This window comes from Bacillus cereus group sp. MG16, assembly GCF_040459875.1.
Taxonomy (GTDB): Bacteria; Bacillota; Bacilli; order Bacillales; family Bacillaceae_G; genus Bacillus_A; species Bacillus_A paranthracis.
In genome coordinates, this window is sequence record NZ_JARVHE010000001.1 from 346,028 (window position 1) to 461,370 (window position 115,343).

Genomic DNA, 115,343 nt, shown 5'->3' on the forward strand with positions numbered 1-115,343 from the left:
AAATATGTCTTAATAAGCGTTGGATTGTGTCTGTTGCTATGTATATTTGCTAGTTTATTAAGATTTAAAACATTAAATCTTAATAATGAATCTTATAAAGTGGTAAAAGATGAGTTTTTATCTAATAGAACTTTTGAAGATGGGCAAGGAGTTACTTTTCATGCACTTAATCCTCTTGATCCTACAAAAGTTTATGATCCTTATGAAGACCGTGAAGTAGTGACGTATGTATTACCTTTAGATATTACAAATACAACGAATCGGGATATTAATTTGCTTAGTAATAAGTCTATTTCTAATACAATGTTTTATTCTAAAATAGGAGAGTTTTATAATGTAATTCCGTATTCAATGGAATTACCTGAAAAATATCAGTTTGAGCCTGTAATACCTGCTGGTAAAACAGTGCGAGGATATATAGGGACAAATTATTTTATAGGAGATGATCCTTATAAAAATTATAAAAACTTTTCAAATGAATCAACTAAAGTGAAATTCATTTCTTTTATGAAGGATCAGAAAGGGAAGTATCATGAATTAGAAATACCGATAAATTAATAAAATTTATGATTGATACAGTTATATTTTAATGGTGTTTGTAGATCTTGCAACATAACAATATTTTTTAAAGTCGGAGTTTTTTTGCAGGTGTAAGTATCCATGGATGCTGCACCTGCGAAATTTCCGGCTTTTTGTAATTGTCGATTTAGATTTTATTAAGGAATTTCTGGTAGTCATGTTCTTTAAAAGGAAACTTGAAAGAATAGGACTTAGATTTAATACGAAATTTGTAACGTGAAATTGAAATAGCGAGACAGAGAAAAGGAACGTAACAAATAAAATAAAAACTTTTTTTGAATATAAGGCCCGACATTTTGCCGATTGTTGTCATAGTTATAAGACAAGTGTTACAATTATCATTAGGTATATACATTTTAGTTTTTTTAATTAGGAGAAAAATTGGCATAACATACATTTGATTTTTATAACGACTGATTGTAATAGAGAAAAAGAAAAACAATCGGAAGTTTTATTTTAATAAAAAAGAGGAGCGTATTTCCTATGATCGGTATTTTAAAAAAGGTATTTGATGTAAATCAACGCCAAATTAAACGTATGCAGAAGACAGTTGAGCAAATTGATGCATTAGAGCCATCTATTAAGCCATTAACTGATGAACAATTAAAAGGGAAGACGCTTGAATTTAAAGAACGTCTAACAAAAGGTGAAACAGTAGATGATCTACTACCTGAAGCTTTTGCGGTTGTTCGTGAAGCTGCGACTCGTGTTCTTGGAATGCGTCCGTATGGTGTACAGTTAATGGGTGGTATTGCCTTACATGAAGGGAATATCTCTGAGATGAAAACGGGTGAAGGTAAAACGTTAACATCTACATTACCTGTATATTTAAATGCTTTGACAGGAAAAGGTGTTCACGTTGTTACAGTCAATGAATACTTAGCGCAACGTGATGCGAGCGAAATGGGACAACTTCATGAGTTCCTAGGATTAACAGTAGGAATTAATTTAAACAGTATGTCACGCGAAGAGAAACAAGAGGCTTATGCTGCTGATATTACGTATAGCACAAATAATGAGCTTGGATTCGATTACTTACGTGACAACATGGTTTTATATAAAGAGCAGTGCGTTCAACGCCCACTGCACTTTGCTATTATCGATGAAGTCGATTCTATCTTAGTCGATGAAGCGCGTACGCCACTTATTATTTCTGGACAAGCTCAAAAATCAACAGAGCTGTACATGTTTGCAAATGCATTCGTTCGTACGTTAGAAAATGAAAAAGATTATTCATTTGATGTGAAGACGAAAAATGTAATGTTAACAGAAGATGGTATTACGAAAGCGGAGAAAGCTTTCCATATTGAAAACTTATTTGATTTAAAACATGTAGCGCTTCTTCACCATATTAATCAGGCACTTCGTGCGCACGTTGTTATGCATCGTGATACAGATTATGTTGTACAAGAAGGCGAAATCGTAATTGTAGACCAATTTACTGGTCGTCTTATGAAAGGTCGTCGTTATAGCGAAGGGTTACACCAAGCTATCGAGGCAAAAGAAGGCGTAGAAATTCAAAATGAAAGTATGACGCTTGCGACAATTACATTCCAGAACTACTTCCGTATGTACGAAAAGTTATCTGGTATGACTGGTACAGCGAAAACAGAGGAAGAGGAATTCCGTAACATTTATAATATGAACGTTATCGTAATTCCAACGAACAAACCGATTATTCGTGATGACCGTGCGGATTTAATATTCAAATCAATGGAAGGTAAATTTAATGCTGTTGTTGAGGATATTGTAAATCGTCATAAACAAGGGCAACCTGTTCTTGTCGGTACAGTTGCGATTGAAACGTCAGAGCTTATTTCAAAAATGTTAACGCGTAAAGGTGTACGTCATAACATCTTAAATGCGAAAAACCATGCGCGTGAAGCGGATATCATTGCAGAAGCAGGTATAAAAGGCGCTGTAACGATTGCGACGAACATGGCAGGTCGTGGTACAGATATTAAGCTTGGAGACGATGTGAAAAACGTTGGTTTAGCCGTTATCGGTACAGAGCGTCACGAAAGTCGTCGTATTGATAACCAGTTACGTGGTCGTGCTGGTCGTCAAGGGGACCCAGGTGTTACGCAGTTCTACTTATCAATGGAAGATGAACTAATGCGTCGCTTCGGTTCTGATAATATGAAAGCGATGATGGATCGCCTTGGTATGGATGATTCTCAGCCAATCGAAAGTAAAATGGTTTCTCGTGCAGTAGAATCTGCGCAAAAACGTGTAGAAGGAAATAACTATGATGCACGTAAGCAGTTACTACAATATGATGATGTACTTCGTCAGCAACGTGAAGTTATTTACAAACAGCGTCAAGAGGTAATGGAGTCTGAGAACTTACGCGGTATTATTGAAGGTATGATGAAATCTACAGTAGAGCGTGCGGTTGCACTTCATACACAAGAGGAAATTGAAGAAGATTGGAACATTAAAGGTCTTGTTGACTACTTAAATACAAACCTTCTGCAAGAAGGAGATGTGAAAGAAGAAGAATTACGTCGCCTTGCTCCAGAGGAAATGAGCGAGCCAATTATCGCGAAATTAATAGAGCGTTACAATGACAAGGAAAAGCTTATGCCAGAAGAGCAAATGCGTGAGTTCGAAAAAGTTGTTGTATTCCGTGTTGTAGATACGAAATGGACAGAGCATATCGATGCGATGGATCACCTTCGTGAAGGTATTCATTTACGTGCTTACGGTCAAATTGATCCACTTCGTGAGTATCAAATGGAAGGGTTCGCAATGTTCGAATCAATGATTGCTTCTATTGAAGAGGAAATTTCTCGTTACATTATGAAAGCTGAAATTGAACAAAACTTAGAGCGTCAAGAAGTTGTTCAAGGTGAAGCTGTTCACCCATCTAGCGATGGCGAAGAGGCGAAGAAAAAACCAGTTGTAAAAGGTGACCAAGTGGGCCGCAACGATTTATGTAAATGTGGTAGCGGTAAAAAATATAAAAACTGCTGTGGCATTGGGAAGTAATATAGGGCGGTAGCCCAGGCTGCTTTGCAAACTTTTACATCAAAAATGTATAATTAAGAAGGATTAAACTCTCTCCGTCATAAGTGGAGAGAGTTTCCCTTGTTTTCATACGAAAGTAACAGCAATTACATAGAGGTGAAGGAAATGGAATTAGTAGAAATTAGACAGGAATTAGAGAAAATGGCTAAGAGATTAGCGGCTTTTAGGGGGTCTCTTTGACCTCCCTACTAAGGAGAAACAAATTGCAGAATTAGAAGAGAAAATGATGGGTGCAGGATTTTGGGATGACCAACAAGGCGCACAAGCTGTAATTAACGAAGCAAATGCACTGAAAGATATGGTTGGAAAGTTCCGTCAGCTAGATGAGACGTTCGAAAACCTAGAAATTACGCATGAGCTTTTAAAAGAAGAGTATGATGAAGATTTACATGAGGAACTTGAATCAGAAGTAAAAGGCTTAATTCAAGAAATGAATGAGTATGAGCTGCAGTTACTACTTAGCGATCCTTATGATAAAAATAACGCCATTTTAGAATTACACCCAGGTGCTGGTGGAACAGAGTCACAAGACTGGGGCTCTATGTTACTACGTATGTACACACGTTGGGCTGAAAAACGTGGGTTTAAAGTAGAAACGGTTGACTACTTACCAGGTGATGAAGCTGGTATTAAGAGTGTTACTTTATTAATTAAAGGTCATAACGCTTACGGTTACTTAAAGGCAGAGAAAGGTGTACATCGTCTTGTACGTATTTCTCCATTCGATTCTTCAGGCCGTCGTCATACATCATTCGTATCTTGTGAAGTTGTACCTGAGTTCAATGATGAAGTTGAAATTGAAGTGCGTACAGAAGACTTGAAAATTGATACGTATCGTGCAAGTGGAGCGGGTGGACAGCACGTTAATACGACAGATTCAGCAGTTCGTATTACGCATACACCGACAAATACGGTTGTAACGTGTCAGTCAGAGCGTTCTCAAATTAAAAACCGTGAGCATGCGATGAAGATGTTAAAAGCGAAATTATATCAAAAGAAATTAGAAGAGCAACAAGCGGAGTTAGATGAAATTCGCGGAGAACAAAAAGAAATCGGATGGGGTAGCCAAATCCGTTCTTACGTATTCCACCCATATTCTCTTGTGAAAGACCACCGTACAAATACAGAGGTTGGTAATGTGCAAGCAGTTATGGATGGAGAAATTGATCCATTTATTGATGCTTACTTACGTTCTCGCATCTAATAAGCTAAGTGAAAAAAAGCCAACAAAATTGTTGGCGCACGTTGAGGATATAGAGGACATAAAGAGTGCTATTTTATTTATATGGATGAAGTACAGAGGAAGAGAAGTTGGAAACGACAACTTCTCTTTTTGATGGGATTATATGTAGCATACAATGTTGTATATTGTTTTGTAAAAAGTAGAAAATAGTAAAACAGATTGGCAATAGAGTAAGGCTTTCTACAGAATTTTTCTAAATTCCCGTTCAAAAAGAATCCTTTATAGAAGTTTATAAGTTGTTCACAGAATTGAAACAACTTATAAAAGCTTTATATCATTAGGGTTCTCACTTTATTTTTGAAGAATATGAAATATACCTTAGTTTTTCTATATAAAGATAATGCTTATAATGAAAATGAGTGTGTTAGGAATGAAAAGAATATCAACAATGGGGAGCGATAGAAATGAAAAAGAAATTATTGGCTATTGCGCTAGGAACATCAGTCGTTTTTGCTTTAGGAGCGTGTGGAAATAAAGAAGAGAGTAAGCCTTCGAACCAGTCTGCAAGTACAGACAGTGCAGAACAAATTTTCCAAAGAAGTTGTGCTGGGTGTCACGCAACAGATTTATCAGGAGCAACTGGACCTGATTTAAGAAAAGTAGGCGGGAAGTACGACGCTGCAGATATCGAAGAAATTATTAAAAAAGGTCGCGGTTCAATGTCGCCAGGACTTATTCAAGGTGAAGATGCGAAAAAAGTAGCTGAGTGGTTAGCTGAACATAAATAAAAAGGGGTAAAATGGACGAGTTGATTCATATAATCAACTCGTTTCCCTTTTTTTGGAATGTAACATAACTGTAACAAAAATGTATCCAAACTGGAAACCGTTTGATGTTACAATGAGGTTTGTAGAATTTTGCTGAAATATATTACATAGAGTAGTATTGCTTAGAAAAAGAGTATAAGTAGACTACCTTCAACAAGAGTGGTTTAAAAGAGAATAAAGGTTTAACTTTTATTTTCAAATGTACAGAAAAGTATTTCGAAAAAAATCATTAAGTATTGGGTGATAAATAATGATAAAAATGACGAATGTTTATAAGGAGTACCCGAATGGTATGAAAGCCATTGCTGGTCTCACAGTTAACATTAAACAAGGCGAGTTTGTATACGTAGTTGGACCGAGTGGAGCCGGAAAATCTACATTTATTAAAATGATGTATCGTGAAGAGAAGCCATCTACAGGATCAATTAATGTAAATGGTCTTACTATCGAGTCATTAGCAGAAAGAGACGTTCCATATTTCCGTCGTCAATTAGGCGTGATTTTCCAAGACTTTAAATTACTACCTAAATTAACGGTATATGAGAATGTTGCGTTTGCCTTAGAAGTAATTGAAGAAGAGCCAGATGCAATTCGTGAGCGTGTAACAGAAGTGTTAGGTCTTGTAGGTCTTGAAGATCGTGCAGACGCACTTCCAAGCGAACTTTCAGGCGGGGAGCAGCAACGTGTTGCGATTGCGAGAGCAATTGTTAATAGACCAAAGGTTGTAATTGCCGATGAGCCAACAGGTAACTTAGATATTGAAACAGCTCTTGATATTATGAAGATTTTCACGCGCATTAATGAGCGTGGTACAACGATCGTTATGGCGACACATAACGCAGATATCGTAAATACAATCCGTCATCGTGTAATCGCGATTGAAGGCGGAAAAATTGTTCGAGATGAGATGGAGGGAGGATACGGATATGAAGGCTAAGACCCTTAGTCGACATTTGCGAGAAGGTGTAAAGAATCTATCACGTAACGGATGGATGACGTTTGCTTCTGTTAGTGCAGTAACAGTTACATTATTACTTGTAGGTGTCTTTTTAACAGCGATTATGAATATGAACCATTTTGCGACGAAAGTAGAGCAAGATGTAGAAATTCGTGTACACATTGATCCAGCAGCAAAAGAAGCTGATCAAAAGAAATTAGAAGATGATATGAGTAAGATTGCAAAAGTAGACTCTATTAAATATTCTTCTAAAGAAGAAGAGTTAAAACGTTTAATTAAAAGCTTAGGCGATAGCGGAAAGACATTTGAGTTATTTGAACAAGATAACCCACTTAAAAACGTATTCGTTGTAAAAGCAAAAGAACCAACAGATACAGCAACAATTGCGAAAAAGATTGAAAAAATGCAGTTTGTAAGTAATGTTCAGTACGGAAAAGGGCAAGTTGAACGATTATTTGATACTGTAAAAACTGGTCGTAACATCGGGATTGTGTTAATTGCTGGTCTATTATTCACAGCGATGTTCTTAATCTCTAATACAATTAAAATTACAATTTATGCTCGTAGTACAGAAATCGAAATTATGAAACTTGTAGGTGCAACAAACTGGTTTATTCGTTGGCCGTTCTTATTAGAGGGATTATTCCTAGGAGTATTAGGATCAATTATTCCAATTGGCTTAATTCTAGTTACGTATAATTCGTTGCAAGGTGTGTTTAACGAAAAACTTGGCGGAACAATTTTCGAACTTCTACCATACAGCCCATTCGTATTCCAATTAGCTGGTTTACTAGTGTTAATCGGGGCTTTAATCGGTATGTGGGGAAGTGTAATGTCAATTCGTCGCTTCTTAAAAGTATAAAAAGTTGCAAACATAATTCGTACAAGCTTATCATATAGTAGAAATAGGTAAAGGCATCACACACTGTGTGATGCCTTTTGCTACACCACCTGTGTGTTTTGGAAAGGGGAATTCCGCATTGAAACGTAGAGTTGCAATTATTGGAATGGTTGTTGCATTTTTAATTGGTGCTGGCGGAATGTTTGCGGGTATGTCTTTATTTGGGGTTAACCCAGCAGAAGTAACGCAAACAATTTCGAATGGAAACGCTAGCACTGCGCAAGGGAATTTGGCAAAAATTAATGAGGCGTATGCACTAATTGATTCACGTTATGTGGAAGACGTGAAAGATGAAAAATTAGTCGAAGGTGCAATACAAGGCATGTTGTCTACGCTGAAGGACCCTTATTCCACGTATATGGATAAAGAAACGGCTAAACAGTTTAGTGAATCGCTTGATCCCGAGTTAGAAGGGATTGGGGCTGAGGTGAACAAAACGGACGGTAAGCTTATTATCGTATCTCCAATTAAAGGCTCACCAGCAGAAAAGATTGGAATTAAACCGAATGACCAAATTTTATCTGTAGATGGAAATAGTGTGAAAGATTTATCACGTGAAGAAGCAGTATTAAAGATTCGTGGTAAAAAAGGAACGACTGTTGCGATTGAAATTAAGCGTGCAGGAGTAGCTGATCCGATTGTATTTAAAATTAAGCGTGAAAAAATTCCAATCTTCACAGTGTTTAGCTCTGTGAAACAAGAGAGTGGAAAAGATATCGGTTATATGCAAATCACTTCTTTTGCTGAAAATACAGCGAAAGAATTTAAGGATCAGTTAAAAGAGTTAGAGAAGAAAAACATAAAAGGCTTAGTTATTGACGTACGTGGTAATCCAGGTGGCTACTTAAATAGTGTAGAAGAGATACTAGGAGAAATTATGACGGATAAAAAGCCGATGCTACAAGTAGAGCAAAGAAATGGTGAGAAGAAGAAATTCTCTACGGAACTAAAAGAGAGAAAGCCATATCCAATTTCAGTATTAATTGATAATGGAAGTGCTTCTGCTTCAGAGATTTTAGCGGGTGCGCTAAAAGAGGGAGAAGGATACGATTTAATTGGTGAAAAAACGTTTGGCAAAGGTACTGTTCAGCAAGCTGTTCCATTTAAAGATGGCAGCAATATCAAATTAACGATGTTCAAATGGTTAACACCGGATGGAAACTGGATTCATAAAAAAGGAATCAAGCCAACTGTAGAAGTGAAACAACCAGATTATTATCATGCGACACCAATTCAAATTGAAAAGACACTTTCATACAATGCAAATGATGTACAAGTAAAACATGCCCAAGAAATGCTTAAGAGTTTAGGATATGTACCAGGACGTGAAGATGGCTACTTTAGTAAAGAGACAGAATCAGCACTGAAAGCATTCCAAAATGCGAATAAGATGGAAGCGACAGGACAGCTCGATAAAAAGACAGCTGAGGCGATTCAAACGAAAATTATTGAAAAAATCCGTTCTGGAGAAAATGATCTACAATTACAGTCAGCATTAAAATTAATGGCGAAGTAAAAAGAAATACAGGCGGTTTGCTGCCTGTATTTTTTTGTGTTAAACAAACGTTTGTCCAGTTATGATAATATAAAAAGAAAGAATGATATAAATGGTGGTGAATGGGTTCGTGGAGGCATGGATTTTTGAAATAATGCGGGCAGTTGGACGTTTTTTCTTACACCCTGCTGTCTATGTATTTTTAATAAGTAGTATCTTCGTTGGATACTTACGTATGTTACGAGAACGAAAAGATTTTTCTTTTAAAGTTTATGATATTTGGTTTGAACTGCGAACATCTTTATTGGCGGGAGTTAAATACGGATTAATCGTATCTATCATTACGATTGGGCTCGGACTTGTTGTTTCTAAGGCGAGCTTATGGGCCATTTTACTTTGGACGTTACTATTTGGATTAACTGCTATGTATCGATATTTATCAGCGGCTTATACGTTTAGTATCGCGATTGTATGTGTTCTATTATCTTCTAAGCTACCAGTTTCTTTCTTACAGCTTGGAGAAGGTGAAGAGAATACAATCGTATCCCTTGCTATTTTGCTAGGCATCATGCTCGTTGTAGAGGGCTTGTTGATTTCTAAAAATGCAGTAGGATATTCGACGCCGAAGATTAGGAAGGGGAAGCGCGGATTAAAGATTGGTTTACACGAATCAAAGCGTTTATGGATCGTTCCTATTTTTATTCTTGTACCAGGTGACGCAGTAACGCAGTTTATTTCATGGTGGCCTGTCGTTTCAATCGGTTCTGATACATATTCTTTATTCCTCGTTCCATTTTTAATTGGATTTATGAGAAGGATTAGAAGTTATGAGCCGACGGAAGCTTTATTATTTACAGGAAGACGTGTGTACGGATTAGCAGGACTTGTGCTTGTTTTAGGAATCGCAAGTTATTGGTGGCACGTACTTGCCATTATTGCAATGGGCGTTGCAATGCTTGGACGTTTTACAATTTCCATGCAAGAGAAAATTGCGGATGAAACAAGACCAGCGTACTTCGCTGCACGTAATGACGGACTCGTTGTACTAGATACAATTCCAAATACAATTGGAGCAGAGCTGAATTTACTGCCTGGAGAAATAATTACGAAAGTAAATGGAGTCATTCCAAGAAGTGCTGAGGAATTTTATGATGCGCTTCAAACGAAGACGACAGGAGCATTTTGTAAATTAGAAGTATTAGATACAAATGGAGAACTTCGCCTTGCTCAAACGGCATTATACGCTGGTGGACATCACGAATTAGGTATTGTGTTTGTTCAGCAGGAGCATGAGTGGGATTCGGAAGCGATGTAATAGAAGAAAAGGTATCATCTTGTGGTGATGCCTTTTTTGTTTTTTGGGGGGGAAGGTAGTTAGTAAATGAAATTTATATCGGCGATTTTCCGAATATATCAGCGCAACTTGAAATATATCGGCGATTTTGCAAATATATCAGCGCAACTCGAAATATATCGGCGATTATTCGAATATATCGACTTTCCGGACAAAAACGACAACTATCGCAAAGCTTATTTTCAGTTTCATAGACGGATAACTTGAATAATTATTTGATAATGGTTATCATTTAGGGAGTCTTTTTAATTTTGGAAAATGGAGGGAAGATATGCTACGTAAATTTTTTTCTTACTATAAACCGTATAAAGGTTTATTTATACTCGACTTTTCTTGTGCGGTCGTCGCAGGATTATTAGAACTCGGCTTTCCGCTTATCGTAAATCAATTTATTGATAAGTTATTGCCAGGGCAAAACTGGACGCTTATTTTATGGGCTTGTTTCGGTTTACTCGCAGTTTATATGTTAAATGCAGGCTTACAATATGTCGTTACATATTGGGGACATATGCTTGGTGTTAACATTGAAACAGATATGAGGCAGAAATTATTTGATCATATTCAAAAGCTATCATTCAGATTTTTTGATAATAATAAAACAGGTCATTTAATTTCACGCCTTACAAACGATTTAATGGAAATTGGGGAAATTGCTCACCACGGGCCAGAAGATATATTTATTGCCGTTATGACTTTAGTTGGGGCATTTTCATTTATGATGATGATCAACTGGAAGTTAGCGCTATTAACGTTCTTCGTTATTCCATTCTTATTATGGTTGGCACTTTACTTCAATAAAAAAATGACAGGTACATTTAGACGTTTATTCTCAGATGTTGCTGATTTCAATGCATGTATTGAGAACAACGTTGGTGGTATCCGCGTTGTACAAGCATTCGGAAATGAAAAGTTTGAGAAAGAGCAATTTGCTGTTAACAACGCTCGTTTCCGTACAACGAAATTAATGGCGTATAAAATTATGGCGCTAAATTCGTCAATTAGTTATATGCTTATGCGTCTCGTAACGCTCTTCGTCTTAATATGCGGTACGTGGTTTGTTCTGCAAGGAGAATTAACGTACGGTGGATTTATCGGATTCGTTCTATTAACGAATATTTTCTTCCGTCCAATTGAAAAAATTAATGCGGTAATCGAAAGTTATCCGAAAGGGATCGCTGGTTTTAAAAGGTATGTAGAGCTTCTTGAAACAGAGCCAGATATTGTGGACTCTAAAGATGCAATGGAAGTAAAACATGTACACGGTGATATTCAATATAACAACATTACGTTCGGATATGAAAATAAAGAACCGATTTTAAATGATATTAGTTTGAAAATACATGCAGGTGAAACAGTTGCGTTCGTTGGGCCATCTGGAGCTGGAAAAACGACGTTATGTAGCTTATTACCACGTTTTTATGAGCAATCATCTGGATCCATTCAAATTGATGGTATTGATACGAAAGACATGACGTTATCTTCACTTCGTAAGCAAATCGGAATTGTGCAGCAAGATGTGTTCTTATTCTCAGGAACAATTCGTGAAAACATTGCTTACGGAAATTTAAAAGCATCAGAGGCTGAAATTTGGCAGGCAGTAAAACGTGCGCAATTAGAAGACTTAATTTACTCACAACCAGACGGTTTAGATACCGTTATCGGTGAGCGTGGCGTGAAACTTTCAGGCGGACAGAAACAACGTCTAGCAATTGCTCGTATGTTCTTAAAAAATCCGCCAATTTTAATATTAGATGAAGCGACTTCCGCATTAGATACAGAGACGGAACTTGCGATTCAAAAATCACTTGCTGAACTATCTGTCGGCCGTACGACGTTAGTTATCGCTCATAGACTGGCAACGATTAAAAATGCAGATCGCATCGTCGTTGTAAATAAAGATGGTATTGCAGAACAAGGTTCACATGATGAATTAATTGAACAAGGCGGAGGATACAGTAGGTTATACGAAGCGCAGTTTAGTTCGTAAATATAATTTCTACTGAATTAGCACACCATAAGTAAGTGGAAATCTTATATGGGAGGCTATACAGTATGATTGTAACAACAACTTCTACAATTCAAGGGAAAGAAATTATTGATTATGTCGATATCGTGAATGGAGAAGCGATTATGGGGGCGAATATCGTTCGTGACCTTTTTGCTTCTGTCCGTGACGTTGTCGGTGGTCGTTCGGGTGCTTATGAAAGCAAATTGAAAGAAGCACGTGACATCGCAATGGAAGAAATGAAAACTCTCGCAAGACAAAAAAATGCGAATGCCATCGTTGGTATCGATGTGGATTACGAAGTCGTTCGCGAAGGGATGCTAATGGTTGCTGTGAGCGGGACTGCTGTCCGTATCTGAAGTAAAAAGCCGTGCTGATGCACGGCTTTTTGTATGCTATGTCGAAGATTCAATATTTCTTGGGAAATGCGGAAGGTCCCGTCGATATATAGGGAAGACATTAGAGTGCTTCTTTACATTTCCGGATTTCAATTAATAATGTTTAGTATTCTTGTTCGAGAGATGTGATGTCATCGTGATGATTTGGTATGGAAATTCGGCCGATGATTTCTGTTAATTTTGTTTGTAATCGTAACAATTCTTGTTCAGTAACGTTTACAGAATCCTCGGTTGTTCTCTTGTTGTATTGCTCGTAATTACCGTGGAATACTCTAGGTTCACTCTCGTCTACTTGTAGAATATGGTCTGCCACAGAGCGAATAAAGGCACGGTCATGGCTAATAAAAAGTATAGTGCCAGGATATTCTTGTAACATGCTTTCTAATTCTTCTTGCGTCGCTAAGTCTAAATAGTTTGTCGGTTCATCGAGCAGAAGCATATTATAGTTTCCTAAAAATACTTTTGCGAGCGCAACCTTCATTCGTTCGCCGCCACTTAGAACGTGCACAGGTTTGTGAACATCTTCACGGCGGAATAGAAGCCGTGCAAGTATTGTGCGAACGAACGAATCTGTATAGTTTGTTTCTTCTAGCACATTTTCTAAAATGGTTTTATCTGTTTTTAAAATGGATAGTGTTTGTTCAAAGTACCCAATCTTACAACTTTTTGAAAGCTGAATGCCACGCTCGTTTGCGAGAAGCATGTTAAACAGGGTCGTTTTTCCACTTCCGTTTGTCCCTAAAATAGCAAGCTTTGCACCAGGAGCAATCGTTCCATTCATATTTTTAAATAGTGTGCGGTCACCTATTTTCTTTGTTGCTTTATTGAACTGTACTGCCACTTTACTATGAATGGGTGTATGGTATTGTAAGTCAAACTGGGCTTGAGAAAGCTCCTTCGGCTTTTCTTTCTTTTCTAGTTTTTCGAGACGTGTTTCTAATGCTTTCGCTGCTTTACTAACTTGTTCTTGGCCATGAGCCCCACTTAATTTATACAGTTTAGATTCAGATGAACTAAACCGTGTTGGGATTTTTGTCATGCTAGAAGCACGTTGCTTTTTTTGTAAAATGGACTTCTCTAAACGCTCTTTTTCGTTTATATACTGCTCGTATTCTGCTTGTTTTTGTGTTCGTTCACGTTCTTTTTGCTTTCGATAGTTGGAATAGTTTCCTTTATATTCTTGAATTATCCCGTCTTCAATTTCAATGATTTTTGTGCATATATTATCTAGAAATTCACGATCATGTGATATTAAAACAAGTGCACCTTTATAAGATAAAAGTGCCTTTTCTAATTGCTCTGTACCGAACATATCTAAGTGGCTTGTTGGTTCATCAGCGAATAGAATGCCTGCATCTTGTTCGAGAGCATGGGCAATCTTTAGACGCATTCGTTCCCCGCCGCTCATTGAATTTGAGATGTTTGAAATATTCCATTTTCCTTTTGCTGTAGAAGAAGCGAATTTTGGTAATTCCTCGCTAATTTGAGGAATGATGCTGATAGAGCTATGGTGAGTTACTATGCCTTTGTCAGCTTCTATTTCTTTACTTAATATTTGTAGTAACGTAGATTTACCAGCCCCGTTGACGCCGACAATTCCTATGCGATCCCGTGCTTGAATTTCCAGTGACGGTAACGTAAATAGTGTGCGATCACCAAAGCTCTTCTCAATATTACGTGCGAATAAAATAGTCATAAAAAAACCTCCCTAGTTTCACTAGAGAGGATAAACGTCGCCCTTGCATGTAAAAATCGTACATAAATAAACGATTTTTTTACATGATCGTTTCGAAAGAAAGTATCGACAAATGGACAGACTAATCCCCTGCTAGTTTTCATCATTTTTGTTCACTATTTGTGATGGATGAAATAAGAGAATTAGAAATTCATTGGTCAAAGTACCTTCCTTTCATAATATTACCTTTATTGTATGCGCATACAAACGAGTTTGTCAAACTTATTTCTGCTTGTGATTTTTGAATTCTTTATTATAAATTTGTGCCTTCGCCAGCGCCTCAGCATCATTTTGAATTTCATCTAACTCATTCGCATCCCCAATAATATAACCTTCAAATGATGAACCAATAAAATCAAAGGTATATTGGAATTGTGCAATAAGCGGTAATGCTTTTAACTTTGGGTTATCTCCGCCAACGATGACAACATACATTTTTTTACCTTTCATTTTCTCTTTGAAATGAAGTGATGTATCGCGTAAGCTTTGTGACCAGCGATCGACGAAGTTTTTCATATGACCGCTCATCCCGTACCAATATAATGGTGTAGCAAAGATAATTGTGTCGTGCTCTAACATGCGTTTCGTTAACTGCTCGTAATCATCATCTACAGGTTGGAATCCTTCTGCATCATGACGCTGGTCTGTAATAGGATAGACTGTGTGATCACGTAAATAAATTTGTTCTGTTTCAATTCCATCAACCATCATATGTGTTAAAGCTTCCGTATTTCCATTTTGTCTTGAACTGCCGTGTATAACAAACATGTAATCATCCCTTTTCTTTTGCTTGTTTTAGGAGTGAAACGTGTTTTTGCAAATTCGTTTGAATGCTGGAAAGTAATGAGATTTGCTTTGTTACTTCATTGAGTTTATCTTCGTAAAGCGTAAGGATACTGCTGCACGGATTGTCGTACAGGTGCGGTTCAATTTCAAGGCAGCGCAGCATCCTTGCCGTCTCTTCTAAATTTAAGCCAATTTGTAGGTACATTTGAATAAGCTCCACTTTTTCGATGGCACTTTCGTCAAAATCACGATAGCCATTTGCGAGGCGCTTCGAAGGGAGCAATCCCTTTTCTTCGTAATGTCTTAGTGACCTTTCGCTAACGCCAGTTTCTTTTGATAACTCCCCAATTCGCAATGCGTTTCACTCCTTTTACATGTATTGTAAACCTTCACACTAATGTGAAGGTCAATGCTGTTTTTTCGCAAAAGAATTTACATGATTTAAAAACACTTGAATAGCTTTAGACGGAATAAAATATTTGCCGCGCACGATGGAGAATGGACGGATGAGTTGTTCATCTGGAACTTCGACGTGGAATAGTTCTTTTGCCAGTAGCTCTTTCCGTACAGTCCAATCAGAAAGTATAGCGATGCCAAGCCCGGCAGCGACAGCTTCCTTTACGCTTTGGATACTACTAAAGGTAAAGAATCGTTTCATTTTTAATTGGTGTTGATGAATAAAGCGATCGCTATAAGCACGTGTTCCAGAACCGCTTTCTCTTAATACCCACACTTGATCTTGGAGTGTCCTTTCATTTATTTCATTTGTGCGGAGTAGTGGATGGTTTGGCGGGACGACGAGTTTCATTTCATCTTGCATAAACGTTTCAACATCAACGTCGGCGTATACGACTTGCCCTTCCACTAAGCCGATATCAATTTGATTAGAGCGAAGGCTTTGCAAAACGTCTTCTGTATTTGAAATAAAGGTATGAACTTCGACGCGTGGATTTTCATTGGCATAATTAGCGAGTATTTTTGGAAGTAAGTATTCGCCAATTGTAAAACTAGCACCGATGCGAAGCGTTCCTGTTACAACGTTATGTAGTTCGTTAATTTCTTGTTTGGCATCTTCGTAAAGAGAGAGCATTTGCTTTGCGTGTATATATAATATGTTTCCGGCCTCGGTCACTTGAACGTGCTTCGGGGATCGCTGAATGAGTGTAGTTCCAAATTCGTTTTCTAAGTTGCGAATGTGCATACTTACGCCAGGCTGTGAAAGGTTCAATAATTCTGCTGCACGAGAGAAGTGTTTCTGTTCAACAACCGTAACAAAAATTTTTAAAATGTCTACGTTCATATCATCTGCTCCTTTCTTTTTCTATCATCTTATCATAAGTATTTCTGATGATAGAGATTTGATATTGGTATTAAACTTATTATAGAAACTCTCTTATAATGTAAGTAGAAAGAACATGCATGTTCCAATATGATTATTGGAGTGGTTCAAAGTGGAACAAACACTTGTTATACAAAAGAAGAAGCGTTTTGGATTTTCGCAAGGGATTGGGATTACATTATTAATCGCAATTGTGGCGAAATATTTAGCGGAGCTTCCATTTTTAAATATTATGGGACAATTAGTAATTGCTATTCTAATTGGGATGGTTTGGCGTGCGGCAATTGGAGTTCCTCATGATGCGATTGCAGGGACGAACTTTGCGAGTAAGAAGTTGCTGCGCTTTGGGATCATCTTACTTGGAATGCGATTAAATCTTGTTGATATTGCGAAGGCGGGACCGAAAGTATTGGTTATCGCTGCGGTTGTAATTACATTTACGATTTTCGTTGTATATGGACTAACGAAAGTATTTAAGGTAGAAAAGAAACTTGGGATTTTAACAGCATGTGGAACAGCAATTTGCGGCGCGGCAGCGGTCGTGGCAATTGCGCCGCAAGTGAAAGCAAAAGATGACGAAACGGCAGTTGGGGCTGCAATCATTGCAATTTTAGGTACGATATTTACGCTTATTTATACGTTATTATATCCAGTACTTGGCCTATCTCCATACGGTTATGGTGTATTCTCAGGGGCGACGCTGCATGAAATCGCTCATGTCATCGCAGCTGCGGCACCAGGAGGAAGTACGGCTGTAGACATCGCAGTTATCGTGAAGTTAACGCGCGTTGCAATGCTTGTACCAGTAGCGATTTTAATTGGATTATGGTTTGGTAAGAGTGAGGGAAGCAAGGAAAAAAGATCATGGCGCGACCTTCCAATTCCGTGGTTCATTTTCGGATTTTTAGCGATGAGTGCGGTGCATTCTATTGGCGTGATTCCAGAAGTTGTTGCGGGATATATTGTAGTCATCGCTTATATGCTTATCGCAATGGCGATGGCGGGGCTTGGTTTAAATGTAGAGTTTAAAACGTTCCGGAAGTTAGGAAGCAAAGCATTCGTGGCAGGGCTAATTGGCTCGGTTTGCTTATCGGTGCTTGGATATGTTCTTGTATATGCGTTAGGATTTATGTAGTAGAGGAGAGAGCTGTTCCCGAAGGTATTTGGGGACAGCTTTTTCTTATGCTTATTTTGCTACGGATGTCGGTATTTGTCGGTAAGTCGATATATTTGGAAAATCGCTGATATATATGGAGTTGCGCTGATATATTTTGGGAATCGCCGATATAAATTGAATTACTCTCGTACTTTGTTAGAGTGGATGTTCAGTGAAATGTTTTTCTAAAATTTGTAAAGATATCTTTACTTATAACTGGAAAATATTTATAATTTAAGTAAAGATATCTTTACTTTTGAAGGTGGAGCCTATGGGTGTAAAAAATAAAATTAAAGAATTAAGAAAGCAACATCATATAACGCAAGTTGAAATGGCAAAGGCGATGCAGGTGACGCGGCAGACAATCGTGGCGATTGAAAACCATCATTACAACCCGAGTCTAGAGTTATCCTTAAAAATTGCCAAATATTTTGGAGTGAAGGTGGAAGAAATATTTACGCTAGAGTAAGGGGAGGAAAAATGAACGATACGAAAAAGCTATTGATTGGTGCGACTTTTGGATTGTTTTTGGGAGACGTTATAGTTCATATTATGAATCCGGCTATACCAATTTTACCGCTCGTATGTAGTAATATTTTAGCGATTGTATTTCTAGTGTTGTATACAAATTACAAAAATCGTAAGTACAGAAAAGAAGAACTTCCCGATATAGATGAGCGAGTAAATGAAAATATAAAAAAGCATGTAAACGTCTCATTTGTATTCGCATTTCTGTTTCTTATTATTTATATTGTTGCGAGTAAAGTAATAGGCAGGACTGTTATACCAGTGCAAGAAATATTTCTGATATGCAGTGCCTTATTTGCGGGTAGTCTCATCATAGGAGTTATGGTAGGAAAACGAGCATAGCGATAGGAGGAATGAAAAATGCAGGATGAGTTTGAGAGATTTCAGTCAGATAAAGCGTTTAAATATTTAGGGTTGTTTTTAGCGATTAGTTTAGCTATATGGAGTTTGTACAATTTAATTGTTTACGGAAGTGCTGGTATGCCGTTTGTGTTATTTGTACTAGGGCAGTTTGTTTATTCCTTTGTGAACTATTGGCCGAAGTGGAGATATAGAAATAGTAAAGAGGTTAATCGTGTATGAGTAAGCAAGAGGTTATACGGTTCATAGGAAGTTTATTTTTAGCGGGGCTTGTGCTAAATGTGAGCTTAATAATTTTAAATATTTCATGGGGAACAATCTTCATATCAAATGTAGCGTTAGTCATTCTATATGGAATTGCGGAATATAGAGAACAGAAGCGTTTGAAAGAAGAGGGAATACCGTCGATTGATGAGCGAGTTGTGAACAAGATGAAGTCATATTTTACGATTAGTATGACAAGCTTCGTTTTCTTGTTCATTATGTATCTTTGTGTAAATAAGTATTTAGACAGGCCAGTAGTACATGTAAATGAGTTATTATATATTGCTATTTTTGGTCTATTAATAAGTATCGCATCGACGAGCGTGTTAGCAACAAGGAATAGATAGAAAAAGGGGAACTGGGATGGGATTACCGGTGTTATGTGTCGCTACGGCTATTTTTGCTTTGTTTTGGGGAATGCAGAACTTCTCTCATAATCCAGTGCCGAGTATTTGTATTATGCTTGGTACTGTAGGTTTATCGTATTATTTATTAGTTTCAGCTCATTATCATAAAACAGCAACGAGCGTTGTTGTCGGAGCACTTATTTTATTTTGTGGTCGTGCTGTACAAAAGGGGTTATTTCCGTAAAGGCTGTTTATACGCTTCGTATAAACAGCCTTTTGTATTTTTTTTACAAAACACTTGAAAGTTACGTAACGTCATCTTTTATAATGAAGGAGAAGAGGTGATGATAGTGATTTCAATTCAACAATTGACGAAAGAAACAGGGATAACAGTACGCACATTACGTTATTATGATCAAATAGATTTATTAAAGCCGAGTGGTAAAACAGAGGGTGGACATCGGTTATATAGTGAAGCGGACGTTATTCGTTTGCAACAAATTTTGTTTTTAAAGGAAATGGGATTTTCGTTAAAAGAAACTGCGAATATGTTAGTAAAAGGTGAGTTGGATTTAAAGAATTCTCTTGAAAAACAACTTCGATTTGTACAGGAAGAACAAAAGAAATTTAATCGAATGGAGCGTGTTTTACAAGCGGTTGTTTATTCGGTAGATGTAGAGGGAGAGCTCGATTGGAAAGTTATGTTTGAACTGATCCAGCTTTCGAAACAGTCTTCTCGTATACGTGAAATATTTCAAAATGAAGTATTTTCAAAGGAAGAACAAAAATTGCTTCATAATTTGCCAAATATGAGTGAAGAAGATCCGAATGTTTTAGAGTGGGTAGATTTATTAAAGCAATTTCGTACTTTTATGAAAGATGGTAAAGAAGCTGCAAATGATGAGGTACAAGGGGCAACGAAGAGATTAATGCAGAAGTGTTTAGAAATGGCCAATGGTGATGAAGCATTTTTAGATAAGTTATGGGAAGTTAGAAAATCGAAGGAAGATTCACAGAAAATGAGCATGTATCCAATTGAAGAAGAACTTTTACTATATATGGATGAAGCTTTTCGTATTTATGATGAAAAGGAGAAGGATAAATGAGTATACTTGCAGAATATCGTTGGTATTTTTTAATTGGGGCAGAGATTGTATTTTGGTTAGCGGCTATCGGTTTCTTTTTACTCCGTTACGGATTTCGTTTGAAAAAGGCGAGTTTTATTATGGGAATTGTGCTACTCGTAAATGAAGTGTTTATTTTAACTTTAGGGGTAGTGGACTATTATCAAACAGGAAAGTTTTCTAACTTTCAAATCATTACTGTAATCATTTTATTGTATGCAGTCTTTTACGGGAAAAAGGATTTGAAGAAGCTTGATATATTTGCGCAAAAGCTAGTTGCGAAATGGAGGGATGAGCCGGCGCCTATTATAGAAGAACAGGTAGAATTAACAGGTATGGCTTATGCGAAGCAGGAAATAAAAAATTGGGTATTGCACCTTAGTTTGTTTGTTGTTGTGCATATTTTCTTTTTCTTTCTGTACGGTCTTGCCCCGGTTGAACAATGGCGTAATTGGTTAGAAACGGGAATTGTTTTAAATAAAGCAGCGAGTCGGGTTAGCCAAGTTTGGGCGATTATACTTTTAGTGGATACAGTTATTTCATTTTCATATGTTCTTTTTCCGAAGAAGGAGAAAGGGAAAGAGAAGCTACTTTCTTAGAGGAAAGTAGCTTTTTTAGTATACCGATAGTTTGTATAGGACAGGATGACAGTAGGAAAAAGAGCTGATTTTAAATGAAGTGGAATCTTAATCAGTGTGGTGCTTACTGTTTGTTCATGCGGAAGAAGATTTGATAAGGAAGGAAGTGTACTCTCCTTCCTTTTTCTATATATATTGTCGAAAACTTTACCGAATATCTGTTCGTTTTTTTAGGTTTTTTATGGGCATTCGTGGTAAAATAATAATACAGATTTTTATGAGGAGGTCGGATTTTCTTGGAACGTCAATTTGAAATTGTCTCAGCGTATTCCCCGCAAGGTGATCAGCCGGTAGCTATAGAGAAGCTTGTAAAGGGAATTAATAGTGGAAAGAAAAAGCAAGTGTTGCTTGGGGCGACAGGAACGGGTAAGACATTTACGATTTCAAATGTCATTAAAGAAGTGCAAAAGCCAACACTTGTCATGGCTCACAATAAAACGTTAGCAGGACAGTTATATAGTGAGTTGAAAGACTTTTTCCCGAATAATGCAGTTGAATATTTTGTTAGTTATTACGATTATTATCAGCCAGAAGCGTATGTGCCACAAACAGATACGTTTATTGAAAAAGACGCACAGATTAATGATGAAATTGATAAATTACGTCACTCAGCAACGTCTGCATTATTTGAACGGGATGATGTAATTATTGTTGCGAGTGTTTCGTGTATATATGGTTTAGGTTCTCCAGAAGAATACCGCGAGTTAGTTGTTTCACTTCGAGTTGGTATGGAGAAGGATCGCAATCAATTGCTTCGTGAACTTGTTGATGTTCAGTATGGGCGTAATGATATTGATTTCAAGCGCGGTACATTCCGTGTGCGCGGAGATGTAGTTGAAATCTTCCCGGCATCACTTGACGAGCATTGTATTCGAATTGAGTTTTTTGGCGATGAGATTGATCGTATTCGCGAAGTAAATGCGTTAACAGGAGAAGTATTAGCAGAACGTGATCATGTAGCAATTTTCCCGGCATCTCACTTCGTTACACGTGAAGAAAAGATGAAGGTCGCTATTGAAAATATAGAAAAAGAATTAGAAGAGCGTTTAAAGGAATTAAATGATAACGGCAAGTTGTTAGAAGCGCAGCGTATAGAGCAGCGTACACGTTATGATTTAGAAATGATGCGTGAGATGGGCTTTTGTTCAGGTATTGAAAACTATTCCCGTCATTTAACACTTCGTCCAGCGGGGGCAACGCCGTATACGTTATTAGACTATTTCCCGGAAGATTTCTTAATTGTTATGGATGAGTCGCACGTATCAGTGCCGCAAGTAAGAGCGATGTATAACGGGGACCAAGCGCGTAAGCAAGTGCTTGTGGATCATGGATTCCGTCTGCCATCAGCTTTAGATAATAGACCGCTCACTTTTGATGAGTTTGAAGAGAAAACGAATCAAGTTATTTACGTTTCAGCAACGCCAGGACCGTACGAATTAGAGCAGTCGCCAGAAGTAATAGAACAAATTATTCGTCCAACAGGGCTTTTAGATCCGCCAATTGATATACGACCAATTGAAGGGCAGATAGACGATTTATTAGGAGAGATTCAAGATCGCATTGCAAAAAATGAACGTGTATTAATTACGACTTTAACGAAGAAGATGTCAGAGGATTTAACAGACTACTTAAAAGATGTAGGAATTAAGGTGAATTACCTGCATTCTGAAGTGAAAACATTAGAACGTATTGAAATTATTCGGGATCTTCGCCTTGGTAAGTTTGATGTTCTTGTCGGTATTAACTTATTACGAGAAGGATTAGATATTCCAGAAGTATCACTTGTAGCGATTTTAGATGCTGATAAGGAAGGATTCTTGCGTTCGGAACGTTCATTAATTCAAACAATTGGCCGTGCAGCACGTAATGAAAACGGCCGCGTTATTATGTACGCAGATCGTATAACGAGATCGATGGGAATTGCAATTGAAGAAACGAAGCGTCGTCGCACTATACAAGAAGCTTACAATAAAGAGCATGGTATTACGCCGAAAACGATTCAAAAAGGTGTGCGTGATGTGATACGTGCAACGACAGCTGCTGAAGAGACAGAAACATATGAAGCAACGCCAGCTAAGAAGATGACGAAAAAAGAGCGTGAAAAGACAATTGCGAAGATGGAAGCAGAAATGAAAGAAGCAGCAAAAGCGTTAGACTTCGAGCGTGCAGCTGAATTAAGAGATTTACTATTAGAATTAAAAGCGGAAGGGTGAAAAGAGTGAGTAAGAGCAAGGATTTTATCGTTGTAAAAGGTGCTAGAGCACATAACTTAAAAAATATTGATGTAACCATTCCGAGAAATCAGCTTGTCGTTGTAACGGGATTGTCTGGTTCGGGGAAATCATCATTAGCATTTGATACGATTTATGCAGAAGGGCAGCGCAGATACGTAGAATCGTTATCTGCGTATGCACGCCAGTTTTTAGGACAAATGGATAAGCCGGATGTGGATACCATTGAAGGATTGTCACCAGCGATTTCAATCGATCAAAAAACGACGAGTCGTAATCCACGTTCAACAGTTGGAACGGTAACGGAGATTTATGATTATTTACGTTTATTATTTGCGCGAATTGGTACGCCCATTTGTCCGAATCATGGCATTGAAATTACATCACAAACAGTAGAGCAGATGGTAGACCGTGTTCTTGAATATCCTGAACGTACGAAATTGCAAGTGTTAGCTCCCATCGTGTCAGGACGTAAAGGTGCACATGTAAAAGTACTTGAAGATATTAAGAAGCAAGGATATGTTCGTGTACGTGTTGATGGTGAAATGCTTGATGTGTCTGAAGATATTGCACTAGATAAAAATAAGAAGCATTCTATTGAAGTTGTAATTGACCGTATTGTTGTAAAAGAAGGAATTGCAAGCCGTCTTGCTGATTCACTTGAAAGTGCATTAAAGCTTGGCGGGGGCCGCGTGTTAATCGATGTAATGGGAGAAGAGGAACTGTTATTTAGTGAACATCATGCTTGTCCGCATTGTGGTTTTTCAATTGGGGAATTAGAGCCGCGTATGTTCTCATTCAATAGTCCGTTCGGTGCATGTCCTTCTTGTGATGGACTTGGCTCAAAGCTAGAGGTAGATTTAGAACTTGTTATTCCGAACTGGAATTTATCATTAAATGAACATGCGATTGCGCCTTGGGAGCCGACAAGTTCACAATATTACCCACAGCTTTTACAATCTGTATGTAATCATTACGGCGTTGATATGGATGTGCCTGTGAAAGATATACCGAAAGATTTATTTGATAAAGTATTGTACGGGAGCGGTGAAGAGAAAGTTTATTTCCGCTATGTAAATGAATTTGGTCAAGTAAAGGAAAATGAGATTTTATTTGAAGGTGTTATTCCAAATATTGAACGTCGTTATCGTGAAACGAGTTCGGATTACATTCGTGAGCAAATGGAAAAGTATATGGCAGAGCAAGCTTGTCCGAAGTGTAAAGGTGGGCGTTTAAAGCCTGAGAGTTTAGCTGTTTTCGTTGGCGGAAAAACGATTGCTGATGTAACGAAATATTCTGTTCAAGAAGTACAGGAATTCTTCTCAAGTGTGGAGCTAACAGAGAAACAACAAAAAATTGCTCATTTAATTTTAAGAGAAATTCAGGAGCGCGTTGGGTTCTTAGTGAACGTCGGTTTAGATTATTTAACGTTAAGTCGTGCCGCAGGAACTTTATCAGGTGGTGAGGCGCAACGTATTCGTTTAGCAACGCAAATTGGTTCTCGTCTTACTGGCGTACTTTACATTCTTGATGAGCCTTCTATCGGTTTGCATCAGCGCGATAACGATCGTCTTATTCGTACATTGCAAGAAATGCGTGATTTAGGTAATACGTTAATTGTTGTTGAGCATGATGAAGATACGATGATGGCAGCTGATTATTTACTTGATATCGGGCCTGGCGCAGGTATTCACGGTGGACAAGTCGTATCAGCAGGTACACCAGCTGAAGTGATGCAAGATGAGAATTCGCTAACAGGGAAGTATTTAAGCGGTAAAGAGTTTATTCCAGTTCCACTTGAAAGACGTAAAGGTGACGGACGAAAAGTGGAAATTGTCGGTGCAAAGGAGAATAACTTAAAGAACGCGAAAATGTCATTCCCGCTTGGTACGTTTGTAGCGGTAACGGGTGTATCTGGTTCTGGTAAAAGTACGATGATTAATGAAGTACTATATAAATCGTTAGCGCAAAAGTTATATAAAGCGAAAGCGAAGCCGGGTACTCATAAAGAAATTAAAGGTCTTGAGCATTTAGATAAAGTAATCGATATTGATCAATCGCCAATCGGGCGTACACCACGTTCTAATCCAGCAACATATACAGGTGTATTCGATGATATTCGTGATGTGTTTGCACAAACGAATGAAGCGAAAGTGCGCGGATATCAAAAAGGGCGTTTCAGCTTTAACGTAAAAGGTGGACGTTGTGAAGCGTGCCGTGGTGATGGAATTATAAAAATCGAAATGCACTTCTTACCAGACGTATACGTTCCGTGTGAAGTTTGTCACGGTAAACGTTACAACCGTGAAACGTTAGAAGTGAAATATAAAGATAAAAATATTTCTGAAGTGTTGGGGATGACGATTGAAGACGGAGTAGAGTTCTTCGCTAATATCCCAAAAATTAAGCGTAAACTTCAAACACTTGTAGACGTTGGGCTTGGTTATATGAAATTAGGACAACCAGCTACGACGTTATCTGGTGGTGAAGCACAGCGTGTGAAATTAGCTTCTGAATTACACCGTCGTTCTACAGGGCGTACACTATACATTTTAGACGAGCCAACGACTGGTTTACATGCGCATGATATCGCACGTCTTCTAGAAGTGTTGCAACGTCTTGTTGAGAGCGGTGAGACGGTACTTGTAATTGAACATAATTTAGATGTAATTAAAACAGCGGATTATATCGTTGACCTTGGACCAGAGGGCGGAGACAAAGGTGGACAAATCGTTGCTTCCGGAACACCAGAGCAAGTAGTGAAAGAAGAGCGCTCGTATACAGGTAAGTATTTAAAAGAGATTTTAAATCGTGATAAAGCAAGAATGAAAGAGAAAATAAAAGAAGTAGAGTTATCACAATAAGGGGATTACTAAAAACCGAGTGGCAATGACACTCGGTTTTTCGTTTATAGGGGGAGAAAATGGAGTTTATAGATGTTTTAAGAAAGAAAAATATGAAGGTAAGAGAGTTTCAAAGTTGGGGTGTATGTTTTCGCAAGCGCTGGGAGGATAACTTTGCAAATCATGTAAGTGATGAAGAAAAAGAAGATATTTTTCTTTATGGAGATAAGTATGGGTGTGGGTATCTTTGGCACATATTTAGTTATGAGAGAAAGAAGTGTGTAGAGGGAGAAGAAGCGGAAAACGCGTTTCATAATGAAGTGAAAAAGGATTGCTATATATTCTATCAACATTGTGAAGATGTACTGCTAATAAAAGATGCGAGTTTATTACATATGGATGATATATTACGGGAGACGGACGATATGTATAAAGGCGATATCTATATTGTAGATAAAGAGTTCACTTGGACTTTTGTAAAAACGCATGAACATAGATGGTGTGGGCCTTATTTCGCAAAGGAGTGTTAGTAGGTATACAAGCATGAAGAGTAGAATAAGTTGATATAAGTGTTTGCATGATACTTGCGTTTATTATCTATTAGCGTATGATGAAAGATATATGTTTAAAAGGATGTGTAAGAAAATGAGATGGATTGTATCACTTCTTGTAAATAGTGTTGTGTTAATCGCTGTATCGGGACTTTTAAAAGGGATTGCACCAGACGCGTTTTACGTAGCAAATATACAAACTGCAATTATTGCGAGTATTATTTTGGCTGTTTTAAATGTGTTCGTAAAACCGTTTTTAATTTTAATTACGCTACCAATTACTGTTGTAACTTTCGGTTTCTTCTTAATTGTTATTAATGCGATTACGTTAAAAATAGCAGATTCATTATTAGGAGACGCATTTAATATATCAGGTTTCGGTGTAGCGATCGTTGCGGCAATTTGTATTTCAATTTTTAATATGATTATTGAAAAGGCAATTGTGGAACCTTTATATGAAAAAAAGAGAAAATGACAAAAAGAAAAACATTTCATGATATGTATGAAATGTTTTTTTCTATTTATTAGAAACCGTATTTCTTGTTTCCAGAAAAAAATGGTACAATATCCGGTAGAATGGAATTTTACATCAAATGAGACTGAACCCGCAGCGGAGTGGAGGTTTATACATATGCCGAAAGTAAGGACAAAAGATTTAATTGAACAATTTCAATTGGAGTTAATCAGTGGTGAAGAAGGAATTCATCGTCCGATTGATACAAGTGATTTATCACGACCTGGTATTGAAATGGCAGGATTTTTTACATATTATCCAGCTGATCGCGTGCAGCTTCTTGGAAAGACGGAGCTGACGTTCTTTGACACGTTAACGTCAGAGCAAAAACAAGAGAGAATGAAAGCGCTTTGTACTGAGGAGACGCCATGTATTATTGTAACTCGTAATCAAGATGTACCAGATGAGTTGCTGCAAGCATCGCGTGAATCGGGCATGCCTTTATTACGCTCTTCTCAAACGACAACGAGATTATCAAGTCGTTTAACAAACTATTTAGAAGGTAAGTTAGCACCAACAACAGCTGTTCATGGTGTGTTAGTAGATATTTACGGCGTTGGTGTTTTAATTACAGGACAAAGTGGTGTCGGTAAAAGTGAGACAGCTCTTGAGCTTGTAAAACGTGGTCATCGCCTTGTTGCGGATGATAGTGTGGAAATTCGCCAAGAAGATGAAGACATGTTAGTTGGAAGCTCGCCAGATTTAATTGAGCATTTATTAGAAATTCGTGGTCTAGGCATTATTAACGTTATGACGTTATTCGGTGCAGGGGCAGTGCGAAATTATAAGCGTATTACACTTGTTATTAATCTTGAAATTTGGGATCAAAAGAAAAATTATGATCGCTTAGGTCTTGATGAAGAGAAGATGAAGATTATTGATACAGAACTTACGAAGATTACACTTCCAGTTCGTCCTGGTCGAAACTTAGCTGTTATTATTGAAGTGGCAGCGATGAACTTCCGTTTAAAACGTATGGGAGTCAATGCAGCACAGCAGTTCTCAGAACGATTAATGAGTGCGATTGAGTTAGGAAATCAGGAGTAAACATTGGAGAGGGAGGTCATACATATGCTGTTAGGTTCTGTACCACAGCTTGACCGCGTAGCTATCCAACTTGGACCGTTTCCTGTTTATTGGTACGGGATTATTATCGGTACAGGTGTGCTATTAGGTCTTTGGCTAGCAACTCGTGAAGGAGAAAGGCTAGGTATTCCAAAAGATACATTTGTTGACCTTGTATTAATTGCAGTACCGATCGCTATTCTATTTGCGAGAATGTACTATGTTATTTTTGAATGGGAATATTACGCGCAAAACCCGAGTCAAATTATTAATATTCGTCAAGGTGGTTTGGCGATTCATGGTGGTTTAATCGGAGCTGTTATTACAGGGATTCTTTTTGCGAAACGTCGCGGGGTTTCATTCTGGAAGTTGGCGGATATTGCTGCACCAAGTATTTTACTAGGACAAGCAATTGGCCGATGGGGAAACTTTATGAACCAAGAGGCGCATGGTGATGAAGTAACGAGACAGTTTTTAGAAGGCCTTCATTTACCGGATTTCATTATTAATCAAATGTACATTGATGGTGTGTACTACCACCCGACGTTTTTATATGAATCGTTATGGAATTTTGCGGGAGTAATTCTATTACTTGCATTAAGAAAAGTGAATTTACGCCGCGGGGAATTATTCTTCACATATTTAATTTGGTATTCAGTAGGACGCTTCTTCGTAGAAGGGTTACGTACAGATAGTTTAATGCTAGGGCCACTTCGTATTGCACAAGTAATGTCAATTGGACTTGTTGTTATTTCTATTATTTTCATTATTGTGAGACGGAAGATGGGGCAAGCTGATAAAAGATATTTAGAAAATTAGAGAAAAGTAGCATCTTATTATAAGATGCTGCTTCTTTCATATTCAGGAAAGAGAAAGGACTAAGGCAATGAAAATAAATACAGTGTTATTTGATTTAGATGGAACGTTAATTAATACAAATGAACTTATTATTTCTTCTTTTTTACATACTTTACATACATATTATCCAAATCAATATAAGCGTGAGGATGTATTGCCATTTATCGGTCCATCTTTACATGATACTTTCAGCAAGATTGATGAAAGTAAGGTTGAAGAGTTAATTACGAGCTATCGTCAATTTAACCATGATCATCATGATGAATTAGTAGAAGAATATGAAACTGTATATGAAACAGTTCAAGAGTTGAAGAAGCAAGGTTATAAAGTTGGTATTGTTACAACGAAAGCACGACAAACTGTTGAGATGGGATTAAAGTTATCGAAGCTTGATGAGTTTTTTGATGTTGTTGTGACAATTGATGATGTCGAGCATGTGAAACCACATCCAGAGCCACTTCAAAAAGCGCTTCAGTTATTAGATGCGAAACCGGAAGAAGCATTGATGGTTGGGGATAATCATCATGATATTGTTGGCGGACAAAATGCGGGTACGAAAACAGCTGCGGTTTCATGGACATTGAAAGGTAGAGCGTATTTAGAGGCTTACAAGCCAGACTTTATGCTAGATAAAATGAGTGATTTATTGCCGATTTTGTCCGACATGAATCGTTCGTAAAGATAAGTAGAGGAGCGAGTGAAGTGCGACGGACAACGCGCTATCCTGTTTCAGGAGAAAATTCATTATGGAACGTGTATAAAACAGTGTCTTTTTGGAAGGTAATGAAGAATTTTATTATTATCCAAATTGCACGTTATACACCTTTTTTATCGGTCAAGAATTGGTTATACCGCACATTTTTGCGGATGAAAGTAGGAAAGAAAACATCGTTTGCGCTTATGGTAATGCCAGACATTATGTTCCCGGAAAAGATAACTGTGGGAGAAAATTCGATTATAGGCTATAATACAACGCTTTTAGCACATGAATATTTAATTCGAGAATATCGACTTGGAGAGATCGTTATAGGAAATGAAGTGATGATTGGAGCAAATACGACTATATTACCAGGTGTGAAAATTGGAGATGGTGCGATTGTTTCAGCTGGCACACTCGTTCATAAAGATGTACCGAGCGGTGCTTTCGTAGGTGGAAATCCAATGCGTGTTATTTATACAAAAGAAGAAATAGATGCTAGAGAAGGTTGATGCTAAAAATGTAACATTTCTCTTCTTTTTTAATGAATAAAAAGGAAATAATTGAGTATAATATACTGTTTTGTTTTTTACGGAATCGTTTATACTTATAGATAGAAGAATGTGTGAACGAAGAAAACAAAAAACTGGAGGATATATGGGGAAAAATCAAAGAATATATAAGGAGAACGGACAAGTTATCTCTTTTAATCAATTAGCGGACTTCTTTTATAAAAAAGGGATGAGGGCTTACAAAGGACAAAAATTGCAAGATGCAATTAAATATTTTCGAAGAGCGGCACAAAGCGAGAAGGAGCCGTTTATTTTATGTCAATTAGCAACAGTATTATCTGAGGCTGGTGAATATCAAGAGTCGAATCAAACCTTCTTTAAGCTTGTTAGATCTAATCCAGAACTTGAACAATGTTATTATTTTATTGCAAATAATTATGCGTATATGGGTCTATTTCAGCAGGCGAAGAAGTATGCGGATCGCTATTTAGAAGTTGCAGAAGAGAAGGAATTTGTTGAAGATACATTAGAATTACTTGAAATTATGGAAGAAGAAGCGATGGGTGCGGAAGAGATTGAGGATGAAGATGATTTAATTGTTATGCAGGAAGAAGCCAATCGTTATATTCGTAACGGACAATTGGAAGAAGCGATTGCTACATTAGAAATTGTTACGAAAGACTATCCGGAATTTTGGTCGGGGCATAATAATTTAGCCATTGCGCATTTTCAATCTGGTAATGTAGATAAGGCGCTGAAATTAACTGAAATGATTTTAGATAAAAATCCTGGTAATATACATGCGCTTTGTAATACGCTTATTTTTCTATATTCAATTGGAGAGCATAAACAAGTAGAGGTGTTAGCTGCTCAGTTAGTTTCGGTATATCCGATTTCGTTTGAACATCGTTTGAAACTTGGGACGACACTTGCAACAATTGGTCATTTCGAGCCTGCATATAAATGGTTCAAATTATTAAAGCGTCAAGGATACGAAGGAGACGTTAGTTTCTATTATTGGTTTGCATATTCTGCGTATATGGTGAAAGATCAGCAAGTAGCTGAAAAAATGTGGCAACATGTTGTAGAATTGCACCCTGATAAAAAGGGAAAAGAACCGTGGAATGCATTGAATTTAGCGGATGAAGGACAAAATGTGTTATTTGAAGAATTACGAAAATCATTCCAGCAAAGTGCGACGCTAGAGGAACAAATGCTAGCTTTATATTTAATGAATGAATTATCAACGCCGGAGAAGGTTGGATTCTTCTTTGATGTAACGCAGGCGAAGAATGGTGTTCCAATCGTATCGCAACTTGCAAAGTATTTCTTTTTACTGAATAGCCATAAGAGTATTCCAGCTGATTTACAGCAATTTGAACAGTGCGCGCGAATCGCGGATGCTTTATACAATTATACGAAAAAAGATGATGAATTAATCGAAGAGTGTTTACAATTTTGGTTTTGTACGTTCATACGTTTATATACATCTGGGGCAGTTTTTACAAATGTATACGGCTGGTCAGCTGCGGTTGAATATATCGTACGCAGTGAACAAGGAAATAAGATGACACAGTCGGAGCTCGGAGATGTGTATAATGTATCTGTAGCGACTGTTCGAAAGTATGTGCAAGCCGTTAAGCGTACGCACACATAGATAAGCAAATCATTGGGAAAAAAATGATGCGAACAGTATAATGAGGGTAACTTAATTGTGTAGGAATGGATAGGAGTGAATAGTGTGTCAGAAGAAAAAATTTATGATGTCATTATTATTGGTGCAGGACCAGCTGGTATGACAGCTGCAGTATATACATCTCGTGCGAATTTAAGCACATTAATGCTTGAGCGTGGTATTCCAGGCGGGCAAATGGCAAATACAGAAGATGTAGAAAACTACCCAGGTTATGAGTCTATTTTAGGACCAGACTTATCAAATAAAATGTTCGAGCATGCGAAGAAATTTGGTGCTGAATATGCATACGGTGATGTGAAAGAAGTCATCGATGGTAAAGAATATAAAACAATTATTGCTGGTAAAAAAGAATATAAAGCACGTGCAATTATCGTTGCCAGTGGTGCAGAGTATAAAAAAATTGGTGTACCAGGTGAAACAGAACTTGGCGGCCGCGGTGTATCATATTGTGCGGTATGTGATGGCGCATTCTTTAAAGGTAAAGAACTTGTAGTTATTGGCGGCGGAGATTCTGCTGTTGAAGAGGGTGTGTTCTTAACACGCTTCGCATCAAAAGTAACGATCGTTCACCGTCGTGACACGCTTCGCGCACAGAAAATTTTACAAGATCGTGCTTTCCAAAACGAAAAAGTAGACTTTATTTGGAACCACACGATAAAAGAAATTAACGAAGCAAATGGTAAAGTAGGAAGTGTAACACTTGTAGATGTAAATAGTGGAGAAGAGAAAGAAGTCAAAACTGACGGCGTATTCGTATACATCGGTATGTTACCACTATCAAAACCATTTGTTGAACTAGGTATTACAAATGAAAATGGTTACCTTGAAACAAACGAGCGTATGGAAACGAAAGTTCCTGGTATTTTCGCAGCAGGTGATGTTCGTGAAAAAATGCTACGTCAAATTGTAACTGCAACAGGTGATGGTAGTATTGCAGCACAAAGTGCACAACATTACGTAGAAGAATTATTAGAAGAACTAAAAACTGTATCAGAAAAATAAGGGATAACATACCTTTTGAGAAGAAAGCTACCGATAGGAGCTTTCTTCTTTTTTTGTGTGAAAATGTCAAAGTTTTGTCAAAAAATATTGGGATTATAAGCTTTCTTATTGATATACTGGACTTTACGGAAAAAATCACTATAAGAAATGAGGAATTTATTCAGTATGGAATGGCGTAATATATATCGTGGATTTTGTATGGGCGTTAGTGATTTAATTCCTGGTGTGAGCGGCGGTACAATCGCTGTTGTGTTAGGGATTTATGAACAATTGCTTGCGGCAATTAGTGGATTCTTTAGTCGTGAATGGAAAAAACATTTAGGGTTTTTAATTCCACTTGCAGCTGGTGTGGCAGCAGCGTTTTTAACGTTAAGTCACGTTATTAAATATTTACTTGCAAATCATTATGAACCGACTCAATTTTTCTTCCTCGGTTTAATTATTAGTATATTACCGATGTTAATGAGAGAAGCTGATGCAAAGTCGTCGTTTAAAGGTAAGCATATTGTTTTATTAATCGTTGCAGCAATTCTTGTTGCGATCACAGCTTTCTTTAAACCAGATAAGACAGCAGATCCAATTACGACGTTAACAATTTTAAATGCAATTGGTTTATTTTTCGCAGGATGGATGGCTAGTATGGCTATGTTACTTCCTGGAATTAGCGGATCGTTTATTTTATTAATTATTGGTGTATATCCGACAGCAATTAATGCTTTAACTACACTCAACTTACCTTTAATTGCAGTTATTGGTGCTGGCGTTATGGTAGGGTTCGTTGTAAGTAGTAAAGGAATTAGTTTCTTATTAGATCGATATAAAAGTATGACATTTGCGGCAATTATTGGACTAGTTATCGGTTCGATTGTAATTGTGTTCCCTGGTATTCCAACTGGAGGATTTTCAATTATAAGTTCAATTATTACCTTTATTTTAGGATTTGCGATTGTTACTTATTTCGGTAAGAAGTAAGGGCTGGAGTCCCCTTGGCGATAAAAGTCGTTAAGGGGATTTTTCATGCTATTCACGGAAAGTCCAGGCATTTACATTGCTTGTTATAAAAAGCTTTTTTAAAATTGTTGAGTAGCAGTGCTTAGCGAAAGGGGGACTGGCTCCTTCGTTGTAGCAAACTGTTTTTGATAGTATAATGAAATGAGTATGCAGTGAGAAATTTGCTGCAAGTAGCTGAGGTGAAGAAACATGCAAAGAGTGACAAACTGTGTGTTAATTAGAGATAATGAAGTACTCTTACTCCAAAAACCTCGCCGGAATTGGTGGGTTGCACCAGGCGGGAAAATGGAGCGTGGTGAGACGGTAAGAGATTCCGTTGTTCGCGAGTATCGTGAAGAAACAGGTATTTATTTAAAGAACCCAGCGTTAAAGGGGGTCTTCACCTTTGTCATTCAAGAAGGTGATAAAGTTGTTTCTGAATGGATGATGTTCTCCTTTTTAGCGACAGATTTTGCAGGAGAAAACAAACTAGAGAGCGAAGAAGGCATCATTGGTTGGCATACATTTGATAAAATTGATGATTTAGCAATGGCACCAGGAGATTATCACATTATTGATTATTTAATTAAAGGAAATGGCATAATCTACGGTACATTTGTATATACCCCAGATTTTGAGTTGCTTTCATATCGATTAGATCCGAGTTAAACCGTCAAGGAGAGGATACGATGACAGAGAATAATGATATAAAAATGGTAATTATTACAGGAATGTCTGGAGCTGGAAAGACAGTAGCTTTACAAAGTTTTGAAGATTTAGGATATTTCTGTGTGGATAATTTACCACCGATGTTATTGCCAAAGTTTATTGAGCTTATGGCGGATTCAAAAGGAAAAATGAATAAAGTAGCACTTGGTATTGATTTACGTGGCCGAGAGTTTTTCGAACATTTATGGGAAGCGCTTGATGATTTATCAGAACGTACATGGATTATTCCTCATATTTTATTCTTAGATGCGAAAGATAGCACACTTGTAACTCGTTATAAAGAAACGAGACGCTCGCATCCACTTGCACCAACTGGTCTGCCGTTAAAGGGAATCGAAGCAGAGCGTAATTTATTAACAGATATGAAGGCACGCGCGAATATTGTGCTTGATACATCTGATTTAAAACCGAAAGAATTACGTGAAAAAATTGTTCACCTATTTTCAACTGAAACTGAGCAAGCATTTCGTGTAAATGTTATGTCATTTGGATTTAAGTACGGTATTCCAATTGATGCAGATTTAGTATTTGATGTTCGTTTTTTACCAAATCCATATTACATTCCACATATGAAGCCATTAACAGGACTAGATGAAGAAGTTTCATCGTATGTGCTGAAATTTAATGAGACGCATAAGTTTTTAGAAAAGTTGACGGATCTGATTACTTTCATGTTGCCTCATTATAAAAGAGAAGGCAAAAGTCAACTTGTAATTGCAATTGGATGTACAGGTGGACAGCATCGTTCTGTTACGCTTACAGAATACCTTGGGAAACATTTGAAACCAGAGTATAGTGTTCATGTATCTCATCGTGATGTGGAGAAGAGAAAGGGCCATTAAGGGATGAAAAAAGAGAGAAAGCCTAAAATTGTCATTATGGGAGGCGGAACTGGACTCTCTGTTTTATTAAGAGGATTAAAGCAATATCCTGTTGATATTACAGCAGTTGTTACAATCGCTGATGATGGTGGCAGTTCAGGTAGATTACGTGATGAGCTAGAAATTCCACCTCCAGGTGACATTCGTAACGTACTTGTTGCGTTATCAGATGTAGAGCCACTGGTGGAAGCTTTATTTCAGCATCGTTTCACAACGGGAGATGGGCTGAAAGGTCATGCGTTAGGAAATTTATTATTGGCAGGTATGACCTCGATTACAGGAGACTTCTTCCATGCTATTACAGAAACGAGTAAAGTTTTAAATGTTAGAGGACGTGTATTACCAGCAGCGAATCAAAGTGCAGTACTACATGCGGAACTAGAAGACGGAGAAATTGTAACAGGTGAATCAAAGATTCCTTATTTCGGAAAGAAAATTAACCGTGTCTTTTTAACTCCAGAAGATGTAGAGCCGTTACATGAAACGTTGACTGAAATTAAACGAGCTGATTTACTTGTTTTCGGTCCAGGAAGTTTGTATACGAGTATATTACCGAATTTAGTTGTTAACAAAATTGGGGACGCTGTTCTTGCTGCAAAAGCAAAGAAGGTATATGTGTGTAATGTTATGACGCAAGCTGGTGAAACGATGGGATATACTGCGTTTGATCATGTGCAGGCGTTACATGATCATTTAGGTGAACCATTTATCGATACTGCAATTGTAAATAACCGTGATATTCCTTGTGAATTACGTCAGTTATATGAGGAAGAAATGTCAGCGCCAGTTGTAGTAGATGAAGAGCGTTTTACTGAAAATAATATTAATGTGATTCAAGATCAATTAGCGAAGTATGATGACCGTGTTGTAAGACACGATACATTAAAACTAGCTTCTATTTTATATTCACTGTTGTAGATGTGCGTTGCCTCGTTTGAGGTAACGCTCCTCATTTCATATAGGACAAGATTTTTGTTCCACAATAATCGTATAAGGAGGTGTTGGCTGTGTCATTTGCATCAGAAACAAAGAAAGAGTTGACGAATCTAGAGATGAAGGAATGCTGTGAGAAAGCAGAATTATCAGCGTTACTTCGTATGAACGGATCACTTTCTTTTTCAAACCGTCGTCTATCAATCGATATTCAAACGGAAAATGCAGCAATTGCAAGAAGGATTTATACGCTTTTGAAAAAAGGATATGACGTGACGGTAGAATTACTTGTTCGTAAAAAAATGCGATTGAAGAAAAATAATGTATATATCGTAAGGCTTGTTGAGAAGTCTCGCGAAATATTAGCTGATCTTCATATCGTTCGAGACGACTTTTCATTTATTCGAAATATATCACAAGAATTAATTGAGAAGAAATGTTGTAAACGATCGTATTTACGCGGTGCATTTTTAGCAGGTGGTTCAGTAAATAACCCAGAAACATCATCTTATCATTTAGAGATCTTTTCGTTATATAAGGAACATAATGATGCTATATGTGAACTGATGAACGGATTTGATTTAAATAGTAAGACGTTGGAAAGAAGAAAAGGGTACATTACGTATTTGAAAGAAGCAGAAAAGATTACAGAGTTTTTAAATATTATAGGTGCTCATAATGCACTTTTAAGATTTGAAGACATTCGAATCGTACGTGATATGCGTAATTCTGTAAATCGCTTAGTGAACTGCGAAACAGCTAATTTAAATAAAACAATTGGTGCAGCGCTAAGGCAGATTGAAAATATCCGTTATATTGATGAGACGGTTGGTCTTGATATATTGCCGGATAAACTACGAGAAATTGCGCAATTACGAAGAGATTATCAAGATGTAACATTGAAAGAGTTAGGTGAGATGGTATCCGGGGGGAAAATTAGTAAATCGGGTATTAATCATCGTTTGCGTAAAATTGATGATATTGCAGAGAAATTACGCGCGGGGGAAACGGTAGCAAAAAAATAAGAGGTTAAAGGGGAAATGGAGCTGTGGTTCAAAAAAGAGTTCAGGTTTCATTAAAAAACGGTTTACAAGCACGTCCGGCTGCGTTGTTTGTACAAGAGGCCAATCGCTTTCATGCAGATATTTTCATCGAAAAAGATGGGAAGACAGTAAATGCAAAGAGCATAATGGGGATTATGAGCTTAGCAATTGGAACTGGTAGCATGATAACAATTACAACAGAAGGTTCAGATGCAGAAGAGGCTTTAGAGGCACTAGCTGCATATGTACAATAAGAAGCTATCGCGCATGTGCGATAGCTTTTTTGTTGTTTGGGGCTTGTTGGTGGGGGTATGTGGGATGTGCGTTCTTGTCGAGAATTGTCGGTAAGTCGATAAGTTGTGTCGAAACGTCGATATATTAAAAAAATCGCCGATATAATTGGAGTTACGGTCGATATATTTGAAAAATCGCCGATATATTTCGGTTGATACTAGGTGGGGTATACGGGCGGAGAACAGCATATAAAAAAAGCGCCCTGTTATAGGGCGCTTCCGCTTTTAATCTATCCAGCTCCAGCGGTTGTTTCGCTTTTACATTCGAGGCAAAAAGCGCCTCGGAATCAGGAGCTCCATCGCCCTGCGATTCTGAACGAGCCGCTTTCGCTTTTAGTTATATCCAGCTCCAGCGGCTAGCTCTTCGTGTCTAAGAACCTTCCGCATAAGAAGGCAAAAAGCGCCTTTTATGCGAAAGAACCTTAGCCAGTCAGAGCTGAACGAGCCGCTTCCGCTTTTAAGTATTAACGATTTGTAAAGATCTTATCGATTAAACCGTATTCTAAAGCTTTTTCTGCTGTCATGAAGTTGTCGCGGTCTGTGTCGCGTTGTAGCACTTCAAGTGGTTGACCTGTGCGGTCAGCAAGAATTTGGTTTAGTTTTTCACGTAAGAATAGGATACGTTTAGCAGCGATTTCGATTTCAGTCGCTTGACCTTGTGCACCACCAAGTGGTTGGTGAATCATTACTTCACTGTTTGGAAGTGCATAACGTTTTCCTTTTTCACCTGCTGCAAGTAAGAATGCACCCATAGATGCAGCCATACCGATACAGATTGTTGATACTTGCGGTTTAATAAACTGCATTGTATCGTAAATTGCCATACCTGCTGTGATAGAACCACCAGGGCTATTGATGTAGATGTGAATATCTTTTTCTGGATCTTGAGATTCCAAGAATAAAAGCTGGGAAACGATTGAGTTAGCTACGTTGTCATCAATTGCGCTACCAAGCATAATGATGCGGTCTTTTAATAGTCGAGAGTAAATATCGTAAGCGCGTTCTCCACGATTTGTTTGTTCAATTACTGTAGGAATTAAATTCATCTGTTATTTCCTCCTTCTAAAGCTTTCTTAGTCTTATAATACAATTATGGTCAATAAAGGTCAAACGAAACCACTTTAAATCAAAAAAATATGTAGTTGTACCATGAAATATTCGCTATGTTTTTGAAATTCCCTGCTTATGTATCTTCAACATCATAACCGAATTACATAAATTTAAACGTTATAAAAACTGTAGAAAAAAAGAAAAGAACGCCTTTTGACTGAAGCGTTCTTTCGATATCTATTCTTTTAAAAGATAGGTTACTTTATTTAAAATCTTTTCGATTTGTTTCGCGTTTTTACTATACATTTCGCTTGCTGATTTCGACTTTGTTTCTAAGGAAAATAGTTCAAGATCAGCATGACATTTTTTTAATGATGCTAATAATAAAGGTTTGTTTTGAGGAGAAGGCATTTGTAGTTTGTCATTATAAATGTCGATAGTCAGTTGTCCGTATGAATCAACTTGACCGAGAAAGACATTTTCGATAACAACACCGAGCTTTTCTAGTTCAGCATGTAGCCAAGCGCGGTTATGTCCACTTGCGGATAGCGGTTCATCTAAGACATTGCCATCCATAATAACAGTTTGTGGTTCTTTTTCGTTTGCTACTTTTAAACCGATGTCTTTTGCTGTGAGTGGTTGGCGATCTTTCTTTAATAATACATTTAGTTCTCCGCTCGGTTCTAGTACAGCAAATTCAACATCAGCTACGCTGAAAGCATCTTTTCCACGGAGAAGTTCCAGTAATTCGTCACTTGTATATTTTTCTTTCTTTAAGTTATCTTCGAGTATCTTTCCATCTTTTATTAATACGGTAGATTTCCCTTCAAAGAAGTCTCGAGCTGTTTTGTTCTTTAAAGAAAGGATTCCTGTTAAAAAAGGTACCACAGCGAAAATGAGTATCGCAAAGACGCCGTGAAAAAATTTTGAATCGAGCCCTGTAGATACTTGGGCAGCGATGTCACCGATTGTCATTCCGGCTATGTATTCAAAAAAGGAGAGCTGAGAGATTTGTCTTTTCCCTAACCATTTCGTAATAGCGAATAAAATAATTAATATGAATACAGAGCGAAGAATGACAAGTGTCCATTCCGGCAGGTGAGACATAGTCATTTCCTCCAGTCTACTTAAAACCCTTTATATTGAGGTTCTTCACGTTCTAATACTGAAACTCTATTTTGTAAATCAGCGATGATGCTGTCCATTTCTAACATACATTCATGAAATACACGTTTTGATTCTGCGTCCTGTGAATGTAGTGAAAGGGAGCTTAAACTTGCTTGAGCGCCTCTTACACTAGCAAGGCAGGTTTTGACGCTAGCGATAACTGTCATACGAACACCTTATCCTTTCGGTTTGAATAGCAATGCTCCGATGAAGCCGAAAATAATAGCTGCGGATACACCGGCGCTTGTTACTTTAAACATGCCGGTAATAACGCCAACGATGCCATGTTTTGCAGCTTCTTCCATTGCGCCGTGAACGAGGGCATTACCAAAGCTTGTAATAGGTACGGTTGCCCCAGCTCCAGCGAAGTCAATTAATGGTTCATACAAATTGAATCCATCTAATATAGCTCCAGCAACAACGAGTGTTGCCATTGTATGAGCGGGTGTTAGCTTGCCGACATCAAACATAAGTTGGCCGATTACACATATGAGTCCGCCAATGACGAAAGCCCAGAAAAAAATCATTGCGTTGCACCTCCGAATTCAATTGAAACGGCGTGAGCGATGCACGGAATCGTTTCTTCTTGTTGGAATGTAAGTGGAGATAGTAAAGCGCCTGTCGCAACGACAAGTATTTTTTTGAACTCTCCTCTTTTCATTCTGTTTAATAAATGACCGTACACGACTGTTGCGGAACACCCTGGTCCACTAGCACCAGCTATGACAGGTTGCCCTTCTCTATAAATGAGCAGCCCGCAATCTTGAAACTGTTCGCTCGTTACTTTCGTTCCGTGTTTATGTAATAGGTCATAAGCAATTTCACGTCCTACATGTCCGAGGTCACCGGTTACGATTAAATCGTAGTAAGAGGCGTCAATTTGGCGTTCGCGTAGGTGGGCCTCAATTGTATCGACGGCGGCTGGAGCCATTGCGCCTCCCATATTAAACGGATCTGTTAATCCCATATCAACCACTTTTCCGATTGTGGCTGATGTTACCCTAGGGCCGTTTCCAGTATCGCTTAAAATAGCGGCTCCTGCACCGGTTACTGTCCACTGCGCGGTAGGTGGCTTTTGTCCACCATATTCAGTAGGGTAGCGGAACTGTTTTTCTACAGCGGTGTTATGGCTTGATGCCCCAGTTAATAAATATTTTGCGCCTTTTGCATTTACGATACTCGCCCCAAGTGCTAAACCTTCCATAGAAGTAGAACAAGCGCCGAATAGTCCGAGATAAGGAGTGCCCAGTGTACGGCAAGCAAAGCTTGTAGGGGTAATTTGATTAATTAAATCTCCTGCGAGTACAAATTGGATATCGTCTTTACGAAGTTCTGCTTTTTCAGTGGCGCGGCTACAAGCTTCTTCGAACAAAATTTTATGTGCTTTTTCATAGGAATCTTGTCCGAGCCATAAATCTTCATGAAGGATATCGAAGTCTTCGGGGATTTTTCCTTTTGCTTCAAACGGCCCGCCGACGACGCCTGTCGAAATAATAACTGGTTTGTTTTCAAATACCCACGTTCGGTGTCCTTGTAACATTTATAGCCCTCCCCATTGAACGAGAATCGTTTTAATAAGTGCGATGACGAAAGCTGAAAATACACCAAATAAAATAACAGAACCAGCTAATTTGAACATGTTACCGCCAACGCCAAGGACAAACCCTTCCGTCCGGTGCTCGATACATGCGGCGACAACAGAGTTACCAAATCCAGTGACAGGTACAGCTGTCCCAGCACCTGCAAATTGACCGAGACGATCATATACGCCGAACCCAGTTAGTAACATCGAGATGAAAATAAGAGTTGCTACTGTTGGATTCCCTGCTGAGCGTTCAGTGAAATCGAAATACGTAATATAAAAAGTAGAAATGAGTTGCCCAATTAGGCAAATGAAACCACCAACGAAAAAGGCTTTTATACAGTTTTTTAAGACAGGACGCTTCGGTTCGCGTTCTTGCTCGAATTTTTTATATTCCTGTTGCACAGGGGTTAAGTTTTTATCTTTACTAGACATTGCAAACCTTCCTTTTCTTTTAAAAAGCGTTAAGTGTTAGATTCCATTTTTTTACCAATGAATTTTAATTGTTTATTAATTTCATCTTTAGATACTTTCTTTTCCTTAATTTTTCTTTCAAGCTTTTCAAGTAACATAAAGATTTTTTTATCTGTACTTACACGAACATCGAAAGTGGGGTGCTCATCACTTAGCTGCTTTTGGAGCTTCTTACGGAGAGGTTTTAATCCAAATCTTTCGTGATGCTCCGGTATAACTGCTATGTAGAGATCTAAATTTGAATTTACTGCCGCGCTTTTTATAATCCCATCCATAGCGAGAGCCCTTTTCTTCGCTCCTTGTGATATAGATTGATTAAAGGATTCCGTACTCGTCTTTGTTAACTTTGGACCTTTTTCTTTCTCCGTTCGTTTTGCTTCTTCTTTCACTTTTTTATCTAAAGGACTATTATCACATCCGGTAAAAGAGCTAAATAGAAGGGCAAATAATGCGGTTATGAGGCCGAGTTTTCGCATAATTATCATTCCATTTCTATTGCAATATGTAATGTGATAGAAAAAGGATGACTGCATATCATCCTTTTTCTATTTCACAGCATGACGAATCCGTTATTGCTGTGAGTATTGTGGTTCTTCTTGTTGGATTTCTTCAACACGTGGGTTTAAAGAATCGATAATCGTTTGAATTTGCTGCGCAGCTGTTTGGAAAAGTTGCTTAGCTTGTTGGTTATCCGTATCAAGAGCGAATCCCTCTAAGCTAGCTTGTGCACTTTTTAATCCAGAAACAGTTTGCTTTAATTTTGTAATTACAGTCATTGAATGAAGCCCCCTTTGGAATATCAATTCAAAGATTATAATTTGTGAGTTGGGTTGAATTTATGATTGGAAAATTTAGGGGTGAGTGCTTTGTTAATATACTCATAACTAAGCGGCATAAAGGATTACGGGGATATTTTTATTGATTTAGATGGATTTTATTGCTATTATTATGAGAAGAAAATGAAGTGTTTTCTATTATCATGCGCCCATAGCTCAGTCGGATAGAGCGGTGGTTTCCGGTACCACGTCTTATATGACAAAGGAAACCAAATGTGCTTTAGGGTGCGGTATAAAGCTGTTTGTCGGAGTTTTTAACGCTTAACTTGAGCGGGAACAAACCGCAAACGTCCTACGTAGGCATTAGCGAATTATTGTCGCATAGTAAAAAGGTGCTACGTGTAACCAAATGAAGATAATGATAGTACATATGCGGAGAGCTTCCGTCTGAAATTCGTTTCAGATAGGGGGCTCTTTTTTTATTATGTCTAAAAGTATACGAGTAGTAAAAAGACGAAGAGAAGTAGTTGATTTTATTGGTACTGCGGAAGCACTAGACACAGAAGCGGCGATAGCGATTGCTGCGCAGGCATTCCGAGCAGAGGGGTTTAGAAAGCGTACTATAGATGACTACAGTAAGCTATTCCGTTACTTCATGCGAGAATTGAATATTGAGAAAGTCGAGATCATCACAGCGGCACATGTACAGATGTATATTAATAAGCTGCTCAATCGAGAGTTAGCACCTGCTACTGTAAATATTCGTATATCAGCATTGAAGTCAGTCTTTAAGCGATTGAATGAGCAGGGCTACATTAAAAGCAATCCTGCTGAAGACTTTGTAAAATTACGTACTGATGAAGCACCGATTTTTACGCTAAATAACGATCAAATAAAGCGCCTTTTTCGTGTGGTAGATAAGACGACCTACGCAGGCTATAGGGATTACTGCGCCATGCTGCTTATGTTGCACTGTGGGTTACGTGTAAATGAAGTGAATCAGCTAGAAGCCAATGATATAGACTTTGATAATCTTACGATCATGTTGTCAGGGGCTAAGAATGAGAATCGTAAAACTAGAGCTGTTCCTATGACAAAGAAGGTTGCAGAAGAGCTACGAATGCTTATAGATGAAAGTCGAGAATACTTTGAAGATGTCTCAAACGTCTTTCTCACGCAGGAAGGTAATGTGATAGATAATGACTTATTGCGTAAACGTATGTACCGCTATGGTACGTTATCAGGGCTTTTAAAGGAATGCCGCCCATCACCTCACAGTTTGCGTCACACATTCGCTACAAGTTTTTTAAGGAACGGTGGCAGTGTTAACGCATTAATGCGAATTATGGGACATGCAGACATCACGACAACTATGCGATATGTCCGATTGAACGACGAGGCAGTAAAAGAGCAATACGAAAAAGTAGCCGCTAAGAACGACTACGGAATATAGAGATAAATAAAAAGTCCCCAGCGCCAACTGGGAGACTCAAAACAAACCGTTTGCTATCCAATAATTAAATACTAGACAGCCGTTAGCTTCATTCTATCGAAAAAAATCGAAGGGTGCAAGTTGTCTTTATTGATGCCTTTTTTAGGCATTTACGGTAAGTCACGACGTGGAAGCCCGTACCAAGTCGCTAAATTAAAAACGTAAAAGGGGAGCTAGACCGCTGCAAACACTAGCGCTACACATTTAACGCATAAACCCTATCTATGTGTGTGTAGGTCTAGGTGGGTGACGCACATAATCGGTCAGGGTGGAAGTGCTTTGCTATTAAGGTAGCAGGGACGCACAACTCATTGATGGCTGGGAAGCACTGGGCGGAGAGTTTGCGTGAGAGAAATCTCAAAAGCTGATAGGGACGACGATCTAAACCTAATCCGACACGAAACGAGGATGTATATAAACTTTGAAGGCGTGCTTTTCCTCTTATGTTCTCGACTAGATTTTTTAGTCTTGAATGTAGGGGAAAAGCACGCCTTCTTCCCTTTCCTCCACTCACTTCGGATGTATCAAACCCCAAGTCCTCCAGTCAAGCGTAATAGCCTAAATAGTAGGGGACGGAAGACAGTTGAAACTCCTAGTAACATCCTAAACAAACTTAATGAAAAACACTCTAGTATAGCGGGTTGAGTGAAGTTTTAGAATGGTATTTAATGGGGAGGGGAAACGACTCTTTGAAAGAAAGGAACATGGATTGCAATGAATTTAAACGAACAAGAACACAAACGACAACTAAGGGAAAAAGCTAATGGACGGGTGGAAGCTTCCCGATTGAGGAAGAAAGGTCATATAGTTAAATCTCCCGAGCAACAAGAAGCGCACCGAAAATATGCAGAAAGGAAAGCTGCGATGGAACTAGAAGGGGACACAGACAAGCGCCATTACTCAGTGCAGTTGTGTGAATCTCACTTTAATACGAAAGTATCTCCAAAGGTGAAGGGGTTGTTATTTGTATTATCTACCTTACTAGAAACTAAGTCAGGCGGGAAAATAGTAGATAGGAAGTATCGTAACCTGAGTATTGAGGAAATAGCCGAAAAGCTAGGGAAGACACCTAATACTTTAAGACCAGTGATTCGGGAAGCCGTCGAAGTGGGGCTACTGAAAGAAGAGTCCGAGGGGCAAGGTCATGCGAATCATTACACACTCTCAAAAGACATATATCAGTCAGGCTCATTAGATCGAAGGGTGAACAACTTTACAAAGGTAATACATGCAAGTGTACAAGAAGTTTCCAAACAAATGAGTTTAGAGACATTGGGATATTTGAGCGATGTAATAAACTTTATACATCCAAAGTTGCATATACTAGTTCTAGACCCTCTAGAGCCTCGTGACGACTATTTGGAGATACTAGAGCCTAAAGACCTAGAAGTCCTATTCGATATGAAAGAAGGCAAAGGGAACCGTCTAGTCAATGACCTGATAAGCTTGGAAGTCCTCCAAAGGCATGAGCTAGGAGACAGGAAGACACGCTCCAGAGTTAAAGTCCTAATGGCTGACGGGGAGTTTTTCACGAAGTCAACAAAGACGCCTGACATGAACAAAATAAAAAAGGCTGTCTTCTCGACAACCCTAACGAATAAAAACAAAGCTAATTTGTCTAAAACTATTGAAAAGTAAATCCTCGTTTCCTCCTACAGATACGAGACTTAAAGCCTGTCAGTTCCTACGCTGATGGGCTTCTTTTATGTCTACAGATATATTATCATGAGTTATAAGACCACTCAAGCGGATTGACAAAAGTTAATGAAATTGCGGAGGGTACGTGCAAAAAGTTTAAAAAATTGCGGAGGTCTAAAATGCCTTTGATCCTTACTTACTCAAGGGATTCAGCTGTTTTTTATGATTTTGACGTAATATGATATATAAGCTTTAAAGTTAAAAGAATAGCCGAAGGCAAGGGATAAGCCGTCTTCCCTACGGTCATCCATCTGTCAGCCGTTCACTCTGTTCCCGTCAGACTAATAGCGTTGTACTAATCTATATGTAAATGTAAGAAGGACAGTTAGACATGTAACATAGTGTAGTGTCAGGCGTTAGCCTTATCTCTAAAGTATACCAGTGTCTGACAGATAAATACTCTTATATTAAGGCTCTTATAAGCTGAAAGTACACAAAAAGAGAGTCCGACTATTCAGCCTGACCCTCACGCTTGTACCTATAGATTGTTCTCTCGGATATATTCATAATGTTTGCTACTTGCTTAACGGAATTAGACTCTAAAAGCTTCATGCACTCAGCGTAACGGCTAGTAGTAAGAGCTTTTGGGCGTCCTTCCTTATAGTTCGGATTGTTTGCCTTAGCGTGTTCCTTGCCTTCTTGAGTTCTCTCATAGATCATAGATCGCTCCATTTCTGCGACAGCCAGAAGCGTAGTTAGGAAGAATCTACCCATTGGAGTATCTTCAAGAAGTCCAACATTTAGTACGTGAACGCTGACACCTTTCGAGAATAGCTCCTCTACAATTTGAATTCCCTCTTTTGTATTCCTTGCCAGACGGTCAAGCTTGGTTACTATAAGTGTATCTCCTTCTTTCAATACATTTAGTACTCTCTGAAGTTCAGGGCGGTCAGAGGTAGCTCCTGTAAATTTCTCTGAGTAAATCTCAGTTGCTCCTTTGTTTGTAAGCTCTTCAATCTGTACTGACAGGTCTTGTCCCTTAGAGGATACACGAGCATATCCGAATACTGTCATTTGTCATCTCTCCTTTTGTCAGTAAGTTTTGTCATGCTAACAAGGTTGATTCTATCACTCTGAAATCATACTGTCAAATCTGTTGAGTTTTGTCATAGTGACAAGTAGCATCTCTGTATATCAGACGGGAAGCCTATCCTATAAGTCTAAAGCTGATACATATATCCACGAGCTGATAACTATAATGTATCGCTTACGTGATAACACATATAGTATAACTTCATACAGTCACCATAGGAGATACCACCGACAACATACTCATGGAGCTCCACGCACTTGACGGAAGCCGATGTAGAGGAGGTTGGAGGGTCTTATTAACAAAGGAGACACTGATGCGCCTCTCAACAAGAGGGCGACGGATGAGCGGATGGAATCTTAGATGAGTCTGTCCAGCGGACTTATTGATCTGTGCGTTCACGACCTTCATTGCCTTTGAAGATGATAGGAGCGATTGCGGGAAAGGTTGGAGAAGTGATGAGGAAGTCGGGAAAGAAAAAAGAATTTGTGGGAGATTCGAGAAAAACTTTTGAAAATATCGCAAAAAGAAATAAAAAATTCGCTGAATCTTATTTGATCGATTTGCTGACGGGAAATTCTTTGGAGAAGCGAAGAAGAAAAAACTTCGGGGAAGGTGCAGGGGGTGCGATCAAATCGACAAGCCTTCCGACCCTCCACTACCAACATATAGAATATTCCTTAACGTGTTTGGCGGATTTCTCCTGAAATTTTCTCCTATATGTGTTTAGGATATTGACGTGAGTGTATACTTAATGATAAAATTCAAAGTTTGTATAAAAAGTTGACTTTTCTTGTCATAAATGCTATAATTTAGGTAGTGATTGAGATTCAGGAGAATCTACCGGTCGCTATAAAGATTCAGAGCTACCTTAGAGGTTATTATGGAAGTAGTAGTAACTTGTAAGGTAGTGCGGAAACGCTACCGACATCCTTTTTGTAATTTATATAAGCTACAAAAAAACACTTCTAAGGTGTACACGTTCGTATACGCCAAACATTTTCCGTTTCAGTCTCCCTTTCGAGATGTGCGAATACTGATGAGGACTTTATCCACGATTGTACTTATCAGGCTTCCTCATAAGTTAATTCTTTACTCCTATTGAGTTGTCTTATGAGGGAGCTACACCGCACCGTAGCTTCCACCTCTTCTATCTAGACTCCATCTTCGGTCATGTCAACTGTACTCTAGATTTTCAATCAGCTTCCACCTCTTCTATCTAGACTCCATCTTCGGTCATGTCAACTGTACTCTAGATTTTCAATCAGCTTCCACCTATATTTCTTAAAGTTATTTAGATTTCCTCATTCAAAGCCATGCAGATTCATTATTCAGTTCAATGTGTCGTTACTCGGGAGGAGCAACGGAAACTCCTCCTAGTAAGATTCACCCTCGGAGCAATAGCTCCTATTTTTATCCTCTAAACGGACTCTTTAAGTCCACTCCACACACGAAAGGAATTGATATTACTTGAAAGTAAACGTAAATCTACCGGAAACAGATGAGCGCATCAGAAAGCATTTACGCTATCTCATACTCGTCCATATCTTCAACGAAACAGTAAAACTTCCAGATCTTTGCCAACAAAACGGAATACTCCCACGCCAACTATACAGAGCTTTTAAAGGAGAATCCTCTTATCGTAGTCAATCTTCAGTGGCACATACTTTAATCAAAGCATTACCCTATGAAGTACGTGAATCAGACATTGAGCAGGCTAATTATCTTCTAGACCTATTATGTGAATATCTTCTAGCAGCAGATTCTGAGGGTGAAGACAAATGAGTATGGACTACAATGAGCTTATTGAAAGGTCGGCTAATGATGATAGAGACATATCTGTAAGTAGATCACCTAAAGAGCGTGAAATGCTTTACGTTACAGACGTAGAGCCTTACTTGTTGCCGTTAACTCAAAAGCAACTAAAGTTTGTCTATGGACTCTGCGGAAATAATATGAACGTCCCAAAGGCATCAGAAGAGGCGGGTATTACTAGAGATTATGGACATAAGCTCCTTACTAATCCGAATGTCCGCAAAGCTTACACCGCTCTAATGAATCAAAGAAACTTCCATAAAGTGATGGGCTATCAGGAAGTATTAGAGTTTGCTACTTCAGTCGTGCGTGGCGAGATTAAAGACACGACTCTCAACATGAAAACTGGTGAGGCGTTCACTCACGAGCCTTTAGTGAAAGATAGATTCAAATACCTGGAGACATTAATGAAGCATAATCATGTGTTAGCTGATAAACAACTACTCAGCGTTCAAGCTACTGGTAAAACAACCATTATGGTTGATATTGAGGGCATGGAAGATTTCGACTTCAATAGTACGGACAACTTAAATGAACCTGTACGCAAAGACATCACAGACGACATTATTGATATGTAATAAGAAACTACTATGCAAATAGAAATTTAATAGAAAAGGATGATTACATAATGAATTTCAACGACCAACATTTACAAGATTTCTTTAACGAGACTTCACTAGGGCGACGTCTACTCGCCGAAGCGCAAAAATCCCAAGCTGAATTTGATGCTAAATTAAATGAAATCCGTGGGAATATCTCTACTGTACATCAAAACATCGAATACGCTACATATGGAAGACCTGATACGCGTAATGCACAAACGGTTTCTTACTTTAGCGGAAATCCCGTGTTGATCCAAACGGACAACCGATCCAGAGTAATCTCCTATACGCCCATCACGAATGAAAACTGGAAAAGTTTAAATCCTGATGTGCAGCAAGCCGTAAAGAGTTCTAACCCAGTAGCTTACCAACGATTGCTACACGGCAAGTTTACTCTCAACGATGACGATGCTTACTTCTTAAACTTAGCACGTGCAGATGCTAAAATGAACGTAGATGTCTTAAATGCTTACGTTAATATGAAGCAACCTAACGAAAGGGACTACTCAAAGCAATTTGATAGCCCTGAAGATATGGAAAATGGATTGCTTTCTTTCCATAAATGGCACGACTTAATGACAAACGATCAGAACATTGCAGACTTACATGCAGAGCTACGCGCTTATGAGAAGAATTTGAATGAGTCAATCAAAGCTAATGAGATTCTTCCTTTTAACTTAGATTCTATTCAAAGTGGGCAAGACGAAGGGCTAAAAGTGACGGCTGAGTGATTGATCTCCCTGAGACCTTAATCGGGTCTCTTTTTTGTGCCTTTATTATAGAGGAAACTCTCGTCACAAAAAAAGAACTCCAAAAAAGTTTACGAAACCTACTTTACAAGTTTACGAAACTTCTGTAGTATATATCTTGTAAGTTGTTAACAACAAGAAATAAGATGATTAAACGACTCTTTTAAGAAAGGAGTTGATAAGTAGTAATGGAAGATAAACAAACTCGATACCGTGAGAGAGTCGCGAGTCACTGGGGATATGAAGGTCATATCATTGGAGGCGATCTAGTGAGACTATTTAGCTCATTAAAGAGACTTAATAACGGTAACAATGAGGAGCTACTTGAGTTAGTCAGAAAGATGGTTGAACTTCAGAGCAATGGTGAGCCAATCGTACCTAGACAGTTGAAGGATAAGTAATACCATATACGATGAGTAGGCAAGTGGATAAAAACCCGCTTGCTGAAAGTTAATTGGTTTACGAAACCTTATTAGGGAAACTGTTATTGCATACTCGAACGGGGGGCAGGATCTGAAGATTACATCTTTCAAAAACACTGAAAAGGACGGGGAAGCTTAATGTCTCGTAAGTTTAAATCAGCAGAAGAGCAAGTTATGGCTGAAAAAATCTCTGGAAATATCAAAGAGTTAATGCGTCAAAAAAGATACCGTCAAACTGACTTATCAGATAAGACAGGAATAAAACGTTCTACTATGAGTGACTACGTTAATGGAAAGACAATAGTTCCCACGCAAGCTATCAAAAAGATCGCAAAAGCGTTGGGATCGACTGAGGCTCAAATTTTTGGGGATGAGATACATATCACGGAAGTAGATAATCTCGTAGTTGAACTTGAGAGAAAACTGGAAAAGGCTAATCAACGCATAGAAGAACTCGAGGAATACATAAAACAGGGAGCAAAGCTTTTATAAAGAGTTAGGTAGCCTAGATATAGGAACTCCGTAAAGCAAAAAAATCGTAAAGGGGATTAAAACTATGCATACATTATCGAGATTGCTAGAAGCGCAAGATCAGGTAAGGGAATTACAAAAAGACGGACTTATGAATGATTACTCATTTGGGGAAATATCCGAATACATAGAGGGATTGATTGAGGACGTTTATGAAGAAGAGAAGGAAGCTCACAAGTTAGGTGTCAGTCTAAGTAACGCCTAAAAGGTCTCATTCTTTAAGGGGGAGTCTTACGGGATGTATGTTACTTTCTGGGATCTATCCTGTATATCCCTATGTAAGGGATGACATGACAAGGAGGAAGGTAATATGAAGAATGAACAGTATGAAAGTACACTACTAAAGCTTAAAGGAGTTGAGCCGATAACTACCGCAGAGTTAATGAAGAAGTTTGGTATCGAAAAGGAAAGCTTCTTTGCAATCCGTGAAGAAGAGGTGAATTTCTTCAAAGATGATGTCATCAAAGGTGAATGGTTGAAACATCCTTTCTATGAAGGTTACTGGGGCAGTAGCATGGGGAGAGTCTTCCGTGAAGCTTATGAGAGAAAAGGAAGAAAGTACAAGACTTCACTATTAGACATAGGTGTTCATAATACTGGTAGAAACGGATACTTGGGCGTACATGTGAACAGGAAAAAGAAATATCTTCACCGCTTTATTATGGAATGTTTCTTACAAGCGGAGATACCTAAAGGTTTCATAGTTGACCATAAGAATAATAATCCTGAAGACAATAGAGCAGATAACCTTCAGTTGCTAACGACTAAGCAAAACAATCGTAAAGGGGTCTTTGAAAATACAGGTCGTACTTGGACAGAAATTTGGGGGATTTTCGAAATGACAAAGAACGGTCATACACTTGAAAACATTGCTTCAATTCGTTATCCTGATGAAGACTTGAATGATGTTATCTCTGAGATTGAAAGTATTCTAGCTTCTAGTGTGCTTCGTAAGATATATAATGATGGATTATCACCAAGTGCAGACCCTTTGGAAGAAGTATTTACACTTTGGGAAGAAATGAAAGTTCGTGGTGAAGTTAAAGTGACGGATAGAAAAGAGTAAGAGATCCACACATTGGTATAACCTTTAGGGAGAAGGCTCTAAAGACTTCATTCTTTGTTATTATTAGGGGATTTAGTCTTTGGAGTCTTTTTTAGATTCTGGTTAAGTTATTCAGCTTCTCTCTCTTTAGCTTCCTTTTCCTTAGCTTCTCTCATCTCAGCTCGAACTATCTTGATAAATGTTTCTGCAAACAATTCAACGTTTAACTCTCCTACAGTTTCTACGATTATATTTCTCTTAACTGTAGTTTTTTGAATCTTTCCGTCTTTTCTTTTTTTACTCATATTGAATCACTCCTTTAGGTTTTATTCTAAGTATTGTAGCATTTGATATGGAGAATGGACTTGAGAAAGATTTGCCTTGACGGTAGTAAGTGCAAGTATTCAACGAGGAAGAAAAAGGAAATGAAATGGCTATGAAGGAAATAATATTATTGCACTTAATGCGGGAAACAAGCTATAATATCACTATGTAAAACAGAGAACTCCATCGTTTAGGGGTTCGTGTCCTACGTTAAACTTTCGGTAAAAACAAATCGAGACAAGACGGAGGCAAACCGTTGATATTATCATACTCTTCATGCGCCCATAGCTCAGTCGGATAGAGCGGTGGTTTCCGGTACCACGTCTGCCGGGGGTTCGAATCCCTCTGGGCGCGTTATAAATAGTAAATTTACAATACCCCTTGTATGTGATTAGAAATAATCGTGTATAGGGGTTTTGTTATGAAAAGAATTAAAAGGCGTGCTGTTGGAAAGAGACGTGATGTTGATCAGATATTATTCTATATAAGCCGTCTATCACTGTTAATAGGGCTTTAGAACTTATTTAGCTGAAGGGTACAGAGAACGGACTATAAGCGATTATAGAATGTTTTGGGCGGAGTTTATTAAGACAATTGACCGCCAGTTAATTACAGATGTTACGAAAGAGGGTATAAGGAAGTATGTGAATCATCTGTTAAAAGAAAGAGAGTTATCACCTGTTAGGGCGATTTTTAACCGTTTGGAAAAAGAAATGGTTATCGAAAATAATCCCGTTATGGGAGTTAGAAAGATAAAGGTAGATGAACAAAAGATATACACATTAACAGACAATCAAATAAAGCAACGATTTGCGATGATCGATAAGACATCCTATGTAGGATATAGAGATTATGTGGCATGGAAGGCGGCTGTTAATTACAGTTGCTTTTTTGTTTATTGAAAGTGAAAGTTAAATCATTGTTTCCTTAAATAGATGTAATATACTTTAATTGTCTTTATTTCATCTTAACTTATATAAGTAAAATACGTAATTTGCTTTATTTGTATTTAATTTTAATGCTTACACTGTATTAGACTTTATTTATAAAGTGCAGTTATGTAGGTGAAATAAAGTGATTTAAAGTAGTTTAAACCTATATAAAGTTAAATAAATAAGCGAAGTATAGAATTATGAAATAACAAAAAAGCCATACAAAATAGTATGACTTTACTTTATTAATTATAAAATTATGCTTGTGGTGCAGGTGTGTCACCCTCCGCTTCATTATTTACAATACCAGTATTTCCATGTGCGTAAGATGGAGACCAACCTTCTCCATGTGTATATTCAGGAGAACCACCAGTATGACCATGACTATAAGCTAAATCAGGTCTTTGAGGTGACCAAGTATCGCCTATATTTACTGCTATTAGTTTTTGTTTTGTTTTTGCTATTTCATTTGTATGCCCTAATCCTAAAGACGCAATTCCTAATACAGATAATCCAACTATTGTTAATCCAATCTTTTTCATTACTTTAACGCCCCTTTTTCTTCATATTTTCTCCTTGCTTCATTACTCATATAAAAATACTTACTAGCTTGTACATGATTTTCTTCTTGATAGAATGCATTTGCTAAAATTTCAGTGTATTCTTGCACGCAGTCCCATAGTTTTTCTTTTTTAAAGTAAGAAATCCCTTCTAAAATTACTTTTTCTAAAAATAATGCGGAAGTTTTATTATTTAGTTCTTTTAGAATCATAAAATGAGGTAGAAGTTCTTTGTTTTCAAGTTCATTACAAATACGTAGACCGTTTTCAATCAATTCTTCGGCAAGAGTATGTTCGCCTAATTTATAATACTCACGTGCTTCTACAAAAATAGCTTTGAAGTGTTTAGGGTTCTTTTTCGTCACTTTGGATACATGTCGAATTGCTAAATTTGAAAGATTTTGATTCGCGTATAACCACGCTAAGTTGTGTCGTACTCTAAGGACTAGAGATTCTTCATTGTGTTTTTGTAGAATATCTAACGCAGAATTTAGATTGATTTCCGCCTGTTCAAATTGTCTTAAATCTATGCAGGATAGCCCATAAACATTGTCACAGGAAGCTATATTAACTTCATATCCCGTATGTTTAGAAAAGATATCTTTTGCCTTCGTTACATATTGAATTGCAATTAAAGGTTGGTATGTTTGATAGTGGAATGAAGCAATGCGGTAATTAAATTCAGCTTCCTCTAATTCATTCAGTGCGTACATTAAAAGCTTTTCCGCTTTTTCAAATTCTTCTCTAGCTTTAGTGTAATTTGAAATCATCGCTTCATGAATGCCTTTAAAGAAGTGGTAATAGTAGGATAAAAAACTACTATTAGGTATATCAAAGGAGTTAATTTCATTAAAGCTATCTTTTGTAATGTTAAGTCCATCGGCTAGTACTTTATATCTAAAGTCTAATAACGAATAGTATAATAATAAATTTTTATCTTCTTTTATGCTGGAAAGCTTATCTTCAATTTCTTGTTTTAAGTTTGTTGCTTGTACATTTTGATGTTGTAGTATAGCTTGATACCAGTCATTAAGTAACTTTGTAACCTTTTCATTCTCCTTCACTGGAACATGCATGAAATCCCTTCCTTTTCTGAATAGTCTTACATTAAATGATAACAAGAATAGAATATAATGGAAATTGAATTTCAATATTTCTCAACATTAGTTTGACAATTTGATTTTAAAAGGAAAAATTCATTAATTCATTGTATTTAGTAAATTCAAATTTTTGGTGCGAAAAAACAAGCCAACATAGTATGATTTTCTTGTGGAATATTAAGGGAAGGAAGGGCTATATGGTTCAAATAAAGGTAACACCTGAACGGTTGGAACAATCGGCAAAGCTAGTTCTTGAAACTAAAAATAGATTAGAACAAATACATAAAGATTTATATAACCAAACGGAATACGTAGCTTCAATGTGGAATGGTGCAACGAGTCAAAGGTTTTATCAGATGTTTAATGAAACAAAACCTCAAATGTTTAATGTGTTTCGGCAATTTGATAAGATTGCAGAAGAACTAATGCACGCTGCTGAAAATTTCGTAATGTTGATGAACTTTATGAGGGTAATTTATCAGATGAAAAGGTAAAAGAAGGGGCAATGTGCGGCAAACCCTCGGAAAAATCTATGCTTAGAAAAATTTGGGACGGTATATACATTGGTTCTGGGCAAGTTATCGGAGGGATTGTAGAAGGGTTTGATTCACTAGACGATACAGTAACAAAAGAAAACATTAAGTATGCTATAGGTCACCCTATAGAGACAATTTCTACTGCTTGGAATACTATTTCGGATTCATTTATGAATGATTTTTGGCATGGCGATGCAGAAAGTCGTACAAGATGGGGAACGGGTATTTTTATGGGGTTTGGATTAGGATTGATTGGTGATAAAGGAATAAGTAAAGTAACTACACTTTCAAAAGGCACCAATCTAACAAATTTCTCAAAAGGTATCTCGTCCGTTTCGAATCAATTACCATTGAAAGAACGATTTGCATTTGCAGGTACTAGTGGCTTTGGTGGCAATCAGATAAAAACTTTGGAAGCTTTACAAGAAGCCCGTGATACATTTATGTTTTCAAAAGCTGGTGGAAGAAGTAGGGTTAAAGATGTACAAGAAGTAATAAAAGATTATGCGGATAAAGTTCTTGATAGAGTTGAAGTGAAAAATAAGTATCCTGATTCGTATACAGCATCTAAAATATTGCGTGAAGAACTTAAGGATGCAGGGATTGAACCACCCCCATATTCTAATGCAGCACATCATCTAACACCTTGGAACGATAGTAGGGCAGAAAAGGCACAAAAATTATTAAGGGAATTTGGGATAGATCCTGATTCGGCGGCTAATGGAGTATTTTTACCTTATAAAGTTAATGAATACGTGACTACTGAAGTCTTACATATAGGAAAGCATAGTTCAGAGTACATACTTGAAGTAGAGAGAGTATTAAGTCTTGTTAAGAAACGGGGCGGTACGCAAGAAGATGCTGTTGAAGCTTTACATGATATCAGAGAACGTTTATTGGATGGTGAATTAAAATTAAATAAACCGAAGAAAAAGTAATCTTATTTATAATAGAAAAATAGCAAAGGAGAGTAAAAATGAAAATTTGGGAATTAAAGAGTTCATTTGATGACTATGAATCCTTTCAATTATTGAATTTAGAAGAAGATTCTAAAAAGTATTTTGAAGGGAAAATTGACTCGGCAGCAAAAGCATCTAATTCATGGGGAGAAATACGTATTAAATGTGTAGAAGAAGGAAAGCAAAGTGATTTCCCTCATTTTTGGGGAGAAGTTGGTACACCAATGGTTAGTGAGAAAGCTAAAAAATTCCTAGAACCTAAGCTGGTTGATAATGTAGAATTTCTTCCCCTAATTCATGATGTGACAGGCGAAGTATATTATATAATTAACGTTTTAAATGCAATAGATGCTGTTGACTATGAAAAAGCTATACTAAAGAAATTACGTTCTGGTTTAGTAATAGATTTTAAAAAATACGCATTCTTATCTAATATGGTTAAGAACCAAACAATATTTAAAGTTTACTTAAATGAAATATTACATATTCCTTCCGTCTTTGTATCGGATGAATTAAGAAATGCAATTTTAGAAAGTGATTTAAAAGGTTTTGAATTTGTAGAGGTATGGGATTCAGAAGCAAACATGTAAAAGATAGTCCTAAAATAACTGATAGTTAACAACATGGACGAAAAAATTTCAGGGATTCTAAGAATGTTAGACAATTATGAGGGAAATGAGAAAGGAATTTTTGAAATGATTCAAGCTGAAGCAATGGTGAAATATAAACAATGTGAAGAAATGATAGATACGATACTGAATAATAAGTCTAGAAGTGAAACAGAAAGACATGAAGCTATAATGAATATGATAGGGTCCGTTTTTACTTGTGGTGCATCTTATGGAACTGTTCAGATTCCAGTAGCAATGATCTCAAAACATCAATTACCTACACATTAATTTGTATTTTAAAACAAAGGTGAAACAATAGAAGAAATGAAATTAATATTGAAAAAAGTACGCAAGCGATTTTATAATCGAAATAGTTTAGCATACATACCGTTGTATGTTCATTTCAAACATTTTTATTTCTACATTACATGCAAGGTAAAACCTTGATTTTACTGATAATTTTACATAACCGTTACCGTGTGGTTTCCGGTACCACGTCTGCCGGGGGTTCGAATCCCTCTGGGCGCGTCAAAAAGTCCTAACTTACGTTTTGTAGGTTAGGACTTTTTTTATTTCCCTCTTGTTATATCTGATAATAAGATTTACTATTAGTACTTGGTTATAATTTAATTCCTTTATTATTTTCTTTCAATATTATTCAAATTTCGGTTTTAAGTTGTAAATCTCATTAATACATATAAATTAATAATATTTTGGAATGGGTGTCTGTGATAGCATTCTCCTTTTACCAAACTTATTGTACAATAGAAACAAGGGGGAGATTAGTTTGAAGGCAAGTCTTTTACAAGAACAAAGCTTACGTTTGGCAATGACACAAGAGTTAAGGCAAGCGATTACAATGCTCCAGTATAATGTACAAGAATTATCGGAGTTTTTGTATGAGCAATCGTTAGAGAATCCCCTTATTGAGTTAGGTGGTTTTGAGAGGGAGAAGAAAAAGAGCTCTAACAACAGTAAAAGTACCAGCAAACAAGTCGAGAATCAGATGGAAATCTACAGTGTGGATTCTACAACGATTCAGCAACATTTATTAAATCAAATACAGTATTATAAAATAGAGGAAGAAGAGCGAAAAGTAGCTTCTTTCATTATTATGAACATGGATGGAAATGGGTATTTACAAGAAACGAATGAAGAGTTAGCAAATCTTCTTTCCGTACCACTTCATGTAGTTGACCGCTCTGTAGAGCTTGTCCAATCACTGGAGCCAGCAGGGGTAGGAGCGCGTAATATTCAGGAATGTCTAACTTTACAATTGAAGCGCTTACAAAGACGGAATGGATTAGCAGAAGAGGTTGTAGAAGATCATTTCGCTTATTTCGTGAAGAAAGATTGGCGAAAGCTCGTTCAAGTGTTGAAGTGTAGTAATGAGGAATTGCAATCGGCGGTGAACTGTATAACGTCATTACAACCAAAACCAGGTCTTGCGTTTTCTTCTGATAAACCACTTTATATTGTGCCTGATATGGCAGTGAAAAAAGATGGCGATCGTCTCGTTTTACAAATGAATGAGAGAAATATGCCGAGAATTGAAATTCATTCTGAATATAGTGCGCTTCTTAATAATAGTGAAAGTGAAGTAGCATCTTACGTTTCAGAAAAGTATCAGCATGTACAGTGGATTATGCGTAGTTTGAAACAGAGAAAACAAACGCTTTTGCAAGTGATGACCATTATTATGGAAAAACAACGTGATTTCTTCTGGAAAGGTCCGGAGTATTTAAAGCCGCTCGCTTTAAAAGAAGTAGCAGAAGAGCTAAGCGTGCATGAATCGACAATTAGTCGTGCAACGCGAAATAAATATGTGCAAACACCACACGGTTTATTTGAGATGAAATCGTTCTTTAGTAATGCCGTTTCGACTACTGAAGATGAAGCAGTTTCTACAAAGCGTGTAAAACAATTTATTCAAACGCTTGTTGAGGCGGAGAATAAGAAAAAGCCACTTTCAGACCAAAAGATTTCAAAATTATTAGAAGAAGAGCATGAAATCGTTATTTCTCGAAGAACAGTGGCGAAGTATAGAGAGCAAATGCACATCCCAGCGTCGTCATTACGAAAAACGATCGGATAGGTGAAGAAGATGAAAGTTGTACTGTATACAAAAAATGATTGTGGCCTTTGCGTGAAGGCGAAACAAGTTTTACAGGAAGTACAATGTGAATATTCTTTTCAAATTGAGGAAATAGATATATATGAAGATAATGACCTTTTAGAAAAATATCACCTAATGATTCCGGTTGTAGAAATAGACGGAAAACAAGTAGAATATGGTAACATTCACAAAGGTGTCATAATAAACTATATAAAGAATGCAGTTAAGAGTTGAATAAGTTTCTATCTCCTGTTACAATAATACACGTAGCAGGGATTATTTTTTTAACCTATGTGGGACACAAAATGTCACTACGGGACGTAAAGTGACCACGAGGGAAAATGAACCGATGTAGTGAGGAGAAAAGATATGCGCTCATGGATTCAGAACACAAAAAAATTATTACCTGATCTGCTACCTGTTATGCAAACGAGAATGCAAATTCTTCAATACATTAGGCTCATGCAGCCAATTGGAAGAAGAAACTTATCAGCAAGTCTCGGTATGACAGAACGAGTATTGCGAAGTGAAGTTCAAGTTTTGAAAGAACAAAACTTAGTTCACGTCGCTTCTTCTGGAATGACTTTGACAGAAGAAGGAACAGCTTTAGTTCTTGCTTTGGAAGACTTTATGAAAGAAATTTCCGGGTTAAAGGTTTTAGAAAAGCAACTTAAGGAAACATTAGACTTGGATGAAGTTTTCGTTGTCCCTGGTGATAGTGATGAATCGCCTTGGGTCAAACTGGAGATGGGCCGTGCTTGTGTGACTTGTATAAAAGACCGTCTGACAGCGAATAATATCGTTGCTGTGGCTGGAGGAACTACGCTAGCTGCTGTTGCGGACATGATGCAGCTTGATTGCAAAGATTTACATATGCTATTTGTCCCAGCACGTGGTGGAATTGGAGAAGGCGTCGAGTTAGAAGCCAATACTATTTGTGCCAAGATGGCGCAAAATACGATGAGTAATTATCGCTTATTGTATGTTCCAGACCATGTTAGCAGCGAAGCATATGCGTCTATTGTGACAGAGCCTTCCGTGAAAGAAGTTCTTGAGTTGATTCGATCTTCCAATATCGTCATTCATGGAATAGGTGATGCGTTAACAATGGCACGTCGCAGAAATACTTCAGAAGCAGATTGGTTAAAGATTCAGGCAAGCGAAGCAGTTGGCGAAGCTTTCGGTTACTACTTTAATGAACAAGGAAATGTTGTTCATAAAGTAAGAACAGTTGGTATGCAACTAGAGGATTTACAAAATGTATCTCACGTTGTTGCAGTCGCTGGAGGTTCTTCAAAGGCAAAGGCAATACAGGCTGTAATTAAACAAGGGCACACTTCAATTCTAATTACAGATGAAGGTGCAGCAAAACAGTTAACAAAGGGTATTACCCTTTAATATAATCCCCCAAGGAGGAAATTCAAATGACTAAAATTGGTATTAATGGATTTGGACGTATCGGACGTAACGTATTCCGCGCAGCACTTAACAACCCAGAGGTAGAAGTAGTAGCAATCAACGACTTAACAGATGCTAAAACTTTAGCTCACCTTTTAAAATATGACACAGTTCACGGAACTTTAAACGCAGAAGTATCTGCTAACGAAAGCAGCATCGTTGTTAACGGTAAAGAAATTAAAGTTATCGCTGAACGTGACCCAGCACAATTACCATGGAGCGACTACGGAGTAGAAATCGTAGTAGAATCTACTGGCCGTTTCACTAAAAAAGCAGACGCTGAAAAACACTTAGGTGGATCAGTTAAAAAAGTTATCATCTCAGCTCCAGCTTCTGACGAAGATATCACTGTAGTTATGGGTGTTAACCACGAACAATACGATGCAGCTAGCCATAACGTAGTATCTAACGCTTCTTGTACTACAAACTGCTTAGCTCCATTCGCTAAAGTATTAAACGAAAAATTCGGCGTAAAACGCGGAATGATGACAACAATTCACTCTTACACTAACGACCAACAAATCTTAGACTTACCACACAAAGATTTACGTCGTGCTCGTGCAGCAGCTGAAAACATGATCCCAACATCTACTGGTGCAGCTAAAGCAGTAGCATTAGTATTACCAGAACTTAAAGGTAAATTAAACGGTGGCGCTGTACGTGTTCCAACTGCTAACGTTTCTCTAGTTGACCTAGTTGTTGAACTTGATAAAGAAGTAACAGTTGAAGAAGTAAATGCAGCATTCAAAGCAGCAGCTGAAGGCGAATTAAAAGGTATCCTTGGATACAGCGAAGAGCCATTAGTATCTATCGACTATAACGGATGTACAGCTTCTTCTACAATCGATGCATTATCTACAATGGTAATGGAAGGTAACATGGTTAAAGTACTTTCTTGGTACGATAACGAAACTGGTTACTCTAACCGCGTAGTAGACCTAGCAGCTTACATGACTTCAAAAGGTCTTTAATTCTTAATTATATAAGTTATCAATGACAAAACGAGGGAGAGGGTTTGTTCCCTCTCTCTCTTCTTTCGTTTTAAAAGCAAATGTGTTAAGCTTTTGAGTGGGTTTTGTCAATCCTAACTAGTAGTCGGAGGGAAATCCAATGAACAAAAAATCAATTCGTGACGTAGATTTAAAAGGTAAGCGTGTATTTTGCCGCGTTGACTTCAACGTACCTATGAAAGAAGGCAAAATTACAGATGAAACTCGTATCCGTGCAGCTCTTCCTACAATTCAATATTTAGTAGAGCAAGGTGCGAAAGTTATTTTAGCAAGCCACTTAGGCCGTCCAAAAGGTCAAGTAGTAGAAGAATTACGTCTTACTCCAGTAGCAGCACGTTTAGGCGAGCTTCTTGGTAAAGATGTTAAAAAAGCAGACGAAGCATTCGGACCAGTTGCACAAGAAATGGTTGCAGCAATGAACGAAGGCGACGTATTAGTTCTTGAAAACGTACGTTTCTATGCGGGCGAAGAAAAGAACGATGCAGAACTTGCGAAAGAATTTGCAGCTCTTGCTGACATCTTCGTAAACGATGCATTCGGTGCAGCTCACCGTGCTCATGCTTCTACAGCAGGTATCGCGGACTACCTACCAGCAGTATCTGGTTTACTAATGGAAAAAGAGTTAGATGTTCTTGGAAAAGCACTTTCTAACCCAGATCGTCCATTCACAGCTATCATCGGTGGGGCGAAAGTAAAAGATAAAATCGGTGTAATTCGTCATCTATTAGACAAAGTAGATAACTTAATCATCGGTGGCGGACTTGCTTACACATTCGTTAAAGCTTTAGGTCATGAAATTGGTCTATCTCTATGTGAAGACGACAAGATTGAACTAGCAAAAGAATTTATGCAACTTGCAAAAGAAAAAGGCGTAAACTTCTACATGCCAGTTGATGTTGTAATCACTGAGGAATTCTCTGAAACTGCAACAACTAAAATCGTTGGTATCGACTCTATCCCTTCTAACTGGGAAGGCGTGGACATCGGTCCTAAAACACGTGAAATTTATGCAGATGTAATTAAAAACTCTAAGCTTGTTGTATGGAATGGACCAATGGGTGTATTCGAAATGACTCCATTCGCAGAAGGTACAAAAGCAGTAGGACAAGCATTAGCAGATGCAGAAGGTACATACTCTGTTATCGGCGGTGGTGACTCTGCAGCAGCTGTTGAAAAATTCGGTATGGCTGATAAAATGAGCCACATTTCTACTGGCGGCGGTGCGTCATTAGAATTCATGGAAGGTAAAGAGCTTCCAGGTGTAGTTTGTCTTAACGACAAATAAGTAGCAGCCAAAGAAAAAGGACGGTGCAAAGCATGCGTAAACCAATTATCGCAGGTAACTGGAAAATGAATAAAACTCTATCTGAAGCAGTTAGCTTCGTAGAGGAAGTTAAAGGTCAAATCCCAGCAGCTTCAGCTGTTGATGCAGTAGTTTGCTCTCCAGCTCTATTCTTAGAGCGCCTTGTAGCAGCGACTGAAGGAACTGATTTACAAGTAGGTGCACAAAACATGCACTTCGAAAAAAATGGTGCATTCACTGGCGAAATTAGCCCAGTAGCACTTAGCGACTTAAAAGTAGGCTACGTAGTACTTGGCCACTCTGAGCGTCGTGAAATGTTTGCTGAAACAGATGAGTCAGTAAACAAAAAGACTATCGCAGCATTTGAACATGGTTTAACACCAATCGTATGTTGTGGTGAGACTTTAGAAGAGCGCGAAAGCGGAAAAACATTTGATCTAGTAGCAGGTCAAGTGACAAAAGCACTTGCAGGTTTAACTGAAGAGCAAGTTAAAGCAACTGTTATCGCTTATGAGCCAATCTGGGCTATCGGTACAGGTAAATCTTCTTCTTCTGCAGATGCAAACGAAGTATGTGCGCACATCCGTAAAGTTGTTGCAGAAGCTGTTTCTCCAGCTGCTGCAGAAGCTGTTCGTATTCAATACGGCGGTAGCGTAAAACCAGAAAACATTAAAGAGTACATGGCACAATCTGACATCGACGGCGCTTTAGTTGGCGGTGCTAGCTTAGAGCCTGCTTCGTTCTTAGGTCTTCTGGAGGCGGTAAAATGAGAAAGCCAACAGCTCTAATTATTCTTGACGGTTTCGGACTTCGTGAAGAAACTTACGGGAATGCTGTAGCACAAGCTAAGAAACCTAATTTTGATGGTTACTGGAACAAATTCCCTCACACAACGCTTACAGCTTGTGGCGAGGCAGTAGGTCTTCCAGAAGGTCAAATGGGTAACTCTGAGGTTGGTCACTTAAATATCGGTGCTGGCCGCATTGTATATCAAAGCTTAACACGCGTAAACGTTGCAATTCGTGAAGGTGAGTTCGATAAGAACGAAACGTTCCAAAGTGCAATTAAAAGCGTAAAAGAAAAAGGTACTGCACTTCATTTATTTGGTTTACTTTCTGACGGTGGTGTGCATAGTCACATGAACCACATGTTTGCTCTTCTTCGCTTAGCAGCTAAAGAAGGCGTTGAGAAAGTATACATTCATGCATTCTTAGATGGTCGCGATGTTGGACCAAAAACAGCACAAAGCTATATTGATGCAACAAATGAAGTAATTAAAGAAACAGGAGTAGGACAATTCGCGACTATCTCTGGTCGTTATTACTCCATGGACCGTGACAAGCGTTGGGATCGCGTAGAAAAATGTTACCGTGCTATGGTGAATGGTGAAGGACCTACTTATAAATCAGCAGAAGAGTGTGTAGAAGACTCTTATGCAAATGGTATCTACGATGAATTCGTATTGCCGTCTGTAATTGTTAACGAAGATAACACGCCAGTTGCAACAATCAATGATGATGATGCAGTTATCTTCTATAACTTCCGTCCAGACCGTGCAATTCAAATTGCTCGTGTATTTACAAACGAAGACTTCCGTGAGTTCGATCGTGGTGAAAAAGTACCTCACATTCCAGAATTCGTATGTATGACACACTTTAGTGAAACAGTAGATGGTTACGTGGCATTCAAGCCAATGAACCTTGATAACACTTTAGGTGAAGTTGTTGCGCAAGCGGGATTAAAGCAACTTCGCATCGCGGAAACTGAAAAGTATCCGCACGTTACATTCTTCTTTAGCGGTGGTCGTGAGGCTGAATTCCCAGGAGAAGAGCGTATCTTAATTAACTCACCGAAGGTTGCAACGTATGACTTGAAACCTGAAATGAGCATTTACGAAGTAACGGACGCTTTAGTAAATGAAATCGAAAATGATAAACATGATGTTATCATTCTTAACTTTGCGAACTGTGATATGGTTGGCCATTCTGGGATGATGGAACCAACAATTAAAGCAGTAGAAGCAACTGACGAATGTTTAGGAAAAGTTGTAGAAGCGATTCTTGCAAAAGATGGTGTGGCACTTATTACTGCTGACCATGGTAATGCTGACGAAGAATTAACTTCTGACGGAGAGCCAATGACAGCTCATACAACTAACCCGGTTCCTTTCATTGTTACTAAGAACGACGTAGAATTACGTGAAGGTGGTATCTTAGGTGATATCGCTCCAACTATGCTTACACTTCTTGGTGTTGAGCAACCGAAAGAAATGACAGGTAAAACAATTATTAAATAATTTGCTTATATAAAAAGGAGAGAATTTATTATGTCAACAATTATTGATGTTTATGCTCGCGAAGTCCTTGACTCTCGTGGTAACCCAACTGTAGAAGTAGAAGTTTACACAGAAAGCGGCGCTTTCGGACGCGCTATCGTACCAAGTGGTGCATCTACTGGTGAACACGAAGCAGTAGAATTACGTGACGGTGACAAATCTCGTTACCTTGGTAAAGGTGTTGTTAACGCAGTAAACAACGTTAACGAAATTATCGCTCCAGAAATCGTTGGTTTCGACGTAACTGACCAAGCTGGTATCGACCGTGCTATGATCGAATTAGATGGCACTCCAAACAAAGGTAAACTAGGTGCTAACGCTATCCTTGGTGTATCTATGGCAGTAGCTCATGCAGCAGCTGACTTCGTAGGTCTTCCATTATACCGTTACCTTGGTGGATTCAATGCAAAACAATTACCAACTCCAATGATGAACATCATCAACGGTGGTTCTCACGCTGATAACAACGTAGACTTCCAAGAGTTCATGATCTTACCAGTTGGTGCTCCAACATTCAAAGAATCAATCCGTATGGGTGCTGAAGTATTCCATGCACTTAAAGCTGTATTACATGACAAAGGTCTTAACACTGCAGTAGGTGACGAAGGTGGATTCGCTCCAAACCTTGGTTCTAACCGTGAAGCATTAGAAGTAATCATCGAAGCTATCGAAAAAGCTGGTTACAAAGCTGGCGAGAACGTATTCTTAGGAATGGACGTTGCTTCTTCTGAATTCTACAACAAAGAAACTGGTAAATATGACCTTGCAGGCGAAGGCCGTACTGGCTTAACTTCTGCAGAAATGGTTGATTTCTACGAAGAGCTTTGCAAAGACTTCCCAATCATCTCTATCGAAGATGGTTTAGACGAAAACGACTGGGATGGTCACAAATTATTAACTGAGCGTCTTGGAAGCAAAGTACAATTAGTTGGTGACGATTTATTCGTAACTAACACTCAAAAACTTGCTGAAGGTATCGAAAAAGGTATCTCTAACTCAATCTTAATTAAAGTTAACCAAATCGGTACTTTAACTGAGACTTTCGAAGCTATCGAAATGGCTAAACGTGCTGGTTACACAGCAGTTGTATCTCACCGTTCTGGTGAAACTGAAGATGCTACAATCGCTGACATCGCAGTTGCAACTAACGCTGGCCAAATCAAAACTGGTTCTATGAGCCGTACTGACCGTATTGCTAAGTACAACCAATTATTACGCATCGAAGACGAACTAGGCGAAATCGCTGTTTACGATGGTATCAAATCTTTCTACAACATCAAACGATAATTGTAGAAAATAACGACAGACCGTGAGAAATCACGGTCTGTTTTTTTTATGCTAAAATTGTTCTCCCGTCATAAGTGACATGAAATGTTTAAAGAAACGGTTATAATCAAAATCAATTGCAATTTGATGACCCGGCCAATCAATAAATGGCTTTTGGTTCACTAAAGAACGAAATTCCCCTATGCTTGCTCCTTGTGCAGAGGATTCTGTCATGACAACGATAGGGGATTTGTGATACGTAAACATAGAGTTATCAAGTAAAGCGAGTATTGGCATTGTGTCATGGAAGGGGCTACCCTTTAAATGTGGTAGAGCATTTTTATAATAGCCGTAGTAATAATGATCGAATAACGGTTTGACGAGTGGGGCTTTTCCTTTTGCTTCAATATATTCAGCCATTTCTGGTGTAATGATGGAATATTGGGTGACGTTTAATGGATAGATGTACATGTTAGGTGAGGATTGAAGGACTATATTAGCGGCAGTAGGATCACCATAAAAGTTTGCTTCAGAAATAGGGGTGACATTACCAGGATGTAAAAAGGCACCGCCCATTACGTAGTAAGATTTAATTTGTTTCATTAACTGTTTGCACATGATAAATAAAATTGCTAGAGAGGTAAGTCTTCCTAAACTTACAATGATTAATTCATCTTTATACTGTTCAATAAGAGGAATCACTTCAAAGAAATTCTCCATTTCTCCGTTAGTCACATTCCCATTTGGAATAATTGGCCCAAGCCCTTGTTTCCCGTGTACTTCTGTAAAAAAAGCAGGCGGGGCACCAGTAAGAGGGCGTTCTGAACCACCGAATATCTTAATATTTCTATTCTTTGTTTCATTCTTAAGAAAATGAGCATTTTGTACGGCCATCTCTTTTGGAACATTGCCGTAATCAGCAACAATACCGATGATTTCTATTTCATCGATAAAGAATGCTAAGAGGAGAGCCATCGTATCATCAATCCCAGGATCACAAAAAATAAGAACTTTTTTGGGCATATGTTCACCACCTATCTTGTTTATCCCACTTTAATGGGCAGTAAGACCCCCACCTCAAAATTCAGCGAAAGCAAAGAATTTAGGTGGGATCGGGCTGCCTATTAAAGTCCGATTGGTGAGGGCTAATAATCAGTGGGGGATAAAGAACCCCCCACTGATTAAAGTTTCACTTTATATATATGTAAGCTTGAAGGTAAAAAGATTATTTTATTGAAATAACAACCTTTAAAATTCAGAAAATAAAAACTTCTTATATTAGGTCAAGGTTTTTGACTTAATTTCCTCTTGGAAATGTAGTCATATCAAGGTTGTAAGCGTATAACATAGGCGTTTTTTGATGTCAAGTTGATAAATTGCAGCTTTTTACAATTTATACTATGATAAAGATATTAACAGAAGATCGTATAAACAAGAGGGATGATGAACATGAAATTTACAAAGATTCTTGTCCAAATTGCTGCTCTTTACGTTTTTTATATGGTTGGAACTTGGGTGCAAGAAATGTTAAATATTCCAATCCCAGGAAGTTTGATTGGAATGTTCCTCTTACTTGTTTTACTTAGCCTAAAAGTTCTTCCAGTGAAATGGTTCGATTTAGGAGCAGAAACACTCGTTGCTATTATGCCGTTTTTATTAATTCCGCCAACGCTTGGCCTAATGAATTACGGTGCTTTTTTTATGAGTAAAGGAATTTCTCTTTTCATTACAGTTGTAGCGAGTACATTTTTAATCATTATTGTCGCAGGACATACAGGACAATATCTTGCGAATAGAAAGGAAAGAGAGTCGCGATGAGTCAAATATTAATCGGGATCGGTTGGGTTCTTTTTACGGTGCTATTATATCAATTATCTAAAAAAATCTATAAATTATTTCCAACACCATTCACCATTCCAATGCTTGTAGCAACAGGATTAATGGCTTTCCTATTTATCGTGATTGATATACCGTATCAACATTATATGGAAAGTGGTGGTGGCTGGATTGCAAAGCTACTTGGACCCGGTGTTGTAGCATTTGCAATTCCTCTTTATAAACAACGCCACGTTCTTCAAAAATATGTTGTACCGATTGCCGGCGGGGTACTAGTAGGTACAACAGTTGCCATTGCAAGTGACTTTGCTATTGCGTCACTTATGGGAACAGATAAAAGCTTAATTTTATCTTCTTTACCAAAATCAGTGACAATGCCAGTTGCGATGAGTGTTTCAGAGCAAGTTGGTGGTGTACCGTCATTAACAGCAGCTTTCGTTGTTATTGCAGGTATTACTGGAACGATTACCGGCCCGCTTTTATTAAAATGGAGCCGCGTTACAAACTCAGTTGGTAAAGGTATCGGATTTGGATGTGCTTCTCATATTATGGGTGTTATGAGAGCGATGAAAAATAATGAACATGAAGGTGTTATTGGATCGGTAACAATGACATTAACAGCCATTTTGACATGTTTGCTCGGGCCGTTATTTGCAATGATGTTCATGTAATAGAAGAAAAGCGGGAGCAACCTTATAGCTCTCGCTTTTCTATAGAATTTATGCTACAGTTACAATAACTGAATCTTTGTAGGAGGTACGCCAAGTGCATACGTTATTATCCGTTTTACTTATTATTGTATCGATTTTAATGATTGTTATGGTACTTATGCAGTCTAGTAATAGCTCAGGCCTTTCAGGTGCAATTTCAGGCGGTGCAGAGCAATTATTTGGTAAGCAAAAAGCACGTGGAATTGAAGCGGTATTAAACCGTATTACAATTGTTTTAGCTGTATTGTTCTTCGCATTAACAATTGGTGTTACGTACTTAAACTTATAGAATTGAAAGAAGAAGCGTTAGTAAGATGTACTAATGGTTCTTCTTTTTTTGTTTTGCCATTTGAAAGATGTTTCTAATTAGATTATAGAAATATAAATATGGTACACTAGATATAGAAAGAATACGACTAGATTACAGAAGAGAAAGAGGAGAAGTACATGATGAAATTAGCATCTCCGAAACCATTTACATTTGAGGGTGGAGACCGCGCTGTTTTATTACTACATGGATTCACAGGAAACTCAGCTGATGTACGTATGTTAGGGCGTTTCTTAGAAAAGAAAGGCTACACTTGTCATGCGCCAATTTATAAAGGGCACGGAGTACCGCCAGAAGAGCTTGTTCATACAGGTCCTGAAGATTGGTGGCAAGACGTAACGGAGGCATATCAGCTTTTAAAAGATAAAGGGTTTGAGAAAATTGCTGTCGTTGGATTGTCACTTGGCGGAGTATTTTCACTAAAATTAGGTTATACAGTACCGGTTTTAGGTGTAGTACCAATGTGTGCACCAATGTATATTAAGAGTGAAGAAACGATGTACCAAGGTATATTGGCATATGCCCGCGAATATAAAAAGCGTGAGCAAAAATCACCAGAGCAAATCGAACAAGAAATGTTGGAATTCCAAAAGACACCGATGAATACATTAAAAGCATTACAACAATTAATTGCTGACGTACGTAACAATGTGGACATGATTTATGCACCAACATTTGTTGTACAAGCGCGTCATGATGAAATGATTAATACAGATAGTGCGAACATTATTTATAACGGTGTAGAATCAACGTTAAAAGACATTAAATGGTATGAAGACTCTACGCATGTCATTACACTTGATAAGCAGCGTGACGAGCTACATGAGGATGTATATAACTTCTTGGAGCAACTAGATTGGTAAGATCTAGTTGCCTCTTTTTTTCATAAGGAATTTTTTATGAAAACTGTAAAAATCATAAGGGGAGTATTGAAGTTTCGCTTTATACATCCCCTATCTTTCGGATACACTAAATAATATAAGGTTTTAAAGGAGGTATTTTTGCTTGGAAGAAATCATACAAGAACATATTGATAAGTTGTTATTATTTATGAGAGAAGAAGCGTATAAACCGCTAACGATACAAGAGTTAGAAGAGGCATTTGGGATTGAAGGTTCTGAGGGCTTTAAAGATTTCGTAAAAGCACTTGTAACGATGGAAGAAAAGGGACTTGTTATTCGTACTCGTAGCAACCGTTACGGTCTTCCTGAAAAGATGAATTTAGTACGTGGTAAGTTAATTGGACATGCACGTGGTTTTGCATTCGTTGTACCAGACGAGAAGAAAACAGGAGACGATGATCTTTTCATCCCGCCTACAGAGTTAAACGGTGCACTTCATGGCGATACAGTATTAGCACGCCTTAGTTCCCAATCAAGTGGTTCGCGTCAAGAAGGTTCTATTGTACGCATTTTAGAACGCGGAACGAAAGAGTTAGTTGGTACATATACAGAATCGAAAAACTTTGGATTTGTTATACCTGACAATAAACGCTGGACAAGTGACATTTTCGTATTGAAAAGCGCATCAATGGGCGCTGTAGAAGGTCATAAAGTAGTTGTAAAAATTACGAGCTATCCAGAGAATCGTTTAAGTGCAGAAGGTGAAGTTATTCAAATTCTAGGTCATAAAAATGATCCAGGAGTAGATATTTTATCTGTCATTCATAAACATCACTTGCCTTTAGCGTTCCCTGAAGAAGTGATGGAACATGCAAACAGCGTACCAGAAACGATTTCAGAAGAAGATTTAAAAGATCGCCGTGACCTACGTGACCAAATGATCGTAACAATTGACGGTGCAGACGCAAAAGATTTAGATGACGCTGTTACAGTAACGAAACTTGAGAACGGTAACTACAAGCTTGGTGTTCACATTGCGGACGTAAGTCATTACGTTCAAGAAGGTTCTCCAATTGATGTAGAAGCAGCGGAAAGAGCGACGAGTGTATATCTTGTTGACCGTGTAATTCCGATGATTCCGCATCGTCTATCTAACGGTATTTGTTCATTAAATCCGAAAGTAGACCGTCTGACGTTATCTTGTGAAATGGAAATCAATAATTTAGGTGACGTTGTTAAACACGAGATTTTCCAAAGTGTAATTAAAACGACAGAGCGTATGACGTATGCTGACGTAAGAAGCATTTTAGAAGATGAGGACGAAGAATTAATTAAACGCTATGAGCCGCTCGTACCGATGTTTAAAGAGATGGGCCAATTGGCACAAATTTTACGTGAAAAACGTATGCGCCGCGGGGCAATCGACTTTGACTTTAAAGAAGCGAAAGTATTAGTAGATGAAGAAGGAAAACCGACAGACGTTGTTATGCGTGATCGTTCTGTATCAGAGAAGTTAATTGAAGAATTTATGCTTGTCGCGAACGAAACGGTAGCAGAGCATTTCCACTGGATGAACGTACCATTTATGTACCGTGTCCATGAAGATCCGAAAGAAGATAAGTTAGAGCGTTTCTTCGAGTTTGTAACGAACTTCGGATATGCAGTAAAAGGACGTGCAAATGAAGTACACCCTCGTGCGCTACAACAAATTCTTGAAATGGTTCAAGGGCAACCAGAAGAAGTAGTCATTTCGACAGTAATGCTTCGTTCTATGAAGCAAGCACGTTACGATGCAGAAAGCTTAGGACATTTTGGTCTATCAACTGAGTTCTACACGCATTTCACATCACCAATTCGTCGTTACCCAGATACGATTGTTCATAGATTAATTCGTGAATATATCATTAACGGTAAAGTCGATAATGAAACGCAAGCAAAATGGCGTGAAAAATTACCTGAGATTGCAGATCATTCTTCTAATATGGAACGCCGTGCTGTTGAAGCAGAACGTGAAACAGACGAAATGAAAAAAGCAGAGTATATGGTCGATAAGATCGGCGAAGAGTATGACGGTATGATTAGCTCTGTAACAAACTTCGGTTTATTCGTAGAGCTTCCAAATACAATTGAAGGTCTTGTACATGTTAGTTACTTAACGGATGATTACTACCGTTATGATGAGCAGCATTTCGCAATGATTGGAGAACGTACAGGTAACGTATTCCGCATCGGTGACGAAATTACCATTCGCGTTATTAACGTAAACAAAGACGAGCGAGCAATCGACTTTGAAATCGTTGGCATGAAAGGTACGCCTCGTCGTAAGTTCAAAGATCGTCCAGTCGTGATCGAACAGCCAAGAACAGGCAGAAAGAAACGCGGCGGACGTAGCGAACGCAGTAATGAGCGCGGCGGAGAACGTGGCACAGGTAGAAAATTTGACCGTGGTGGCAAAGGTAAAGGAAGAGGATCTGCATCCGCGTCCGCTAGCCAACCAGGGAAAAAAGATGGTAACGGTAAGAAGAAAAAAGCATTCTTCGAAAACGTACCAGGATTCAAGAAGAAGAAGAAAAAGCGTAAGTAAGAAAAGGATGGCTTCGCTTTGATAAAAAGCGGGGCTTTTTCTTTTTTCTTAGTGGCTGGAGAACGAGCCACTTTCGCTTTTTATCGGAATCTAGCTACAGTGGCTAGAATGTTCGGCGATTTCGCTTCTTCCCCCGAGAGGCAAAGAGCGCCTCAAGGTCAGAAGCTCCATCCACCTCACATTCTGAACGAGCCACTTCCGCTTTTTGTATAATCCAGCTACAGTGGCTAGAATGTTCGGCGATTTCGCTTCTTCTCTAGAGGCAAAGAACGCCTCAAGGTCAGAAGCTCCATCCACCTCACATTCTGGGCGAGCCACTTTCGCTTTTTATCAACATTTGTTACAATAGTAAAAATAGAGGAGGGACGTTATATGCCAAAAGGTTCAGGTAAGGTTATTGCACAAAATAAAAAAGCATTTCATGATTATTTCATCGAAGAAACATATGAAGCAGGGCTTGTCCTTCAAGGAACGGAAATTAAGTCGATTCGCGCTGGACGCGTGAACTTGAAAGATGCGTTTGCTCGTGTACATAATGGTGAAGTATGGGTTCATAATATGCATATTAGTACGTACGAACAAGGGAATCGTTTCAACCACGATCCGCTTCGCACGAGAAAGTTACTTCTTCATAAAAAAGAAATTGAGAAGTTAGCTGGTGCTTCAAAAGAAACCGGATATGCACTAGTTCCAGTTAGAATCTATTTGAAAAATGGATTTGCGAAAATGGCACTTGGTTTAGCAAAAGGTAAGAAACAATATGATAAGCGTCACGATTTAAAAGAGAAAGAAGCTAAACGTGAAATTGCACGCGCGTTCCGTGATCGCCAAAAGATGTAATACAGATATTTACATTTGTAAAACGGCGCGCGTATGTTATAATAACTTATGTAAGATTGTTGCACATTGAAAAACAGCTCTTAGTAGCTATCACGAAATTTTCTTCGTATGCTCCATTTTTATCATGGGGACGTTACGGATTCGACAGGGATAGTTCGAGCTTAGGTTGCGAGTCGAGGGGATCGGCCTCGTTAAAACGTCAAAGCCTATAATTGGCAAACAAAACAATCTTTCTTTAGCTGCTTAATTGCACTAAAGGTTCCTCCCTCCATCGTCCATGTGGTAGGGTAAGGGACTCAAACTAAGTGGACTACGCCGGAGTTCGCCGTCTGAGGACAAAGGAAGAGAACAACCAGACTAGCAACTTGGAAGCCTGTCGATAGGCCGAAGAGTTCGCGAAACGCTAATATATCGACTACACTCGTAGAAGCTTAAGTGCCGATATTTTTGGACGTGGGTTCGACTCCCACCGTCTCCACCAATACATATTTGGTGGTTTTTTTATTTTGTATGATATGAACCATAATCTTGCCAGGTTGGTGAGGTTGTGGTTCTTTTTGTTTTGTTCTTTTATAAAATACTTAAGTTGATAGGGATGAGGCAGTACCCCTGAAACAGAAAATAAAGAAATGGTTATGGATGATAAGTAGATAGATACTATAGCTGATCGTAAACGCCCGATTGGTGAGTTTCTATTAATAAAATCACTTTATTCAAATCTTAATATGTTTTGTGTTTCTACACATACCTATTGTAAGATTATATAGAGTTCTCCTAATAAGCTGTTTTAATGGATTTTTTAGGGATTTAATATTTATAAGTCTTAAATAATTTTTTATCTAACTAAGTTATATTGAAGTAGAGGTGAACCATCGGTGAGGCAGGTGTTAGTAATTAAGAATGAACGGTCTTTAGCAAAGAAAATCGTAAGCGGTTTAACGGAAGAAGGCCATTTCATTTTACAACTTCACAATGAAAACGAAGGTTTAAATATAATATATGAACAAGATTGGGATATTATCATATTAGATTGGGATTCGCTAAGCATATCTGGACCAGAAATTTGCAGACAAATACGACTGGTTAAAATGACACCGATCATTATTGTGACCGATAATATTTCTAGCGAGGATTGCGTAGCAGGGTTACAAGCAGGAGCGGATGATTATATAAGAAAACCATTTGCGAAAGAAGAATTAGTAGCAAGGGTTCAAGCGATTTTAAGGAGAAGCGACTGTAACCAGCAAAATGAGATAACCTTTTATCAGTTTAAAGATCTCTTTGTTGATGCATCTAGCAATATTGTGAAAAAAGGTGGTAAAAATCTCTCGCTTACGAAGCGTGAGTACGATTTACTTGTATTTTTAATCAAGAATAAAAATACAATATTGAGCCGTGAAATGCTTTTGAACCAAGTTTGGGGACATAACATAGTCGTAAATCCAAATGTAGTAGACTTATATATTGGGTATATAAGAAAAAAATTAAAATGTGAGAAGAAAGACAGATATATTCAAACGATACATGGCAGAGGCTATTCAATGGTTGAATGATAAAAATAAGATAATAAAGTAGTTTCTGTGAAATATGAAAAGACAGAAACTATAAAAAGAAGATTGCTATCAGGAAATGGTCATTTTTTTGCAGTAGAAACCATGTTTTATAAGGTGTGGGGGATGGATCTGATGCGTATTAGTTGAGACCTTTATCAAATTTATTTTTAATTTTATTAACTCACACCATTCACAAGATTTTCACAGAATTAATGACTATACTTATTATCAGGATGTTCAAATGAAAATGATTATCAATAGCAATTTAGATGTATAAAAGTTACTATCTAATTTAATCTATGAATTTTATCATTTTCGAACTAAATTACATAATAAGGAGTATACGTATGAAAAAAACTATGCTTTTAAAATTAGTAAGTATTCTAGCAATTTTTACATTAATGTTAGTAGCTTGCTCAGATTCAAGTAAAGAAACTTCAAAGGCTACAAAAGATAATGGTAGTGATAAGCCAAAAACGGTTGAAATCACTGATGCGCATGGAAAAGTTACTGTTCCTGTAAATCCAAAGAATGTAGTTGCTTTAGATAATAGAACTTTTGAAACTTTAGCTGATTGGGGAATTAAATTAGCGGCTGCTCCAAAGGATATTATGCCTGCTGATTCAGCATATAAAAAGGATGAAAAAGTTCAAAATATTGGGAATCACCGTGAACCAAATCTTGAAATTATTGCAGCGGCAAACCCTGACCTTGTAATTGTTGGTCAAAGATTTGCTGATCATTACGAAGAAATCAAAAAATTAGTGCCAAATGCAGCTGTTATTGATCTTAATTTTGATGTTTCTGAGAAGGCTACTAAGCCTGGAGAAAACTTAGTAAAAGGACTTAAAGATTCTACAACTACTTTAGGTAAAATCTTTGCTAAAGATAAAGAAGCTAAACAATTAGTAGCTGATTTTGATAAATCTATTGAAAAAGCAAAATCTGCTTATAACGGAAAAGATAAAGTTATGAGTGTTATCGTTACTGGTGGTAATATTGGTTTTGCTGCGCCGCACTCTGGTCGTGTTTGGGGACCAATGTATGAAATTTTCGGTTGGACTCCAGCGTTAGAAGTTTCTAATTCTACTGCAGGTCATAAAGGTGATGACGTTTCTGTTGAAGCTATTGCACAAACAAATCCTGATTGGATTTTCGTATTAGATCGTGATGCAGCAACATCTGATGCAGCTAAGTCAACACCTGCTAAGGATGTTATTTCTAAATCACCTGCTCTTCAAAACACAACTGCTGTTTCTAAGAAACAAGTTATTTATGCACCAGAAGATACTTACACAAATGAATCAATTCAAACTTATATAGAGTTATTTGGAAATATGGCAAAAACTTTAGCTAAGTAGTGTAAAGGAGTACGAAACAGTGTCAAAAAATATAATTTCTAGGGTTGAGAATATTTCTCAACCCCAGTTTTATAATCACAATAAATTATGGACAAAACCTTTTATAATAGCGATTATAATTGTTGTAATTTTAGGGATTATATCACTGTTTACTGGAGTTTATGATATACGTGGACAAGAGGACGGAACAGAGATGTTTTTTATCACTCGTGTTCCGAGAACAGCTGCATTAATGCTTACTGGAGCTGCGATGGCGATGGCAGGACTTGTCATGCAACTCATTACACAGAATCGCTTTGTTGAACCTACTACAACGGGGACTATTGAATGGTCAGGCTTAGGCCTGCTTTTTGTGTATTTATTGTTTCCTTCCCCGACGTTAGTTCAAAGAATGACTGGTGCAATCATTTTTTCTTTTATAGGAACTATGATTTTCTTTCTATTTTTAAGAAGAGTTAAGCTTCGTTCGTCTTTAATTGTCCCGATTATTGGATTGATGCTTGGAGCAGTTATTTCTGCAGTGTCTACTTTTATGGGACTTCTTTTTCAAATGACGCAAAGTATTGAAACTTGGTTTGTAGGTTCATTTGCTAACATTCAGGTCGGAAGATATGAATATTTATGGCTGATAGTTATCATTACTTTGCTTATTTTTATGTACGCGAATAGATTGACTTTAGCTGGATTAGGAGAAGATGTCGCAACAAGCCTTGGCGTTAATTACAATAGAATTGTTCTTTTTGGGACCGCTCTTATCTCTGTTGCAGTTGGAATTGTTGCAGCTGTTATTGGGCACTTACCTTTCTTAGGGTTAATTGTGCCAAATATTGTTTCTATGTTTAGAGGTGATGATCTTAGGAGTAATTTACCTTGGGTTTGTGTGATCGGAATGGGGACAATAACTGCTTGTGACATCATTTCTCGAACAATTATAAAGCCGTTTGAACTACCTGTTTCTTTAATACTTGCAACAGTGGGAGCAGTTGTGTTTATTACTATTTTATTGAGACAAAGAAAACCAAGGAGGCTACGATGATCACATTAGAATATAAAAATAAAGAAAATGTCGAAATCGATTCTAGCCTTCATAATGAAAGTAGGTCAGCTAGTGCTTTTCGTTCTAAGAAGGAAGCAAGACGTTATTGGATTTTACTAATCACATTGATTGGTTTAGGGCTTCTTTCTTCATATGGACTTTTAGTGTATAACAATCCAGTTCCGATAGATTCACCTTCTTTTATCCCAGTTGTTAAGAGAAGGATAGTAGCTATTGTTGCAATGATTATTGCAGCTGTTTGCCATAGCTTGTCGACAGTTGCTTTCCAATCCATTACGAATAATAAGATTATTACTCCGTCACTTTTAGGTTTCGAATCACTTTATTCAGCAATTCAAACGAGTACAGTATTCTTTTTTGGTGTTAGTGCATTGATCAATTTTAATGGAATTGGATCATTTTTATTTCAAGTCGTTGTGATGGTCTTCATGAGTTTGATACTTTATGGATGGCTACTTTCCGGTAAATACGGGAACTTACAACTTATGCTTTTAGTTGGAATTATTATTGGTACCGGGCTAAATTCTGTGTCAACTTTCATGAGAAAACTACTTGCGCCTTCAGAATTTGATATTTTACAAGCTAGATTATTTGGTTCTGTTAATCATGCAGATCCTGCTTATTTTCCTATTGTAATTCCTATGATCATAATTGTAGCAGTATTAATTTTTGCTCATTCTAAGAATTTGAACGTTTTGTCATTAGGAAAGGATGTTGCTACTTCCTTTGGAGTTAAATATCAACCTAGTGTAATTTATACGCTTGTATTAGTAGCTATTTTAATGTCTATTTCAACAGCTCTAATTGGGCCACTTACTTTCTACGGCTTTTTAGTAGCGACTTTGAGTTATCAGGCGGCGTCAACTTATGATCATAGATATATTTTCCCAATGGCTTTTGCTATAGGATTTTTAATAATGACGAGCGCATACTTTTTAATGTATCATGTATTCCATGCTCAAGGTGTAGTTTCAGTTATTATTGAATTATTTGGTGGAATTATATTCTTAACTATAGTTTTAAGGAAGAGGGCTTTATGATAAAAATTGATAATGTTAAAAAGTTCTATACGGATAAGGTAAAAATAGGACCTTTGGATATTGAAATACCAAAAGCAGGCTTTACTTCTTTAATCGGACCAAATGGTGCTGGAAAGTCAACGACACTTTTAATGATTGGCAGACTTTTAGATATGGACGAAGGTCAAATCCAGGTAGCGAATATGGATGTTTCTGAATCCAAATCAAAAGACTTAGCAAAAGTTTTGACTATACTGCGACAAGAAAATCATTTTGTAACGAGGCTTACTATTAGACAATTAGTTGGATTTGGGCGCTTTCCTTATTCAAAGGGAAGATTAACGAAAGAGGATGAAGTTATTATTTCTAAATATATCGACTTCCTAGATTTAACTAATTTAGAGAATAGATATTTAGATGAGCTTTCTGGTGGTCAAAGACAAAGGGCATATGTAGCGATGGTATTGTGCCAAGAGACTGAATATGTACTTTTGGACGAGCCACTGAATAACCTTGATGTTGCGCGTTCTGTTCAAATGATGGAGCATTTGAGACGAGCGGCTAATGAATTTGGAAGAACGATTTTGACTGTTATGCATGACATAAATTTTGCAGCTAAATACTCTGACAAAATTTGTGCGATGAAAGATGGACAAATTGCTGCTTTTGGAACAGTAGAAGAGGTTATGGACTCAACACTTTTGACAGATATTTTTGAAACAAAAATAGAGATTATTAATGGTCCTTATGGGCCAATCGCTGTTTATTAATTACAAAATGAGCATGTAAAAAAGCTGTTGTCTATATTTTATAGGCAGCAGCTTTTTTTTTCTTGCAATCAAATTAATCTCGGTATATGATTTAGTTAAGTTAACTAAATTATATTCAGGAGGTTTTGAAATGGAAAAAGAAATAGTTTCAAACGAAAATAAACAAAAAAAGCCATTACTTTTTAAAGTTGGAATAGGGCTTCTAATCATATATATTCTACTTTGGGCGAGTGCTTTAATCATACCATTTACATCGCTTTCGACTCAGATAAAGGCTATTATTGTTCCAGGGTGTATAGTAGTAGGAGAAATTCTTTTCTTGATAGGTGCTGTCTTTGTTGGGAAAGAAGTGGTGGCAAAATATAAAAAGTATTTAAACCCGAAAAATTGGAGAAGAAAAGGTGAGAGAGATAAGTATGAAAAATAAAAATATAGCTGAGGAAATCAATCTAACACTTGAAGAATTATGGATATTACTTGAAGCGAAAGAAAGGTCCTATACAAATTTCAATTTAAATAATCAGCAATATACGTTATTAACATTAATTATTCGGTACCCATCATCCACTCCTAAAGAGTTAGCAGAAAAAATGAATGTAACGAAGAGTGCCATTAGCCAACAGTTAGTCAAACTTGAAAAGGATGGATACATTTTCAGAAGGCAACATGCAGAAGATAAACGTGCATTTTCAGTTGAATTAGGGGAGAAAGGCTTGTTATACAAAAAAGAAATGGATGTATATATGGAGCAAGTTTCTGAAAAGTATTATGCAAGTTTATCATCTGAAGAATTAACAAACCTTTTATCAGCGCTTCAAAAGCTAACGAAGGTAATTGAAGAGCTGTAGTGGTTGTTACATGTAAAAAGAAGCATAAGCTGACAAAAAGGGGCAGCTTATGCTTCTTCATGTTTCGAATATAAAAAGTGGAGTTTTAATCAAACAAATTAAAAGCTAAATTGTGGCTTTATATCACCTGTATAAGGTTCATGTTCAACAAATACAGTGATGTCTTTACCTGCTTGGTCTTTACCAGTTCTTTTATACGTAAATTTCTTATTATTTAGTTCAGTAAGTTCAAGAGCCGCACCATATTTATTATTTCCAATTGAAACATGAGCTCTTATTTTATTTTCGTGCAACACATCGAAGTAGCCATAATCACCGCGGCTTTGGCCTGTTTCGCTATTGAAGAACTCATATTTATTAGATTTGTCATCGAATTTTGCTAGACTTATAAAATTCGAATTAAACTGTGTTACGTCATTACCAGCTTCATCTAATACTTTTGTTCCGTGCCAAAGGGTTCCGCCTAAAATCTTATCTCCATCAACGTTTTTAACGATATCGCCTGTAGTTGTGTTCAGCTGCTTGTCCGGATCAGTGAAAGAAAGCTCTTTTTCTTTATATGGAACATGTTCAACGAAGACTTCTACATCTTTACCGTTAGCGTCTTTCCCCATTCGCTTATACGTAAATATATTTTTATTTAGCTTTGTCATGTCAACAACAGCCTGATACTTCATTGATTCTGAAATTAATATTCTCTTCTTCCCATCATTTGTGATAAAGAAAGTTCCTTTATCGCCACGACTTGCACCTGTTTTAGCGTCAAAGAATTCATATCTTCCTGACTTTGCATCATATTTTGCAAGGCCAATGAAGTTTGCATTTTCTTTTGTTACATCATTTTTATCTTTGTCATACACTCGTGTGCCTTGCCAATTTGTATCGCTAAGAATGTTAGCCATTTTTTGGCCTTTCGTTAACTTATTTTCCTTTTTTGTTTCTTTAGCAGCTTGTTCTTGTTTTGGTTTATTATGATTTTCTTCAGCTTTCGTACCAGCACACCCTGTTAGTGCTAGTGTGAATCCGAGTAATATAGATGATAGTGCTTTCGTTTTTTTGTTCATTTTTATCGTCTCCTTATTTTATCAATGTAAGTAGTACGGTTTGTGATTAAAGTAATAGTTACTACGTTTATTATGTTAATAGCCGAGTATAAACTGCCTCTAAATAAAACATTAAAAAAAGATAAACTAATTCCTAAAATTTTTTCATACTTATAAAAAGGTCTTTTACATGAGGTGAATGTAAATCTCTCATTTTGAAAACGGCGTAATTAAATGGGTGGATTCATATTATGTTTACAGTGCGATTTTAGGTGTGATGCTATACTGTGTATAGGATTTTATGTGTGTATGTTGTGTCGTTTTTTGTCGGTAAGTCGATATTCTATGTCGAATCGTCGATATAATGAAAAAATCGTTGATATATTGTGAGTTATCGTCGATATATTTTGGGGAGGGCTAAAGATGATTGTGAAAGAACGGCAATTAGAAGCGTTATTTAGGCGATTACCAGCTCATCATCCGAAACGAGATATGATTGTAGAAAGTTTAGCGAAGCATAAGGCTGGTTATAAAGGTGAACAAGCTATTAATTATCCGCTAAGTTTTCTCTCGGAGGAAAAATATCGTATTTTGCACGATATAAGGTTGTTTGATCAAAATTACCATTTTCAAATTGATACGATTATCATTTCAGCATATTTTCTTCTTTTCCTCGAAATAAAAAATATAGCAGGTACGTTACTATTTGATTCAAAGTTTAATCAACTTATTAGAATATCAGAGGGAAATTCAGAAGGCTTTCCAGATCCAATTCTACAAGTGAAAAGACAAGAGGAACAGCTTAGGAAATGGTTAAGTCTAAATGGATTTTCTCGTTTTCCAATTGAATCACTTGTTGTGATTAGTAACCCCCGAACTATTATTAAAGCTTCAGATGATAATCTCCTTAATACAATTATCCACAGTGCAAATTTACCTAATAAAATCAAATGGTTTGAGAGTAAATATAAGAAAAAAGCTATAAAAAATGTAGATATTCTTATTCGTCAAATTGTAGCCAACCATGCTCCATTACGGCAAAATATTCTTGAACAATTTAAAATTAAAAAAGAAGAGTTGTTACACGGTGTACAATGTGAGGTATGTTCTGTACTACCAATGTTTAAATTGAAAAAAGGCTGGTATTGTTCGAACTGTAAAGCTATCTCTAAAGTGGCGCATGAATTTGCTTTAAAAGATTACGTACTTCTTATTGGTGACACTTGTACAAATATGCAGTTGAAGAAATTTCTTAACGTTCAATCGAGTGCGACTGTCAAAAGACTCCTCAAAACAATGAACATCCCACACACCGGCACTAATAAAGGACAAAAATATGATTTAACTCACCTTCAATTATAATTTTGCTATAATAAATACGTACTTATACGAAGGGGAGTTTAATGAGAAAATGAAATCATTCAATATTGATCATTTTATCGCGAGTGTTTTACAGTGGATATTAAATATAGCGTTAATTATATTATCCATTGTCTTATCTATTTTTTTAATTAACGAGACGATTACTTTTATTCAATACATATTTTCAGCGAAGAAGTATACGTCATATAAATTAGTTGAAAGTATTATCGTTTATTTCTTATATTTCGAGTTTATAGCTTTAATTATTAAGTATTTTAAATCGAATTATCATTTTCCGTTACGTTATTTTATTTATATCGGAATTACGGCGTTAATTCGTTTAATTATCGTATCTCATGAGGAACCGATGGAGACGTTATTATACGCAGGAGCAATTCTTGTTTTAGTCATTGCTTTATACATATCAAATATGAGAGATTTGAGAAAAGAGTAGTAGTGCAGACATAAGCTTGCACTACTTTTTTATATCTTGACCTTCAAGTTGCTTGAAAGTTTACAATGTAAATAGGGCGTTTGAAATTGAAAAAAATTGAGAAATTAAGTGAAGAGGTTTCTTTTACTTGGAGGTTATAGAAATGAGTCAGGAATTGAAATTGCGTCCATTAGAGCGAGAAGATTTAAAGTTTGTACATGAACTTAATAATAATGCACATATTATGTCGTATTGGTTTGAAGAGCCGTATGAGGCATTTGTGGAGCTACAAGACTTATACGATAAGCATATACATGATCAAAGTGAACGCCGATTTATCGTTGAAAAAGATAATGAAATGGTTGGATTAGTTGAATTAGTGGAAATCGATTATATTCACCGTAGAACAGAATTCCAAATTATTATTGATCCGAATTATCAAGGATATGGTTATGCAGTAGATGCGACGCGTTTAGCAATGGACTACGCTTTTTCCGTATTAAATATGCATAAGATTTATTTAGTGGTGGATAAGGAAAATGAAAAGGCAGTACATGTTTATAAAAAAGTTGGGTTTATGGTAGAAGGTGAGCTTATCGATGAGTTTTTCGTTGATGGTAACTATCATAATGCGATAAGAATGTGTATGTTCCAAAAGGCATACTTTGGCACAAAATAACCGTTTGGAAGAGCTATAGTAGGGAATCCGTTAATTGAAATAAAACACTCCTCATGAAATAGAAACATACGATATGGAAGAAAAATAATAAGTGAGTTGAATAATGATGAATCATTATTTTTATAGTGGTAGACAAGTGGGAGCAGCTATTACGCTTGCTGGGGCACAGGGAACCATTCATGCTATGAATCAAGCGATTCAAATGCAGCAACAAGCATATTTGGCACAAATGATGCAAGGACAGTATATGCCATACTCACAATTTCCGATGCAAAGTGTGCATTATGATGTGTATCCAGCTAGTTTCTTTTCCATTCCATATGGTGGGACTTATTTCTTATGAAAGAAAGCGACTGATAAGAGTCGCTTTCTTTTTTATATTCCGCCTAGCTTCATTCCAAGGAATGCGAAGAGGATACCAACTATGTAAGTAGCGCTTAAGTATAAAAGGAATGTGCTAAAGCTTTTACGATTGAGAAGCTGAACAGATTCTAGTTTAAACGTTGAAAATGTTGTGAATGCACCCATAAATCCAGTACCTAATAATAATTGCCAACCTGTAGTGACTCCGCTGCCAATTATATATCCGAGTAAAAATGCTCCTGTTATATTAATGAGAAATGTAGCAATTGGAAAGGAAGTTTTATTTCTTTTTTTAAACCAATTGCTAATTGCAAATCGCGTAATCGCACCGAAAAATCCCCCTGTTGCGACTAATAAAGCTTCCATCATAAGTGATCACCTTCCGTAAGATGTTTCTTAAGTAAGAAATCACCTAGTGTATAGCCAAGTCCAGACATAATGAGGCCACCAAGTATGCTGCATGATACATATAAGAAGGCTATGCCCCACTCAGAATGATTGATCAATTGAATAGTCTCTACACTAAATGTTGAAAACGTCGTAAAAGAACCGATGAATCCAGTCCCAATGCCTGTGATTACATCTGAAGGTAAGATGTTGAGCTTAGCGATATACGTAGTCAGCCAAGCTAATAAGAAGCATCCGGCTAAGTTAATCAGTAATGTAGCTAGTGGAAATGTATGATGCCAAAATTCATGAATAGTAAGACCTAAATAATAACGAGAAAGAGCTCCTAATATACCGGCAATGCCGACCATAATATAAATCAATTTTCTCACCTCTTTAAATAGCTTGCTCAAAAAAATAGACTCCTACCAGTAGTTATACTGGTAGGAGTCATTAGCTAAGCAGCGTTTATGGCGAACTCCATCGCCTATGATTATTACATATAGTGTACTAAACATTCCGCTTGATTTCCAGTGAAGGATTCGGAGTTTTGATCATTTAAAGGCAAGAACAATTATTTATAAACTAAATATAATGATATAAGATTTTTGTTGTGATAAAATATTTCGTATGTTGTCATTCAGTTTTAGTTAACTGAAAATAAAGATAATTAAGTTGTGTGTTTTAGAAAAGGGGCGTTTATTTGAAGAAGTTATTAAAAATAGTACTTATATGTATTTTAGTAGGGGTGGGAGTTGTAGGTGGTTTTTTAGGGTATATGACACTTACTAAAGAACAGCCTGCTGATGTTGTAAGTTTGAAGGTGGAAAATAATAAAGAGCGCGTATTAGGGACAGGAAATGAATTTAAAGTTACAACATTTAATATTGGATATGCTGGATTAGATAAGGAGCAAGATTTCTTTATGGATGAGGGAAAGGGATCTGGTTCAAGTAGTAAAGAGCAAACGGAAGTTAACCTAAAGAATATGCTTTCGTTTTTACAAAATGAGAATAGTGATTTTGCGCTACTACAAGAAGTTGATATAAAATCACGTCGATCATTTGATGTGAATGAACATGAATTTTTGAAAAAAGGATTACCTGATTATGTTTCGTCATTTGGCAAGAACTACGATACGAAATGGGTTCCAGTGCCAATAAAAAATCCAATGGGATATGCGGAGGCTGGATTAAGTACGTTTTCTAAATACACTGTTCAAGAAGCGAAGAGATTCCAGCTTCCTGGAATGGAGCCTTGGCCAAAGCGTTTATTTGATTTAGATCGGGCGATTGTTGAACATACAATCCCTGTTAATAATGGAAAGCATGTTAGACTTGTAAACTTACATTTGTCTGCGTACGATGAAGGCGGGAAAATTAGAAAACAGCAAGTAGAGTTTTTAAAAGAATATATGAACAAGCATTATAAAAATGGTGATTACGTAATAATGGGCGGAGATTGGAATCAATTAGTTTCTGATGTTCAATTAAGTGATCCGAAGTTTGTGAAGGAGCGTCCTGAGTGGTTAGTAGAGTTACCGAAGGACTTTACTGATGGTGGATTTAAATGGGCTGTAGACCCGTCTGTTATGACAGTGAGAGACGATGTGAAGAAATATGTAGAAGGTGAAAACTTCGTCACGATTATTGATGGCTTTATCGTTTCACCGAATGTTGAGATTGTAAATGTGCAAGGAAAAGATTTAAAGTTTGAGAATAGTGATCATAACCCAGTGAGTGCGGTATTTAAGTTGAAGTAATTAAAGGCAGAAGGTGGGACTGTATATATGGAATGGTTAAAAAAAACTTGTTTTTCTAACCTGGAGAAAGAATCACAGAAAAATCATTTATTGCTGTTTATTACGATTTGTAGTTTCTTCCTTGGAATCATCGCAATTGGGTATTACGGATATATTTTTACAGAGAGAGCAATCGCGTTTTGGGTTTGTGGTATTTCTGTCGTTGTATTTGGAACGCTTTTTACTTTTATAAAAAGTATGGAATCAATGTATAAATACATCATGACATTTATGTTGCTTATGATGTCTTTTATTATGGTACAAGCATTTAATGAAAGCCCGGCTGTATTTCAAATGGTTTATTTTACACTAGCTGTTTCACTTATCTATTTAAGTGAGCGTCTCGTTGTAATTCTAGGCGGAGTGGCAGTTGTAATCACATTTATTCTTTGTAGTTATTGGCCGGAGCAATTTTTTGCTTATACAGCAGCATCTGAAGCTGCAAACTTCGCAAGCTTGTTAGCGATCGTAACAATCGCTATGTGGGGCGTCACGAAAATTGGTTCTAACCTACTGGCTCGTTTAAGTGATGAGAAGCAAGAAGTAATGAGAAAAGCTCAGGAGCTAGAAGAGACGCAAAGGCTTATTGAAGAAACAGTTGTGAAACTAGATAGTAATTTCAATTGTTTAAGAGAAAATATGAATACATCGATGGAGTCGATGAGTGACATTAATTTTGCTTTTGAAGAGGTAGCAGTTGGTACACAATCACAATCAGAGATGATGTCACGTTCAGTAGAAGTATTGAACGATATGGAGGGAAATATTGAACAAATCATTTCTCAAGTAAGAAATGCATCGATTCGTATTGATGAAAGCTTAGAAATTTCAAAGGGTAGTGTACATACTTTAAGAAACTTTGAAGCAAATATGAAAAGTTTAAATGATGTTGTTTCACAATCAGGAGTTATATTTAGAGATTTAATGATGCAATCGAAGCAAATTAATGAAATTGTAGATGTAATAACAAATATTTCAAGTCAGACGAGTTTACTAGCTTTAAATGCAAATATTGAAGCTGCAAGAGCAGGCGAACATGGAAAAGGATTTGCGATTGTAGCGAATGAAGTATTAAAGCTTGCAGAAGAATCGAATCGTTCTGCGGGAAGAATTCAAGGGATTTTGAAGGAGTTTAGTAATCAAGCAAGTAAGGTAGAAGTGCAAGTAGAGAAATCAGAAAGAGTACAAGAAGAATGCAATGAAATGCTAGTAAGTGTTTTAACAAATGTAACGGATTTAGGGAAATTTATTGATGAAATTAATGATGTAATGAGAGAAATCGTTGGTCATCAAGAAAGTTTCCAAGTTAAAACGACGAATATCGTAAAGGATGTTACACATGCTTCCAATGTAATCCAGCAAACTTCTGCGGCGACAGAAGAAGTGTTAGCAAGTGTGGAAGAAGAAAAACATCGAAATGATACATCTGTGAAGACATTACATACTGTTAGCGAGCAAGTGAAATTGTTAGAAGATATTTTAGAAAAGTAATATCACTTAAAAAGGGCGCAACGTTTGTGCCCTTTTTTCATTTAAACGAAGACTTGCTTGGATTTTAATTGCTTTTCTGCTCGTTTTCTGCCAAGCTTAAGAAGATGAAATTCAGCTAATAGCGGAATTAAAATACTTCAAAGAAAGAATTAAATAGGTGACGTATATGATCGAAGTTAAGACTTCTGAACTTAGTGATGGAGAATTTAATAGAGGTGTATTTGCAACTCGTGATATTAAAAAAGGTGAGTTGATACACGCAGCGCCAGTTATCTCTTATCCGAATGAACAGCATGAACACATTGAGAAAACATTACTTGCTGACTACGCATTTGAGTATGGGATTAATCATACGGCAATCCTTTTAGGATACGGCATGTTATTCAATCATTCATATACACCGAATGCGACGTATGATATTGTCTTTGAGAATCATACATTTAACTTCTATGCTTATAAAGATATAAAAGCAGGAGAAGAAATCTTAATCAATTATAATGGTGAAGTGGATAACGATGAACTGTTATGGTTTGATAAAGAAAAAGAAGAGAACGAAAAGTAATTTAAAATAAGTAATGAAAAAGATGCCTTTACCTATGTAAAAGCATCTTTTTTGTTGATGAAAATAAAGTAAAGATTACAAAAAAATACCACTTTATTTTCGTGTGGTATAGTAAGATACTGAAGGGTAGTGTTTTGAAAAAGTAATATATTTTACAAATTGTTGTCTTTCTGATGACATGTCAAGTTTAGTAGCCCATTTGGGTTGCTTTATTATGCAATATATATTTTAATATGAGTGGCACCTCTTATAAATTAAGAGGTTAATAGGTGTCTCGAATTGATTTTGGGTACACTGTATCCACCACTTTAAGTTCGTTCATGTATGTGGGGATATTATGGGCCCGTATAACGGGATAAAAAGAATATAGAAATAGAGGAATCGTAAAATGAATATGCAAGAGGTTTATGAATATTTAAGTACGGTATTGCCTGAAGGTCATGTGAAACAAGATGAAATGTTAAAGAATCATACGCATATTAAAGTTGGTGGAAAAGCAGATGTGTTCGTTGCGCCGACAAATTATGATGAAATTCAAGAAGTTATTAAATATGCGAACAAATATAATATTCCAGTTACGTTTTTAGGAAATGGATCGAATGTTATTATTAAAGATGGTGGAATTCGCGGGATTACAGTAAGTTTAATTCATATTACAGGTGTTACTGTAACAGGAACGACGATTGTAGCACAGTGCGGTGCAGCAATTATTGACGTATCACGTATTGCACTAGAACATAACTTAACGGGGCTTGAGTTTGCTTGTGGTATTCCAGGTTCAGTTGGCGGAGCATTATATATGAATGCAGGTGCATACGGCGGTGAAATTTCGTATGTATTAACAGAAGCTGTCGTAATGACAGGTGATGGAGAGCTACGTACTTTGACGAAAGAAGCATTTGAATTTGGATATCGTAAGAGTGTATTTGCGAACAACCATTACATTATTCTTGAAGCGAGATTTGAACTTGAAGAAGGTGTACATGAAGAAATTAAAGCAAAAATGGATGATTTAACGTTTAAACGTGAGTCAAAACAGCCTCTAGAATATCCTTCATGTGGTAGTGTATTTAAACGCCCACCAAATAACTTTGCTGGTAAATTGATTCAAGACTCAGGGTTACAAGGTAAGCGAATTGGTGGAGTAGAAGTTTCTCTAAAACATGCTGGATTTATGGTGAATGTTGATAACGGAACGGCACAAGATTATATCGATTTAATTCACTTCGTACAAAAAACAGTTGAAGAGAAATTTGGCGTGAAGTTAGAGCGTGAAGTAAGGATTATTGGAGAAGATAAAGAATAACATATACGTATGAAACTGCGAATTATTTTAAAATAACATTTGGGTATTGTTGACAATTTGTTTTCAATTCAATATAATGGCTAATAATTTAACAAATAACATACGTTGAAAGAGCCCAGTAGCAGTTTGTCACTGTTAACGAGAGAGCTAGGGGATGCTGGAACCTAGCACAAACAAACTTGCGAATTACACTCTGGAGTATCTTAGGTAATGCTAAGCGGATTGGCAATCGATATTATTGCTAAGAGTGGTATGAGTAGCTGTGCTATTTATACAAACTGGGTGGTAACACGGTGAATAATCGTCCCTATGTCATAGACATAGGGACTTTTTGTTTTAAAAAAATAAAGGGGATGACAAAAGATGAATATCATTGATGAATTAGAATGGCGCGGTGCTGTTAATCAACAGACTGACGAAGAAGGTTTACGTAAGCTAGTAGAAGAGAAAAAGATTTCGCTATACTGCGGAGTTGACCCGACTGGTGATAGTATGCATATCGGACATTTGATTCCGTTTATGATGATGAAAAGATTCCAGTTAGCCGGCCATCATCCAGTTATTTTAATTGGCGGCGCAACAGGAACAATTGGTGATCCGAGTGGACGCCAATCAGAACGTCAACTTCAAACGTTAGAAGTAGTTCAGCATAATGTGGATGCATTAACAGCGCAAATGAAAAAGCTATTTGATTTTGGCGGAAATAGCGAAGTAAAGATGGTAAATAACTACGACTGGACACATGAAATAAATATTATTGAGTTTTTACGTGATTACGGGAAAAACTTTAGCATTAATAGTATGTTAGCAAAGGATATCGTAGCAAGTCGTTTAGATACAGGAATTTCTTTCACAGAATTTACGTACCAAATCTTACAAGCGATGGACTTCCATCATTTATACACGAAAGAGGATGTTCAACTGCAAATTGGCGGTAGTGACCAATGGGGAAATATTACGAGTGGTTTAGATTTAATTCGTAAGTTAGAAGGGCACGAAGCGAAAGTATTCGGATTGACGATTCCGTTACTATTGAAATCTGATGGTACGAAATTTGGTAAATCAGCAGGTGGTGCCGTTTGGCTTGATTCTGAAAAAACAACACCATTTGAATTTTACCAGTTCTGGGTAAATACAGATGACCGTGATGTCGTTAAATACTTGAAATACTTTACGTTCTTAACGAAAGAGCGCATCGATGAGTTGGCAGTGAAGGTAGAAACAGAGCCTCATAAACGTGAAGCGCAAAAAGTATTAGCGGAAGAAATGACGAAATTCGTTCATGGAGAAGAAGCATTGCTGCAAGCTGTGAAAATTACAGGAGCGTTATTTAGCGGAGATATTAAATCGTTAACAGCCGATGAAATTGAACAAGGCTTTAAAGAAATGCCAACATTCCAGTCTTCAAAAGAGACGAAAAATATCGTAGAATGGCTAGTTGATTTAGGAATTGAGCCATCTAGACGACAAGCACGTGAAGATATTAATAATGGAGCGATTTCTATGAATGGCGAAAAAGTAACGGATGTAGGTACGAATGTTACGGTAGAGAATTCATTTGATGGACGATTTATTATTATTCGTAAAGGGAAGAAGAACTACAGCCTTGTGAAGTTAGGGGAATAGTTTGTGTGAAAGGATGGGAGTAGGAAGAATACTTCCATCTTTTCGTATACACAATTTGGACATAAAATAATCAGTAAATTTAGATAATTAAAAGGGTTATATTATTCTTCTGCCGAATAAATAAGTTAGAGAAAATTACGGATAAAGTGAAACTTTAATCAGTGGGGGGGTGTTCCTCCCTACTGATTATTAGTTGAACCAATCGGGCTTTTACGGGCAGTTAATCTTCCAACTTCATCCCTGCATTCACTGGATTTTAAGGTGGAGGTTTTACTGCCCGTTAATGCGGGATAAAAATAGCCCGAACCATGCAGGGCATGATTCGGGCTTATATTCAGATTAGTAAGCTAAGCTGAATAGACCTTTAATGTGTGATAAGTAACGAACGTTACTTGCTTCTTTCATTAATGATGCTGGTAAGCCTTTAAGTGGAGTATTGCTTGCTCCGATTGTAGCAACAGCATCTTTACGTCCTAGACTAGCAAGTGTTCCAGAGTTTACAGGTGCGAACTCTTCGAATGCTTTGCCTTCTAGTGCTGCGTATAAGTTGTATCCAATTAACTCACCCATTTGCCAAGCGATTTGTGCAGTTGGTGGGTATGGACGTCCGTCTGGAGCGAAGACAACAGCGCTGTCTCCAGCAACGAATACGTTTTTGTGAGAAGTAGATTGTAGGTATGCATCAACTGTTGCACGACCACGGTTTACTTCAAGACCTGATTCACCGATTAGTGGGTTACCTTGAACGCCGCCCGTCCAAACGAATGTGTTAGCAACAAGTTTTTGACCGTCTTTTAAGTCGATTTCATTGCCAGCAACGTTTGTTACAGGAAGACCAGTTAAGAATGTAACGCCGCGTGCTTCTAGGCTAGTAGTTGCACGTTCGATTAAGTGGTCTGGTAATACTGGAAGGATTTTTGGACCTGCTTCAACAAGAAGAAGTTTCACTTCTTTTGGATTTACGCCGTGGCTTTTTGCAAGTTTAGGCATAATGTCAGCAAGCTCACCAACTAGCTCAACGCCAGTTAATCCGCCACCACCGATTACGATTGTAGCATCAGCTTCGTTTTTCGTTTTCGCGTATTCACGAATACGGTCTTCAACGTGTTTGTAGATTTTGTTTGCATCAGCAGCAGATTTTAATACCATGCTGTTTTCTTCTAGTCCTGGAATACCGAAGTAAGCAGTTTTACTTCCTAAAGCAACTACAAGTGCATCGTAAGATAAAGTAGTGCCGCCAGCTAATTTGATTTCTTTGCTATCAACTGAGAATGACTCAACTGTTGCGATTTTAAGATCAATATCTTTACCTTTGAAAAGCTTTGTAAGTGGCATTGCAACTGCTTGCTCAGACACGTTACCAGCTGCAAGGCGGTGTAGTTCAGTGATGATTTGGTGTGTTGGGTATTGGTTAATCACTGTAACTTGTGCTTCTGATTTGCTGTAATATTTACGTACGTTTAAAGCGGCAAGAAGACCGCCATAACCAGCGCCTAAGATGACAATTTGTTTTGACATAGTATGATATCCCCCGTCTTTACTAATTGTTGTTATAAGTTAACTTATTTATTGTTACGTTCTGCACTAATTTGAAGATATGCGTTCACAAAGCGGAACATTTTTTGTGCTTGTGGATCTTTTAGTAATTTTAAAAGACCGAATAGGCCGATAACTTCGTTGCTTTCGTCAGCACGATCTTTCGCTTCGATTGCAGTTGCAGCCATGCTTTTCACTGTATCTTTTACAGGTTCTACAAGCTCTGTGATTGCACCAACAGTGTCGCTTTTTAATACTTCATCAGTAGCAACAGTTTGAGCGAAGTCATAAGACTTAGTTAAAATGTTAACAAGCTCAGTTAATTTTGGAAGCTGTTCTACTAGTGTTGTTAATGATTCTTGTACCTCAGGTTTTAACAACTGATCAAGTACATCAAGTTGTCCTTGGCTAGCAGAAATTTGTACAGTTTCTTGTTCTGGCTTTGTTTGAGTCATAGTTTCTGGCATCTCCAATTCTCCTTTACGATAGCAATACTCTTATTTTTGATAAGTAAGATAGTAAACGGTTACGAAACTTTATACAAAGTTTCACAAAACACAATAAAATGCCTTTAAATTTATGACAGCAAGTAAGCTGCAAACATAAATCTAAAACCATAACGTCTTACTTATTATTTATGAACTGTCCGATATATGGCTTGTCCGCATAATGGAAAAGCTCCGTTACCGGAAAGTGTATATAATATATATCCTATATTATATACTATATACACCTATGTTAACATAAAAATGATTCCTAATTATTTCATATCGAGCGTATAACGTAGTACTGACAAGGTATGAAAGCGTATAAAATATTTTGTTTCAGTTAGAAATGTACATATATAATAAGAAAAAAAGGAAAAAATGAACAAATTCATGTTCGTTTTTTCCTTTTTCCTATTATTCACCTTCCGCAATTAGCATCGATGTCTTACCTTCTTTTTCAAGATGGCATTCGCCCCAAGAACAAAGAGAATCAAGAATGGATTCTAAAGACCAACCGTAATCAGTAAGAGAATATTCTACTTTTGGCGGGACTTGGTTGTATACTTTTCTTTGAATAACGCCGTCGTCTTCTAATTCACGCAATTGTTGTGTTAACATTTTTTGTGTAATACCAGGCATTGAGCGTTTTAATTCACTCGTTCTCTTTGTACCTTTCGTTAAGTGACAAAGGATAACAACTTTCCATTTGCCGCCGATAACTTCTAAAGTTGCCTCTACAGGAATATTGTATTGCTTCATATGAAACCCTCCCATTGTGAGTAAAATAAGTTAAATCATACAAATGTTACTTTTTAGTACCTATAGCACTTTAAAGTACGTACTTTTTATCATGTTAAATATGTTTCATAATAGCACATGTAAGAGGCAAATGAGTAGTACGGTACTGAAAAGTGACTATGTTACTTTTTGGTGCCTATCGTACTTTAAAGTGCGTTCTTCAAAAAAAGAATGAAACCATTCATAATAGCATTTGTAGAGATTAAATATATTTTTTAGAAGATAAAAGGGCCTTTTTATCGCACTATTATGATTGGATTTCTTGTAATAAGGAGGAATTCAATTGAGTTCATATACAGTACCATCTTCGGAAGTTCAGACGAATCGAAGAAGTATGTTTGCTTTATTAGCACTAGCAATTAGTGCGTTCGGGATTGGTACGACCGAGTTTATTAGTGTCGGTTTATTACCATCTATTTCAAAAGATTTAAATGTTTCTGTTACAACAGCTGGTTTAACTGTTTCCCTATATGCATTAGGTGCGGCAGTAGGAGCTCCTGTTTTAACAGCGCTAACGGCTAGTATGTCGAGAAAGACATTATTAATGTGGATTATGGTTATTTTCATTATTGGTAATGGGATCGCGGCAGTAGCAACAAGTTTCACTATATTAATTATCGCAAGGATTGTATCTGCTTTTGCACATGGTGTGTTTATGTCGATAGGATCTACAATTGCGGCCGCAATCGTCCCAGAGAATAAACGTGCTAGCGCCATTGCGATTATGTTTACTGGATTAACAGTTGCAACTATTACAGGTGTGCCAATTGGAACGTTTATCGGTCAACAATTTGGCTGGAGAGCGTCATTTATGGCGATTGTCGTAATTGGAATTATTGCTTTTATCGCGAATAGCATACTCGTCCCATCTAATTTAAAAAATGGTGTACCTGTATCGTTTCGTGATCAATTCAAACTCATTAAAAATGGAAGACTGTTACTTGTTTTCATTATTACTGCACTTGGATACGGCGGTACATTCGTAACATTTACGTATTTATCACCCTTATTACAAGAAGTAACAGGGTTTGAAGCAAGTACGGTTACGATCATTTTATTAGTATATGGAATTGCAATTGCGATAGGGAATATGGTCGGCGGAAAATTATCGAATCATAATCCAATTCGAGCGCTATTTTACATGTTCTTGATTCAAGCGATTATATTATTTGTTTTAACATTTACAGCGCCATTTAAAGTAGCTGGATTAATCACAATTATTTTCATGGGACTATTCGCGTTTATGAATGTTCCGGGGCTACAAGTATATGTAGTTATATTGGCAGAGCGCTTTGTTCCAAGTGCGGTTGATGTTGCTTCAGCAATTAATATTGCCGCATTTAACGGAGGGATCGCTTTAGGTTCTTATATAGGTGGCCTTGTAACGAATTCTTTAGGATTAATCCATACTGCTTGGGTAGGCGGTCTTATGGTAGTAGCTGCTGTGATTTTAACAGCGTGGAGCATGACATTAGAAAAACGAGATCAAGTAAAATAAAAGGAGAGAAAATAAAATGAAAAACTTACAAAGTAAAGCAGTATTAAATAACGGTGTAGAAATGCCTTGGTTCGGTTTAGGTGTATTTAAAGTAGAAGAAGGACCAGAACTTGTAGAAGCTGTAAAATCAGCGATTAAAGCAGGATACCGTAGCATCGATACAGCTGCAATTTACGGAAATGAAAAAGCTGTAGGTGAAGGGATTCGTGCAGGTATCGAAGCAACTGGTATTTCAAGAGAAGATTTATTCATCACTTCAAAAGTGTGGAACGCAGACCAAGGATATGAAACAACAATCGCTGCATACGAAGAGAGTCTAAAAAAATTAGGACTAGATTATTTAGATTTATATCTTGTTCACTGGCCTTCAGAAGGAAAATATAAAGATACGTGGAGAGCGTTAGAAACACTTTATAAAGAAAAGCGCGTACGTGCAATTGGTGTAAGTAACTTCCAAATCCATCACTTACAAGATGTAATGAAAGATGCAGAAATTAAACCAATGATTAACCAAGTAGAATACCACCCTCGTTTAACACAAAAAGAACTACAAGCTTTCTGTAAAGAACAAGGTATTCAAATGGAAGCATGGTCACCATTAATGCAAGGTCAATTATTAGATAACGAAACATTACAAGAGATTGCTGAGAAACACGGCAAAACAACAGCGCAAGTGATTTTACGTTGGGATCTTCAAAATGGAGTAATTACAATTCCAAAATCAACGAAAGAACACCGCATCATTGCAAATGCTGACGTATTTAACTTTGAATTAACGAAAGAAGAGATGGAAAAAATCGATGCGTTAAATCAAAATCACCGCGTGGGTCCAGATCCTGATAACTTCGATTTCTAAGATTAGGGTAAGAAAGAAGAGTGCGTAAAAGCACTCTTTTTTTTTGCATAAAAATAGTTTCTAAATAAATACTACTTAGTATCAAGTTTGTTATAAGGGGCTGTAAACATGAATATAAAGCAATCGTTCAAACTTTTAGTTATGTTTTTAAGTGTTTTATTTGTGTTATTCCCGCTTCAAAAAGCATTCGCAGAAGTCATGGACCATACAAAGTATCAAATGGATTGGAGTTACAGTAAGTCTAAGAAGAAACCAATCCGAACAGAGCTTATTAAAACGGCAGATGGCAAAATTGCTTTTTGCTTAAATGTAGATTTAAAATCTCCAAGCGGTCAAGATTTACCGGAAATGGGGAAAGTGGATATTAACGTATACCGTGTATTATTAAATGGATATCCACAAAAGAGCCCGCAAGAATTAGGTGTTTCTGATTGGAGAGAAGCTCATTATGCAACGCAGCTTGCAGTATGGAATGCGTTAAAACAAATTGATATTAATGATTTAGATTTCCGTAATAAAAATGTAGAAAAGGTAACGAAAGATATCGTTGCAAAAGCAAGCGCTAGTGAAGAGTTACAAGAAATTACGATGAGTGTCGTACCAACAGAAGAACAAGAAGCAGTATTGAAAAATGATTTCTTTGAAACAGGTTTATATACAGTAGAAACAAATGCGAAAAGCGGAACGTATAAAGTGCAAGCAACAGGTGCACCAGCAGGAGCGAAATTTGTAAATGAAAAAGGCGAAACAAAAACAGAATTTAATGTAGGAGAAAAGTTCCGCATTTTAATTCCGAAACAAACACCAGCTGGTGGTTTTAGCTTTAAAGTAATAGGGAAATTAACGAAGCTACAAGGGATTGCACATAAAGGTACACCAACAATTCAAAATGCAGTTGTATTACTTGAGCGTAGTGAAGAAGAAACAAGTCCGGAGTTATCAGTGAGTTGGAAAAAAGGAAATGGTCATGATAATAATAAACCACATACTCCAAATGAACCGCATAAACCGAATCAATATAAAAGGTAAGGATGAAAGCATTGGTGTTAACCAATGCTTTTTATATATGAACTTTAAAGTTATATTAAAATAATTATTAGCTGTATAAAACACTGTTCTAATAGTAGAAAAACTATCTAAAAATAACAAAATATAATAAAATCTAAACGTTACGATTAATAGATTAAATTCACAAAATTGTAACATTATTCTAATTGAAAAGTCTATCAAACAAAATGTAAAGCGTGTAAAATTCAGTTGGAAAAACTACCTATAGATGGTCATATATGAAGAAAATGTAAGATTCTATTGCTGTTTTTATTTTTAGATGTATAGATGACAATACTAAAGTGTATCTTTTACTATTCTCTTTTTATGTACAAAGAGAACTCATCACAAATAGAGAGAAGTGAGGAGGGCATATTACATAAAAATTTTAAAATGTAAGAAAGCGAATACATAGGGAGAAATGCGGTAGTAATTGATACGAGTGCGCGAAGTGTTAGTCTATTCATTACATGTTTTTATAAAAATAATAGGATTACTTACTAATTGAATATATAGGATAGTTTCTCTAAATAAAGGAACAGGGGACACAGATTATGTCGAAGAAAAAGACGAGTAGGGTATTAGTAGCTGGTATATGTATATCTACATTATTATCACCAGTAGCTTTTGAAGCATCGAAAGGATATGCTGCACCTTTGGAAGAGAATAAGAGCGGGCAGTTGGAAGAGGTTAAAGAGAATAAATTTGAGCAGAGAGTATTTCAGTTACCGGGGAAAGGTAGTGTGGAGGAAAATAGGGACCGTTTAAAGATGAGACTAGCTTTTTCACCAAATGAGCCGACTGGGATTTATGCGAAACAAGATGAAGAAATCGTAGTTGAAATAAAAGGAAGCCAATCTATTAAAGCGTTTATAGGAACACGAGCTTATGACAAGGAAGGGCCGAAAGAGTTCGATTTAAATCCTGGTAAAAATATTATTTCTTCACCTAATGGCGGTATTTTATACTTTTATAATATGAATAATACCGGGGAAGTTACAGCGACTGTTACAAGTGGAGGTACTCATTTCCCCTTATTTATACTAGGGAAACATACGAAAAAAGATTGGGATGCAATGCTAGAAAAATATAAAAACCCTTACGCAATAGAATTAAAGGGTGATAGAAGTTTAATAACTACAAGTTATGAAAAAGTAGAAAAAAATATGAAAAAGACTGACCCAACAGAGTTAATGAAAAAACATGATGAAGCAATTCGGATTGAAAATGCATTATCTGGATTATCGGAAGATGGCATTGGAGTTGCGAATCCAGGGAAACATTATATTCAATTTATTGAAGCAAGATATCCAACTAGCCCTTTTATGTATGCGAATAATTACCTTACAGGATACGCAAAAGATTCAATAGAATTTGTGCTAGATATTGAAAAATTCACAAAAGATGGTTGGGGACCATGGCATGAAGTGGGACACATACATCAGCAGGTACCTTGGTTATCCGAGGGAATGGGTGAGACGACTGTTAACATTTACAGCTTAGCTGTTCAGTTGGCCTTTGGAAATAAATCGCGAATGGAAGTAGATGGGCGTTATGAAGATGCATTTGCGTATTTGAACCAACCAGATGATCAAAAGGATTTTGATAAAGCAGATCCAATTATTATGTTCTGGCAGTTGCATTTAATTTATGGAGATCAATTCTATCCGAAGCTACATCAAATGTATAGAGTGCTATCTGATACAGAATATTCTATGTTAGATAATGATGAGGTTATTTCGAGTAGAGAGAAAAAGCAAATGTTCATATATATGGCTTCAAAAGCATCGGGACAAAATTTAATTTCTTACTTTGCGAAATGGGGATTACATGCAGAACCGGATACGGTAGAAAAAGTAAATAAACTACAATTGCCTGAACCGAAAAATGAAATATGGTTATCGCGAGATAGTAATCCGATTCGTGAAAAACAAGTGGAAGCATATAAAGTTCCTTATGGGGAAGCAGTTAATACAGTACCAGATATTTTAATAGGTACAGAATTTGATGAGAAAAAGGCAAGTGAACTTGTAAAGAATTTAGGGGCAAATGTAAAAACGACAGGGAAAATAGTATGGCCTAAACAAGAAAATGGAAAACAAACTGTGAATGTAGAAATTGTGGATGCAGAAGGAAATGTAAATGCAATTCCTGTACCAGTTAACGTTGTGTATGGGGATAGTATGGCATTTAAAACATATTGGAATACTAACGGTGTGTTAACGTTACGTCATGAAGATAAGAAATTTAATATGACATTAGTAAGGAACATATTGGAGCATAGTTATCGAAATCAAAAATATATAGGTGTTACGATCTACGATGCAAACGGAAATGAAAAGAAGAATATTTCCGCAGAAGGTCATGAAGGATTAAAGAATTTCGTAAAAGAGTTAGATGGAATGTCGTTCGAGTATGGAGATATCGTTAAGGTATATCATATCCAGCCAGGGTATTTAGAATGGTATGATGACAATAAACGTGTAGACCAAGGGGAAGCTAAAAAGAAAAAGGAAAAACTATTTAAAATTACCCCGCAAGGATATGAATTAATTGATGGTTTACAAGAAGTAACGGCAGTACCGCAAAAAGTAGTAATTGGAACAGATGTTGAAAAATTAGAAGCGAAAGACTTTGTTCAAGTGAAAGATGGAGAAGTAATTGGATTTGTAGAAAAACCAACTACAACAAAAATCGGTGAACAAAAAGTAAAAGTAGAAACGAAAGACCGTTTTGGAAATAAGAAAGTAACGGAAGTACCTGTAGAAGTAACATATGGAGATAGCATTGTATACCAAGGGCTTAGTAATGTTGTTCGTTCTATTGTAACGTTAAATCATGATGATAAGAAACTACATGTAACGTATACAAATGAACAAATTCATAGTTACTTTAACAATGAATTATATATGGGAATTACGTTATATGATCAAAATAATAATGAGAAAAAGCATGTAACAGCAGAAGGGCAAGAAACGTCGCAGAATTTTGCGGAACAAGTAAATGGTATGGTGTTTGAGTATGGTGATGTAGTAAAAGTGTATCATGCCGAATCAGATCGTTTAAGCTGGTACAAAAATAGTGAGTTCGTTGGAAAAGGAGATAAGAAAAAGTTTAAAGAAATTTCCTTCAAAATTACTCCAAGTGGTTTAGAACAAGTGCAATAATAAAAAAAGCTCGTAAAACATAACGTTTTACGAGCTTTTTTATTATTCAGCTTCAGAAACAATTGTGAAGCGTTCGTTTACGTGTTTTGGATTTTCGATTTCATCAAGTGCTGCTACTGCGAAGTCTTCGTAACTTACGTAGCTATCACCTTTTGAGTTAACAAGCAGGTTGTCTTTGCCAGCTGTATAAGAACCAGTACGTTTTCCTAATGCAAATAGTGCAGAAGGGCTCATGAATGTCCAAGTAATATCGTTTGTTTGTTGCAAGATTTCTAAGTTTTTACCTTGGTTTTGAGCTGTTGCAAGGTATTCCTTCGGGAAACCTGGTGTCTCAAATACACGTGTTGTTTTCTCTTCGTCTACAAATAAGCTTCCAGCACCGCCAACTACAAGTAATTTTGTATTTGGTGCACCTTTCATAGCTTCAATAAGTACGTTTCCTGCATCTACGTGAAGGTGTTCTTCGCCTGCTGGAGCGCCGAATGCATTGACAACTACATCGAATGCCTCTAGGTCGTTAGATGTAAGAGAGAATACATCTTTCTCTAAAACTTTTACATTGTCTTCTGTAATTTTTGCAGCGTTTCTTACGATTGCAGTTACTTCATGTCCGCGATCCAATGCTTCTTTTAAAATACGACTTCCTGCTTTACCAGTTGCTCCGATAATTCCGATTTTCATAATAAATCCCTCCAAAGTGTTTTGTTAAAGTGTATATCTGAAAGTGAATGAATGTGTTGTAATTAGGTTTGTTACAACCTGTTGTAATCATTATAGTTACAGGTTGGTGTTTTTGTCAATAGGGTTGTTTGTGAATTATTTTTGTTTTAGTATGCACAGTTAGAGGGAGGGTAGTCATAACGATATTGTTACTGCGATTCTGTCTAATATTTGGAAATTGCAAATTGTCGAAAAATGTTGATTTTTGAATGTTTTTTAAATATAATTCGTTTTATGGAGAAAAGGAGGGGGTTAATTGTATGAATATTTTAGAGCAATTTATTTCATCAACAAATACAATTCTTTGGTCATATATTCTTATTGCAATGTTAATTGGTTTAGGTCTTTATTTTTCTATTAAATTGAAATTTGTACAAATCACTCATTTAGGGGAAATGGTTCGATTAATGAGTGATGGATTAACTGGAAAGACACGTAAAAAAGGTAGTGTATCTTCTTTCCAAGCATTTTGTATGAGTTCAGCAGCTCGTATTGGAATCGGGAACAGCCGGTGTAGCTTTAGCGATTTCTATGGGAGGACCTGGAGCAGTATTTTGGATGTGGGTTATTGCGATTATTGGGGCGTCTTCAAGTTTTGTAGAAAGTACGCTTGCCCAAATTTATAAAGTAAAAGATGGCAGTGGCTTCCGTGGTGGTCCTGCTTATTATATGGAAAAAGGTTTAAATAAACGTTGGATGGGAATTTGGTTTTCTATCCTTATTACAGTTAGTTACGGTTTAATTTTCAACTCAGTACAAGCAAATACAGTTACATTAGCGTTTAAAAATGCATTTGGTTTAGAACGTTATATTGTTGGTATTGTATTAGCTGTATTAGTTGCAGTTATTATTTTTGGTGGTGTAAAAAGTATCGCACGTATGTCGGAAATGATTGTTCCGCCAATGGCGCTTATTTATATTGCGGTAGCTATTTTCGTTGTCATTAAAAACTTCTATTTAATACCAGATGTGTTTACAGAAATCTTTAAAGGTGCATTCGGCTTAGATTCAGCTGTAGGTGGCGGTATCGGTGCTGCGATGAAATATGGTATTCAGCGCGGATTATTTGCGAACGAAGCAGGTATGGGTAGTGCGCCGAACGCGGCAGCAACGGCTGATGTAACGCATCCAGCAAAACAAGGTTTTATTCAAACAATTGGCGTATTAGTAGATACATTCTTAGTATGTACATCAACAGCATTTATCGTACTATGTTCTGGTGCATATAAAGCAACGAATTTAGAAGGTATTGAACTAACACAAAATGCATTAAGTTCACAAATTGGCCCATGGGCAAGTAGCTTCTTAGCGATTATTATTTTCTTATTTGCGTTTAGTTCACTTTTAGGAAACTACTATTATGGTGAAACGAATATTGAATTCATTAAACAAAGTAAAACTTGGTTAACAATTTACCGTATTGCGGTAGTGGGAATGGTATTATTCGGTTCTGTTGCGACGCTTCAAGTTGTATGGAATATGGCAGACTTATTTATGGGTCTAATGGTAATCACAAACTTAATTGCGATTACACTTCTTGGCCGATTTGCGTATGCGGCATTGGCAGACTATGTAAGGCAAAAGAAACAAGGAAAAGATCCAGTCTTCCGTGCAGATTCTATTCCTGGTTTAACGAATACAGAGTGTTGGGATAAGTCAGCGGTAACGGATAAAGAAAAAGCAGTGTAAATGAAAAGGCGAGCATCGAGTTGAATTCGATGCTCGCCTTTTTTTGTTGTAGTAAATGATGAAAAGGGTGAGGATGAATTATTAATATAATTTTGTTTGTTCATTATTCTCGTTATTTGTAGAGAGCGCACTGCCTTAAAAGTATGACTAGTCGAATGAGATGAGTGATTTAGTATTGGATAAATGCGCGTACTAGTTATAATTTTGCGTAAAAAAACACATGTGTTAAGTAAGTTAACTTACTTATGTTAGAAAACCTAACATAAAATTCTTGATTACTAAGAGTTTTTAGAATATAATTTTCTTATTGTTAGGAAGAGGGGGCAATGCAATTATGGATTTTTTAGCTAAGGTAATTGGGGATATAAATAATGTCCTTTGGTCATATATCATTATTGCGATGTTAATTGGGTTAGGACTTTACTTTTCATTTCGTGTGAAATTTGTCCAAGTTCGTTACTTCGGTGAAATGATTCGATTGCTTGGGGATGGGGCGAGTTCGAAAACGAGGAAAGCACAAAAAGAGAAGAGTGGTGTATCATCATTCCAGGCTTTTTGTATGAGTACAGCTTCTCGTGTAGGTACTGGTAACTTAGCTGGTGTAGCTATTGCAATTTCAGCAGGTGGTCCAGGAGCAGTATTTTGGATGTGGTTAATCGCGGTAATTGGGGGTGCTTCTGCATTTGTCGAGAGCACATTAGCGCAAATTTATAAAGTGAAAGATGGGAATACGTTCCGTGGTGGTCCAGCGTATTATATGGAAAAGGGTTTAAATAAGCGCTGGCTTGGAGCTATTTTCTCTGTATTAATAACAGTAAGTTTCGGATTAATTTTTAACGCTGTACAATCTAATACTGTAGCAGCTGCTTTTGATGGGGCATTCAAAACAGATAGTAGATTAGTAGGTCTTGTAATGGCTGGTTTACTTGCAGTTATTATTTTTGGCGGAGTAAAGCGAATTGCACGCGCGGTTGAAATGATTGTTCCAGTGATGGCGATTATTTATGTAGCAGTAGCATTATTCGTTGTTGTAACAAACATTACGGCAATTCCGTATGTATTTAAAGAAATTTTCTTACATGCTTTCGGAATTAAAGAAGTAGTAGGTGGAGGATTAGGTGCTGCGATTTTATTAGGGGTAAAACGCGGATTATTCTCAAATGAAGCAGGTATGGGTAGTGCGCCGAACGCAGCTGCGACTGCAAACGTAACGCACCCAGTTAAACAAGGTTTCATTCAAACTTTAGGGGTATTTACAGATACATTATTAATTTGTAGTTGTACAGCATTTATCATTCTTTTATCAGATGTGCATAATGCAGCTGATTTAAATGGTATTCAATTAACGCAACAAGCATTAAGTCAACATATCGGACCATGGGCATCTATATTTGTAGCAGTTGCAATCTTCTTGTTTGCATTTAGTTCATTAGTAGGTAACTACTACTATGGTGAAACGAATATTGAATTCTTAAATGGAAGTAAAGTGCTATTAACAGCTTACCGCATTGCTGTACTTGGTATGGTTATGTTAGGGTCTGTCGCAACAATTCAAATCGTTTGGGATTTAGCAGATCTATTCATGGGTATTATGGCTGTTATTAACTTAGTTGCAATCGTATTCCTTTCTAAGTATGCTTTTGCAGCGTTATCAGATTACGTAAAGCAAAAGAAACAAGGAAAAGATCCAGTCTTCTATGCGAATTCAATTCCAGGTCTGAAAAATACAGAGTGCTGGGAAGAGCAAGTAGCAGATAAAGAAAAAGCGGTATAATGAGGTGAGCATCAAGTGAAACTTGATGCTCATTTTTTTGTTTTATCCAGATATTTGTCGGTAGTAAAAGACGAACATTAATGAGTGTTTTATAATAAAATGTAATTTTTTAAAGAAAAGTGCGGATATGAGTTGTGATTTATGTTAGAATGGAAAATGCCTTTGAAACAAGAGGTTTTATGATTTTTCCTATCTGATTGAAGATTTTGGAGGGGAAATGGAAAGTTCGGGTTATTTCTTGTTTTAGTGGTCAGACGTTCAACGTTAATGAAGAGTTAAATGGAGGATTTTATTAATGAAGTTTGTTATGTTTCTTGTAGGATTACTCGTTGTATTTGTACTCGGTTTTCTTATAAGCTCCGATCGAAAGAAGATTAAGTATAAACCAATTGCAATTATGCTTATTATTCAGCTAGCATTATCTTATTTCTTATTAAATACACAAGTTGGTTATATTTTAGTAAAAGGAATTTCAGATGGATTTGGCGCACTTCTTGGATATGCAGAAGCTGGAATCGTTTTCGTATTTGGTGGCCTTGTTAATAAAGGAGAGGTTTCATTCTTCTTAACAGCGTTATTACCAATCGTATTCTTTGCCGTTTTAATTGGAATTCTGCAACACTTTAAAATTTTACCGATATTTATTCGTGCTATTGGTACTTTGTTAAGTAAAGTAAATGGTCTAGGAAAATTAGAATCATATAACGCAGTAGCAGCTGCCATTGTTGGGCAAGCGGAAGTATTTATTACAGTAAAAGATCAATTAAGTAAAATCCCAAAACACCGTTTATATACATTATGTGCATCTTCTATGTCGACAGTATCGATGTCAATCGTCGGTTCTTATATGAAAATGATCGAACCAAAATATGTAGTAACAGCACTTGTATTAAATTTATTTAGTGGTTTCATTATTATTCATATTATTAACCCGTACGATATTACAGAAGAAGAAGATACACTGAAATTAGAAAATAAGAAAAAACAGTCATTCTTTGAAATGCTAAGTGAATATATTATGCTTGGTTTCACAATCGCGATTACGGTAGCAGCGATGTTACTTGGTTTCGTAGCATTAATTACAGCAATCAATAGCTTGTTTGATTCCATGTTCGGTATTACATTCCAAGCTATTTTAGGATACATTTTCTCACCATTAGCATTCGTAATGGGTATTCCGCAAGCAGAGATGGTAAAAGCGGGACAAATTATGGCAACGAAATTAGTATCAAACGAATTTGTTGCGATGCTTGATCTTGGAAAAGTAGCTGGTGATTTATCAGCTCGTACAGTTGGTATTCTTTCTGTATTTCTTGTATCATTTGCGAACTTCTCATCAATCGGAATTATCGCAGGTGCAACGAAAGGTATCGATGAAAATCAATCAAATGTTGTATCATCATTCGGTTTACGCCTTGTGTACGGTGCGACATTAGTAAGTATTTTATCAGCGATTATCGTTGGTGTTATGTTATAAAAAAGATGGTCCTAGCTCATAGCTAGGGCTATTTTTTTATGGTAAATTTGCATAGAAAAACCAATTAATTAGGAATATATTAACATATAAAAATCTTTTTAAATTTATATTGCTTTTCAGTTAGATAACGCTTACAATTTGATTTGTAGGTGGTATCAATTTCAGACTTTCAAGTATGGTAGGAGAGAAGAGGCTACCTTTAATAAATTGCAATTTATGTAAACGCTTACTGATTTTAGATAACAGTTGAATAGTATTTAGGGGTTTTAAATTTTTTTAACATCAATGGTCAGACGTCATTCGTTATACGTTATACGACCAATAACTCGTGGGAGAAGTGGAGGATTCACATATGAAAATAGTAATGTTTCTAGTCGGTTTACTTGTAGTATTTGTACTAGGTTTCCTTATCAGTTCAGATCGTAAGAAAATTAAATATAAACCAATTGCACTTATGCTTGTCATTCAATTGGTACTTGCATATTTCTTACTGAATACAAAGGTCGGATTTGTATTAGTAAAAGGGATTGCAGATGGGTTTGGCGCTATTTTAAAATTTGCGGAAGCAGGGGTTAATTTCGTATTTGGTGGTCTAGCAAATGATGGACAAGCACCATTCTTCTTAACGGTATTATTACCAATCATTTTCTTAGCAGTATTAATTGGGATCTTACAACATATTAAAATTTTACCGATTATCATTCGTGCAGTCGGTTTCCTATTAAGTAAAGTGAACGGTTTAGGAAAACTAGAATCATATAATGCAGTAGCAGCTGCGATTGTTGGTCAAGGGGAAGTATTCATTACAGTAAAAGATCAATTAAGCAAATTACCGAAAAATCGTTTATACACACTTTGTGCATCTTCCATGTCTACAGTATCGATGTCAATCGTCGGTTCTTATATGAAAATGATTGATCCAAAATATGTAGTAACAGCACTTGTACTAAACTTATTCAGTGGATTTATTATCGTTCATATTATTAATCCATACGACGTAAAAGAAGAAGACGACATTTTAGAATTACAAGAAGATAAAAAACAAACATTCTTTGAAATGTTAGGCGAATATATTATGCTTGGTTTCTCTATCGCTGTAACAGTAGCGGCGATGTTAATCGGTTTCGTAGCATTAATTACAGCAATTAACGGTGTATTCGATTCAATTTTCGGAATCACATTCCAAAGCATTTTAGGGTACATTTTCTCACCTTTAGCATTCGTAATGGGCATCCCAACATCAGAGATGCTAACAGCAGGACAAATTATGGCAACGAAATTAGTAACGAACGAATTCGTTGCAATGCTTGACCTTGGTAAAGTAGCTGGTGACTTATCCGCTCGTACAGTAGGTATTTTATCTATCTTCCTTGTATCATTTGCGAACTTCTCATCTATCGGGATTATCGCAGGTGCAACGAAGAGTATCGATGGCAAACAAGCAAACGTTGTATCATCATTCGGCTTAAAACTTGTATACGGTGCAACGTTAGTAAGTATATTATCAGCGGTTATCGTTGGGGTTATGCTTTAATAAATAGTAAAGAGGTCGTTTATCTCTCGCCTAGAGGGATGAACGGCTTTTTTATTTTGGTATGATAAATAGTGTGGAGAGGGGGAATTAGGGTGAAAGAACAGAATAGTTTAAAGGAATTTGATGAGGTTATAGATAACATTAATCGTTTAACTGGGGAAGATGCTAGAGCATTTTTGAAATTTATACATGGATATTTAAACATAGTAGAAGAAGGAGATGGAACTTTTACTCATAGTGACTTTGTTGAAAAGGTTTCTGGGCTTTATAAAAAGGATGTGGCGAGGGTTATTCAACTTAGAGAAGAAATAAAAAAATCACCTTAATCCATTCATTAAGGTGATTGAAATACTACTCAGCTGGAGGCGTAAATGTACGTTTCTCTAATTCGGCATCTAGCATAAATAGTGCGTTTGAATCGCTTGTAATACGTTTTAATTTTTGGATGATGCTATCGAATGAAGCTTCTTCTTCTACTTGCTCATCGACGAACCATTTTAAGAATGTAATTGTTGCGTGTTCACGCTCATCCCAAGCGATATCAGATAAGTTGTAAATACGCTTCGTTACTTCACGCTCGTGCTCAAGTGCCACTTCAAAAGCGTTCAGTACAGAGTCATATTCGTTATTTGGATTATCAAATCCAGTAATAATAGCGCGTTCACCGCGGTCATTAATGTAGTTGTAAAGCTTCATTGCGTGGAAACGTTCTTCTTCAGCTTGTACAAGGAAAAAGTTAGCGAATCCATCATAGCTCTCCGCCGTACAGTAAGCAGCCATTGCCATATAAGCGTGGGCAGAGTAAAATTCAAAGTTCATTTGATCGTTTAGTGCGTCGTGCAATTTTTTTGATAACATAAAATCCCCCTTAGTATTGTGACAAGAATATTATATCACAATTGATAATATTCTCATTTGGATGTTTCAAACCTTTTCGAAAGCTTTGTGACGTGTGCTTCCATAATGTCTTGCAAATCTAAATCATATTTTTGTGAAAGAATAATAAGATTAGATAGTACATCACCAAGTTCTTCTTTTAGTTCTTGTTTTAGCTCTTCGTCTGTCTTAGCGTCTTCATCAGGACGATCGCGACCGATTTCGATTGCGCGAACGACGCGTGAAACTTCCCCAACTTCCTCTGTTAAGAAATTTAAGCGAATAAAGGCATTATACTGTGACCAGCTTCGTTTTTCGTAAAATTCCTCAACCCATCTTTGAAATGCGACGATATCCATTTCTTTCTCATCCCTTCAATATGTTGTACAATGACAATTGTATCATAACAATATATAGTTTCGGGGTGTAAGGATGAGAAAGATTTGTGTGTTTGCAGGTTCCAACTTAGGGGAGAGACCAGAATTTAAAGAGCAGGCAATTGAATTAGGGAAAATGTTTGTTGAGAACGATTATGAGCTTGTATACGGTGGTTCTTGCGTCGGATTAATGGGAGAAGTAGCAAACGAAGTTCTTCGCTTAGGTGGCCGTGTAACAGGTGTTATGCCGCGCGGTCTATTCCGAGGAGAGATCGTTCATACAGGGTTAACAGAATTAATTGAAGTAGAAACGATGCATGAACGTAAAGCGAAAATGGCAGAGCTTGCGGATGCTTTTATTGCACTACCAGGCGGATATGGAACGTTTGAAGAGCTATTTGAAGCAGTATGTTGGTCACAAATTGGTATACATAATAAGCCAGTTGGTTTATTGAACATAAAAGATTTTTACGGACCAATTTTGCAAATGGTTGAACGTGCAGCAGAAGAAGGATTTATGAATCCATCGAATAAAGAGTTAATCGTTGCCGCTGAGACGGCAGATGCACTCATTCATAAGATACAAAATTACGAGCGTCCTGTTTTAGGAACGAAGTGGAAGCAGTTATCATAATACAATTGTATAGAGATTTTTGGAAACACATGTCATTTTATCTTCAAAAGACATGTGTTTTTAATTTGGTTAAATATGTTAATGTTAAGGTGTAATGTTTTGGGAAAAGGAGAAATAGATGGAGGAGTTTGTGTATTTACGTCCTGTTTTTAAAAGTATTTTAGCAGCATCTATTCTTGTTATGCTAATTGTTTCAATACAGAAGAAAGAGCTGATTAATGAGTTTTCGCTTTGGTTTATTTCGATATTGTGTGTTGGTGTTTCCGCGATCACGTTGTTTATGTCTGGGTTTATTGTTGATGAGTATAATTTAGGTGGAGATTCGGTGTCGTTTGATATGTTTATTGGGATAGTTTGTATTAGCGGTTTGAATTTCATTATTTATTATAGGCGGAAATAAAAAGGAGGCATTCCGTATTACTTTGGAATGCCTTTATCATTTTGATTACTTTGTTTTTTATACAAGTACCAGCCACCCCAGCCGCCACCAATTGCTACTACAACGAGGAAAGCGTAGTCTTTCACCTCGATACGTATGTTGAAAATATTAGCTATAAGTAAGACAATCCCAACTGTTATTAACGCAAAAAATGCTCTAATTAAGTAGTCTTTCAACTGAACCACTCCCGCCATTTAAGTAGTAAATGATGAATATGGAAAAGCTTTTTTGGATCTATTTTACTAAAGGGTGTTACCTATATTTTAGCATAAAAGAGATTGTAATATATTGATGAAAGTGGGGATAGGGATGTGCTAATATTGTCGTGATTTGTCGGTAAGTCGATATAATTGAAAAATCGCTGATATATTGGTTGGAATCGCTGATATAAATTTCATGTACCAACAAAAACAACCATTCCATAGAAAAAAGCGACTCTGAACGAGCCGCTTCCGCTTTTAAGTAATATCCAGTTCCGGTGACTAGAACAGTCGGTCATTTCGCGCCTTCTTGTGAGGCAAAAAACGCCTCTTCGTCAGGAGCTCCAATGCCCTGCGATTCTGAGCAAGCCGCTTCCGCTTTTAAATATATTACTGATTCAAGAATGCACGTAGCATCCAAGCGTGTTTTTCTAGTTCTGTGTAGATGCCTAGTAGTAGGTCAGATGTCATTTCGTCATCAGAGTCTTGAGCGATTTCCATGCCTTTTTTTAGTTCGACTAGCATCATTTCGTAGTCTTTCATGATTGCTTCGACCATCCCTTCTGCAGTTTCTCCGTATGCTGCTTCTTGAATAGAAGATATTTCTAAGTATTCTTTCATTGTTGCTACTGGTTTGCCGCCAATTGCTAAAATACGTTCTGCAATTTCATCGATGTGAGTAGCTGATTCTGTGTAAAGTTCTTCGAATTTCTCATGTAATGTGAAGAATTGAGGTCCTTTTACGTACCAATGGAAGTTGTGTAGTTTTGTGAATAAAACGCTCCAGTCTGCTACTTGTTTGTTTAATACTTCGATTACTTGTTTGTTCATTATGATCAATCTCCTTTTGAGTTGTTATGTGATATCAATTACTAATTTATAATTATTATAATCTAGTAATTCGTATAAATCAACCCTTTTGCTGGAATTAATTTGAACAAATTATGAACTGTTGTACATAAAAATCCCTATTACGTTGAAGTAATAGGGATTTTGTTTGATATATAGCTGTTGTTCTAAACGAGCTGCTTCCGCTTTTAGCTGTTATACTGCTTTTTTATTCTCTTCTACATCCTGTCCATCCCAGCACTCTGTATTCTGTAAGCCAGGGATAGAGCTTGCAATGAAAACAGGATCTTTTCCTTGTTTCTTTTGCTTCATATAGTCTACTAATGCTGCATAGGCGAATTTGCTTAGGAATGAGATGGCAATTAAGTTTGTCAATACCATTAGTCCCATGAATAAATCAGCTAAGCTCCAAACTGTTTGAAGGGCAGCGATTGATCCGAAGAATACCATTCCGACAACTGCAACGCGATAAATCATTAACCATGTTTTGCTTTCTTTAATAAATGCGATGTTTGTTTCACCATAATAGTAGTTTCCTAGTAAAGAACTGAACGCGAATAGGAAAATAATAATTGCTAAGAAAGTACTTGCCCATGGTCCGATTTGTGAACTTAATGCATTTTGTGTTAATTCGATACCTTGTAAGTTTGTTCCTTTGTAAAGACCCGAACATAATACGATAAATGCTGTTGATGTACATACTAAGAACGTGTCTACGAAAACACCTAATGCTTGAACAAGTCCTTGTTTAACAGGGTGAGATACATCTGATGTTGCGGCTGCGTTAGGAGAGCTACCCATACCTGCTTCTGTTGCGAATAAACCGCGCTGAATTCCGAACTTAATTGCTGCTCCAATACCACCAGCGATGGCTTGGTCTAAACCGAATGCACCATTAAATATTTCCATAAAAATGCTTGGTAACATAGTAAAGTTGTTAATAACAACAAAAATAGCCACACCAATATAAATGATTGCCATTGGAGGAACAATCATTTCCGTAATACGTGAAATGCTCTTAATACCACCGAAAATAATAACTGCAACTAATAAAGCTAATAGAGCTCCTACGATCGTTCGCTCTAGTCCAAAAGCATTTTCAAATGCTATTGTTACTGTGTTTGCTTGTACAGAGTTGAAAATTAATCCGTACGCAACTGTAATAAGAAGTGAGAACCAAACACCCATCCAGCGTTTGTTTAATCCTTTTTCCATATAATATGCTGGGCCACCACGGAATCTGCTTCCATCTTTTACTTTATAAATTTGCGCGAGCGTACATTCTACGAAACTAGTAGCTGCTCCAAGGATAGCGATAAACCACATCCAAAATACTGCGCCAGGTCCGCCCATTGAGATAGCTAATGCTACACCAGCTAAGTTTCCGATACCGATACGTGCAGCTGCACTTAAGCAAAATGCCTGGAACGGGGAGATACTATCTTTCTTTTTTTCTTTTCGATTAAATCCTTTACTAATTAAACCGACCATCTCACCGAAATGAGTAATTTGGACAAACTTCAATTTAAAAGAGAAATAAAGACCGAAGCCGATTAGCATTGCAATAAGAATATATGACCATAAAATATTATTCGTTACCTCAAGGAATCTGCTAAAGATATCAACCATATAATACACTTCCTTTTTTCCGTAATAAGAAAATTATATGCAAAAAATATACGAGAATCAATTTTTCTAAAAAATCATGTTACTTAAAGTTATTTTATGTTATGATTATGTTACATCGTAATATTTTTAGAATTATTTACATTTTAAAAAACTAAATGTAACGCTAGAAAGAGGGGATAATTTGAAAGAAGAAACTTTATGGAAAGTAAGCCTTAAGAGTTTGAAAATGAGAAGTAATATATTTTTTATCGTTACATCTTTAAGTATCTTTTTAGGAGCCACTTATTATTACAATAAAAGATTTCCAAGTCACAGGTATCCTGAATGGTTAGAATTTCTAAAGTTAATTGGTTGAATAAAAGACAGAAAAACAGAAATTTTAAATAAAAATTGTTGTGGAGGAGCTAAATATGAATATTAGAGAAAGTGAACTTCCGGGTATTGGTTATAAGTTTCAAATCATTACGAAAGGTAACGAGAAGATGGTGATTGTTATTCATGATGACGGGCGTAGAGAAATGTATCATTTTGATTCAGACCATGAAGAAAGTATCTCAAGTATTTCATTACGCGACTCAGAGGCAAGACAAATTGCAGCAATATTAGGTGGAATGGTGTATAAACCTAGAGCATTAGAAAATGTTGAAATGGTTTTTGAAGGTTTGGCGATTGAGTGGTTTAAAGTGGAGAAGGAAGCTCCAGCAATCGGAAAAACAATCGGCGATCTTGAAATAAGAAAAACATATAGCGTAACGATCATTGCAGTTATGAAGAAGAATATGAAAAAGCTATTTAATCCAGGACCAGAAACAGTAATTGAGGAAGGCGATATGCTTGTAGTTTCAGGCGAGAGAGAAGAAATTAAAAAAATTATTAATGAGTTACTTTCGAATAGGGGGACTGACTAGATGGATACGTTAATTTTTGAAGTTGGTACAGCGTTAGTATTAGTTGCAATTGCGGCAGTAATTGCTGGAAAGTTTAAATTCTCAGTCATTCCGTTTCTAATTGTTCTTGGAATGTTAGTGGGGCCACACGCGCCGACAATTGGTGTGATCGATTTCAAGTTTATTGAAAGTGCAAGTGTCATTTCCTTCCTTGGACGGATTGGCGTTCTGTTTCTTCTGTTCTATCTAGGACTAGAATTTTCGATGAAAAAACTAATTAAATCTGGACGTTCTATTGCGATTGGCGGAACGATCTATATTTTAATTAACTTTTCACTTGGGTTATTGTACGGATTTATAATGGGATTCCCTTTACTAGAAATCTTAATTATTGCGGGGATTATTACGATTTCTTCTAGCGCTATCGTTGCAAAGGTGTTAGTAGATTTAAGAAGAACTGGTAATAATGAGACCGAATTAATTTTAGGAATTATCATGTTCGAAGATATATTCCTGGCTGTATATTTATCAGTCGTTTCTGGATTAGTTCTAGGGGATCACGCTTCATTCTTGGGTGCCCTTACTTCAATTGGAATTGCTTTAGGATATATGCTTCTATTCTTTATTGTAGCTAGAAAGGCGACGCCGTTATTAAATAAATTGCTCAATATTAGTTCGGATGAAATTTTCATTATTGTAGTATTTGCTTCATTATTCTTTATTGCAGGATTCTCGGAAACAATTCACGTTGCTGAAGCAATTGGAGCACTTCTTTTAGGGTTAGTTTTCTCTGAGACAGAGCATAGTGACAGAATTGAACATCTCGTTGTTCCATTTAGAGACTTTTTCGGAGCTATTTTCTTCTTCAGTTTCGGATTAAGCATTGATCCGTTCTCACTGGGCGGAGCGATATGGTTAACGTTAGGTGCTGTCCTTCTTACAATCATCGGAAACTTTATAGCAGGGATGATTGCAGGAAGACAAGCTGGATTATCTCATAAAGCGTCAACAAATATTGGATTAACAATCGTTTCAAGAGGAGAATTCTCCATCATTATGGCCAATATCGGTATCGCTGGTGGTTTAATGTCAGTCTTGAAGCCATTTTCAGCACTATACGTGCTTATACTATCTATCTTAGGTCCACTTCTGACGAAAGAGTCAAAGAATGTATATAAATTTTTAAATAAAGTCTTTAAGTGGGATACGAAGACTAACTAAATTAAAAAAATAAAAGTAAAAGATATGTATGAAAAAGTGATTACGGAAAAGGAATCTA

118 protein-coding genes, 1 tRNA gene, 1 other RNA gene, 2 pseudogenes, 1 riboswitch and 1 other annotated feature are annotated in these 115,343 nt (G+C 37.0%); of the genes and pseudogenes, 93 read left to right on the forward strand and 29 right to left on the reverse strand.

The window, feature by feature from the left end; genetic code table 11:
* Positions 1-30 precede the first annotated feature (30 nt).
* From QCI73_RS01650 to QCI73_RS01695, 10 genes are all read left to right on the forward strand, one after another.
* Positions 31-558 carry a hypothetical protein gene (locus tag QCI73_RS01650; RefSeq protein ID WP_041184268.1) on the forward strand — a complete coding sequence of 176 codons (528 nt, stop codon included), beginning with the start codon at positions 31-33 and terminating at the stop codon, positions 556-558.
* Between the two features lie 504 nt (positions 559-1,062).
* The gene (secA, locus tag QCI73_RS01655; protein WP_048553050.1) at positions 1,063-3,570 is read left to right on the forward strand and encodes a preprotein translocase subunit SecA; all 2,508 of its coding nucleotides are present in this window, start codon (positions 1,063-1,065) and stop codon (positions 3,568-3,570) included.
* Between the two features lie 144 nt (positions 3,571-3,714).
* Positions 3,715-4,813, forward strand: a protein-coding gene (gene prfB / locus QCI73_RS01660; RefSeq protein ID WP_096001716.1) for a peptide chain release factor 2 whose coding sequence is annotated in 2 segments (ribosomal slippage) — positions 3,715-3,786 and positions 3,788-4,813 — 1,098 coding nt in all. Because the reading frame shifts where the segments join, the coding sequence is not laid out codon by codon here.
* 443 nt (positions 4,814-5,256) lie between these two features.
* Positions 5,257-5,580: a cytochrome c551 gene (gene cccB, locus QCI73_RS01665; protein WP_000727968.1), complete on the forward strand. Its 324-nt coding sequence runs from the start codon at positions 5,257-5,259 to the stop codon at positions 5,578-5,580.
* Positions 5,581-5,869: 289 nt separating this feature from the next.
* A complete protein-coding gene (gene ftsE, locus QCI73_RS01670; RefSeq protein ID WP_000594318.1) occupies positions 5,870-6,556 on the forward strand; it encodes a cell division ATP-binding protein FtsE in 687 nt (228 codons plus the stop codon).
* The gene (gene ftsX / locus QCI73_RS01675; protein WP_000645019.1) at positions 6,546-7,439 is read left to right on the forward strand and encodes a permease-like cell division protein FtsX; all 894 of its coding nucleotides are present in this window, start codon (positions 6,546-6,548) and stop codon (positions 7,437-7,439) included. The genes ftsE and ftsX overlap by 11 nt, the downstream gene beginning before the upstream one ends.
* A 118-nt stretch (positions 7,440-7,557) precedes the next feature.
* On the forward strand, positions 7,558-8,994 hold the full coding sequence (locus QCI73_RS01680; protein WP_000830290.1) for a S41 family peptidase: 1,437 nt from the start codon (positions 7,558-7,560) through the stop codon (positions 8,992-8,994).
* A 91-nt stretch (positions 8,995-9,085) separates the two neighbouring features.
* Positions 9,086-10,288 carry a PDZ domain-containing protein gene (locus QCI73_RS01685; protein ID WP_353822407.1) on the forward strand — a complete coding sequence of 401 codons (1,203 nt, stop codon included), beginning with the start codon at positions 9,086-9,088 and terminating at the stop codon, positions 10,286-10,288.
* 310 nt (positions 10,289-10,598) lie between these two features.
* A complete protein-coding gene (locus QCI73_RS01690) occupies positions 10,599-12,314 on the forward strand; it encodes an ABC transporter ATP-binding protein (protein ID WP_353822408.1) in 1,716 nt (571 codons plus the stop codon).
* A gap of 65 nt (positions 12,315-12,379) precedes the next feature.
* A complete protein-coding gene (locus QCI73_RS01695; RefSeq protein WP_000637521.1) occupies positions 12,380-12,691 on the forward strand; it encodes a YbjQ family protein in 312 nt (103 codons plus the stop codon).
* Between the two features lie 142 nt (positions 12,692-12,833).
* Here QCI73_RS01695 and abc-f read toward each other — a convergent pair whose 3' ends face one another.
* From abc-f to QCI73_RS01715, 4 genes are all read right to left on the reverse strand, one after another.
* Entirely contained in the window at positions 12,834-14,426 is a 1,593-nt protein-coding gene (gene abc-f, locus QCI73_RS01700; RefSeq protein ID WP_353822409.1) for a ribosomal protection-like ABC-F family protein, read from the reverse strand.
* Positions 14,427-14,687: 261 nt separating this feature from the next.
* Positions 14,688-15,233: a flavodoxin family protein gene (locus QCI73_RS01705; RefSeq protein WP_327923237.1), complete on the reverse strand. Its 546-nt coding sequence runs from the start codon at positions 15,231-15,233 to the stop codon at positions 14,688-14,690.
* Positions 15,234-15,237: 4 nt separating this feature from the next.
* Positions 15,238-15,606: a MerR family transcriptional regulator gene (locus tag QCI73_RS01710; RefSeq protein WP_001975222.1), complete on the reverse strand. Its 369-nt coding sequence runs from the start codon at positions 15,604-15,606 to the stop codon at positions 15,238-15,240.
* Between the two features lie 51 nt (positions 15,607-15,657).
* Positions 15,658-16,551 (reverse strand): LysR family transcriptional regulator, encoded by an 894-nt coding sequence (locus QCI73_RS01715; protein ID WP_327923236.1) that lies wholly within the window; start codon positions 16,549-16,551, stop codon positions 15,658-15,660.
* Between the two features lie 151 nt (positions 16,552-16,702).
* Here QCI73_RS01715 and QCI73_RS01720 point away from each other — a divergent pair, with 151 nt between their 5' ends.
* The 24 genes from QCI73_RS01720 (at position 16,703) to QCI73_RS01835 (ending at position 37,806) form a co-directional block, all read left to right on the forward strand.
* Positions 16,703-17,725 (forward strand): YeiH family protein, encoded by a 1,023-nt coding sequence (locus QCI73_RS01720; RefSeq protein WP_262724443.1) that lies wholly within the window; start codon positions 16,703-16,705, stop codon positions 17,723-17,725.
* 292 nt (positions 17,726-18,017) lie between these two features.
* Entirely contained in the window at positions 18,018-18,215 is a 198-nt protein-coding gene (locus QCI73_RS01725) for a helix-turn-helix transcriptional regulator (RefSeq protein WP_000538359.1), read from the forward strand.
* An 11-nt stretch (positions 18,216-18,226) separates the two neighbouring features.
* The gene (locus QCI73_RS01730) at positions 18,227-18,616 is read left to right on the forward strand and encodes a hypothetical protein (protein ID WP_353822410.1); all 390 of its coding nucleotides are present in this window, start codon (positions 18,227-18,229) and stop codon (positions 18,614-18,616) included.
* An 18-nt stretch (positions 18,617-18,634) separates the two neighbouring features.
* Positions 18,635-18,856 (forward strand): hypothetical protein, encoded by a 222-nt coding sequence (locus QCI73_RS01735; RefSeq protein WP_001150193.1) that lies wholly within the window; start codon positions 18,635-18,637, stop codon positions 18,854-18,856.
* The gene (locus QCI73_RS01740; protein WP_353822411.1) at positions 18,853-19,245 is read left to right on the forward strand and encodes an ATPase; all 393 of its coding nucleotides are present in this window, start codon (positions 18,853-18,855) and stop codon (positions 19,243-19,245) included. The genes QCI73_RS01735 and QCI73_RS01740 overlap by 4 nt, the downstream gene beginning before the upstream one ends.
* A 16-nt stretch (positions 19,246-19,261) precedes the next feature.
* Positions 19,262-19,489: a hypothetical protein gene (locus QCI73_RS01745; protein ID WP_000524119.1), complete on the forward strand. Its 228-nt coding sequence runs from the start codon at positions 19,262-19,264 to the stop codon at positions 19,487-19,489.
* A gap of 100 nt (positions 19,490-19,589) precedes the next feature.
* Positions 19,590-20,351, forward strand: a complete 762-nt coding sequence (locus tag QCI73_RS01750; protein WP_353822412.1) for a MerR family transcriptional regulator — start codon at positions 19,590-19,592, stop codon at positions 20,349-20,351.
* Positions 20,348-20,968, forward strand: a complete 621-nt coding sequence (locus QCI73_RS01755; protein WP_353822413.1) for a hypothetical protein — start codon at positions 20,348-20,350, stop codon at positions 20,966-20,968. Before QCI73_RS01750 ends, QCI73_RS01755 begins: the two co-directional genes overlap by 4 nt.
* A gap of 275 nt (positions 20,969-21,243) precedes the next feature.
* Positions 21,244-23,220 (forward strand): excinuclease ABC subunit B, encoded by a 1,977-nt coding sequence (uvrB, locus tag QCI73_RS01760; protein WP_327923231.1) that lies wholly within the window; start codon positions 21,244-21,246, stop codon positions 23,218-23,220.
* Positions 23,221-23,225: 5 nt separating this feature from the next.
* Complete coding sequence (gene uvrA, locus QCI73_RS01765) at positions 23,226-26,102, forward strand: excinuclease ABC subunit UvrA (protein ID WP_327923230.1); 2,877 nt, start codon at positions 23,226-23,228, stop codon at positions 26,100-26,102.
* A gap of 59 nt (positions 26,103-26,161) precedes the next feature.
* A complete protein-coding gene (locus tag QCI73_RS01770) occupies positions 26,162-26,611 on the forward strand; it encodes a DUF4275 family protein (protein WP_262724439.1) in 450 nt (149 codons plus the stop codon).
* 115 nt (positions 26,612-26,726) lie between these two features.
* Entirely contained in the window at positions 26,727-27,107 is a 381-nt protein-coding gene (locus QCI73_RS01775; RefSeq protein ID WP_001267308.1) for a phage holin family protein, read from the forward strand.
* Positions 27,108-27,263: 156 nt separating this feature from the next.
* Entirely contained in the window at positions 27,264-28,193 is a 930-nt protein-coding gene (hprK, locus tag QCI73_RS01780) for an HPr(Ser) kinase/phosphatase (RefSeq protein ID WP_001127250.1), read from the forward strand.
* 24 nt (positions 28,194-28,217) lie between these two features.
* Positions 28,218-29,030 (forward strand): prolipoprotein diacylglyceryl transferase, encoded by an 813-nt coding sequence (gene lgt / locus QCI73_RS01785; RefSeq protein ID WP_000924232.1) that lies wholly within the window; start codon positions 28,218-28,220, stop codon positions 29,028-29,030.
* A gap of 67 nt (positions 29,031-29,097) precedes the next feature.
* Positions 29,098-29,748, forward strand: a complete 651-nt coding sequence (gene ppaX, locus QCI73_RS01790; RefSeq protein ID WP_000700956.1) for a pyrophosphatase PpaX — start codon at positions 29,098-29,100, stop codon at positions 29,746-29,748.
* A 23-nt stretch (positions 29,749-29,771) separates the two neighbouring features.
* Entirely contained in the window at positions 29,772-30,278 is a 507-nt protein-coding gene (locus QCI73_RS01795) for an acyltransferase (RefSeq protein WP_070807161.1), read from the forward strand.
* A gap of 145 nt (positions 30,279-30,423) precedes the next feature.
* Positions 30,424-31,935, forward strand: coding sequence for a tetratricopeptide repeat protein (locus QCI73_RS01800; protein WP_070807160.1), 1,512 nt, complete (start codon positions 30,424-30,426; stop codon positions 31,933-31,935).
* 84 nt (positions 31,936-32,019) lie between these two features.
* Complete coding sequence (gene trxB / locus QCI73_RS01805; RefSeq protein ID WP_001288072.1) at positions 32,020-32,976, forward strand: thioredoxin-disulfide reductase; 957 nt, start codon at positions 32,020-32,022, stop codon at positions 32,974-32,976.
* 165 nt (positions 32,977-33,141) lie between these two features.
* Positions 33,142-33,948, forward strand: a complete 807-nt coding sequence (locus QCI73_RS01810) for a DUF368 domain-containing protein (RefSeq protein WP_000455203.1) — start codon at positions 33,142-33,144, stop codon at positions 33,946-33,948.
* Positions 33,949-34,176: 228 nt separating this feature from the next.
* Positions 34,177-34,635, forward strand: a complete 459-nt coding sequence (locus tag QCI73_RS01815) for an NUDIX hydrolase (protein WP_001190080.1) — start codon at positions 34,177-34,179, stop codon at positions 34,633-34,635.
* 20 nt (positions 34,636-34,655) lie between these two features.
* A complete protein-coding gene (rapZ, locus tag QCI73_RS01820; protein WP_000138457.1) occupies positions 34,656-35,537 on the forward strand; it encodes an RNase adapter RapZ in 882 nt (293 codons plus the stop codon).
* A gap of 3 nt (positions 35,538-35,540) precedes the next feature.
* A complete protein-coding gene (locus QCI73_RS01825; RefSeq protein ID WP_000712175.1) occupies positions 35,541-36,494 on the forward strand; it encodes a gluconeogenesis factor YvcK family protein in 954 nt (317 codons plus the stop codon).
* A gap of 89 nt (positions 36,495-36,583) precedes the next feature.
* A complete protein-coding gene (gene whiA, locus QCI73_RS01830) occupies positions 36,584-37,534 on the forward strand; it encodes a DNA-binding protein WhiA (protein ID WP_000006561.1) in 951 nt (316 codons plus the stop codon).
* 23 nt (positions 37,535-37,557) lie between these two features.
* Positions 37,558-37,806 carry an HPr family phosphocarrier protein gene (locus tag QCI73_RS01835; protein WP_000250307.1) on the forward strand — a complete coding sequence of 83 codons (249 nt, stop codon included), beginning with the start codon at positions 37,558-37,560 and terminating at the stop codon, positions 37,804-37,806.
* 503 nt (positions 37,807-38,309) lie between these two features.
* Here QCI73_RS01835 and clpP read toward each other — a convergent pair.
* The 8 genes from clpP to QCI73_RS01875 all read right to left on the reverse strand — a co-directional run bounded on the left by clpP (position 38,310) and on the right by QCI73_RS01875 (position 42,894).
* Positions 38,310-38,891 (reverse strand): ATP-dependent Clp endopeptidase proteolytic subunit ClpP, encoded by a 582-nt coding sequence (clpP, locus tag QCI73_RS01840; RefSeq protein ID WP_001049162.1) that lies wholly within the window; start codon positions 38,889-38,891, stop codon positions 38,310-38,312.
* Between the two features lie 241 nt (positions 38,892-39,132).
* Complete coding sequence (locus tag QCI73_RS01845; RefSeq protein WP_000018909.1) at positions 39,133-40,002, reverse strand: DUF421 domain-containing protein; 870 nt, start codon at positions 40,000-40,002, stop codon at positions 39,133-39,135.
* Positions 40,003-40,022: 20 nt separating this feature from the next.
* Positions 40,023-40,229 (reverse strand): DUF1657 domain-containing protein, encoded by a 207-nt coding sequence (locus tag QCI73_RS01850; RefSeq protein WP_000215900.1) that lies wholly within the window; start codon positions 40,227-40,229, stop codon positions 40,023-40,025.
* A gap of 9 nt (positions 40,230-40,238) precedes the next feature.
* The gene (gene spoVAE, locus QCI73_RS01855) at positions 40,239-40,589 is read right to left on the reverse strand and encodes a stage V sporulation protein AE (RefSeq protein WP_000575919.1); all 351 of its coding nucleotides are present in this window, start codon (positions 40,587-40,589) and stop codon (positions 40,239-40,241) included.
* Positions 40,586-41,602, reverse strand: a complete 1,017-nt coding sequence (spoVAD, locus tag QCI73_RS01860) for a stage V sporulation protein AD (RefSeq protein ID WP_000938956.1) — start codon at positions 41,600-41,602, stop codon at positions 40,586-40,588. The genes spoVAE and spoVAD overlap by 4 nt, the downstream gene beginning before the upstream one ends.
* Positions 41,603-42,079 (reverse strand): stage V sporulation protein AC, encoded by a 477-nt coding sequence (gene spoVAC, locus QCI73_RS01865; RefSeq protein ID WP_000095407.1) that lies wholly within the window; start codon positions 42,077-42,079, stop codon positions 41,603-41,605.
* Positions 42,080-42,108: 29 nt separating this feature from the next.
* Complete coding sequence (locus QCI73_RS01870; protein WP_353822414.1) at positions 42,109-42,594, reverse strand: YhcN/YlaJ family sporulation lipoprotein; 486 nt, start codon at positions 42,592-42,594, stop codon at positions 42,109-42,111.
* Positions 42,595-42,687: 93 nt separating this feature from the next.
* Positions 42,688-42,894: a DUF1657 domain-containing protein gene (locus QCI73_RS01875; protein ID WP_000216161.1), complete on the reverse strand. Its 207-nt coding sequence runs from the start codon at positions 42,892-42,894 to the stop codon at positions 42,688-42,690.
* 484 nt (positions 42,895-43,378) lie between these two features.
* Between QCI73_RS01875 and QCI73_RS01880 the strand changes: the two genes are divergently transcribed.
* Both QCI73_RS01880 and QCI73_RS01885 read left to right on the forward strand, forming a co-directional pair.
* A complete protein-coding gene (locus QCI73_RS01880; protein ID WP_353822415.1) occupies positions 43,379-44,347 on the forward strand; it encodes a tyrosine-type recombinase/integrase in 969 nt (322 codons plus the stop codon).
* A gap of 753 nt (positions 44,348-45,100) precedes the next feature.
* A complete protein-coding gene (locus tag QCI73_RS01885) occupies positions 45,101-46,024 on the forward strand; it encodes a hypothetical protein (RefSeq protein WP_200730638.1) in 924 nt (307 codons plus the stop codon).
* A 510-nt stretch (positions 46,025-46,534) separates the two neighbouring features.
* Here QCI73_RS01885 and QCI73_RS01890 read toward each other — a convergent pair.
* Positions 46,535-47,098, reverse strand: a complete 564-nt coding sequence (locus QCI73_RS01890) for a recombinase family protein (protein ID WP_200730639.1) — start codon at positions 47,096-47,098, stop codon at positions 46,535-46,537.
* A gap of 474 nt (positions 47,099-47,572) precedes the next feature.
* Between QCI73_RS01890 and QCI73_RS01895 the strand changes: the two genes are divergently transcribed.
* From QCI73_RS01895 to QCI73_RS01930, 8 genes are all read left to right on the forward strand, one after another.
* The gene (locus QCI73_RS01895) at positions 47,573-47,821 is read left to right on the forward strand and encodes a hypothetical protein (RefSeq protein WP_353822416.1); all 249 of its coding nucleotides are present in this window, start codon (positions 47,573-47,575) and stop codon (positions 47,819-47,821) included.
* Positions 47,822-48,584: 763 nt separating this feature from the next.
* On the forward strand, positions 48,585-48,899 hold the full coding sequence (locus tag QCI73_RS01900) for a hypothetical protein (RefSeq protein ID WP_200730641.1): 315 nt from the start codon (positions 48,585-48,587) through the stop codon (positions 48,897-48,899).
* Positions 48,896-49,507, forward strand: a complete 612-nt coding sequence (locus QCI73_RS01905; RefSeq protein ID WP_200730642.1) for a terminase small subunit — start codon at positions 48,896-48,898, stop codon at positions 49,505-49,507. Before QCI73_RS01900 ends, QCI73_RS01905 begins: the two co-directional genes overlap by 4 nt.
* Positions 49,508-49,557: 50 nt before the next feature.
* Positions 49,558-50,262 carry a hypothetical protein gene (locus QCI73_RS01910; RefSeq protein WP_200730643.1) on the forward strand — a complete coding sequence of 235 codons (705 nt, stop codon included), beginning with the start codon at positions 49,558-49,560 and terminating at the stop codon, positions 50,260-50,262.
* A gap of 287 nt (positions 50,263-50,549) precedes the next feature.
* Complete coding sequence (locus QCI73_RS01915) at positions 50,550-50,681, forward strand: hypothetical protein (protein ID WP_265176817.1); 132 nt, start codon at positions 50,550-50,552, stop codon at positions 50,679-50,681.
* Between the two features lie 159 nt (positions 50,682-50,840).
* Entirely contained in the window at positions 50,841-51,194 is a 354-nt protein-coding gene (locus QCI73_RS01920; RefSeq protein ID WP_200730644.1) for a helix-turn-helix domain-containing protein, read from the forward strand.
* 64 nt (positions 51,195-51,258) lie between these two features.
* Positions 51,259-51,438, forward strand: a complete 180-nt coding sequence (locus QCI73_RS01925; protein ID WP_200730645.1) for a hypothetical protein — start codon at positions 51,259-51,261, stop codon at positions 51,436-51,438.
* A 105-nt stretch (positions 51,439-51,543) separates the two neighbouring features.
* Positions 51,544-52,299 carry an HNH endonuclease signature motif containing protein gene (locus QCI73_RS01930; protein ID WP_200730646.1) on the forward strand — a complete coding sequence of 252 codons (756 nt, stop codon included), beginning with the start codon at positions 51,544-51,546 and terminating at the stop codon, positions 52,297-52,299.
* A gap of 107 nt (positions 52,300-52,406) precedes the next feature.
* Here the strand turns inward: QCI73_RS01930 and QCI73_RS01935 are convergent, their stop codons facing one another.
* Positions 52,407-52,583, reverse strand: a complete 177-nt coding sequence (locus QCI73_RS01935; RefSeq protein WP_200730648.1) for a hypothetical protein — start codon at positions 52,581-52,583, stop codon at positions 52,407-52,409.
* A gap of 297 nt (positions 52,584-52,880) precedes the next feature.
* Between QCI73_RS01935 and QCI73_RS01940 the strand changes: the two genes are divergently transcribed.
* Both QCI73_RS01940 and QCI73_RS01945 read left to right on the forward strand, forming a co-directional pair.
* Positions 52,881-52,956, forward strand: a tRNA-Arg gene (locus QCI73_RS01940).
* 212 nt (positions 52,957-53,168) lie between these two features.
* Positions 53,169-53,504: a hypothetical protein gene (locus QCI73_RS01945; RefSeq protein WP_327922723.1), complete on the forward strand. Its 336-nt coding sequence runs from the start codon at positions 53,169-53,171 to the stop codon at positions 53,502-53,504.
* A 287-nt stretch (positions 53,505-53,791) separates the two neighbouring features.
* Here QCI73_RS01945 and QCI73_RS01950 read toward each other — a convergent pair whose 3' ends face one another.
* On the reverse strand, positions 53,792-54,076 hold the full coding sequence (locus QCI73_RS01950; RefSeq protein WP_000719637.1) for a hypothetical protein: 285 nt from the start codon (positions 54,074-54,076) through the stop codon (positions 53,792-53,794).
* On the reverse strand, positions 54,076-55,170 hold the full coding sequence (locus tag QCI73_RS01955) for a response regulator aspartate phosphatase (protein ID WP_327922722.1): 1,095 nt from the start codon (positions 55,168-55,170) through the stop codon (positions 54,076-54,078). Before QCI73_RS01955 ends, QCI73_RS01950 begins: the two co-directional genes overlap by 1 nt.
* A gap of 221 nt (positions 55,171-55,391) precedes the next feature.
* Here QCI73_RS01955 and QCI73_RS01960 point away from each other — a divergent pair.
* The 11 genes and pseudogenes from QCI73_RS01960 (at position 55,392) to eno (ending at position 66,809) form a co-directional block, all read left to right on the forward strand.
* Positions 55,392-56,668 (forward strand): annotated as a pseudogene (locus QCI73_RS01960) (WXG100 family type VII secretion target).
* 38 nt (positions 56,669-56,706) lie between these two features.
* Positions 56,707-57,279 carry an imm11 family protein gene (locus QCI73_RS01965; RefSeq protein ID WP_073524373.1) on the forward strand — a complete coding sequence of 191 codons (573 nt, stop codon included), beginning with the start codon at positions 56,707-56,709 and terminating at the stop codon, positions 57,277-57,279.
* A gap of 33 nt (positions 57,280-57,312) precedes the next feature.
* Positions 57,313-57,588 carry a hypothetical protein gene (locus tag QCI73_RS01970; protein ID WP_041184157.1) on the forward strand — a complete coding sequence of 92 codons (276 nt, stop codon included), beginning with the start codon at positions 57,313-57,315 and terminating at the stop codon, positions 57,586-57,588.
* Between the two features lie 499 nt (positions 57,589-58,087).
* Entirely contained in the window at positions 58,088-59,395 is a 1,308-nt protein-coding gene (gene rpoN, locus QCI73_RS01975) for an RNA polymerase factor sigma-54 (RefSeq protein ID WP_000647974.1), read from the forward strand.
* A 9-nt stretch (positions 59,396-59,404) separates the two neighbouring features.
* Positions 59,405-59,650, forward strand: a complete 246-nt coding sequence (locus QCI73_RS01980; protein WP_000869738.1) for a glutaredoxin family protein — start codon at positions 59,405-59,407, stop codon at positions 59,648-59,650.
* 135 nt (positions 59,651-59,785) lie between these two features.
* Positions 59,786-60,814, forward strand: coding sequence for a gapA transcriptional regulator CggR (gene cggR, locus QCI73_RS01985; protein ID WP_001258187.1), 1,029 nt, complete (start codon positions 59,786-59,788; stop codon positions 60,812-60,814).
* Positions 60,815-60,840: 26 nt separating this feature from the next.
* Positions 60,841-61,845: a type I glyceraldehyde-3-phosphate dehydrogenase gene (gene gap / locus QCI73_RS01990; RefSeq protein WP_000161231.1), complete on the forward strand. Its 1,005-nt coding sequence runs from the start codon at positions 60,841-60,843 to the stop codon at positions 61,843-61,845.
* Positions 61,846-61,984: 139 nt separating this feature from the next.
* A complete protein-coding gene (locus QCI73_RS01995) occupies positions 61,985-63,169 on the forward strand; it encodes a phosphoglycerate kinase (protein ID WP_138320766.1) in 1,185 nt (394 codons plus the stop codon).
* Positions 63,170-63,201: 32 nt separating this feature from the next.
* Positions 63,202-63,957 (forward strand): triose-phosphate isomerase, encoded by a 756-nt coding sequence (gene tpiA, locus QCI73_RS02000; RefSeq protein WP_001231036.1) that lies wholly within the window; start codon positions 63,202-63,204, stop codon positions 63,955-63,957.
* Positions 63,954-65,483, forward strand: coding sequence for a 2,3-bisphosphoglycerate-independent phosphoglycerate mutase (gene gpmI / locus QCI73_RS02005; RefSeq protein WP_001231150.1), 1,530 nt, complete (start codon positions 63,954-63,956; stop codon positions 65,481-65,483). Before tpiA ends, gpmI begins: the two co-directional genes overlap by 4 nt.
* A gap of 30 nt (positions 65,484-65,513) precedes the next feature.
* Complete coding sequence (eno, locus tag QCI73_RS02010) at positions 65,514-66,809, forward strand: phosphopyruvate hydratase (protein ID WP_000103957.1); 1,296 nt, start codon at positions 65,514-65,516, stop codon at positions 66,807-66,809.
* Between the two features lie 51 nt (positions 66,810-66,860).
* Here eno and QCI73_RS02015 read toward each other — a convergent pair whose 3' ends face one another.
* Complete coding sequence (locus QCI73_RS02015) at positions 66,861-67,811, reverse strand: nucleoside hydrolase (RefSeq protein WP_353822417.1); 951 nt, start codon at positions 67,809-67,811, stop codon at positions 66,861-66,863.
* 426 nt (positions 67,812-68,237) lie between these two features.
* Here QCI73_RS02015 and QCI73_RS02020 point away from each other — a divergent pair, with 426 nt between their 5' ends.
* From QCI73_RS02020 to QCI73_RS02085, 14 genes are all read left to right on the forward strand, one after another.
* Entirely contained in the window at positions 68,238-68,606 is a 369-nt protein-coding gene (locus QCI73_RS02020) for a CidA/LrgA family holin-like protein (RefSeq protein ID WP_000673222.1), read from the forward strand.
* On the forward strand, positions 68,603-69,295 hold the full coding sequence (locus QCI73_RS02025; RefSeq protein WP_353822418.1) for an LrgB family protein: 693 nt from the start codon (positions 68,603-68,605) through the stop codon (positions 69,293-69,295). The genes QCI73_RS02020 and QCI73_RS02025 overlap by 4 nt, the downstream gene beginning before the upstream one ends.
* Before the next feature lie 94 nt (positions 69,296-69,389).
* Positions 69,390-69,623 carry a preprotein translocase subunit SecG gene (gene secG / locus QCI73_RS02030; RefSeq protein WP_000557262.1) on the forward strand — a complete coding sequence of 78 codons (234 nt, stop codon included), beginning with the start codon at positions 69,390-69,392 and terminating at the stop codon, positions 69,621-69,623.
* A 161-nt stretch (positions 69,624-69,784) separates the two neighbouring features.
* Positions 69,785-70,525, forward strand: a complete 741-nt coding sequence (gene estA, locus QCI73_RS02035; RefSeq protein ID WP_000761976.1) for a carboxylesterase — start codon at positions 69,785-69,787, stop codon at positions 70,523-70,525.
* Positions 70,526-70,667: 142 nt separating this feature from the next.
* A complete protein-coding gene (rnr, locus tag QCI73_RS02040) occupies positions 70,668-73,088 on the forward strand; it encodes a ribonuclease R (protein WP_327922719.1) in 2,421 nt (806 codons plus the stop codon).
* A 372-nt stretch (positions 73,089-73,460) separates the two neighbouring features.
* Positions 73,461-73,928, forward strand: coding sequence for an SsrA-binding protein (gene smpB / locus QCI73_RS02045; protein WP_001123905.1), 468 nt, complete (start codon positions 73,461-73,463; stop codon positions 73,926-73,928).
* 126 nt (positions 73,929-74,054) lie between these two features.
* Positions 74,055-74,409, forward strand: a transfer-messenger RNA (tmRNA) gene (gene ssrA / locus QCI73_RS02050).
* Between the two features lie 394 nt (positions 74,410-74,803).
* Entirely contained in the window at positions 74,804-75,481 is a 678-nt protein-coding gene (locus tag QCI73_RS02055) for a response regulator transcription factor (protein ID WP_327922715.1), read from the forward strand.
* 347 nt (positions 75,482-75,828) lie between these two features.
* Positions 75,829-76,842 (forward strand): siderophore ABC transporter substrate-binding protein, encoded by a 1,014-nt coding sequence (locus QCI73_RS02060; RefSeq protein WP_000753456.1) that lies wholly within the window; start codon positions 75,829-75,831, stop codon positions 76,840-76,842.
* A gap of 19 nt (positions 76,843-76,861) precedes the next feature.
* A complete protein-coding gene (locus QCI73_RS02065; RefSeq protein ID WP_000041817.1) occupies positions 76,862-77,878 on the forward strand; it encodes an ABC transporter permease in 1,017 nt (338 codons plus the stop codon).
* Positions 77,875-78,939: an iron chelate uptake ABC transporter family permease subunit gene (locus QCI73_RS02070; RefSeq protein WP_000631238.1), complete on the forward strand. Its 1,065-nt coding sequence runs from the start codon at positions 77,875-77,877 to the stop codon at positions 78,937-78,939. The genes QCI73_RS02065 and QCI73_RS02070 overlap by 4 nt, the downstream gene beginning before the upstream one ends.
* Positions 78,936-79,688 (forward strand): iron ABC transporter ATP-binding protein, encoded by a 753-nt coding sequence (locus tag QCI73_RS02075; protein WP_353822419.1) that lies wholly within the window; start codon positions 78,936-78,938, stop codon positions 79,686-79,688. Before QCI73_RS02070 ends, QCI73_RS02075 begins: the two co-directional genes overlap by 4 nt.
* 130 nt (positions 79,689-79,818) lie before the next feature.
* Positions 79,819-80,115 carry a transporter suffix domain-containing protein gene (locus tag QCI73_RS02080; RefSeq protein ID WP_257807332.1) on the forward strand — a complete coding sequence of 99 codons (297 nt, stop codon included), beginning with the start codon at positions 79,819-79,821 and terminating at the stop codon, positions 80,113-80,115.
* Positions 80,105-80,536, forward strand: a complete 432-nt coding sequence (locus QCI73_RS02085) for a MarR family winged helix-turn-helix transcriptional regulator (RefSeq protein WP_353822420.1) — start codon at positions 80,105-80,107, stop codon at positions 80,534-80,536. The genes QCI73_RS02080 and QCI73_RS02085 overlap by 11 nt, the downstream gene beginning before the upstream one ends.
* Before the next feature lie 98 nt (positions 80,537-80,634).
* On the opposite strand, the gene QCI73_RS02090 is transcribed toward QCI73_RS02085, so the two are convergent.
* A complete protein-coding gene (locus QCI73_RS02090) occupies positions 80,635-81,600 on the reverse strand; it encodes a DUF4822 domain-containing protein (protein ID WP_353822421.1) in 966 nt (321 codons plus the stop codon).
* 402 nt (positions 81,601-82,002) lie between these two features.
* Here QCI73_RS02090 and QCI73_RS02095 point away from each other — a divergent pair, with 402 nt between their 5' ends.
* The 4 genes from QCI73_RS02095 to QCI73_RS02110 all read left to right on the forward strand — a co-directional run bounded on the left by QCI73_RS02095 (position 82,003) and on the right by QCI73_RS02110 (position 84,396).
* Complete coding sequence (locus QCI73_RS02095; protein WP_353822422.1) at positions 82,003-82,941, forward strand: nuclease-related domain-containing protein; 939 nt, start codon at positions 82,003-82,005, stop codon at positions 82,939-82,941.
* Positions 82,942-82,990: 49 nt separating this feature from the next.
* Complete coding sequence (gene psiE / locus QCI73_RS02100) at positions 82,991-83,395, forward strand: phosphate-starvation-inducible protein PsiE (RefSeq protein WP_000834704.1); 405 nt, start codon at positions 82,991-82,993, stop codon at positions 83,393-83,395.
* A gap of 142 nt (positions 83,396-83,537) precedes the next feature.
* Positions 83,538-84,053 (forward strand): spermidine N1-acetyltransferase, encoded by a 516-nt coding sequence (gene speG, locus QCI73_RS02105; protein ID WP_073542760.1) that lies wholly within the window; start codon positions 83,538-83,540, stop codon positions 84,051-84,053.
* A gap of 103 nt (positions 84,054-84,156) precedes the next feature.
* Complete coding sequence (locus QCI73_RS02110) at positions 84,157-84,396, forward strand: DUF3947 family protein (RefSeq protein ID WP_074569537.1); 240 nt, start codon at positions 84,157-84,159, stop codon at positions 84,394-84,396.
* Positions 84,397-84,428: 32 nt separating this feature from the next.
* Here the strand turns inward: QCI73_RS02110 and crcB (QCI73_RS02115) are convergent, their stop codons facing one another.
* Together crcB (QCI73_RS02115) and crcB (QCI73_RS02120) are read right to left on the reverse strand one after the other, a co-directional pair.
* Positions 84,429-84,785, reverse strand: a complete 357-nt coding sequence (crcB, locus tag QCI73_RS02115; protein ID WP_262724424.1) for a fluoride efflux transporter CrcB — start codon at positions 84,783-84,785, stop codon at positions 84,429-84,431.
* A complete protein-coding gene (crcB, locus tag QCI73_RS02120; protein ID WP_000639380.1) occupies positions 84,782-85,186 on the reverse strand; it encodes a fluoride efflux transporter CrcB in 405 nt (134 codons plus the stop codon). The genes crcB (QCI73_RS02115) and crcB (QCI73_RS02120) overlap by 4 nt, the downstream gene beginning before the upstream one ends.
* Before the next feature lie 54 nt (positions 85,187-85,240).
* Positions 85,241-85,300, reverse strand: a riboswitch (Fluoride riboswitch).
* 206 nt (positions 85,301-85,506) lie between these two features.
* On the opposite strand from crcB (QCI73_RS02120), the gene QCI73_RS02125 reads away from it, so the two are divergent.
* From QCI73_RS02125 to tyrS, 5 genes are all read left to right on the forward strand, one after another.
* A complete protein-coding gene (locus tag QCI73_RS02125) occupies positions 85,507-86,565 on the forward strand; it encodes an endonuclease/exonuclease/phosphatase family protein (RefSeq protein WP_353822424.1) in 1,059 nt (352 codons plus the stop codon).
* 27 nt (positions 86,566-86,592) lie between these two features.
* Positions 86,593-88,095, forward strand: a complete 1,503-nt coding sequence (locus QCI73_RS02130) for a DUF4077 domain-containing protein (protein WP_353822425.1) — start codon at positions 86,593-86,595, stop codon at positions 88,093-88,095.
* A 166-nt stretch (positions 88,096-88,261) separates the two neighbouring features.
* Positions 88,262-88,657, forward strand: a complete 396-nt coding sequence (locus tag QCI73_RS02135; protein WP_000573649.1) for an SET domain-containing protein — start codon at positions 88,262-88,264, stop codon at positions 88,655-88,657.
* A gap of 388 nt (positions 88,658-89,045) precedes the next feature.
* Positions 89,046-89,963, forward strand: coding sequence for a UDP-N-acetylmuramate dehydrogenase (murB, locus tag QCI73_RS02140; RefSeq protein WP_001057091.1), 918 nt, complete (start codon positions 89,046-89,048; stop codon positions 89,961-89,963).
* 96 nt (positions 89,964-90,059) lie between these two features.
* Positions 90,060-90,275: a binding site (T-box leader), on the forward strand.
* Between the two features lie 51 nt (positions 90,276-90,326).
* A complete protein-coding gene (tyrS, locus tag QCI73_RS02145) occupies positions 90,327-91,589 on the forward strand; it encodes a tyrosine--tRNA ligase (protein ID WP_353822426.1) in 1,263 nt (420 codons plus the stop codon).
* Positions 91,590-91,928: 339 nt separating this feature from the next.
* Here the strand turns inward: tyrS and QCI73_RS02150 are convergent, their stop codons facing one another.
* From QCI73_RS02150 to QCI73_RS02160, 3 genes are all read right to left on the reverse strand, one after another.
* On the reverse strand, positions 91,929-93,107 hold the full coding sequence (locus QCI73_RS02150; protein ID WP_000043204.1) for an NAD(P)/FAD-dependent oxidoreductase: 1,179 nt from the start codon (positions 93,105-93,107) through the stop codon (positions 91,929-91,931).
* Positions 93,108-93,151: 44 nt separating this feature from the next.
* Positions 93,152-93,592, reverse strand: a complete 441-nt coding sequence (locus QCI73_RS02155; RefSeq protein ID WP_001115309.1) for a DUF1641 domain-containing protein — start codon at positions 93,590-93,592, stop codon at positions 93,152-93,154.
* 435 nt (positions 93,593-94,027) lie between these two features.
* Positions 94,028-94,372, reverse strand: coding sequence for a winged helix-turn-helix transcriptional regulator (locus tag QCI73_RS02160; protein ID WP_000816344.1), 345 nt, complete (start codon positions 94,370-94,372; stop codon positions 94,028-94,030).
* Between the two features lie 373 nt (positions 94,373-94,745).
* On the opposite strand from QCI73_RS02160, the gene QCI73_RS02165 reads away from it, so the two are divergent.
* The 4 genes from QCI73_RS02165 (at position 94,746) to QCI73_RS02180 (ending at position 100,979) form a co-directional block, all read left to right on the forward strand.
* Complete coding sequence (locus QCI73_RS02165; protein ID WP_002037401.1) at positions 94,746-95,909, forward strand: MFS transporter; 1,164 nt, start codon at positions 94,746-94,748, stop codon at positions 95,907-95,909.
* A gap of 16 nt (positions 95,910-95,925) precedes the next feature.
* Positions 95,926-96,765, forward strand: a complete 840-nt coding sequence (locus QCI73_RS02170; protein WP_087963733.1) for an aldo/keto reductase — start codon at positions 95,926-95,928, stop codon at positions 96,763-96,765.
* A 108-nt stretch (positions 96,766-96,873) separates the two neighbouring features.
* The gene (locus QCI73_RS02175) at positions 96,874-97,794 is read left to right on the forward strand and encodes a thioester domain-containing protein (RefSeq protein ID WP_353822427.1); all 921 of its coding nucleotides are present in this window, start codon (positions 96,874-96,876) and stop codon (positions 97,792-97,794) included.
* A gap of 572 nt (positions 97,795-98,366) precedes the next feature.
* The gene (locus QCI73_RS02180) at positions 98,367-100,979 is read left to right on the forward strand and encodes a M60 family metallopeptidase (protein ID WP_353822428.1); all 2,613 of its coding nucleotides are present in this window, start codon (positions 98,367-98,369) and stop codon (positions 100,977-100,979) included.
* Positions 100,980-101,021: 42 nt separating this feature from the next.
* Here the strand turns inward: QCI73_RS02180 and QCI73_RS02185 are convergent, their stop codons facing one another.
* Positions 101,022-101,660, reverse strand: coding sequence for an NAD(P)-dependent oxidoreductase (locus tag QCI73_RS02185; protein ID WP_327922705.1), 639 nt, complete (start codon positions 101,658-101,660; stop codon positions 101,022-101,024).
* Between the two features lie 299 nt (positions 101,661-101,959).
* On the opposite strand from QCI73_RS02185, the pseudogene QCI73_RS02190 reads away from it, so the two are divergent.
* From QCI73_RS02190 to QCI73_RS02210, 5 genes and pseudogenes are all read left to right on the forward strand, one after another.
* Positions 101,960-103,388 (forward strand): annotated as a pseudogene (locus QCI73_RS02190) (alanine/glycine:cation symporter family protein).
* Between the two features lie 334 nt (positions 103,389-103,722).
* Positions 103,723-105,162 carry an alanine/glycine:cation symporter family protein gene (locus QCI73_RS02195; protein WP_000346385.1) on the forward strand — a complete coding sequence of 480 codons (1,440 nt, stop codon included), beginning with the start codon at positions 103,723-103,725 and terminating at the stop codon, positions 105,160-105,162.
* Between the two features lie 295 nt (positions 105,163-105,457).
* Positions 105,458-106,639 (forward strand): NupC/NupG family nucleoside CNT transporter, encoded by a 1,182-nt coding sequence (locus QCI73_RS02200; protein WP_353822429.1) that lies wholly within the window; start codon positions 105,458-105,460, stop codon positions 106,637-106,639.
* A gap of 352 nt (positions 106,640-106,991) precedes the next feature.
* Positions 106,992-108,173, forward strand: coding sequence for a NupC/NupG family nucleoside CNT transporter (locus QCI73_RS02205; protein ID WP_000706846.1), 1,182 nt, complete (start codon positions 106,992-106,994; stop codon positions 108,171-108,173).
* Between the two features lie 92 nt (positions 108,174-108,265).
* On the forward strand, positions 108,266-108,499 hold the full coding sequence (locus QCI73_RS02210; protein WP_000664135.1) for a hypothetical protein: 234 nt from the start codon (positions 108,266-108,268) through the stop codon (positions 108,497-108,499).
* Between the two features lie 25 nt (positions 108,500-108,524).
* Here the strand turns inward: QCI73_RS02210 and QCI73_RS02215 are convergent, their stop codons facing one another.
* Both QCI73_RS02215 and QCI73_RS02220 read right to left on the reverse strand, forming a co-directional pair.
* Complete coding sequence (locus QCI73_RS02215) at positions 108,525-109,031, reverse strand: ferritin (protein ID WP_000949389.1); 507 nt, start codon at positions 109,029-109,031, stop codon at positions 108,525-108,527.
* A 53-nt stretch (positions 109,032-109,084) separates the two neighbouring features.
* On the reverse strand, positions 109,085-109,408 hold the full coding sequence (locus tag QCI73_RS02220) for a MazG-like family protein (protein WP_327922703.1): 324 nt from the start codon (positions 109,406-109,408) through the stop codon (positions 109,085-109,087).
* 73 nt (positions 109,409-109,481) lie between these two features.
* Here QCI73_RS02220 and QCI73_RS02225 point away from each other — a divergent pair, with 73 nt between their 5' ends.
* Both QCI73_RS02225 and QCI73_RS02230 read left to right on the forward strand, forming a co-directional pair.
* Positions 109,482-110,060, forward strand: a complete 579-nt coding sequence (locus tag QCI73_RS02225; protein WP_001225735.1) for an LOG family protein — start codon at positions 109,482-109,484, stop codon at positions 110,058-110,060.
* Between the two features lie 118 nt (positions 110,061-110,178).
* On the forward strand, positions 110,179-110,460 hold the full coding sequence (locus QCI73_RS02230; protein WP_000390914.1) for a hypothetical protein: 282 nt from the start codon (positions 110,179-110,181) through the stop codon (positions 110,458-110,460).
* Between the two features lie 17 nt (positions 110,461-110,477).
* Here QCI73_RS02230 and QCI73_RS02235 read toward each other — a convergent pair whose 3' ends face one another.
* From QCI73_RS02235 to QCI73_RS02245, 3 genes are all read right to left on the reverse strand, one after another.
* On the reverse strand, positions 110,478-110,675 hold the full coding sequence (locus QCI73_RS02235; RefSeq protein ID WP_000656322.1) for a hypothetical protein: 198 nt from the start codon (positions 110,673-110,675) through the stop codon (positions 110,478-110,480).
* A gap of 414 nt (positions 110,676-111,089) precedes the next feature.
* Positions 111,090-111,530 carry a Dps family protein gene (locus tag QCI73_RS02240; protein ID WP_001041889.1) on the reverse strand — a complete coding sequence of 147 codons (441 nt, stop codon included), beginning with the start codon at positions 111,528-111,530 and terminating at the stop codon, positions 111,090-111,092.
* A 213-nt stretch (positions 111,531-111,743) separates the two neighbouring features.
* Positions 111,744-113,177: an alanine/glycine:cation symporter family protein gene (locus QCI73_RS02245; RefSeq protein ID WP_262724414.1), complete on the reverse strand. Its 1,434-nt coding sequence runs from the start codon at positions 113,175-113,177 to the stop codon at positions 111,744-111,746.
* Positions 113,178-113,587: 410 nt separating this feature from the next.
* Here QCI73_RS02245 and QCI73_RS02250 point away from each other — a divergent pair, with 410 nt between their 5' ends.
* Together QCI73_RS02250 and QCI73_RS02255 are read left to right on the forward strand one after the other, a co-directional pair.
* Positions 113,588-114,085, forward strand: a complete 498-nt coding sequence (locus QCI73_RS02250; protein ID WP_353822430.1) for a cation:proton antiporter regulatory subunit — start codon at positions 113,588-113,590, stop codon at positions 114,083-114,085.
* Positions 114,086-115,285, forward strand: coding sequence for a cation:proton antiporter (locus tag QCI73_RS02255; protein ID WP_000380216.1), 1,200 nt, complete (start codon positions 114,086-114,088; stop codon positions 115,283-115,285).
* The last annotated feature ends 58 nt before the right edge of the window (positions 115,286-115,343 follow it).

Coding starts and splice junctions, on each gene's coding strand:
- secA (WP_048553050.1), top strand. CDS start 1,063: ATGATCGGTATTTTAAAAAAGGTATTTGATGTAAATCAACGCCAAATT.
- cccB (WP_000727968.1), top strand. CDS start 5,257: ATGAAAAAGAAATTATTGGCTATTGCGCTAGGAACATCAGTCGTTTTT.
- ftsE (WP_000594318.1), top strand. CDS start 5,870: ATGATAAAAATGACGAATGTTTATAAGGAGTACCCGAATGGTATGAAA.
- ftsX (WP_000645019.1), top strand. CDS start 6,546: ATGAAGGCTAAGACCCTTAGTCGACATTTGCGAGAAGGTGTAAAGAAT.
- QCI73_RS01685 (WP_353822407.1), top strand. CDS start 9,086: ATGGTGGTGAATGGGTTCGTGGAGGCATGGATTTTTGAAATAATGCGG.
- QCI73_RS01690 (WP_353822408.1), top strand. CDS start 10,599: ATGCTACGTAAATTTTTTTCTTACTATAAACCGTATAAAGGTTTATTT.
- QCI73_RS01695 (WP_000637521.1), top strand. CDS start 12,380: ATGATTGTAACAACAACTTCTACAATTCAAGGGAAAGAAATTATTGAT.
- abc-f (WP_353822409.1), bottom strand. CDS start 14,426: ATGACTATTTTATTCGCACGTAATATTGAGAAGAGCTTTGGTGATCGC.
- QCI73_RS01705 (WP_327923237.1), bottom strand. CDS start 15,233: ATGTTTGTTATACACGGCAGTTCAAGACAAAATGGAAATACGGAAGCT.
- QCI73_RS01715 (WP_327923236.1), bottom strand. CDS start 16,551: ATGAACGTAGACATTTTAAAAATTTTTGTTACGGTTGTTGAACAGAAA.
- QCI73_RS01725 (WP_000538359.1), top strand. CDS start 18,018: ATGGGTGTAAAAAATAAAATTAAAGAATTAAGAAAGCAACATCATATA.
- QCI73_RS01730 (WP_353822410.1), top strand. CDS start 18,227: ATGAACGATACGAAAAAGCTATTGATTGGTGCGACTTTTGGATTGTTT.
- QCI73_RS01735 (WP_001150193.1), top strand. CDS start 18,635: ATGCAGGATGAGTTTGAGAGATTTCAGTCAGATAAAGCGTTTAAATAT.
- QCI73_RS01740 (WP_353822411.1), top strand. CDS start 18,853: ATGAGTAAGCAAGAGGTTATACGGTTCATAGGAAGTTTATTTTTAGCG.
- QCI73_RS01745 (WP_000524119.1), top strand. CDS start 19,262: ATGGGATTACCGGTGTTATGTGTCGCTACGGCTATTTTTGCTTTGTTT.
- QCI73_RS01750 (WP_353822412.1), top strand. CDS start 19,590: ATGATAGTGATTTCAATTCAACAATTGACGAAAGAAACAGGGATAACA.
- QCI73_RS01755 (WP_353822413.1), top strand. CDS start 20,348: ATGAGTATACTTGCAGAATATCGTTGGTATTTTTTAATTGGGGCAGAG.
- QCI73_RS01770 (WP_262724439.1), top strand. CDS start 26,162: ATGGAGTTTATAGATGTTTTAAGAAAGAAAAATATGAAGGTAAGAGAG.
- QCI73_RS01775 (WP_001267308.1), top strand. CDS start 26,727: ATGAGATGGATTGTATCACTTCTTGTAAATAGTGTTGTGTTAATCGCT.
- hprK (WP_001127250.1), top strand. CDS start 27,264: ATGCCGAAAGTAAGGACAAAAGATTTAATTGAACAATTTCAATTGGAG.
- lgt (WP_000924232.1), top strand. CDS start 28,218: ATGCTGTTAGGTTCTGTACCACAGCTTGACCGCGTAGCTATCCAACTT.
- ppaX (WP_000700956.1), top strand. CDS start 29,098: ATGAAAATAAATACAGTGTTATTTGATTTAGATGGAACGTTAATTAAT.
- QCI73_RS01800 (WP_070807160.1), top strand. CDS start 30,424: ATGGGGAAAAATCAAAGAATATATAAGGAGAACGGACAAGTTATCTCT.
- QCI73_RS01810 (WP_000455203.1), top strand. CDS start 33,142: ATGGAATGGCGTAATATATATCGTGGATTTTGTATGGGCGTTAGTGAT.
- QCI73_RS01815 (WP_001190080.1), top strand. CDS start 34,177: ATGCAAAGAGTGACAAACTGTGTGTTAATTAGAGATAATGAAGTACTC.
- rapZ (WP_000138457.1), top strand. CDS start 34,656: ATGACAGAGAATAATGATATAAAAATGGTAATTATTACAGGAATGTCT.
- QCI73_RS01825 (WP_000712175.1), top strand. CDS start 35,541: ATGAAAAAAGAGAGAAAGCCTAAAATTGTCATTATGGGAGGCGGAACT.
- clpP (WP_001049162.1), bottom strand. CDS start 38,891: ATGAATTTAATTCCTACAGTAATTGAACAAACAAATCGTGGAGAACGC.
- QCI73_RS01845 (WP_000018909.1), bottom strand. CDS start 40,002: ATGTCTCACCTGCCGGAATGGACACTTGTCATTCTTCGCTCTGTATTC.
- QCI73_RS01850 (WP_000215900.1), bottom strand. CDS start 40,229: ATGACAGTTATCGCTAGCGTCAAAACCTGCCTTGCTAGTGTAAGAGGC.
- spoVAE (WP_000575919.1), bottom strand. CDS start 40,589: ATGATTTTTTTCTGGGCTTTCGTCATTGGCGGACTCATATGTGTAATC.
- spoVAD (WP_000938956.1), bottom strand. CDS start 41,602: ATGTTACAAGGACACCGAACGTGGGTATTTGAAAACAAACCAGTTATT.
- spoVAC (WP_000095407.1), bottom strand. CDS start 42,079: ATGTCTAGTAAAGATAAAAACTTAACCCCTGTGCAACAGGAATATAAA.
- QCI73_RS01870 (WP_353822414.1), bottom strand. CDS start 42,594: ATGCGAAAACTCGGCCTCATAACCGCATTATTTGCCCTTCTATTTAGC.
- QCI73_RS01875 (WP_000216161.1), bottom strand. CDS start 42,894: ATGACTGTAATTACAAAATTAAAGCAAACTGTTTCTGGATTAAAAAGT.
- QCI73_RS01880 (WP_353822415.1), top strand. CDS start 43,379: ATGTCTAAAAGTATACGAGTAGTAAAAAGACGAAGAGAAGTAGTTGAT.
- QCI73_RS01885 (WP_200730638.1), top strand. CDS start 45,101: ATGAATTTAAACGAACAAGAACACAAACGACAACTAAGGGAAAAAGCT.
- QCI73_RS01890 (WP_200730639.1), bottom strand. CDS start 47,098: ATGACAGTATTCGGATATGCTCGTGTATCCTCTAAGGGACAAGACCTG.
- QCI73_RS01895 (WP_353822416.1), top strand. CDS start 47,573: ATGAGGAAGTCGGGAAAGAAAAAAGAATTTGTGGGAGATTCGAGAAAA.
- QCI73_RS01905 (WP_200730642.1), top strand. CDS start 48,896: ATGAGTATGGACTACAATGAGCTTATTGAAAGGTCGGCTAATGATGAT.
- QCI73_RS01910 (WP_200730643.1), top strand. CDS start 49,558: ATGAATTTCAACGACCAACATTTACAAGATTTCTTTAACGAGACTTCA.
- QCI73_RS01920 (WP_200730644.1), top strand. CDS start 50,841: ATGTCTCGTAAGTTTAAATCAGCAGAAGAGCAAGTTATGGCTGAAAAA.
- QCI73_RS01925 (WP_200730645.1), top strand. CDS start 51,259: ATGCATACATTATCGAGATTGCTAGAAGCGCAAGATCAGGTAAGGGAA.
- QCI73_RS01930 (WP_200730646.1), top strand. CDS start 51,544: ATGAAGAATGAACAGTATGAAAGTACACTACTAAAGCTTAAAGGAGTT.
- QCI73_RS01935 (WP_200730648.1), bottom strand. CDS start 52,583: ATGAGTAAAAAAAGAAAAGACGGAAAGATTCAAAAAACTACAGTTAAG.
- QCI73_RS01945 (WP_327922723.1), top strand. CDS start 53,169: ATGTTTTGGGCGGAGTTTATTAAGACAATTGACCGCCAGTTAATTACA.
- QCI73_RS01950 (WP_000719637.1), bottom strand. CDS start 54,076: ATGAAAAAGATTGGATTAACAATAGTTGGATTATCTGTATTAGGAATT.
- QCI73_RS01955 (WP_327922722.1), bottom strand. CDS start 55,170: ATGCATGTTCCAGTGAAGGAGAATGAAAAGGTTACAAAGTTACTTAAT.
- QCI73_RS01965 (WP_073524373.1), top strand. CDS start 56,707: ATGAAAATTTGGGAATTAAAGAGTTCATTTGATGACTATGAATCCTTT.
- QCI73_RS01970 (WP_041184157.1), top strand. CDS start 57,313: ATGGACGAAAAAATTTCAGGGATTCTAAGAATGTTAGACAATTATGAG.
- QCI73_RS01980 (WP_000869738.1), top strand. CDS start 59,405: ATGAAAGTTGTACTGTATACAAAAAATGATTGTGGCCTTTGCGTGAAG.
- cggR (WP_001258187.1), top strand. CDS start 59,786: ATGCGCTCATGGATTCAGAACACAAAAAAATTATTACCTGATCTGCTA.
- gap (WP_000161231.1), top strand. CDS start 60,841: ATGACTAAAATTGGTATTAATGGATTTGGACGTATCGGACGTAACGTA.
- QCI73_RS01995 (WP_138320766.1), top strand. CDS start 61,985: ATGAACAAAAAATCAATTCGTGACGTAGATTTAAAAGGTAAGCGTGTA.
- tpiA (WP_001231036.1), top strand. CDS start 63,202: ATGCGTAAACCAATTATCGCAGGTAACTGGAAAATGAATAAAACTCTA.
- gpmI (WP_001231150.1), top strand. CDS start 63,954: ATGAGAAAGCCAACAGCTCTAATTATTCTTGACGGTTTCGGACTTCGT.
- eno (WP_000103957.1), top strand. CDS start 65,514: ATGTCAACAATTATTGATGTTTATGCTCGCGAAGTCCTTGACTCTCGT.
- QCI73_RS02015 (WP_353822417.1), bottom strand. CDS start 67,811: ATGCCCAAAAAAGTTCTTATTTTTTGTGATCCTGGGATTGATGATACG.
- QCI73_RS02020 (WP_000673222.1), top strand. CDS start 68,238: ATGAAATTTACAAAGATTCTTGTCCAAATTGCTGCTCTTTACGTTTTT.
- QCI73_RS02025 (WP_353822418.1), top strand. CDS start 68,603: ATGAGTCAAATATTAATCGGGATCGGTTGGGTTCTTTTTACGGTGCTA.
- estA (WP_000761976.1), top strand. CDS start 69,785: ATGAAATTAGCATCTCCGAAACCATTTACATTTGAGGGTGGAGACCGC.
- smpB (WP_001123905.1), top strand. CDS start 73,461: ATGCCAAAAGGTTCAGGTAAGGTTATTGCACAAAATAAAAAAGCATTT.
- QCI73_RS02060 (WP_000753456.1), top strand. CDS start 75,829: ATGAAAAAAACTATGCTTTTAAAATTAGTAAGTATTCTAGCAATTTTT.
- QCI73_RS02070 (WP_000631238.1), top strand. CDS start 77,875: ATGATCACATTAGAATATAAAAATAAAGAAAATGTCGAAATCGATTCT.
- QCI73_RS02075 (WP_353822419.1), top strand. CDS start 78,936: ATGATAAAAATTGATAATGTTAAAAAGTTCTATACGGATAAGGTAAAA.
- QCI73_RS02080 (WP_257807332.1), top strand. CDS start 79,819: ATGGAAAAAGAAATAGTTTCAAACGAAAATAAACAAAAAAAGCCATTA.
- QCI73_RS02085 (WP_353822420.1), top strand. CDS start 80,105: ATGAAAAATAAAAATATAGCTGAGGAAATCAATCTAACACTTGAAGAA.
- QCI73_RS02090 (WP_353822421.1), bottom strand. CDS start 81,600: ATGAACAAAAAAACGAAAGCACTATCATCTATATTACTCGGATTCACA.
- QCI73_RS02095 (WP_353822422.1), top strand. CDS start 82,003: ATGATTGTGAAAGAACGGCAATTAGAAGCGTTATTTAGGCGATTACCA.
- psiE (WP_000834704.1), top strand. CDS start 82,991: ATGAAATCATTCAATATTGATCATTTTATCGCGAGTGTTTTACAGTGG.
- speG (WP_073542760.1), top strand. CDS start 83,538: ATGAGTCAGGAATTGAAATTGCGTCCATTAGAGCGAGAAGATTTAAAG.
- QCI73_RS02110 (WP_074569537.1), top strand. CDS start 84,157: ATGATGAATCATTATTTTTATAGTGGTAGACAAGTGGGAGCAGCTATT.
- crcB (WP_262724424.1), bottom strand. CDS start 84,785: ATGATGGAAGCTTTATTAGTCGCAACAGGGGGATTTTTCGGTGCGATT.
- QCI73_RS02130 (WP_353822425.1), top strand. CDS start 86,593: ATGGAATGGTTAAAAAAAACTTGTTTTTCTAACCTGGAGAAAGAATCA.
- QCI73_RS02135 (WP_000573649.1), top strand. CDS start 88,262: ATGATCGAAGTTAAGACTTCTGAACTTAGTGATGGAGAATTTAATAGA.
- murB (WP_001057091.1), top strand. CDS start 89,046: ATGAATATGCAAGAGGTTTATGAATATTTAAGTACGGTATTGCCTGAA.
- tyrS (WP_353822426.1), top strand. CDS start 90,327: ATGAATATCATTGATGAATTAGAATGGCGCGGTGCTGTTAATCAACAG.
- QCI73_RS02150 (WP_000043204.1), bottom strand. CDS start 93,107: ATGTCAAAACAAATTGTCATCTTAGGCGCTGGTTATGGCGGTCTTCTT.
- QCI73_RS02155 (WP_001115309.1), bottom strand. CDS start 93,592: ATGCCAGAAACTATGACTCAAACAAAGCCAGAACAAGAAACTGTACAA.
- QCI73_RS02160 (WP_000816344.1), bottom strand. CDS start 94,372: ATGAAGCAATACAATATTCCTGTAGAGGCAACTTTAGAAGTTATCGGC.
- QCI73_RS02165 (WP_002037401.1), top strand. CDS start 94,746: ATGTTTGCTTTATTAGCACTAGCAATTAGTGCGTTCGGGATTGGTACG.
- QCI73_RS02170 (WP_087963733.1), top strand. CDS start 95,926: ATGAAAAACTTACAAAGTAAAGCAGTATTAAATAACGGTGTAGAAATG.
- QCI73_RS02175 (WP_353822427.1), top strand. CDS start 96,874: ATGAATATAAAGCAATCGTTCAAACTTTTAGTTATGTTTTTAAGTGTT.
- QCI73_RS02180 (WP_353822428.1), top strand. CDS start 98,367: ATGTCGAAGAAAAAGACGAGTAGGGTATTAGTAGCTGGTATATGTATA.
- QCI73_RS02185 (WP_327922705.1), bottom strand. CDS start 101,660: ATGAAAATCGGAATTATCGGAGCAACTGGTAAAGCAGGAAGTCGTATT.
- QCI73_RS02195 (WP_000346385.1), top strand. CDS start 103,723: ATGGATTTTTTAGCTAAGGTAATTGGGGATATAAATAATGTCCTTTGG.
- QCI73_RS02200 (WP_353822429.1), top strand. CDS start 105,458: ATGAAGTTTGTTATGTTTCTTGTAGGATTACTCGTTGTATTTGTACTC.
- QCI73_RS02205 (WP_000706846.1), top strand. CDS start 106,992: ATGAAAATAGTAATGTTTCTAGTCGGTTTACTTGTAGTATTTGTACTA.
- QCI73_RS02215 (WP_000949389.1), bottom strand. CDS start 109,031: ATGTTATCAAAAAAATTGCACGACGCACTAAACGATCAAATGAACTTT.
- QCI73_RS02220 (WP_327922703.1), bottom strand. CDS start 109,408: ATGGATATCGTCGCATTTCAAAGATGGGTTGAGGAATTTTACGAAAAA.
- QCI73_RS02225 (WP_001225735.1), top strand. CDS start 109,482: ATGAGAAAGATTTGTGTGTTTGCAGGTTCCAACTTAGGGGAGAGACCA.
- QCI73_RS02230 (WP_000390914.1), top strand. CDS start 110,179: ATGGAGGAGTTTGTGTATTTACGTCCTGTTTTTAAAAGTATTTTAGCA.
- QCI73_RS02240 (WP_001041889.1), bottom strand. CDS start 111,530: ATGAACAAACAAGTAATCGAAGTATTAAACAAACAAGTAGCAGACTGG.
- QCI73_RS02245 (WP_262724414.1), bottom strand. CDS start 113,177: ATGGTTGATATCTTTAGCAGATTCCTTGAGGTAACGAATAATATTTTA.
- QCI73_RS02250 (WP_353822430.1), top strand. CDS start 113,588: ATGAATATTAGAGAAAGTGAACTTCCGGGTATTGGTTATAAGTTTCAA.
- QCI73_RS02255 (WP_000380216.1), top strand. CDS start 114,086: ATGGATACGTTAATTTTTGAAGTTGGTACAGCGTTAGTATTAGTTGCA.